The organism is Psychroserpens sp. SPM9, from assembly GCF_025153525.1.
Classification (GTDB): Bacteria; Bacteroidota; Bacteroidia; order Flavobacteriales; family Flavobacteriaceae; genus Psychroserpens.
In genome coordinates this window covers 115,344-230,686 of record NZ_JANZNR010000004.1, presented here as the reverse complement: position 1 = coordinate 230,686, position 115,343 = coordinate 115,344, and the positions used below count along the sequence as shown (strand labels likewise).

At 35.2% G+C, this 115,343-nt stretch carries 104 protein-coding genes (2 of these 104 cut by a window edge); 29 read left to right on the top strand and 75 right to left on the bottom strand.

Going from position 1 to position 115,343, the window contains the following annotated elements:
- Positions 1-733 carry the 5' portion of a chromosome partitioning protein ParA gene (locus N4270_RS10005; protein ID WP_260096957.1) on the bottom strand. 149 nt of this gene lie to the left of the window's left edge, so 733 of the gene's 882 nt are visible here — the first part of the coding sequence; it begins with the start codon at positions 731-733; its stop codon lies beyond the left edge, outside the window.
- Between the two features lie 121 nt (positions 734-854).
- Here N4270_RS10005 and N4270_RS10000 point away from each other — a divergent pair, with 121 nt between their 5' ends.
- Together N4270_RS10000 and N4270_RS09995 are read left to right on the top strand one after the other, a co-directional pair.
- The gene (locus tag N4270_RS10000; RefSeq protein WP_260096956.1) at positions 855-1,877 is read left to right on the top strand and encodes a formimidoylglutamase; all 1,023 of its coding nucleotides are present in this window, start codon (positions 855-857) and stop codon (positions 1,875-1,877) included.
- On the top strand, positions 1,864-2,334 hold the full coding sequence (locus tag N4270_RS09995; protein WP_260096955.1) for a GNAT family N-acetyltransferase: 471 nt from the start codon (positions 1,864-1,866) through the stop codon (positions 2,332-2,334). The genes N4270_RS10000 and N4270_RS09995 overlap by 14 nt, the downstream gene beginning before the upstream one ends.
- Here the strand turns inward: N4270_RS09995 and N4270_RS09990 are convergent.
- The 8 genes from N4270_RS09990 to N4270_RS09955 form a co-directional block, all read right to left on the bottom strand.
- Positions 2,326-2,820 carry a hypothetical protein gene (locus tag N4270_RS09990; protein ID WP_260096954.1) on the bottom strand — a complete coding sequence of 165 codons (495 nt, stop codon included), beginning with the start codon at positions 2,818-2,820 and terminating at the stop codon, positions 2,326-2,328. The two genes, N4270_RS09995 and N4270_RS09990, sit on opposite strands and share 9 nt — an antisense overlap.
- A 118-nt stretch (positions 2,821-2,938) precedes the next feature.
- The gene (locus N4270_RS09985; RefSeq protein ID WP_260096953.1) at positions 2,939-4,639 is read right to left on the bottom strand and encodes a hypothetical protein; all 1,701 of its coding nucleotides are present in this window, start codon (positions 4,637-4,639) and stop codon (positions 2,939-2,941) included.
- A 151-nt stretch (positions 4,640-4,790) separates the two neighbouring features.
- Positions 4,791-5,333, bottom strand: a complete 543-nt coding sequence (locus tag N4270_RS09980) for a hypothetical protein (RefSeq protein ID WP_260096952.1) — start codon at positions 5,331-5,333, stop codon at positions 4,791-4,793.
- A 46-nt stretch (positions 5,334-5,379) separates the two neighbouring features.
- Positions 5,380-6,615 carry a DUF6638 family protein gene (locus N4270_RS09975; protein WP_260096951.1) on the bottom strand — a complete coding sequence of 412 codons (1,236 nt, stop codon included), beginning with the start codon at positions 6,613-6,615 and terminating at the stop codon, positions 5,380-5,382.
- Between the two features lies 1 nt (position 6,616).
- Entirely contained in the window at positions 6,617-7,207 is a 591-nt protein-coding gene (nudK, locus tag N4270_RS09970; RefSeq protein WP_260096950.1) for a GDP-mannose pyrophosphatase NudK, read from the bottom strand.
- Entirely contained in the window at positions 7,191-9,152 is a 1,962-nt protein-coding gene (locus N4270_RS09965; protein ID WP_260096949.1) for an AAA family ATPase, read from the bottom strand. Before N4270_RS09965 ends, nudK begins: the two co-directional genes overlap by 17 nt.
- 73 nt (positions 9,153-9,225) lie before the next feature.
- Complete coding sequence (locus N4270_RS09960) at positions 9,226-10,266, bottom strand: hypothetical protein (protein ID WP_260096948.1); 1,041 nt, start codon at positions 10,264-10,266, stop codon at positions 9,226-9,228.
- Between the two features lie 162 nt (positions 10,267-10,428).
- The gene (locus N4270_RS09955; protein WP_260096947.1) at positions 10,429-11,769 is read right to left on the bottom strand and encodes a microtubule-binding protein; all 1,341 of its coding nucleotides are present in this window, start codon (positions 11,767-11,769) and stop codon (positions 10,429-10,431) included.
- A 171-nt stretch (positions 11,770-11,940) separates the two neighbouring features.
- On the opposite strand from N4270_RS09955, the gene N4270_RS09950 reads away from it, so the two are divergent.
- Positions 11,941-12,741 (top strand): MBL fold metallo-hydrolase, encoded by an 801-nt coding sequence (locus tag N4270_RS09950; RefSeq protein WP_260096946.1) that lies wholly within the window; start codon positions 11,941-11,943, stop codon positions 12,739-12,741.
- 104 nt (positions 12,742-12,845) lie between these two features.
- Positions 12,846-13,079 carry a hypothetical protein gene (locus tag N4270_RS09945; protein WP_260096945.1) on the top strand — a complete coding sequence of 78 codons (234 nt, stop codon included), beginning with the start codon at positions 12,846-12,848 and terminating at the stop codon, positions 13,077-13,079.
- 193 nt (positions 13,080-13,272) lie between these two features.
- Here the strand turns inward: N4270_RS09945 and ettA are convergent, their stop codons facing one another.
- The 5 genes from ettA to N4270_RS09920 all read right to left on the bottom strand — a co-directional run bounded on the left by ettA (position 13,273) and on the right by N4270_RS09920 (position 16,609).
- A complete protein-coding gene (gene ettA, locus N4270_RS09940; protein WP_260096944.1) occupies positions 13,273-14,964 on the bottom strand; it encodes an energy-dependent translational throttle protein EttA in 1,692 nt (563 codons plus the stop codon).
- Positions 14,964-15,146 carry a CAL67264 family membrane protein gene (locus tag N4270_RS09935; RefSeq protein WP_045474501.1) on the bottom strand — a complete coding sequence of 61 codons (183 nt, stop codon included), beginning with the start codon at positions 15,144-15,146 and terminating at the stop codon, positions 14,964-14,966. The genes ettA and N4270_RS09935 overlap by 1 nt, the downstream gene beginning before the upstream one ends.
- 193 nt (positions 15,147-15,339) lie before the next feature.
- Positions 15,340-15,777, bottom strand: a complete 438-nt coding sequence (locus N4270_RS09930; protein WP_260096943.1) for a MarR family winged helix-turn-helix transcriptional regulator — start codon at positions 15,775-15,777, stop codon at positions 15,340-15,342.
- 17 nt (positions 15,778-15,794) lie between these two features.
- Positions 15,795-16,076, bottom strand: a complete 282-nt coding sequence (locus N4270_RS09925; RefSeq protein WP_260096942.1) for a GNAT family N-acetyltransferase — start codon at positions 16,074-16,076, stop codon at positions 15,795-15,797.
- 2 nt (positions 16,077-16,078) lie between these two features.
- Positions 16,079-16,609, bottom strand: a complete 531-nt coding sequence (locus N4270_RS09920; protein ID WP_260096941.1) for an NADPH-dependent FMN reductase — start codon at positions 16,607-16,609, stop codon at positions 16,079-16,081.
- Positions 16,610-16,740: 131 nt separating this feature from the next.
- Here N4270_RS09920 and N4270_RS09915 point away from each other — a divergent pair, with 131 nt between their 5' ends.
- Entirely contained in the window at positions 16,741-18,369 is a 1,629-nt protein-coding gene (locus N4270_RS09915; protein WP_260096940.1) for an acyl-CoA carboxylase subunit beta, read from the top strand.
- Position 18,370: 1 nt separating this feature from the next.
- On the top strand, positions 18,371-19,642 hold the full coding sequence (locus N4270_RS09910; protein ID WP_260096939.1) for a nitrate/nitrite transporter: 1,272 nt from the start codon (positions 18,371-18,373) through the stop codon (positions 19,640-19,642).
- 124 nt (positions 19,643-19,766) lie between these two features.
- Here the strand turns inward: N4270_RS09910 and N4270_RS09905 are convergent, their stop codons facing one another.
- The 5 genes from N4270_RS09905 to N4270_RS09885 form a co-directional block, all read right to left on the bottom strand.
- Positions 19,767-23,252, bottom strand: a complete 3,486-nt coding sequence (locus tag N4270_RS09905; RefSeq protein ID WP_260096938.1) for a VIT domain-containing protein — start codon at positions 23,250-23,252, stop codon at positions 19,767-19,769.
- 91 nt (positions 23,253-23,343) lie between these two features.
- The gene (locus tag N4270_RS09900) at positions 23,344-24,408 is read right to left on the bottom strand and encodes an AMP-binding protein (RefSeq protein WP_260096937.1); all 1,065 of its coding nucleotides are present in this window, start codon (positions 24,406-24,408) and stop codon (positions 23,344-23,346) included.
- An 18-nt stretch (positions 24,409-24,426) separates the two neighbouring features.
- Positions 24,427-25,383 carry a CPBP family intramembrane glutamic endopeptidase gene (locus N4270_RS09895; RefSeq protein ID WP_260096936.1) on the bottom strand — a complete coding sequence of 319 codons (957 nt, stop codon included), beginning with the start codon at positions 25,381-25,383 and terminating at the stop codon, positions 24,427-24,429.
- A gap of 5 nt (positions 25,384-25,388) precedes the next feature.
- Positions 25,389-26,444: an o-succinylbenzoate synthase gene (locus tag N4270_RS09890; RefSeq protein ID WP_260096935.1), complete on the bottom strand. Its 1,056-nt coding sequence runs from the start codon at positions 26,442-26,444 to the stop codon at positions 25,389-25,391.
- Between the two features lie 50 nt (positions 26,445-26,494).
- The gene (locus tag N4270_RS09885) at positions 26,495-27,184 is read right to left on the bottom strand and encodes a DUF2490 domain-containing protein (RefSeq protein ID WP_260096933.1); all 690 of its coding nucleotides are present in this window, start codon (positions 27,182-27,184) and stop codon (positions 26,495-26,497) included.
- A 111-nt stretch (positions 27,185-27,295) separates the two neighbouring features.
- Here N4270_RS09885 and N4270_RS09880 point away from each other — a divergent pair, with 111 nt between their 5' ends.
- Positions 27,296-28,192 carry a sterol desaturase family protein gene (locus N4270_RS09880; protein ID WP_260096932.1) on the top strand — a complete coding sequence of 299 codons (897 nt, stop codon included), beginning with the start codon at positions 27,296-27,298 and terminating at the stop codon, positions 28,190-28,192.
- 2 nt (positions 28,193-28,194) lie between these two features.
- Here N4270_RS09880 and N4270_RS09875 read toward each other — a convergent pair whose 3' ends face one another.
- The 3 genes from N4270_RS09875 to N4270_RS09865 all read right to left on the bottom strand — a co-directional run bounded on the left by N4270_RS09875 (position 28,195) and on the right by N4270_RS09865 (position 30,828).
- Positions 28,195-28,872 carry a metal-dependent hydrolase gene (locus N4270_RS09875; RefSeq protein ID WP_260096931.1) on the bottom strand — a complete coding sequence of 226 codons (678 nt, stop codon included), beginning with the start codon at positions 28,870-28,872 and terminating at the stop codon, positions 28,195-28,197.
- Between the two features lie 195 nt (positions 28,873-29,067).
- The gene (gene menA, locus N4270_RS09870; protein WP_260096930.1) at positions 29,068-29,973 is read right to left on the bottom strand and encodes a 1,4-dihydroxy-2-naphthoate octaprenyltransferase; all 906 of its coding nucleotides are present in this window, start codon (positions 29,971-29,973) and stop codon (positions 29,068-29,070) included.
- Between the two features lie 15 nt (positions 29,974-29,988).
- Positions 29,989-30,828, bottom strand: a complete 840-nt coding sequence (locus N4270_RS09865; protein ID WP_260096929.1) for a 1,4-dihydroxy-2-naphthoyl-CoA synthase — start codon at positions 30,826-30,828, stop codon at positions 29,989-29,991.
- Between the two features lie 53 nt (positions 30,829-30,881).
- Between N4270_RS09865 and N4270_RS09860 the strand changes: the two genes are divergently transcribed.
- From N4270_RS09860 to N4270_RS09850, 3 genes are all read left to right on the top strand, one after another.
- A complete protein-coding gene (locus N4270_RS09860; RefSeq protein WP_260096928.1) occupies positions 30,882-31,988 on the top strand; it encodes a C1 family peptidase in 1,107 nt (368 codons plus the stop codon).
- Positions 31,989-32,154: 166 nt separating this feature from the next.
- Complete coding sequence (locus tag N4270_RS09855; protein ID WP_260096927.1) at positions 32,155-32,583, top strand: hypothetical protein; 429 nt, start codon at positions 32,155-32,157, stop codon at positions 32,581-32,583.
- A gap of 229 nt (positions 32,584-32,812) precedes the next feature.
- On the top strand, positions 32,813-33,232 hold the full coding sequence (locus tag N4270_RS09850) for a hypothetical protein (protein ID WP_260096926.1): 420 nt from the start codon (positions 32,813-32,815) through the stop codon (positions 33,230-33,232).
- On the opposite strand, the gene N4270_RS09845 is transcribed toward N4270_RS09850, so the two are convergent.
- The 3 genes from N4270_RS09845 to menD form a co-directional block, all read right to left on the bottom strand.
- Positions 33,224-34,057, bottom strand: coding sequence for a S1 RNA-binding domain-containing protein (locus N4270_RS09845; protein WP_260096925.1), 834 nt, complete (start codon positions 34,055-34,057; stop codon positions 33,224-33,226). The genes N4270_RS09850 and N4270_RS09845 overlap by 9 nt on opposite strands.
- A 195-nt stretch (positions 34,058-34,252) precedes the next feature.
- Positions 34,253-34,591, bottom strand: a complete 339-nt coding sequence (locus N4270_RS09840) for a DUF2853 family protein (protein WP_260096924.1) — start codon at positions 34,589-34,591, stop codon at positions 34,253-34,255.
- An 88-nt stretch (positions 34,592-34,679) separates the two neighbouring features.
- Positions 34,680-36,440, bottom strand: a complete 1,761-nt coding sequence (menD, locus tag N4270_RS09835) for a 2-succinyl-5-enolpyruvyl-6-hydroxy-3-cyclohexene-1-carboxylate synthase (protein ID WP_260096923.1) — start codon at positions 36,438-36,440, stop codon at positions 34,680-34,682.
- Positions 36,441-36,606: 166 nt separating this feature from the next.
- Between menD and N4270_RS09830 the strand changes: the two genes are divergently transcribed.
- The 5 genes from N4270_RS09830 to N4270_RS09810 all read left to right on the top strand — a co-directional run bounded on the left by N4270_RS09830 (position 36,607) and on the right by N4270_RS09810 (position 41,208).
- Entirely contained in the window at positions 36,607-37,281 is a 675-nt protein-coding gene (locus N4270_RS09830) for a response regulator transcription factor (RefSeq protein ID WP_260096922.1), read from the top strand.
- The gene (locus N4270_RS09825; protein WP_260096921.1) at positions 37,282-38,538 is read left to right on the top strand and encodes a HAMP domain-containing sensor histidine kinase; all 1,257 of its coding nucleotides are present in this window, start codon (positions 37,282-37,284) and stop codon (positions 38,536-38,538) included.
- Positions 38,539-38,796: 258 nt separating this feature from the next.
- Positions 38,797-39,396: a phosphatase PAP2 family protein gene (locus tag N4270_RS09820; RefSeq protein ID WP_260096920.1), complete on the top strand. Its 600-nt coding sequence runs from the start codon at positions 38,797-38,799 to the stop codon at positions 39,394-39,396.
- Positions 39,397-39,400: 4 nt separating this feature from the next.
- Positions 39,401-40,471 carry a glycosyltransferase family 9 protein gene (locus tag N4270_RS09815; protein ID WP_260096919.1) on the top strand — a complete coding sequence of 357 codons (1,071 nt, stop codon included), beginning with the start codon at positions 39,401-39,403 and terminating at the stop codon, positions 40,469-40,471.
- Positions 40,465-41,208, top strand: a complete 744-nt coding sequence (locus tag N4270_RS09810; RefSeq protein ID WP_260096918.1) for a phosphatase PAP2 family protein — start codon at positions 40,465-40,467, stop codon at positions 41,206-41,208. The genes N4270_RS09815 and N4270_RS09810 overlap by 7 nt, the downstream gene beginning before the upstream one ends.
- Here the strand turns inward: N4270_RS09810 and N4270_RS09805 are convergent.
- The gene (locus N4270_RS09805; protein ID WP_260096917.1) at positions 41,205-42,320 is read right to left on the bottom strand and encodes a chorismate-binding protein; all 1,116 of its coding nucleotides are present in this window, start codon (positions 42,318-42,320) and stop codon (positions 41,205-41,207) included. The genes N4270_RS09810 and N4270_RS09805 overlap by 4 nt on opposite strands.
- A gap of 3 nt (positions 42,321-42,323) precedes the next feature.
- A complete protein-coding gene (locus tag N4270_RS09800; RefSeq protein WP_260096916.1) occupies positions 42,324-42,749 on the bottom strand; it encodes a PaaI family thioesterase in 426 nt (141 codons plus the stop codon).
- A 40-nt stretch (positions 42,750-42,789) separates the two neighbouring features.
- On the opposite strand from N4270_RS09800, the gene N4270_RS09795 reads away from it, so the two are divergent.
- Entirely contained in the window at positions 42,790-43,428 is a 639-nt protein-coding gene (locus N4270_RS09795) for an alpha/beta hydrolase (RefSeq protein ID WP_260096915.1), read from the top strand.
- A gap of 77 nt (positions 43,429-43,505) precedes the next feature.
- Here N4270_RS09795 and N4270_RS09790 read toward each other — a convergent pair whose 3' ends face one another.
- On the bottom strand, positions 43,506-50,300 hold the full coding sequence (locus tag N4270_RS09790) for a T9SS type A sorting domain-containing protein (RefSeq protein WP_260096914.1): 6,795 nt from the start codon (positions 50,298-50,300) through the stop codon (positions 43,506-43,508).
- 315 nt (positions 50,301-50,615) lie between these two features.
- Here N4270_RS09790 and N4270_RS09785 point away from each other — a divergent pair, with 315 nt between their 5' ends.
- Positions 50,616-51,182: a GNAT family N-acetyltransferase gene (locus tag N4270_RS09785; protein WP_260096913.1), complete on the top strand. Its 567-nt coding sequence runs from the start codon at positions 50,616-50,618 to the stop codon at positions 51,180-51,182.
- Here N4270_RS09785 and N4270_RS09780 read toward each other — a convergent pair.
- The 6 genes from N4270_RS09780 to dnaK form a co-directional block, all read right to left on the bottom strand.
- Positions 51,179-51,499 (bottom strand): YtxH domain-containing protein, encoded by a 321-nt coding sequence (locus N4270_RS09780; protein WP_260096912.1) that lies wholly within the window; start codon positions 51,497-51,499, stop codon positions 51,179-51,181. The genes N4270_RS09785 and N4270_RS09780 overlap by 4 nt on opposite strands.
- Positions 51,500-51,600: 101 nt before the next feature.
- Positions 51,601-52,872 carry a hypothetical protein gene (locus N4270_RS09775; protein WP_260096911.1) on the bottom strand — a complete coding sequence of 424 codons (1,272 nt, stop codon included), beginning with the start codon at positions 52,870-52,872 and terminating at the stop codon, positions 51,601-51,603.
- A gap of 78 nt (positions 52,873-52,950) precedes the next feature.
- Positions 52,951-53,898, bottom strand: a complete 948-nt coding sequence (locus N4270_RS09770) for a nitronate monooxygenase family protein (RefSeq protein WP_260096910.1) — start codon at positions 53,896-53,898, stop codon at positions 52,951-52,953.
- 56 nt (positions 53,899-53,954) lie between these two features.
- The gene (locus tag N4270_RS09765; protein ID WP_260096909.1) at positions 53,955-55,184 is read right to left on the bottom strand and encodes a class I SAM-dependent rRNA methyltransferase; all 1,230 of its coding nucleotides are present in this window, start codon (positions 55,182-55,184) and stop codon (positions 53,955-53,957) included.
- Between the two features lie 109 nt (positions 55,185-55,293).
- Entirely contained in the window at positions 55,294-56,298 is a 1,005-nt protein-coding gene (locus tag N4270_RS09760) for an NAD(P)-dependent alcohol dehydrogenase (RefSeq protein ID WP_260096908.1), read from the bottom strand.
- Between the two features lie 310 nt (positions 56,299-56,608).
- Positions 56,609-58,525: a molecular chaperone DnaK gene (gene dnaK, locus N4270_RS09755; RefSeq protein ID WP_260096907.1), complete on the bottom strand. Its 1,917-nt coding sequence runs from the start codon at positions 58,523-58,525 to the stop codon at positions 56,609-56,611.
- 186 nt (positions 58,526-58,711) lie between these two features.
- On the opposite strand from dnaK, the gene N4270_RS09750 reads away from it, so the two are divergent.
- A complete protein-coding gene (locus N4270_RS09750; protein ID WP_260096906.1) occupies positions 58,712-59,293 on the top strand; it encodes a Crp/Fnr family transcriptional regulator in 582 nt (193 codons plus the stop codon).
- A gap of 207 nt (positions 59,294-59,500) precedes the next feature.
- Complete coding sequence (locus N4270_RS09745) at positions 59,501-60,925, top strand: L-serine ammonia-lyase (protein WP_260096905.1); 1,425 nt, start codon at positions 59,501-59,503, stop codon at positions 60,923-60,925.
- Here the strand turns inward: N4270_RS09745 and N4270_RS09740 are convergent, their stop codons facing one another.
- Entirely contained in the window at positions 60,926-61,384 is a 459-nt protein-coding gene (locus N4270_RS09740; RefSeq protein ID WP_260096904.1) for a nuclear transport factor 2 family protein, read from the bottom strand.
- A 105-nt stretch (positions 61,385-61,489) separates the two neighbouring features.
- Here N4270_RS09740 and panB point away from each other — a divergent pair, with 105 nt between their 5' ends.
- Both panB and N4270_RS09730 read left to right on the top strand, forming a co-directional pair.
- The gene (panB, locus tag N4270_RS09735) at positions 61,490-62,308 is read left to right on the top strand and encodes a 3-methyl-2-oxobutanoate hydroxymethyltransferase (RefSeq protein WP_260096903.1); all 819 of its coding nucleotides are present in this window, start codon (positions 61,490-61,492) and stop codon (positions 62,306-62,308) included.
- Positions 62,309-62,323: 15 nt separating this feature from the next.
- Complete coding sequence (locus N4270_RS09730; protein ID WP_260096902.1) at positions 62,324-63,031, top strand: RluA family pseudouridine synthase; 708 nt, start codon at positions 62,324-62,326, stop codon at positions 63,029-63,031.
- Here N4270_RS09730 and N4270_RS09725 read toward each other — a convergent pair.
- The 7 genes from N4270_RS09725 to N4270_RS09695 form a co-directional block, all read right to left on the bottom strand.
- Positions 63,028-63,843, bottom strand: a complete 816-nt coding sequence (locus N4270_RS09725; protein WP_260096901.1) for a sensor histidine kinase — start codon at positions 63,841-63,843, stop codon at positions 63,028-63,030. The genes N4270_RS09730 and N4270_RS09725 overlap by 4 nt on opposite strands.
- A gap of 680 nt (positions 63,844-64,523) precedes the next feature.
- Positions 64,524-65,042, bottom strand: coding sequence for a hypothetical protein (locus N4270_RS09720; RefSeq protein WP_260096900.1), 519 nt, complete (start codon positions 65,040-65,042; stop codon positions 64,524-64,526).
- A gap of 90 nt (positions 65,043-65,132) precedes the next feature.
- Positions 65,133-65,993: a biotin-dependent carboxyltransferase family protein gene (locus N4270_RS09715; RefSeq protein WP_260096899.1), complete on the bottom strand. Its 861-nt coding sequence runs from the start codon at positions 65,991-65,993 to the stop codon at positions 65,133-65,135.
- Positions 65,974-66,708: a 5-oxoprolinase subunit PxpB gene (gene pxpB, locus N4270_RS09710; RefSeq protein WP_260096898.1), complete on the bottom strand. Its 735-nt coding sequence runs from the start codon at positions 66,706-66,708 to the stop codon at positions 65,974-65,976. Before pxpB ends, N4270_RS09715 begins: the two co-directional genes overlap by 20 nt.
- Before the next feature lie 4 nt (positions 66,709-66,712).
- Entirely contained in the window at positions 66,713-67,447 is a 735-nt protein-coding gene (gene pxpA, locus N4270_RS09705) for a 5-oxoprolinase subunit PxpA (RefSeq protein WP_260096897.1), read from the bottom strand.
- A 5-nt stretch (positions 67,448-67,452) separates the two neighbouring features.
- Positions 67,453-68,679, bottom strand: a complete 1,227-nt coding sequence (locus tag N4270_RS09700; RefSeq protein ID WP_260096896.1) for an Nramp family divalent metal transporter — start codon at positions 68,677-68,679, stop codon at positions 67,453-67,455.
- Entirely contained in the window at positions 68,672-69,790 is a 1,119-nt protein-coding gene (locus N4270_RS09695) for a DUF2891 domain-containing protein (protein ID WP_260096895.1), read from the bottom strand. Before N4270_RS09695 ends, N4270_RS09700 begins: the two co-directional genes overlap by 8 nt.
- Before the next feature lie 271 nt (positions 69,791-70,061).
- Between N4270_RS09695 and N4270_RS09690 the strand changes: the two genes are divergently transcribed.
- Complete coding sequence (locus N4270_RS09690; protein ID WP_260096894.1) at positions 70,062-71,426, top strand: zinc-dependent metalloprotease; 1,365 nt, start codon at positions 70,062-70,064, stop codon at positions 71,424-71,426.
- A 72-nt stretch (positions 71,427-71,498) separates the two neighbouring features.
- On the opposite strand, the gene N4270_RS09685 is transcribed toward N4270_RS09690, so the two are convergent.
- Entirely contained in the window at positions 71,499-73,037 is a 1,539-nt protein-coding gene (locus tag N4270_RS09685; protein ID WP_260096893.1) for a YifB family Mg chelatase-like AAA ATPase, read from the bottom strand.
- Positions 73,038-73,126: 89 nt separating this feature from the next.
- On the opposite strand from N4270_RS09685, the gene N4270_RS09680 reads away from it, so the two are divergent.
- On the top strand, positions 73,127-73,321 hold the full coding sequence (locus N4270_RS09680; RefSeq protein ID WP_260096892.1) for a hypothetical protein: 195 nt from the start codon (positions 73,127-73,129) through the stop codon (positions 73,319-73,321).
- Positions 73,322-73,375: 54 nt separating this feature from the next.
- On the opposite strand, the gene N4270_RS09675 is transcribed toward N4270_RS09680, so the two are convergent.
- From N4270_RS09675 to N4270_RS09660, 4 genes are read right to left on the bottom strand one after another with little or no spacing between them, the layout of a single operon-like run.
- Positions 73,376-74,527 (bottom strand): hypothetical protein, encoded by a 1,152-nt coding sequence (locus N4270_RS09675; RefSeq protein WP_260096891.1) that lies wholly within the window; start codon positions 74,525-74,527, stop codon positions 73,376-73,378.
- A gap of 9 nt (positions 74,528-74,536) precedes the next feature.
- Positions 74,537-74,938 (bottom strand): hypothetical protein, encoded by a 402-nt coding sequence (locus N4270_RS09670; protein WP_260096890.1) that lies wholly within the window; start codon positions 74,936-74,938, stop codon positions 74,537-74,539.
- Positions 74,939-74,960: 22 nt separating this feature from the next.
- A complete protein-coding gene (locus N4270_RS09665; protein WP_260096889.1) occupies positions 74,961-75,788 on the bottom strand; it encodes a hypothetical protein in 828 nt (275 codons plus the stop codon).
- A gap of 4 nt (positions 75,789-75,792) precedes the next feature.
- Positions 75,793-78,384, bottom strand: a complete 2,592-nt coding sequence (locus tag N4270_RS09660; RefSeq protein ID WP_260096888.1) for a hypothetical protein — start codon at positions 78,382-78,384, stop codon at positions 75,793-75,795.
- Between the two features lie 184 nt (positions 78,385-78,568).
- Between N4270_RS09660 and N4270_RS09655 the strand changes: the two genes are divergently transcribed.
- The gene (locus N4270_RS09655) at positions 78,569-80,041 is read left to right on the top strand and encodes a DASS family sodium-coupled anion symporter (RefSeq protein ID WP_260096887.1); all 1,473 of its coding nucleotides are present in this window, start codon (positions 78,569-78,571) and stop codon (positions 80,039-80,041) included.
- On the opposite strand, the gene N4270_RS09650 is transcribed toward N4270_RS09655, so the two are convergent.
- The 13 genes from N4270_RS09650 to N4270_RS09590 all read right to left on the bottom strand — a co-directional run bounded on the left by N4270_RS09650 (position 80,038) and on the right by N4270_RS09590 (position 97,788).
- Complete coding sequence (locus tag N4270_RS09650; protein ID WP_260096886.1) at positions 80,038-81,000, bottom strand: YheT family hydrolase; 963 nt, start codon at positions 80,998-81,000, stop codon at positions 80,038-80,040. The two genes, N4270_RS09655 and N4270_RS09650, sit on opposite strands and share 4 nt — an antisense overlap.
- 12 nt (positions 81,001-81,012) lie before the next feature.
- On the bottom strand, positions 81,013-82,905 hold the full coding sequence (locus tag N4270_RS09645) for a CocE/NonD family hydrolase (protein ID WP_260096885.1): 1,893 nt from the start codon (positions 82,903-82,905) through the stop codon (positions 81,013-81,015).
- Between the two features lie 111 nt (positions 82,906-83,016).
- Positions 83,017-84,351, bottom strand: coding sequence for an NAD-dependent dihydropyrimidine dehydrogenase subunit PreA (gene preA, locus N4270_RS09640; protein WP_260096883.1), 1,335 nt, complete (start codon positions 84,349-84,351; stop codon positions 83,017-83,019).
- A gap of 47 nt (positions 84,352-84,398) precedes the next feature.
- Positions 84,399-85,724 carry an NAD(P)-dependent oxidoreductase gene (locus N4270_RS09635; RefSeq protein WP_260096881.1) on the bottom strand — a complete coding sequence of 442 codons (1,326 nt, stop codon included), beginning with the start codon at positions 85,722-85,724 and terminating at the stop codon, positions 84,399-84,401.
- A gap of 36 nt (positions 85,725-85,760) precedes the next feature.
- Positions 85,761-86,627 (bottom strand): nitrilase-related carbon-nitrogen hydrolase, encoded by an 867-nt coding sequence (locus N4270_RS09630; RefSeq protein ID WP_260096879.1) that lies wholly within the window; start codon positions 86,625-86,627, stop codon positions 85,761-85,763.
- A gap of 94 nt (positions 86,628-86,721) precedes the next feature.
- Positions 86,722-88,107, bottom strand: coding sequence for a dihydropyrimidinase (hydA, locus tag N4270_RS09625; protein WP_260096877.1), 1,386 nt, complete (start codon positions 88,105-88,107; stop codon positions 86,722-86,724).
- A 63-nt stretch (positions 88,108-88,170) separates the two neighbouring features.
- Complete coding sequence (locus tag N4270_RS09620; RefSeq protein ID WP_260096875.1) at positions 88,171-89,856, bottom strand: NCS1 family nucleobase:cation symporter-1; 1,686 nt, start codon at positions 89,854-89,856, stop codon at positions 88,171-88,173.
- 46 nt (positions 89,857-89,902) lie between these two features.
- The gene (locus N4270_RS09615) at positions 89,903-91,234 is read right to left on the bottom strand and encodes an aminotransferase class III-fold pyridoxal phosphate-dependent enzyme (protein WP_260096873.1); all 1,332 of its coding nucleotides are present in this window, start codon (positions 91,232-91,234) and stop codon (positions 89,903-89,905) included.
- A 90-nt stretch (positions 91,235-91,324) separates the two neighbouring features.
- Complete coding sequence (locus N4270_RS09610) at positions 91,325-92,791, bottom strand: CoA-acylating methylmalonate-semialdehyde dehydrogenase (RefSeq protein ID WP_260096872.1); 1,467 nt, start codon at positions 92,789-92,791, stop codon at positions 91,325-91,327.
- Positions 92,792-93,003: 212 nt separating this feature from the next.
- Positions 93,004-94,623, bottom strand: a complete 1,620-nt coding sequence (gene ade, locus N4270_RS09605; RefSeq protein WP_260096870.1) for an adenine deaminase — start codon at positions 94,621-94,623, stop codon at positions 93,004-93,006.
- Between the two features lie 53 nt (positions 94,624-94,676).
- Positions 94,677-96,008 carry a tRNA lysidine(34) synthetase TilS gene (tilS, locus tag N4270_RS09600; RefSeq protein ID WP_260096869.1) on the bottom strand — a complete coding sequence of 444 codons (1,332 nt, stop codon included), beginning with the start codon at positions 96,006-96,008 and terminating at the stop codon, positions 94,677-94,679.
- Between the two features lie 12 nt (positions 96,009-96,020).
- Entirely contained in the window at positions 96,021-96,422 is a 402-nt protein-coding gene (locus N4270_RS09595) for a DUF3592 domain-containing protein (RefSeq protein WP_260096867.1), read from the bottom strand.
- 52 nt (positions 96,423-96,474) lie between these two features.
- A complete protein-coding gene (locus N4270_RS09590; RefSeq protein WP_260096865.1) occupies positions 96,475-97,788 on the bottom strand; it encodes an anthranilate synthase component I family protein in 1,314 nt (437 codons plus the stop codon).
- A gap of 88 nt (positions 97,789-97,876) precedes the next feature.
- On the opposite strand from N4270_RS09590, the gene N4270_RS09585 reads away from it, so the two are divergent.
- Complete coding sequence (locus N4270_RS09585; protein WP_260096863.1) at positions 97,877-99,241, top strand: DEAD/DEAH box helicase; 1,365 nt, start codon at positions 97,877-97,879, stop codon at positions 99,239-99,241.
- Between the two features lie 157 nt (positions 99,242-99,398).
- Here the strand turns inward: N4270_RS09585 and N4270_RS09580 are convergent, their stop codons facing one another.
- The 5 genes from N4270_RS09580 to N4270_RS09560 all read right to left on the bottom strand — a co-directional run bounded on the left by N4270_RS09580 (position 99,399) and on the right by N4270_RS09560 (position 104,169).
- Positions 99,399-100,229, bottom strand: coding sequence for a mechanosensitive ion channel domain-containing protein (locus tag N4270_RS09580; RefSeq protein ID WP_260096860.1), 831 nt, complete (start codon positions 100,227-100,229; stop codon positions 99,399-99,401).
- Positions 100,230-100,433: 204 nt separating this feature from the next.
- On the bottom strand, positions 100,434-101,009 hold the full coding sequence (locus N4270_RS09575; RefSeq protein WP_260096858.1) for an RNA polymerase sigma factor: 576 nt from the start codon (positions 101,007-101,009) through the stop codon (positions 100,434-100,436).
- 192 nt (positions 101,010-101,201) lie between these two features.
- Positions 101,202-102,524 (bottom strand): serine hydrolase, encoded by a 1,323-nt coding sequence (locus tag N4270_RS09570; protein ID WP_260096856.1) that lies wholly within the window; start codon positions 102,522-102,524, stop codon positions 101,202-101,204.
- A 38-nt stretch (positions 102,525-102,562) separates the two neighbouring features.
- A complete protein-coding gene (locus tag N4270_RS09565; protein WP_260096855.1) occupies positions 102,563-103,786 on the bottom strand; it encodes an alpha/beta hydrolase-fold protein in 1,224 nt (407 codons plus the stop codon).
- A gap of 17 nt (positions 103,787-103,803) precedes the next feature.
- Positions 103,804-104,169 (bottom strand): hypothetical protein, encoded by a 366-nt coding sequence (locus N4270_RS09560; RefSeq protein WP_260096853.1) that lies wholly within the window; start codon positions 104,167-104,169, stop codon positions 103,804-103,806.
- Positions 104,170-104,691: 522 nt separating this feature from the next.
- Between N4270_RS09560 and N4270_RS09555 the strand changes: the two genes are divergently transcribed.
- The 3 genes from N4270_RS09555 to N4270_RS09545 all read left to right on the top strand — a co-directional run bounded on the left by N4270_RS09555 (position 104,692) and on the right by N4270_RS09545 (position 106,793).
- Positions 104,692-105,423 (top strand): sensor histidine kinase, encoded by a 732-nt coding sequence (locus N4270_RS09555; RefSeq protein ID WP_260096852.1) that lies wholly within the window; start codon positions 104,692-104,694, stop codon positions 105,421-105,423.
- The gene (locus N4270_RS09550; protein WP_260096850.1) at positions 105,416-106,132 is read left to right on the top strand and encodes a LytTR family DNA-binding domain-containing protein; all 717 of its coding nucleotides are present in this window, start codon (positions 105,416-105,418) and stop codon (positions 106,130-106,132) included. The genes N4270_RS09555 and N4270_RS09550 overlap by 8 nt, the downstream gene beginning before the upstream one ends.
- Positions 106,133-106,202: 70 nt before the next feature.
- Positions 106,203-106,793: a hypothetical protein gene (locus N4270_RS09545; RefSeq protein ID WP_260096848.1), complete on the top strand. Its 591-nt coding sequence runs from the start codon at positions 106,203-106,205 to the stop codon at positions 106,791-106,793.
- 1 nt (position 106,794) lies between these two features.
- Here N4270_RS09545 and N4270_RS09540 read toward each other — a convergent pair whose 3' ends face one another.
- The 10 genes from N4270_RS09540 to N4270_RS09495 all read right to left on the bottom strand — a co-directional run bounded on the left by N4270_RS09540 (position 106,795) and on the right by N4270_RS09495 (position 114,603).
- Positions 106,795-107,118: a hypothetical protein gene (locus tag N4270_RS09540; protein WP_260096846.1), complete on the bottom strand. Its 324-nt coding sequence runs from the start codon at positions 107,116-107,118 to the stop codon at positions 106,795-106,797.
- Between the two features lie 75 nt (positions 107,119-107,193).
- A complete protein-coding gene (locus N4270_RS09535) occupies positions 107,194-107,934 on the bottom strand; it encodes a DUF6090 family protein (RefSeq protein ID WP_260096845.1) in 741 nt (246 codons plus the stop codon).
- Positions 107,927-108,604 carry a DUF6090 family protein gene (locus N4270_RS09530; RefSeq protein WP_260096844.1) on the bottom strand — a complete coding sequence of 226 codons (678 nt, stop codon included), beginning with the start codon at positions 108,602-108,604 and terminating at the stop codon, positions 107,927-107,929. The genes N4270_RS09535 and N4270_RS09530 overlap by 8 nt, the downstream gene beginning before the upstream one ends.
- A 31-nt stretch (positions 108,605-108,635) precedes the next feature.
- Positions 108,636-109,343 (bottom strand): DUF6090 family protein, encoded by a 708-nt coding sequence (locus tag N4270_RS09525; RefSeq protein ID WP_260096842.1) that lies wholly within the window; start codon positions 109,341-109,343, stop codon positions 108,636-108,638.
- Positions 109,344-109,378: 35 nt separating this feature from the next.
- Positions 109,379-110,101 carry a DUF6090 family protein gene (locus N4270_RS09520; protein WP_260096840.1) on the bottom strand — a complete coding sequence of 241 codons (723 nt, stop codon included), beginning with the start codon at positions 110,099-110,101 and terminating at the stop codon, positions 109,379-109,381.
- A 44-nt stretch (positions 110,102-110,145) separates the two neighbouring features.
- On the bottom strand, positions 110,146-110,895 hold the full coding sequence (locus N4270_RS09515; protein ID WP_260096838.1) for a DUF6090 family protein: 750 nt from the start codon (positions 110,893-110,895) through the stop codon (positions 110,146-110,148).
- 154 nt (positions 110,896-111,049) lie between these two features.
- Entirely contained in the window at positions 111,050-112,450 is a 1,401-nt protein-coding gene (lpdA, locus tag N4270_RS09510) for a dihydrolipoyl dehydrogenase (protein ID WP_260096836.1), read from the bottom strand.
- A 226-nt stretch (positions 112,451-112,676) separates the two neighbouring features.
- Entirely contained in the window at positions 112,677-113,447 is a 771-nt protein-coding gene (locus N4270_RS09505) for a LuxR C-terminal-related transcriptional regulator (protein ID WP_260096835.1), read from the bottom strand.
- Between the two features lie 45 nt (positions 113,448-113,492).
- Positions 113,493-114,119, bottom strand: coding sequence for a CPBP family intramembrane glutamic endopeptidase (locus tag N4270_RS09500; protein WP_260096833.1), 627 nt, complete (start codon positions 114,117-114,119; stop codon positions 113,493-113,495).
- 22 nt (positions 114,120-114,141) lie between these two features.
- The gene (locus N4270_RS09495) at positions 114,142-114,603 is read right to left on the bottom strand and encodes an Lrp/AsnC family transcriptional regulator (RefSeq protein WP_260096831.1); all 462 of its coding nucleotides are present in this window, start codon (positions 114,601-114,603) and stop codon (positions 114,142-114,144) included.
- Between the two features lie 188 nt (positions 114,604-114,791).
- On the opposite strand from N4270_RS09495, the gene N4270_RS09490 reads away from it, so the two are divergent.
- Positions 114,792-115,343, top strand: partial view of an aminotransferase class I/II-fold pyridoxal phosphate-dependent enzyme gene (locus N4270_RS09490; protein ID WP_260096829.1) — the start only. 666 nt of this gene lie beyond the right edge of the window; the window shows 552 of its 1,218 coding nt (coding positions 1-552); the start codon lies at positions 114,792-114,794; the stop codon falls past the right edge of the window.

The following is a 115,343-nucleotide window of genomic DNA, read 5'->3' as shown; positions in this document are numbered from 1 at the left end:
TGTAGTTTAATACCGTTTCATCAAATTGAATTTGTTCATTAGCGCCTAATACATTGTTTTTAGGATCTAACACTTGAACATATAATTCTTTATCTCCTGCACCTACTAAGGCATTTTTAGCAACCGTATAACACACTCTAATTTTGTCACTACGTCTTGCACGCTCTGTTGGAATCAATTTCCCAGAGCTTCTTTCTATTACACCAAACCCTTTAAGATTTACCGTTTGCAATACTGCTGCATTTTCAACAACTTCAGCTAACTGCGTGTTTTGAACTAATAGAGAATCTGTGAAAACAGTACGCTCTGCTAATTGAACAGTTGTGCTATCTAAACTCGTTGCCAATAAAGAGTTTTCAATTTTAAGTTTGTCATTTTCAGCTAATAATACATCCATTTCCTCTTGTAAAGCCAAGAATTTCTTTTTGTATCGCCATAAGCTGTTTACACTGTTTTGAGAAATTTTTAAAGAATCCATAAGCCCTTGAATACGCTCTCTGGCATCTACCAAATTCTCGTTAGCTACTTCATTTTCACCAATAGCTACATCGTATTGCTTAGCCATGGTGCTTAAATCTGCCATTACTTGCTCCTTTTCTCTTGTTAAAGCAGCTTCGTTGTCTTTTTTCTCGTTGTAAAGTTTAGAGGTATAAAAACCAGTACCTAAAAATAGTGCTAATAGAATCCCTAAAGCAATTTTTAAACCTGTACTCTTACTGTTTGAATTTTCCATAAGTTTACTTTTTGTTTTTTAATTATTTAAAAACTTGTTTTTTCAATTTTAATTGTTGTTAGTTGAAGTTGAAAATAAAAATTCTGTACTTTTAATATCCCAAAATTAATCAAATTTGTTCATGGAACATTTAAAACTTTTTACGTCTTCAGAATTAAAATCAATTCTTAATAAACGTGCTAAAGAATCCAAGTTTGGAGAACACATCAAGTTACTTCCCGACTTCAACGATATATACGAGCAACTGTTAAAATTGGACGTTACTTATGTCATTTTTGGTATAAAAGAAGATGTTGGTGTCTTTGCAAACTACGGAAAAACAGGAACTTACAACGCTTGGGATGCTGTAATTAAAATTCTGTTAAATATCCAAAGTAATGTACATACGCATCCTGAAAAAGTTTTGATTTTGGGGCATTTAGAGTTTGAGACCTACCAAGAAAAAATAAAAAAATTAGATCAAACAAAGAAAAAAGACATTCAGAAAGCTCGTAAAAAAGTCTCTCGAATTGACGACTCGGTATCGTTTCTGGTCTCTCAAATTGTAAGTGCAGGAAAAATTCCGATTATTATTGGAGGCGGTCACAACAATGCTTACGGCAATATTAAAGGCACAGCATTAGCGCTAAAAAAGCCTATAAATGCTGTTAATTTTGATGCGCATCACGATTTTAGAGCTGAAGAAGGGCGGCATAGTGGCAACGGATTTAGTTATGCGTTTGCGGAAGGATTCTTAAAGAAATACTTTGTTTTTGGGTTGCACGAAAATTATACTTCCGATACTATTTTTAAAACCTTAAACAAGCTGAAAGCAATACAGTATAATACTTTTGAAAGTATGATGGTGCGCCAGGAAACCAGTTTTAATGCTGAAATGGAGGCGGCTTTAATTCATATCAATGATAAGCACTTCGGATTAGAAATTGACTGTGATGCCATTCAGGATATTCCTAGTAGTGCGATAACACCTAGCGGATTCTCTGTGAATAAAGCGCGTGCTTTTGTTAATCATTTTGGAAAGCAAGAATTGGTATCTTATCTTCATATTTGCGAAGCAGCTCCCAATGAAAACACCGAAACTCAAGTCGGTAAGCTCATCACCTACCTCTTAACCGATTTTATCAGAGCACATGAGAGCCGTTGAGATTATCCCATTTGATCCAGTTTATGCTAAAGATTTCTATGAATTAAATATAGAATGGTTACAAACCTATTTCTATGTGGAACCTTTTGATGAAGAAGTTTTAAGTAAACCTGACGTCTATATTATTGATAAAGGCGGTTATATATTTTTTGCCAAGCAAGGCGCTACTATTTTAGGAACTGTTGCACTCATGCCTACCCAAACGCCTTTGGTTTTCGAACTTACCAAAATGGCTGTGTTGACGCAGCAACGCGGACAAAAAATTGGGCAGCAACTCTTACAATATTGTATAGATTTTGCGAAAGAGAACCATTTTAAAGCACTGATGCTCTACTCTGCTACTAAATTAGAAAACGCTATTTATTTGTATAGAAAATTTGGTTTTATTGAGCAACCATTAGAACCCAACAGCCCTTATAAGCGAAGTGATATTAAAATGGAATTGAAACTAAAGTAACTTAGACAATAAAGCATCTAATTCATCACAGTATCCATTATCATCCTCACAAAGTACAGTTAATGTTTCTATCATCAATTGATTCAACGCTTCATGCTCAGGATATATGGCTTGTGCTAGTTTGAATTCGGAATACGCTCCTTTTAAATTATTACCATGAAGTCTTCTAATACCCGAATGATATAAAAAGTCAAACGCTTCTATATTTTCACGTTCGATTCTTTCTTTTTTCAAAGTTAACATTGTATTTGTTTGTCGAATCACAACTGGAGCTTTAAAATAGAAACTCGTAAAAAATAGGCCTAATAACATAATTGTAACGAGTAATGACCAACGACTCGACTTCGTAGAAGGTTGAAGTTTAAAGGTACGTTCATAAGATGGTAATGTATTACATGTAGGTCTTCTTTTTCGCTTCGAAAACGCTTTTCTTGGACGTTGTTTATAAATCCAAGAAGCCATACCAAATCCCATGTATCCTCCCATAATAGACTTTATTTATAAGTCTGTAAATCACATGGTTTGTTACATAAATCTGAAAGAATAATGCCTTTTTGAACGGGAATATTAGGCTTGAATCATAAAACAATTAAAATCATTAGCCCTAATTTTGATTCTCATCCAAAGCTTTTAACGAATCTAACTTACGCTGTAAGTCTTCAATCTCCTGAGAATTTTTATTGACTTTTGGAATGACGGTTAAAGAATCGACTATATGCTGTAAATCTTCATCGCTTATTTCTTCCTTATAGAAGTAACCAATTCCTTCACTGGCTCTCCAGGCTTCGTTTAATTGGTCGTATACTTCTTTATCCCAAGTGCTCGGATGTTTAACATCAATCCAAATCACATCGCGATATTCGCTATCAATCAAAACCAAATCAGGAGTTGCCGAACCGTCAAATTGTTGCGCATTGGTATCACTAATTGCCGAAATTGTTCCTAAGAAAAACATACGTTTTCGTCCAGCAATATCTTTAATATAAGGTCTGAATTCTACAGGTGTGTTGGCTGTCCAATCAATTTCTTTTCTCGATTCTTTCACCTTTAATGGCATAGCAGATACTCCTGCGTAGCCTTGCTTTTTTGAAGCGTGATCATAATAGTATAATTCGTCTCGTCCATCGGCTGGTACAAACACACTGTAGCTTAAACTTGTACGCTCGTCACCAACAGGCTCTAATCCAAACCAATGGTACAAACCACTATAAGCCTTACTTTCTGAACCTGCAAAATCGAAATCGGTCACATAGGGCTGTTGATTCTGGTCTTTAGGCATTTCAGGAATTTTTACAGCCGTTTCCATATTCCATGGCAACGGATCACTAAATCCGCCTAAAAATTTTAAAGATTCTGCCTGGAGACGTGATACTTTTTCGGCCAAAGTATTTTGTTTGTTGAGATAAGGATAGTTTTTCATTTCATCGGGCGCAATAAATGTACCTTTACCAATAGCAATACGTTCGAGATAATCATTAAAATCATGCTCGCCGCTTTCTATAACCATAACACCTCCAAAACTTGGATACGGAAAGAAAAAGCCTTTCCACTTGATTAAACTCACCACTTGAACCCATTCTCCCGAATCGTTTTTCATATAAAATGTATCACTTGGCTCATAATTAAAAAGCATCCAAGGATTAAAACGCTGTACAACAGCATTGTAAGTATTACGACTAAACTTTAAGGATTCTCCTATCGAAAAAGTGACGGGAATACGATTTTCATTCGAAAACCTAGGAAAAGGCGTTGTGCTGGACACGGAAAACACTTCTTCGGTATTATCACTTATTTGCTGCATGACATACTTTTCAGAAGGTTGAATAGCCATGGTCCATTTATTTTCATCATCGACACGCACTAAATGTGGCAAGGATACATCTTTGGTCTCTCCAACGCTTTCATTAGCCATAGAAAAAATATTTCTTAAAGGCTGAATACGTTCATTTTGCGTTAATGGCAACTCATTGATTTCAACTTTATTCAAATCATTGAAAACATTATACGTTTTCATATAGTCGTATAGTTTGAGGTGCCAGCCAACTACGTAAATCAAAGTAAAAAACACCAAAAGAATTCCTAGAATTCCTAAACGTCTTCCTGTACTTGCTGAACTTCTGAATTTTTTCAATCCAAAATATAAGACCACTAAACTCAATATAATGATAAAGAGGTATTTTCTGAAAAATAATAAGGCAGGTTGGTAATCATCACGCAACACAAAAAGAGCGATGAGTAGTATGAGTCCGACAATAATAGTAATGCCTTTTTGCTTTTTTCCTTTGTTCCAGTAGTTTTTTAACATATAAATTAATTCTGTCAGCTCGAGCGCAGTCGAGACTTTGTTTAAAACCTCTTGCCTACTGCACACTATACTTTAATTAATAAACTCAAGTATGGCTAGAGGTAATATTTATAAAATACTAAGATCCTGAAGCGTTTCAGGATAACAATGTTTACATAAGACCTTTATCTTTTAGACGTTCGCGAGCCGATTTTTCATTCATCTTTTCGGTAGGCTCGGTTTTAATTTCTTCTTTAGCCTCTTCAACAACTTTGGGATCTCTGGTTTTTAAATCTTCAATAAAATCTTTACCCTTTTCAACGACATTGTCAAAAGTGTCTTCTAAAGATTCACTTTGCTTTTCTATAACCTTGCTGGATTTTAGTACAAAATTCGCGAGGTATGTTCCCAATAAGGTTCCGGCAGCAAATGAAGAAAACGCTGAAACACCAACATAACTACTAAAAACAGCAATGGGTGTTAAAAATTCAACAATTACAGCTGCAATTAGAACAATAGCTACCACAAAGATTAAACGCGGTAAAAATGCCTGTTGATAAACAAAGCCTTTTTTACTGTCTGCAGGCATTTGCAATTCTTTGCTATTGACTATTTTATTAACAAAACGGTACGCACCATTACCATTGGATTCTCTCCAATAGAGAAATATTCCAAATAGAATCGCTACGATAAATATGATAAGTTCTAATCCCATTGTTTTTTTGTATTAGTTGATGCTTTATAAAGTTAGTCTAAATTTCTTATATATTGTTACGAATCGTTTCAATCACCCAATCTTGTAAGGATTCATCCCAGATTTGGTATTGCTTATAAAACTCGTGTTTATCATACCAGTACATAAATAGCACATCTTTAGGCGCGATATGTATTAAAAGCTTCCATATTAAATCCTGATGCTTTGGATGCAAGCTTGAATGTGGCTCATGCAAGGCTATGAACAAATCTTTATCGACAATATCTGAAATTTTATACTGATTGCTCGTTTCTAATTTTTCGAGGTAACGTTCAACACTCATGACTTTTTTTCGTGTATCGATATCAACTTTGTTTAAATAACTTTTGAATAATAATGGATCATTCAAAATGTCTTTAACTGGATGTGCTGTATCTTTTAAATACTGAGCAAATACATATTTTTTAATTCGCTCATAACGTTTGGTTTTGACCGTATCTTCTAAATCGTAAGTGATAATAATATGGTCGCGAAGTTTATCGATAAGCTCTGGTTGCGAAATATGAAAGATAAAGACGTCATGAACAGTATCTTTAATAGCCTCTTTATACCACTTCATATCTTCAAAAATGACAATAGGAGAAATAAAATCTCTTAAAACATAAACACCTCCAAAAGATTTGGTGAAGAATGAATCTGTGACATAACTCATAGATCTGAGATTGAGATCACGCTCCCGCAAATCGCCATATTTATTGGCAGAATCTAAAAGCAACTGATGCAATTCTTCATCGATAAAATTATTGGCATGATTAAATTTTTCAATGAGCTGTAATTGTTCTTCCCTTACATTATCAAGATTATCAATGAGGTGAAATCTAATCGTAATGGTCTGATATCGCAAGACATCTAAAGGCTCATAAAAGGCATCGATGTTTTGATCAAAGTCAATACAAATCGCTGAATCTCGTGTAATATCATTAATTTTATCGCCATGTGTTTTAAAAATTTGAAGCATCATATCCCTATCAAAGGTATGATATGGAGCATATACTGGCTTTTTATTTTGCAATGGTGAAATAATGATGCCGTGCGGATTAGATTCGCCGTTACATAAATAGTTTTCATTGTTCTTTTCTTCGGCGACTTCTGGACTCCAACCAATACCATCAATTGAAAAATGGGTAAGTTTGGTTTCTGTGAATCCTAATTTTTTCAGGCATTTATTATAACGCTCAACTAATTTCCCGCTTACGGGAATTAATTCACTTCTGTAAAGATTTGCTAATTTTAGTTTATCCATTTTAGTCTAATACCTTATGAATTTGTAAATATTGTAATAGCACGATGGTTCGGGTATCTTTAATTTCTCCTTGATTAAGCATTTCAATTACTTCCGAAAAAGGAAGTTCTAATACTTCAATATCTTCTTGTTCGCTATCCAATCCGCCACCAACAAATTGCTTCATATGGTCTTCATACTCTGCAATAAAAAAATGCTGTTTTTCGGTTAAGACACCTGGCGAAGAAAAAGCTTCATAAACTTTTTTTATCGTCTTTATATCATAACCAATTTCTTCTCTGGTTTCTCTTATGATACAAGCTTCGGGATTATCATTATCTAATAAGCCGCCACAAATTTCAATCAAAAAACCATCACCATTAGCATTCATATAAGTTGGCATTCTGAATTGTTTAACCAAAACAACTGTGTTTTTCTTTTTGTGATACAAAAGGATGCAGGCACCATCACCTCTATTGTAAACTTCACGATGCTGTCTAACCCATTTTCCATCAGACATTTTATAATCAAAAGATACCTTTTTAAGACTATAGTGATCATCAGAAAGAATTTTCTCTTGAATCTCTTTTATATGGCTATTCGCGTTTTCCAAACTGTTCTCTTGCTTCTAAATCGATATTTAACTGATTAACTCTAGCATCTACTTTACGTTTAAAATCGGTATCAGCAATAGTCGCTACATTATCTAAATAACGCACTACTTCTTGTCGGCGGATTTCAGAAAAATCCAAGCCTTTCATATTTGCCCGCATCAATTCCTGCAACATATTGAACTTGGTCTCGTAATCCTTTTTAAAGTAAAAATCAGGATTTTCAAACCAATCTTCTTCCAAATCAAAATCGGTTAAACGCAAAGAGACGGCACTCTGAATATTTCGGACATCACGAGACGAGAAAAACGGAAATAACTTCTGAATTTCCTTATACAAATTCGCATAAAACAAATGCTGATTGGTTTTAAAATGCTTTTCGGTTTTATCGTAAGCCTCCAAAACACGCTCTTCGGTTGGTTTATCAGATACGTTTAAGATTTCTCCCATGTTTTTCGCCAAGCCTTGATCCTGGAGATAACTATAATTTTCTGGACCTTGCATATTGACGAAGTCTGGCATCGTCGCATCCAACTTGCGCCACCACAAATGATCCTGATCTAAAAAGTCGTGTTCGGTACGTGCGCCATCAATTTTAAAACGACCTTGCACACGTGAAATAACTGCTTTATCTAACATTTCAGGAAGGTTGGTGAATAGTCCTATAGAACTATTTCCATAATTGACCGCATAGGCGCCTTCGGTGTAACGCAAAAAGACACCAATCACTTCTTTTACACCTGCGGAAACGCCTTGTGCTGTACGTTCCTGTAAATTATTTTCGGCATCATCTATAGGTGCAAATATAAGTTTTGAAGGGTCTTGTAAGGGTTTCATCCACTCGACCATTTTTTCGGCAGAACCACCTTGAAATGTTGAAATCAAAGTATCTGGCATTGGGTGAAATAAAAACGGAATGTCTAAGTTGTCGCAATGCTCTTTTAAACGTGTTGCAATCGCTGCAATTAACATACTTTTTCCAGTTCCCGGAATACCGTAACCCATAAAAACTGGCATGAATCCGCCTAATTCTTGAAACGGATTTTTCTTAGCTTCAAAATCGTAGCTTAGCATACGTTCGGTTAAACGACGTGCGAAATGCTTGGCATCTCTATTTCCTACAATTTGTTCGAATTGAATTTTATTGAATTCTACACTTTTTGCAGCACCTTGAAAAACATTGTCCCAGCCTGAAATTGCAAAGTCTGAATTTTCAAGTTTATAGGTGCGATCGACAATTGATTCGGTGTATTCTAAGCTGCTTTTACGCATTTGAATTTCGTCGATTAGCGCTTCAAAATACACGACTGTAAAATCGATAACATCTTTATCTGATTTAATAATTTCAGGATGTCCTAAATATTTGTCGTAATAAAATAAGGCACATGAAATCCCTTTAAGTGGTGACATTAATGACACTTCAGGAATTCCAGCAAATTTATTTTTCATAACACTCAAATCATCTGAGGCCATGACTTTTAAATCGTGTAAGATCTTATAAGATGTGGCAAACAACAAAAATGCTGTTGCCGTTTGCATTTTACTTTCGTACTCCCGTTTTCCGGAGTTATCAAGTGCTGATTTGTTTTCAGCTAAACTCGACAGCCCTGAGGCATCATAATAGCTGTCTTTAACCCAAATCCCTAAGGTGATTCCTTCTTGAACAGCATATAAGGTTTGGTTTAAATGCAAGGGAATCGCTATAGATTCAGGTAACAGGCGCTTTTTTAACTCGAGGATTGTTTTTGACACCGAAGTAATGTCGGCACCTCCATTTCCTTTAGCACGAGATAAGTATAATAAAATAGACTCATCTTTAGCGTCTTTATCTTTATTTTTAGCACGTTGCCCTTGTTCCCACTGTACACTTTTTATATAGGAAGTAGCTTCATCACGAAGCATATCAAGTTCATTTTGTTTTATAGGAAATGTTGAGTTGTGTTCCATTCTTTTATATTAGTCTTCAGTATCAGTCACAGCTTTCAAATAGAGAATACTGCGACGATCACTTATTTTTATCTTATTTTAAATCTGCAATCTGAATAGGCGCTTTAGCCAGTTTATTCATGATTTCAGGAGTTTTGTTATACAGCAATTGTATGATTCGGTGAGGTGCAAAGACATAACGTTGTCTAAAAATAGCGTCCCATTTTTGAAAGGTTTGCTTGCTGAAAAAGCTACCTTCTTTAAATTCACTTTTAGAGCTTACTTCGTCTATTTTGAATGAAATGGCATACGATTCTAACGGAATGGCTTTTTGGCTAATCCCTTCTAAAATGGCATGAGTCACTTTATTTTCATCTTTTGCAAAGACATTATGAATTGGACCCAAATCGATGCGTTTGATACGCTTAGGATATATCTTAGGTAAACGCTTATCAATAGCATAAGCCATCATATCTAAGGCCAGTTCTCTATCGGCAACCGTTTTAAGAGCATAATAAATATCGTCTCTGTCTTTGAGCGGATCTCTGCCGCCTTCATAATCAAAATACATATAACAAATAAACGGTCTGTTATGCGAGACTTCATAAAAACTCCAGCTCACCAAATACTGTCCTGGAGATCCTTGAGGTGCGTCAATAATTTTTCCTTGTACAAAACGATTGAAAATGTATTCTTTTTTTGCGGATTTATAGTAGACGATTGAGGCTGCCTGAAATAACTTACGCTTAGCAATAGGCTCTTTTTTTCGCAATAGTGTATCTAAAAATTCTGCTTTTAAAACATCGACGTTTGTTAACTTTCCCAAATAATCTTCACGCAATCCTAAGTCGTTAAACAAATACCGAAATTCCAAATAATTAGGAAAGCCAGAGTCGGTTAAATCGACTTTCATATTTTCTTCGTCATCATACATGTATTTGATACGCATTGCTTCAATAGAATACAATAGTAAGTCGCAATATTGTTTGAACAATAGAACTTCTTTATCATTTAAAAGCTGTTGTTGTTGCACAGCAACTATAAGCTCTTTGAGCGTGAAATCTATCATTTTATGATAAAACACATACTGCTCTTTAGAGTCTAATACTGCTGAATCTAATGGTGTTACAATCATATTTCAGTAAACAGTTGACCGTATTTAATAAGCTAAATACATGACATTCAATTTTGCGTTAAGGATTGATACGGCATCCTTTTTTCGCTTTCAGAAAAAAGATATAGAGGAAAGCCTGCCCAGACGATGCTTTTGGGCATGTCTGGGAACGCCATCATTATATTAAGACAACAAATCGTCATCGTTAGCCTCTGGTTTTGGTTCACCTGCTGGCTCACCACCATCTGCTGGTGCATTTGGATCGGCTTTATAATATTCGTCGAAAATTTCCTTCATATCAATACCATAACGATCGGCAAAGTTTTTCTGGATTTCGGCATCTTTAGTTCTGATTTCTTTAAGCGCTTCGGCATAGCTTCCATAAACGCCTTGCATCACTTTTTCGTGTACCGGAATATTATCCATCATTTCCTGACGCGCTTTCGCACTCGCGGTATGCATTGCTGCTAAAGTTTCTCCAATATGCTCATCGGTTTTAACTCCTAAATGCTCTAAAATTGCAGCAAACTCCTGATCTGTACGTGCTTTTAAAGCGACCACATAACCATCATAATACTTAAGACGCTCATCGGTATCACTTTTTAATTTCGCACGATGCGTTTGCAAATTACTACGTAAAGATGTCAATACTTTTATGGTCAAATTATGCTTGTGCACGAAGCTATCTTTTGAAGCGGCAAGTGTGGTATACGCGTTTTTAAGTCCTTCAAGTTCCTCCACTTTTTGTTCAAGCTGAGTTACTTTCTCTAAGGCTTCAGAATATTCTGTAGATTGCTTATCGGCAACCTCTTCTAAAGCTTGACGCGCTTGTTTTAGTAAAGCATACTGCTCTTCAAGTTTAGTTTCTACTTCTTTTTTCTTCTGAAGGGCTTTGGTATGATTGTTACTCGCTTCGACAATAGCTGTTTTTAAACTTTCTTCAACCTCTTTGATTTCAAGTTCTCTGTCTTTTAAACGTTTGATAGCTGCCTGACTTTTAAATGATAATTCGTTTAAAAGTGTTTGTACATCGGCATTTTCAATACGTTGCTGAAACATTGCCTTAGCTTTATTATCGGAAGCATCGCGTTCTTTCTGAGCCGCTTTAAGTTCCTCTTCTGCTCTTTTGATTTTACCTTTTCTACCAAAAAGATTATTCCAAAACGTATCAGGTTTTGCATTGGCATCTTCCAATTCAATTTTGGCACGTTCTAAACGTTTGACAGCATCATCAATGATTTTTTGTTCGGCTGCGTTTAATGCAGAAAACCCTTCGAACATAATTCCGACTTCATCTTGATAATCGGTTAAATCTTTAATAGCATCGAGTAGTGTTGACCTATCTTTTTCGGCCATATCCACAACATTGTCTAACGTTGCATTTAAGATTTTTTGACGACTTTCAGGATCATCTTCTTGGGCAAGCTTAGACTTCATCTGGTCTATGGCTTTTCCCCAATTTACATCTACTTTTTCAGTTTTTTCGTTGGAATTCGTTTCTAATAAATCAAAATCATCAGACATATTATGTTGTGTATTAGGTTGAACAATATTTCGGACAAGCAATTTCGTTAAAAAATATGATTTTAAAAACTTAATGCGCTTAAAATATGAGTCATCAATTATAATATTTTGTTACAAACTTTATTTACCAATCATTTGTAATTATCTTTAAGTTCTTAAAACTTATATATTATGAAACATTTGTATTTACTATTGCTTTTAGGCTGTTTATTAGCGATTTCTTGTAAAACAGATCCAAAACCGGCTACCACTGATGCTATGGAAGCCAATTCTAAAGATTTGGTTTCTGAAACCCCTTCAAAAGAAAACAGTTTAAGTATTCATCCTATTTCACATGCCACAATGGCTTTAACTTATGGAAACGATGTGATTTATGTTGATCCTACTGGAGGCGCTCAAGCCTTTAAAGGTTTGCCTATGGCAACTACTGTTTTGATAACAGATATACATGGCGACCATTTTGATTTGAAGACTCTATCTGGTTTAAATTTGTCTAAAGCAACGGTTATTGCACCAAAAGCTGTTGCCGATTTATTTCCTGAAGATTTAAAAACAGGAAAAACCGTTGTTTTAAATAATGATGATGCTTTTGAAGTTTCCAGTGGATTTTCCGTAAAAGCTATTCCGATGTACAATTTACGCGAAGAGGCTTTACAGTTTCATTCTAAAGGCAGAGGAAATGGCTATGTGTTAACCCTTGGAGGTGAGCGTATTTATATTTCTGGCGATACGGAAGACATTCCTGAAATGAGAGCCTTACAACAAATTGATAAAGCATTTGTTTGTATGAATTTGCCCTGGACAATGACGGTTGATAAAGCCGCTGAAGCCGTTATGGAGTTTAAACCTAAAACCGTTTATCCTTATCATTACAGAGGCAAAGACGGAATGAGTGATGTGAAAAAATTTAAAACACTTATCAACCAAGGTGATGAGAGTATTGAAGTGATTCAACTCGATTGGTACAATTAACATATATTAATTTTATCGATTAAGTGTAACTTTTTATAGATAAATGACTTGTTATTTAAATATTATTGTATATTTGAGAACCAAATCTAAATAAACATAGTGTAATGCTAACTACCTATACATCAAACATTTCTTTGGTAAGTACCATTCAACTTACCATAGTTCTCATTGTTACAGCTTCTATTTTCTTAGTGTTTATCGCTGTTGCGATTATTAAAATGTATAAGTTGAAGGCAGAAAACAAAAGGTTAACAGATAACAGTTTCTATAAAAAAGAAGTTGACAAGAGTTATCAGGATTTTACTGATGGTCATTTATATGATAATAATAACAATTAGTATGGATGTTAACCTCGCAAAAATAACAAGCATTCTATCCATAGCAATAGTCACGTTACTTGTGTTATTGATTTTAAACTTAATTAAAGTCAACGCTTTAAAAAAAGAAAACAATACACTCAAAAAACGTCTTAACAAATCATAAAAAAAGCCAGCATTTGCTGGCTTTTTTTTTATACTTATAGGTTCAAAATTATCGGACTAATTTCTTATACTTAATACGTTTCGGCATTAAATCACCACCTAATCGTTTCTTTTTATTTTCTTCATAATCTGAGAAACTTCCTTCAAAGAAATAGACTTGGCTATCACCTTCAAAAGCAAGAATATGTGTACAAATACGATCTAAAAACCATCTGTCGTGAGAAATCACAACAGCACATCCTGCAAAATTTTCTAAACCTTCTTCTAAAGCTCTTAAAGTATTAACATCAAGATCATTGGTAGGCTCGTCTAATAACAAAACGTTTCCTTCTTCTTTGAGTGTCATTGCTAAGTGTAAGCGGTTACGCTCACCACCAGAGAGTAAGTTTACTTTTTTATTTTGCTCACTACCCGAAAAATTAAATCGGCTCAAATACGCTCTCGAATTTACCTGTTTTCCTCCCATCATTACCAACTCTTGCTCATCGCTAAAGTTTTGCCAGATCGTTTTTTCAGGATCAATATTAGAGTGCTTTTGATCTACGTAAGCAATTTTTGCCGTTTCGCCGACAATAAATTCGCCTTTATCAGGTGTTTCTTCACCCATAATCATTCGGAAAATTGTTGTTTTACCAGCACCATTCGGACCAATAACACCAACAATTCCAGCCTGTGGTAAATTAAAATTTAAATCTTCATAAAGCAATTTATCACCATAGCCTTTACTCACACCTTTGGCTTCAATAACATTGGTTCCTAAACGCGGACCATTAGGAATGTAAATTTCAAGCTTTTCATCCAACTGCTTTTGATCTTGACTCATGAGTTTATCATAGTTCTTCAAACGAGCTTTTTGCTTGGTTTGTCGACCTTTTGCTCCTTGACGCACCCATTCTAACTCACGTTCTAAAGTTTTTTGACGCTTAGAAGCCGTCTTACTTTCTTGAGCCATTCGTTTTGATTTTTGATCTAACCAAGACGAGTAATTCCCTTTCCAAGGAATCCCTTCACCTCTATCGAGCTCTAAAATCCAACCCGCAACATTGTCTAAAAAGTATCTATCGTGTGTAACTGCAATAACAGTTCCTTTGTATTGTGCTAAATGATGTTCTAACCAGTGAACCGATTCGGCATCCAAATGGTTGGTTGGCTCATCTAATAATAACACATCAGGTTCTTGTAATAATAAACGACACAAAGCAACTCGGCGACGCTCACCTCCAGAAAGTACAGCAATCTTTTTATCGCCTTCAGGTGTTCGCAATGCATCCATAGCGATTTCCAGTTTGGTATCGAGTTCCCAGGCATTTGCGGCATCGATTTGATCTTGTAATTCGGCTTGACGGTTCATTAGTTTTTCCATTTTATCTGGATTACTATAGACTTCTTCTAAACCGAATTGATCATTAATTTTATTGTATTCATCAAGAATGGCAACAGTTTCCGCAGCACCTTCTCTAACAACTTCCATGACCGTTTTATCATCATCTAGTTGTGGTTCTTGCTCTAAATAACCAACCGAATAATCTTGCGAAAAGACCACATCTCCTTGGTAGTTTTTATCAACACCTGCAATAATTTTAAGCAAGGTAGACTTACCCGAACCATTTAAACCAAGAATTCCGATTTTTGCACCATAAAAGAAACTTAGGTATATATTTTTTAAAACTGGTGTGTTAGCCGACTGAAACGTCTTTGTTACACCAGACATTGAGAAAATTACTTTTTTATCGTCACTCATTATACTCTACCTTTTAAAGCATTAAACACCCAAGCAATAGCAAAAAAGCCAATTCCAACCGCTGCAAATCCCCATCCTGCGACATCGTCGTATCGAAAGGCGCCTAAAGCTATTAAACCTAATCCTACTATTACCATTATTGTGGTAGCCCAAGCTAACACTGTATTTTTATTCATTGCCATAATTCAATTTTTATTAAGGGAATTACAAATATCGTATTTTTAAACCTAAGAAGTCAACTTCTGTTTTTCTATTTTTTCAAAAGGATTTAAAAATAATTAAATTTTTAATGGTATTGTAACGCGAATAATTCCTATTCTAAAAACCGCTTAATATTACAAACTTCAGAATGTTTGTTGATTACAAAAATATCAATTAGCGCATTTTATCTAATAAATCACTTAACTGTTTGGCTTCAGTTTCTGTAAGATTTTTAAGCATTTCATTATTAAAATCCATTGGGATAGACGCTAACAAAGCAATTCCGGCTTTTGTAATTGCTATTTTGACCACACGTCTGTCCTGTTCTGAAGGCAAACGCTCTATATAGTTTTTCGCGCATAGTTTATCCATTAAACGGGTTGCATTTGGAGCGCGCTCTAACATTCGATCCTTAATGGTTTGTACATTAAGTGGTTGCTTGGCACCTTTTAATATTCTCAAAATATTATACTGCTGAGGCGAAATACCGTAATCTTTAAAAAATTCATTTTGAATACTCGTAATCCAATTTGCTGTATAAATAATATTCAGCATGGCTTTAACTTTGTTATTTTCAAACGTTGAATTAATGTCTTTCTCTAAATTGCCCATAATACGTTCAATTAGTTCTAAAACAGTACATCATTGTATTCGCTTCGCTTTTTAAATACGGCTGCTGCAAACGGACATAAGGGTAAAATTTTTACCTGCTGATCTCTAGCATAGCTTACAGCAGCCTCAACCAATTTGTAACCAACACCTTGCCCTTTTAATGACGAATCTACTTCGGTGTGATCTATGATTAATTTATCTGCGCCTACCCGACTGTAAGTCATTTGAGCCTGTTCTACACCATCTACTTTATAATAAAAGCGTCCTTTTTTTTCGTTATGTTCACTTTGAATTTCCATGATTATAAATGTGTTTTTAACTGATTGACTTCATCCACTAACTGTGCGTTGAGTGTATCATTTGTAATTTTTCCTTCTTGAAAATTTGCCGTAAAAGATGGCAATGAAAATGTACCTACAATTTGTCCGCCCATATACGGAAAACGTCCTTTAGCAATTTCCAATACTGTAGCACCACCTCTACCGCCAGGAGAGGTTGCCATAAGGAGCATTGGTTTCTCGCTCCACAACTTCCCATCAATACGAGACATCCAATCAAAAATGTTTTTAAAAGCGGTACTATAAGCACCATTGTGTTCTGCTAGAGACATTACAATCCCATCAGATGATTTTATATGCTCTAAAAATTTGTGTGCATTATCTGGAATACCATGCTCTATTTCGTAGTCGATGCCGTACAACGGTAATTCAAAATCATTTAAATCTAAAACAGTAACTTCAACATCTTCAATTAAAGATGAAGCATAAACTGCTAATTTTTTATTGATAGAATCCTTACTGTTACTCCCTGCGAATGTTATTATTTTTTTCATTTATATATAGTTTTATAACACAAATATAATATACTTTCCTAGGAAACTATTTCCATGTAATTAATTTTAACAAATTATTCACTTTTTAATCCGTTGCTGGTTTCGTAAATTCGTACGAAATTAACTGCACTATGGATTTAAACTTCAATAAAAACGAAGATCATAACAAACTACTGCTCTCCGACTTGAAAAAGCGACTTGCTCAAGTCAAGCTTGGTGGTGGTGAAAAGCGCATTGCTAAACATCATTCTAAAGGAAAAATGACGGCCAGAGAACGTATAGATTTCCTTTTAGATTCAAAAAAGCCATCAATAGAAATTGGTGCTTTTGCTGGTGAAGATATGTATGCTGAACATGGTGGTTGTCCGTCTGGTGGTGTGGTTATAAAAATCGGTTATGTTAAAGGAAAACAATGCATTGTCGTAGCTAATGATGCCACTGTAAAAGCTGGCGCCTGGTTTCCTATAACTGGAAAAAAGAATTTAAGAGCTCAAGAAATCGCTATAGAAAACCGCCTGCCTATTATTTATCTGGTAGATTCTGCTGGTGTCTATTTACCAATGCAGGATGAAATATTTCCCGACAAGGAACATTTCGGACGCATATTTAGAAATAATGCCGTAATGAGTAGTATGGGAATTACTCAAATTGCTGCCGTTATGGGAAGTTGTGTTGCTGGAGGAGCTTACTTACCAATTATGAGTGACGAGGCGTTAATTGTTGATAAAACAGGGAGCATCTTTCTCGCTGGTAGTTACCTGGTAAAAGCGGCTATTGGCGAAACTATAGATAATGAAACCTTAGGTGGTGCGACAACACATTGTGAAATTTCTGGAGTTACCGATTATAAAGCCAAAGATGATCAAGATGCGTTGGAAACTATTCAGCGCTTGATGGATAAAATTGGAGATTACGACAAAGCTGGTTTTAATCGTGTAGCTGCAAAAAAACCGAAAGAGAATCCTGATGATATCTTCGGAATTTTACCGCGTTCCAGAGCCGACCAATACGACATGAAAGATATTATCAAACGTCTTGTTGATAATAGCGAATTTGATGAATACAAGGAAGGTTACGGAAAAACTATAATCACAGCCTACGCACGTATCGACGGTTGGGCTGTTGGTATTGTTGCCAATCAGCGTAAACTGGTTAAAACCAAAAAAGGCGAAATGCAATTTGGAGGCGTGATTTATAATGATAGTGCCGATAAGGCCACACGTTTTATTGCGAATTGTAATCAGAAGAAAATTCCGTTGGTCTTTTTACAAGATGTGACCGGATTTATGGTTGGAAGTAAATCTGAACATGGTGGGATTATTAAAGATGGTGCTAAAATGGTGAATGCTGTGAGTAATTCGGTGGTTCCAAAATTTACGATTGTCATCGGAAATAGTTATGGCGCAGGAAATTATGCTATGTGTGGGAAAGCCTACGATCCAAGACTTATTGCGGCATGGCCAAGTGCCGAACTTGCTGTAATGAGTGGTAATTCTGCTGCAAAAGTTTTACTTCAAATTGAAAAAGCATCGCTCCTTAAAAAAGGAGAAGAAATTACCGAAGCGAAAGAAAAAGAACTTTTCGACAAGATTAAAAACCGATATGACAATCAAGTTTCACCCTATTATGCTGCTGCTCGTATCTGGACAGACGCTGTGATAAATCCGTTAGATACGAGAACATGGATAAGTATGGGTATTGAAGCGGCAAACCACGCACCTATTGAAAAGCCATTCAATATGGGTGTTTTACAAGTTTAAGATGTCGTCAAACAAAACCACATCTCCAGTTTACATTATCCTCTTACTTATATTAGCTGGTGAAGCGGTTTTTATTCTACCTTTTGTTTTACAGCGCATTTTTAGATCTACCTTTTTAGAATCCTTTTCTATGGATCAAACCGATCTAGGAAGCTGTTTTTCTATCTACGGAACTGTAGCGCTTTTTTCCTATTTGATAGGTGGCCCACTAGCTGATAAGTTTAAACCGCATGTATTAATGTCGGTTGCACTGATGCTTACGGCATTTGGCGGACTCTATTTGGCGACGTATCCATCACTGGGAAACCTTCATATCCTTTACGGATTCTGGGGTTTTACAACGATTTTCTTGTTTTGGGCTGCCATGATTAAAGCCACCAGGATTTGGGGAGGTTCTCAAAAACAAGGGATTGCTTTCGGTTTTTTGGATGGTGGTCGCGGACTCGTAGCAGCCATTTTTGGATCGGTTGGTGTTTTAATCTTTTCTTTTTTCATTACAAAAGACATTGAACTTACTTCAATTACCGAGCGTCGCGAAGCTTTTAAACATGTGATTACCTATACGTCTTTAGCCATCATGGGAATTGCTATTTTGGTGTTTTTCTTGTTGCGATTTAAAACTTTAGAAAACAACAATAGCATTAAGCCCAAAGTATTTACACTTGAAAACTTTAAAATGGTTATGAAATTTAAAGCCGTCTGGCTCTTGATGATTATCATTTTATGTGCTTATTACGCTTACAAAATGACTGATGTGTTTAGCCTTTATGCTGAAGACGTCATGCTTTACAATAAGATTGAATCGGCTAAAATTGGCACCTATCTTCTTTATATGCGACCAGTTATTGGTGTCGTTATTGGCTTATTGGCAGATCGTACCAGAGCATCGCTATGGATAATTATTGGGTTTTTATTAATGACAATAACAAGTCTCGTATTTGCTTCTGGGATTATTAGTGATAGTACAACATTGTTATTTGCATTGTCTATAGGCACCATGGCTTTAGGCGTTTACTCTGCTCGTGTCTTGTATTTTGCAACGCTTGAAGAAGGGAAAATTCCGTTAGCAATTACAGGAACTGCGGTTGGATTTATCTCTGTGATTGGCTATACGCCAGATATTTTTGCCGGACTTTTATATGGTTATTTCCTTGATGAATATAAAGGTGAAACCGGACATCAAATTGCTTTTGCTATTATGGCCGGATTTACCTTTATAGGCTGCATAGCTTCGTTTTTATTTTATCGATTAAATACTACTTCTAAGACCTAATCGCTTTCTTTTTTTAATATAAACACAAGCATAAAAAAAGGCAATTTGATACACAAATTGCCTTCTAAAAACAGACACAAAATTTAAAAAAATCTAAAACCAACCATCAACTAGTATCTGCTTTTTAAAACCTTACCGTTCCTACTTCGTACTCGTCTTCATCTTCAGAAAGTCGCATAATTTGAATGTTTTTAGTTTCGTCTTTAGTGCCATAATTGGTAAACATGGTGATTTTTAATGTGGTGGGTCCAGATATTTTCTGAGTTTCACTTCCGAAGTAATCAACAATCACCTCATAATTTCCTGCAATGGCTTCTTTTAATAGGAATTCTTCCGGACCGTAACCTTCTGTTAAATCTTCTGATAATCGACCACCAGTATTCGACTTTTTATTCCCAAAATAGACTTTCTCATTTTTCGGATTGACGACCCATAAATCGATATCGGTATTGTCTTGATTCCAATCTATTACAACACGTACATCGATTTCCAAATCATTAAACAATTCACGTTGCTGTTCCGTAATCTGTAACTCTTTTTCATGTAATTTCAGTAAGTGGCAAGCTTCTACATAGGCAATTTGTTCGATACCTAAAAAACGCTCATCCTCGTCTTTTTCTAACAGCGCACCATCTACAATTTTATACAACAAATCAAATGCTTTCTGATAGTGTTTGGTTGCTTCATAAGCCAAAGCCAAATCTCTATACGATTGCGGATGCTCAGGGCGTAGCTCTAAGACTGCTTCGTAAACATAAACTGCAGATTCATAATTTTGCATCGCTTCAAGCTTATAAGCCAAGGCGCGCATAAGTTCATGATTATCAATATCGATCTCTATCAAATTGGTTAATATTTGAATCGCTATTTCACTTTCATTTTTAGATTCGAAAAAATCAGCAACATCTAAGAAAAATGCAGGAACATTGTGATAGGTGTTTCTCAAATCTAAATAGGTTGTAAAAGCTTCAGCAATGGTTTTGGTTTTAGCTAATACTTCAATATACTCGGCATCTGGCGTCCATGGTTTGATTTTAAATTGGTTATCAATCTTTTCATTCAGTAAATTGATGTCTTCTTCTTTTGTTTTCAGACCTTCTTTAGTTGTTATCACCACAACTCCATTGGCTGCTCTATGCCCATAAATAGCCGTCGCTCCGTCTTTATTTAAAATATCTATTGAAGCAATATCGTCTTGGTTTAAAGATTTATAGGTGCCTTCATCCATTGGAGCGCCATCAACAATATAGAGCGCTTCATTATTTTGATTATGAGAGGTTACACCACGTATGATAATAGTTGAATTTGCGCCTGGCTGACCAGAGCCTGTAGCAATATTTAAGCCTGGAGCACGTCCAGATAAAACCTTCACAAAATCTTGATTAGAGCGATCTTCAATAATTTCTTCAGAAACGATAACTGATGCCGAAGTATAAGATTTTTTATGCACAGTAGCATAAGCCATCACAACGACTTCGTCTAATTGTGCATCGCCGCTAAGAGCAACATTAATTTGTGTGGTATTTTCATTAACTTCCTGTTCGATTGTTTTAAAACCTACATAAGTGACTACGATAACTTCGCCTTGCTTAGCTTGTATACTAAACTTACCATCAAAATCACTTTGAACTCCACGTGTCGTTCCTTTTATCATGACATTTGCTCCCGGAAGTTCTATACCATCATCTGCGGACGTAATCATACCTGAAATGGTGCGTTCTTCTCCGTTTAAATTAGACGAAGCATTTACCGTCGTTATGGTGCTATTTTCACCATGAATGACAGAATTTCCTTGAGTTGAAGACCCATTGGTTTCTTGTGAAGCTACTTGCTGTGAAGTGGCATTCGTTTCGGGTGTAGACGGTTTTTTATCTTCTTCTACTGGCTTTGAAAAATCCTTATCATACCAACTCATTAAATCTTGATAGGTTTCAAATAACTCTGACTTTCTATCATTTAAATCTTCTAAGCGATCCTCTTCATCATCATTTACCATTTGTAACTGAGCTTTATAGTCGGCCATTAGTTCTTTTGGAGGTTCAATTTTATAGCGCACATAATCTTCAATTCGGTCTAAAACTATCATTGAAGTATAAGCGGTAATCAAATGATAGCGCTTGGCTAAATCTATAATTTCTGTCTTATTTTCTTTTTCATTTTTCGATAAAAAATTTAGCTTTTCTTTAGCCCATAAACGTTTGACCAAGGCATTGTTTTCTTTAGTATCAATGGTGATGCTCACAAGTTTCTTTTCATTTTCATTATAACCAAAATAGAGTTCTAATGTCGTCGCTTTACTAAAACGCCCACTCAATGAAAAGTCCCCTTGAATGCTCGCAAATTTCTTCGGAAATACTTCGGAAACATTCTTGTTGGTTTTATAGCCTAAAAATTTATAGCTTTCATTAATCAGAAATTCAAAGGCACGATCAACGGGTTGTACATTGAGGTTAATATATTGAGAACCTGAATCGTTGGCCATATTGATAAGCTTTTCATGGTTGGAAGCATTGACAGCATTAATGGCTGTTATTGGCTTTTCTGAAGAATTCATAGCACCTAAATTATCCATGCCATCTGAGAAGAGTAAATTGTCTTCACTAATGTATGCACCCAGATTTAGATATGACGTTCCGCCATCGTAAACTGTATTAGTAATAGTATGCTTTAAATGGGACCAATCACCATTTTTGACTTTGAAATCTGTATGCTTTTTAATAGAATTACTAAAAACGACGAGTTTTACGTCTACATTTTTTAAATACTTAAAATATGTATCCAGCAACTGAATCTCTTTATTCAATTTTCGGTATTTCATCGAATAGGAAGCATCCCAAAATACAGTTATGGTTTTAGGTTTTGTTTTAGGTCTGGGTTTTACATCTAATGTTTTGTACACATTAAAGTAATCGCGATAAACCGTAACTGCCTGCGATGTTATTTTTGGGAACTTCACTCTAATGGTCTGTGAAGGTGCAAATTTTGATTTTTTGAAATCGGCCTGTAGCTTTCCGTCATGCGCTTTAAAAGTCAAGCCTTTATAATGTGTTTGTTCTATTGAAGGTTTGCTTTTTCCTGAAAACTGCTCGATTGCTATAGAAAACTGGTCCAGTTTCTTTTTATAACTCAACGGAATTTCCATCACGTGATAGCCTTCCGAAGCCAATAACTTTTGCTCAAATGTGATTACAATACGTTTACTTCCATTTGCCGGAATAGGATATACACGGGCTTTGTAGTTATTACCTTTTGTTTTTTCTAATAATCCTGGGTCGATAGTTTGACGGGTTGTATTTTCGAAAGCTACTCTGCCTTGTTCTTTTTCTACGATTACGGCATCTCTTAAGGTACCATTCACATCCATAGCAAAGTGCGTAACCGACTGTCCTTGTCCTAAAGGAAATGCAAGCTCACCTTCTAAAATCCTATTTTGAGGATTATAAAATAGCATGTCGTAAGTGGTTGTAGCGCGATTGCCTATCACCGTACTTTTTATGTCTAATGTAGATAATCGTAAATGATCTTCTCCTACCTTGACCTCTGGCATGGTTTGAGTATATGCAATAGATGCTGTGCAAACTAGTGTAATGAAAAGTAAAATATGTTTCATGATGGTTGGATTTTAAGTTTTATACAAACCTATCACCAAACCTCCTATCATAAAATATAGAATGAGTGAACGCGACTTTTCGGTGAGTCAACTACCCAATAATAGCTTCTAAAGTTTTTTGCCTTTGAAGTTTTCCCGTTTCAGTCTGAATAAATTTAGGGATAGAATAGATTTCCTTCGGAACTTCAAATTTGTCCAGTTCATCAAAAACTGTAGAATTTAAATCGTTAGTAGCACCTTCTAAAACCAAGACTAGTTTTTGTCCTAAATCTTTATCCGCTTCAGAAGTAATAAAAAACGGTAAATCAATTTTATCCTGAAGTTTAGATTCAATCAGTTCAGGAAATAATTTAACACCTCCAGAATTAATCATATTATCAAATCGACCTATAATATCAAAGGCAGTAGGCGTTACCAGCTCTACAATATCGTTAGTAATTACTTTAGCTTCGGAAAGCTTCTCTGCTTCAATCACCAAGCATTGTCTGTCATCTTGGGAAATGACAACATTGGGTAATGTTTGAAAATGAGATTCAGCTTCAGAAATTTTATTTAATTGACGAACCGCAATATGACTTACGGTTTCGGTCATTCCGTAGGTTTCAAAAACAGTGGTATGGACGTCTTTTAAAGCCAGTCGTAAGGATTTTGAAACGGTCGCACCACCAACAATTAAAGTATCTATACAAGTTAATCGATCTAATGAATTTTTGAGTTGCAACGGAATCATCGCGCAAAAATCATAAGGAGTCTGGTCATCATAAGCAGGCATTGTCGTAGGTGATACCAGTTGAAGTTCTAAACCTAAAATCATGGCTCGAACCAACATCATTTTACCAGCAATATAGCGACTAGGCAAACAATGTAAAGCGGTATCTCCCGGTTTTAAACCAAAAAAATCACCAGTCATCACAGCCGAGTTTACCATAGCTTGCTTTTTAAGCTTTACCGTTTTTGGTATGCCTGTAGATCCTGAGGTTTTAACTAATACAAAATCTTTATCATCTAGCCAATCGAGAAGAAAATTTCCAACGACTTTTTCATAAGCCTCTCCTTCTTTTACCAAACTATACGAAACTTCTTTAAGTTCGTCATGGTTATAATTGGTGCCGTTAAGTTTAAATTTTAAATGGATTTTATCAAATGATGGTATCATAAAAGCTAATTTAGAAAGTTACTCTCCAATAATTTTGTAATCTTCGGTTGGTGGTTCGTGTACTTGTCCTGTGAGTTTTTCTTTCCAGTTTTTCCATTTATAAACCTTAGAAAAAATAAAAAGTATGATAGGGAAAATAATAAATACTGGTAAAATCATATCGATAAACTCCAACTTTGGTTCAGAAACATCTTTTAAAATAGAATGGGTTTGAAAGACGGTCCAATCTGTAGTAACCAGTAAGGCTGTAAATAAATTATTAGCAGCGTGGAAGCCTAAAGCCAGTTCTGTCCCTTCGTCCATCAAGGTCATGATGCCTAAAAATAATCCTGTACCAATATAATAGATGAGTAGCGAATACCCTAGTTTGTCAATTTCAGGATTTGCGATATGAAGCAAACCAAAAATTAAAGACGTCATTATTAATGGAAAGAGTTTGTTCTTGGCGAGCATTCCGAAACCTTGCATCAAATAACCTCTAAAAACATACTCTTCTAAGCTCGTTTGAATTGGTATTAAAGTAATGGCAATCACAGCTAAAATGATAAATCTTTGAGGTTCAAAATTATACACATAATTTTCTGGAGTTAAAAAGTAATCCATCAAAACCAATCCAGAAGACACGACACCCCAAAATATAAAAGCAAACCAGATACGTTTCCAATCCAATTTAGGTCGGGATGTTGCAATAGCCACCATTTTTTGTTTGTGTATGGTTTTAACTGCAATCCATAAACCTACAAATGCAAAGACAAATGATACCAAGGCAAGAAATAAAAACACATTAGAATCTAATATGCTATACATAGACTGCTCATTGATTTCTGTCACATCACGTCCAGTATCCATAACCTTGAAAACCAAGGCACCCATTAGTGGTAATTGTCCGATAAATGATGCTGCAAAAATAATGACAGATCCTAAAAGGTATCTCCAAAAATCATGTTTTACTTTATACGCTTGTGCTATAAACATAGGTCTTAATTTTTAAAATTGAATCCGAAAATAGAAGCTTCCCATTCGCGATTGTTTTGGTAGTGCAATGTACCATTTTTTACAACTAAAGGCGAATCAAAATTATTAGTAAATAAACTTCCTGTGCCTAAACCTTGCGGCATATTACTGTTAAGCGTGTAAGTCCATTGTGCAATAGCATTTAACCCAATATTACTTTCTAAAGCACTAGTAATCCACCAGCCTATTTGATATTGATTTGCCAATTTAATCCATGTTTCACTGCCTTCAAAACCACCAATTAATGTTGGTTTTAATATGATATACTGTGGTTGGATTGTTTCTAATAAAGCTTGTTTTTGTGTTTCAGAAAATACACCTATCAACTCCTCATCTAGTGCGATTGGTAATGGCGTCCTTTCGCATAGGAGTGCCATGTCTTGCCATTGGCCTTGCTTAATAGGCTGTTCGATAGAATGCAAATCAAAATCTGATAATCGCTTTAATTTTTCTAAAGCTTCAGAAGGTTTAAAAGCGCCATTTGCATCGACACGGACTTGAATATCTGTTGCTGAAAAGGTCTTCCGAATCGATTTTAAAACATCTAATTCAGCCTGAAAATCGATAGCGCCAATTTTCATTTTGATACATCTAAAACCTGCTGAAATTTTGTCTTTAACCTGCTGTTTCATATCCGCTTCAGAACTCATCCATATAAGTCCGTTGATATCAATAGCAGCTTTATTCTGAGTAAATTCCGAAGGGAATAATTCAAAACCATTTGGGCTATTCAAAGATTTAATAGCCATTTCTAAACCAAATTGAATACTAGGAAACTCAATTAATTCGGTTAATAAAGCATCTAATCCTAAAGAAATATGATCACAGGTCCATTTCAGTTTCGATTCAAAATCTGCACGATCATCGCTACTCAACCCTTTAAACATACCACATTCGCCAATTCCGGTTTTACCATGTTTTGTCACCAAAATAAACCAAGTTTCTTTGGTTTTTAAAATCCCACGAGAAGTCCCACTAGCTTTTTTGAAAATGAGTGTATAAGGCTGGTATGTTGCAGTCATAATTGCTACAAAAATAAGAAATCTATGAGCATTACGAACACTTGAATCCTTTAGAAATTATGATGAAAACTTAATTGTAATTGTGCTTTACCAATGCTATTCGTTTTTTGGTTCATCCAGCCCAACTGAAATTTCATTCCTTTTTTTAATACATAACCAATGCCCAAATAGGTACGATTACGGTCAAAAAATGCAACCTCTCTTCCATCGCCAATATCGCGTTGACCATTGACAAACAATTCGTTATATAAAGCTGCATACAATGCGCCTTTTTCTAAAGCACTCTTATTAAATGGGACATTCATAAACAAGTTATAGCGGTATCGGGTTCTAAAATCCTGATCTTCCACAAACCGTTGCTCGTATCTAAAACGATGGGTAAGATAGACGCGATTTCCTAATTTATGAGGTAATAAGGCTTCTTGGTAAATTCTACTTTCTGTTGAAGTCTCATCGCTATCACCAAAAGCACCAGAAGTAATATGCGCATAGCCTAATGTGAATTTTGCTTCTACTCCTTTGGGTCTATAGGTTAATCCAGACCGCAACAACAATTGTTCTAAGTCACCTCCAAGATTCCAGTTTCTATATTGAATATCACCTTGAACACCAAATTGACTTTCTTTAAACTGCGTATCAAAAAAATACATATACCAAGCGCCTGTTTTACCAGATTCAACCTGAGCGATAGACTTTGCTGAAAGACATAAAAGAATGAGTAGTGTTAGCTTTAATTTCATAGTTGATTAATTTTTTGCAAAATAGTAAGCAAAAACTAACTTCGGAAATAGAACGCCTCAAATAACAGATGTTTAACAATTTTGTACTTTAGCTGAAAGTATTAATAGTATATGCAAGACCCAAACTTTCCAAATATTATCTTATTTGCTATTCCTTTTTTTATTATTGCCATGCTATTAGAACTGTATGTAACAGTAAAACAAGACATTAAAACTTATGAATCTAAAGATGCCTTCTCCTCAATTGCAATGGGATTGGGCAATGTGTTTTTAGGTTTTTTTAGTAAAGCTCTGGTTCTATTGGCATTTTATTTTATCTATGAAAATTTCAGGCTGTTTACGATCCCTGTTACTTGGTGGAGTTTTATACTGATTTTCTTTGCCGATGACTTAGCTTATTACTGGTTTCATCGCATATCTCATGAGTGCAGGTTATTTTGGGCCTCGCATGTGGTACATCATTCGTCTCAACACTATAATTTAAGTACCGCTTTGAGACAAACCTGGTCTGGCGGATTTTATTCCTTTGTATTTTGGTTGTGGCTGCCGCTTTTAGGATTTCACCCAGGCATGATTTTGTTACAAATGTCGATAAGTTTATTATATCAATTTTGGATTCACACTGAAGCCATTAATAAAATGCCACGTTGGTTTGAAGCTATTTTTAACACACCCTCACACCATCGTGTACATCATGGTAGTAATCCTTTATATTTAGATAGAAATCACGCCGGAATTTTGATTATCTGGGACAAACTATTTGGCACCTTTCAACCTGAATTAGAAGACGAAAAAGTGGTTTATGGCTTGGTAAAAAACATTCATACTTACAATCCTATAAAAATTGCATTTATTGAATGGATCTCTATGTTTAAAGATGCATTTACAGGTCATAAGTCATTAAAAAACCGAATCTTGTATTTGATTAAACCACCAGGTTGGAAACATGATGGCTCAGGCAAAGTGAGTAATGATTTAAGGAAAGATTTTTTAGATGCTCGCAAATAAGGTTACAACTCAATGCTTTCGCCTATTTCCAATAGCATTAAATCTTTGTTCTTATCAAAAAATTTACGCTTGGCATCTTCATGATCAATTTCAATATAGCCGAACGTATCAAAATGATAGCCTAATACTTTATCGCATTGTACAAAATCGCTGGCTAAAATAGCTTCATCAACACCCATTGTAAAATTATCGCCTATTGGTAAAATGGCTAAATCTAATGTTGTAAACATCGGAATCAATTTCATATCCATGGTTAAAGCTGTATCACCTGCAATATAAATAGTTTTATGTTCCCCTTCGATAACAAAACCTCCAGGTTGCCCTCCATAGCTACCATCGGGAAAAGAGGAAGTATGAATGGCATTGACATATTTTACATTACCAAATTCAAAATCCCACTGACCACCATGATTCATAGGATGGTTTTCTAAACCGAGTTTATCAAAATACGTTGCAATTTCAAAATTAGAAACGATGACAGCTCCAGTACGCTTGGCAATAGCCTCTACATCGAGAATATGATCTTGGTGCGCATGAGTAACCAGTATATAATCGGCTTCTAAACTTTCAATATCAATATGTGATGCTTTTGGGTTTCCTGAAATAAATGGATCAACGAGAATGGTGATGTCTGCAATTTTAATTCCTAAACTCGCATGACCGTAAAAAGTGATTTGCATTGGAGATTTGTTTTGTACAACTTAATTAGAAAAACTAAAATACGAAAAAACTCAGACAGATTTGAAGAAATTGTCTGAGTTTTAAAGCCCCAAATTTTATTGCCAACATAATAGCAAATAAATGCCGACCTACAAAATTTCAATACTAAATATACGTATTAATTCTTTGGTTTCCAAACTTTTATGTTAAATTTTTTATAAAATATAACCCAAGCCTAAAAGTAATGAAAAGAAAAAAGTGGTCAAAGCTAACACTTTTAGCTGAGGATCATAGTCTTTTGGATTGGTAGTTTTTATAACACTTTTTATGTGAAAAATTAAGGGGATATAGGCTAAATAGAATAAAAATATCCAGAAATTTGAAAAATACAAGATGGAGAACAGACACGAGAAAAGCATTGCAAGAACAATCAATACGATGTGGTATTTTTTAGCTTTTTCACTCCCTAATTTAACGGCTAAGGTTTTTTTCCCTGCGGCTTTATCAGAATTAATATCTCGCATATTATTGAGATTTAAAACGCCCATACTTAACAAACCGAGAGAAATAGCTGGTAACCATACATGATGATGGATTTGTTTGGTATATAAAAAATAACTCCCAATCACACTTAATAATCCGAAAAACACAAACACAAATACATCTCCTAAACCTCGATAACCGTAGGGAGAACTTCCTACAGTATAATTAATTGCAGCATAAACGGAAAGTCCCGACAACAGAAAAAACAGCATCGCATACAAGAAATATTTACTCCCAAAAGATACAAGAATCAAACCCACAGTTAATATAATCACGATAAGAATGTTCATTTTAATACCATCAAACATCTCATCGGGAGAAATAGCTCCGCTTTGTATGGCGCGCTCTGGCCCTATTCTATCGTCGTTATCTGTTCCTTTTACACCATCACCATAATCGTTAGCCAAGTTAGACAGTATTTGCAAGCTAATTGTTAAGAGTATGGCAAAAACCATGATAGAACTATCAAATTTACCATTGTAGTGTGCAAAGCAAGAACCGATGATAATCCCTGATATTGAAAGTGGCAATGTGCGTAATCTAAAAGCGGAGAGCCAAGGCTTTATTTTTTTAATCATAGACAAGCTTTAGATTTACGGAATCCATTTTTTATCGAAATTAGGTTTCCGTTTTTCAAGAAATGCATCACGTCCTTCTTTAGCTTCATCGGTCATATAAGCCAAACGTGTTGCTTCACCAGCAAATACTTGTTGGCCAACCATACCGTCATCAGTGAGGTTCATGGCAAATTTCAGCATTTTTATAGAGGTTGGTGATTTTGCTAATATCTCTTGAGCCCATTCGTAAGCTGTATGTTCTAAGTCAGCATGAGGTATAACCGCATTTACCATTCCCATGTCGTATGCCTCTTGTGCCGAGTAATTTCTTCCGAGGAAAAAGATTTCACGCGCTTTTTTTTGTCCGACCATTTTCGCCAGATACGCCGAACCATAACCACCATCAAAACTCGTTACATCGGCATCAGTTTGCTTAAAAATAGCATGTTCTTTACTTGCCAGCGTCAAATCACAAACCACGTGTAAACTATGTCCGCCACCAACAGCCCATCCGGGAACGACTGCAATAACAGCTTTTGGCATGAATCGAATTAAACGCTGAACTTCTAAGATATTGAGACGATGATAGCCATCATCACCAACATAACCTTGATGACCTCGTGCTTTTTGGTCGCCACCAGAGCAGAAACTCCATACACCATCTTTAGTTGAAGGACCTTCCGCAGAAAGTAATACAACGCCTATATTAACATCTTCACCAGCATCGTAAAACGCATCGTAAAGTTCACTTGTGGTTTTAGGTCGAAACGCATTTCTTACATTTGGTCTATTAAATGCAATTCTTGCTACACCGTTACATTTTTTATAGGTAATGTCTTCATATTCTTTAGCAGTTACCCAATTTGCTTTATCCATTTTTAGTATTTTAGTCAAAAATAATTTATTTTACAGAAACGAATTGATTTCCTATGAAAAATAATAGTATACTTATCCTTTTAGCCCTAACTAGTTTTTTTAGTTTTTCTCAAACTTATGAGTTTGAAACCACCATTGATTTGGAAGCAACCGATGTTATAAGCCAAGGTAGCACAGGAACCTGCTGGAGTTTTTCAACCTCTTCATTTCTTGAAAGTGAAATCACCAGACTTACCGGAAAATACATTGATTTATCTGAAATGTATACCGTAAGACATACTTATTCTAATAAAGCGTGGAATTATGTTATGCGTCAGGGCAAAGCACAGTTTAGTCAAGGCGGATTAGCGCATGATGTTATGAACAGTATTTCAAAATATGGCGTGGTTCCAAATGAAGTGTATTCAGGATTGTCTGAAGGTGAAACACGACACAACCATTCTCAATTAGCCGATTCTTTAAAAACCATTTTAAACACCTATCTGGATAATACTAAAGCTTACACATCTAACTGGAAAACTGATGTGGAGCAGACTCTAGATCACTATTTGGGTAAAGATATCACGACATTTACTTTTGACGGTAAGCAGTATACGCCACAATCCTTTCTGGAAATGACAACCATAAATCCGGATGATTATGTCACAATTACATCATTTACGCACCAACCTTATTATTCTAATTTTATTTTAAATATTCCTGATAACTTCTCAAATGGTGGTTTTTACAATGTTACTTTAGATGATTTAGTTTCGATTACGAACCATGCTTTAACTAATGGATTTAGTATTGAATTGGATTGCGATGTGAGTGAAACCACTTTTTCACCGCAACACGGTCTTGCTATCATTCCTGAGGAGGATGGTAAAAATGCTTTAATTAATGTTGGTAAAGAAAAAACTATTACTGCAGATTACAGGCAACAAGAGTTTGAAAACTTTAACACAACAGATGACCATTTAATGCATATTACCGGAATGCTTAAAGATCAAAACGGTACCATTTATTATAAGGTCAAAAATTCTTGGGGCAAACAAGGGCTTGGTAATGACGGTTATATCTACATGAGTGAAGCCTATTTTAAGCTAAAAACGATTTCAATCATGATTCATAAAGATGCGCTTCCTGATGCGATTAAGTCAAAATTAGAACTTCACTAAGCGCTAATTATTCGTTAAAGTAAAAAAAACAAACATCCAAAACCTCTAACTCAACGTACAATAGTCTCGTTATAAATTATTTATGTGACTTTTTTAAAATAGCTGTGTCTTAATATAGGCATCATAAAAATGCTATAAAAATTAGTCTAAAAAAATAGTAAGGGAAATGACTATTGTAAACTCTAATGTTGCATCACAAATCGTGAAACAAGAACAATCTGAAGCGGGAACACTTCACTTTTTTAATCATATTGCTGTTGTAGAATTTAATGAAGGAATTCATGCCGATTTACAATCTGGGCGGAAAATGATTAATGATTTGATTCAATACTTCGGAAATGTTAAACCTTTTGGCCTCGTTGCCAACCGCGTTAACTCCTACTCCATTGCATTACTTGAAACTACCGAAGTTCGTTCTATATTTCCAAATCTAGTGGCTTATGGTATTGTAAGTCATAATCATGCTGGACGCATGAATGCGGAAATTGAAAGTCAATATTGTGCTTCTCAAAACATTAGCTTCGATAATTTATATGAAGGTTTAGATGCCGTTTACAAAAGAGTTGTAACAAAAATGGGGGCTTCAATTAGCTAAACTTTTTAATTATACATTCCGACTTTCATTTGAAGCTATTAAAATTCTTTCATCAATAGCCAAGCTTTGCGTATTAATATGTAAAGATTCGTTTTAAATCCTACATAGTTCTCACATTTAAGCTCCTTAAAAAACGGATTGCATAATAATAACTAATATCAATCTTGTGGTATTGAAAGTTCTGTTAAAGCACAATATATTTGTGCTCCCTAATTATTAAATAGATGACATGTTATTAATTGATTCTAAATACTACTCTAAATTAATACATAAAGAAACTGTAGCCATTGGCGACTTATACTTTTTTGAAAATTACCTCGTTGCCGAATTTAACGAAGGCATCAATATCACCTACGAAAATTTCACGGATGCTAAAACTATAATTCTGAAACATTATGGTAATACTGGCTTTGGCTTTATCGCTAACAGAAGAAATTCTTATTCAATTTTAATTACAGATGCGCCTTTTTTTAATAAGACATTTAAAAATTTAAAAGCCTACGCCACAGTAACCTACTCGTCGTTTGCCAGTAAAGTATTTGAAATGGAAAATCATTTCTTCGAATTTAACAGAAAAAATTTTCAGGACTTAGATGATGCGATTCAATGGGTTGAAGCGCATTTTAAGGATACAACTGTACTAGTTTAGATAAATACCATCGTCTTTTATGGTAATAAGCTTTTGTTTGTAAAGTGTCCCAATCGCCTTTTTAAAGGTTTTTTTGCTCATTTGTAATTCGCGCTTAATCGCCTCTGGATTAGATTTATCATTAAGAGCGAGATAACCGTCACGCGTATCTTCTAAATGTTGCATAATTATTTCGGCATTAGGTTCTATCTTACGATATCCAATTTTACCTAACACAATATCCAGTTTATTATCGTGACGAATCTTTTTAACATACCCTTTTAAGCGGTCGCCAACACTAATATCTTTAAATATATCTTCGGAAAAAATTAATCCCAAATGTTGCTTATTCACAATAACATTCATGCCTAATTCTGAAGGATGAGACACTATTAAATCGACTTCTTCAAATTGCTGAATCGTCAAAACTTTATTATCTAAAAATCGGTTGGTTTTACTTGAAGCTACTAAGCGATCGGTTTCTTCATCGAGATAGCAATACACCAAATACCAGCCACCAGCTTTCATTTTAAATGCTTGTTCTTTAAACGGACAAAACAATTCTTTGACCATTCCCCAATCTAAAAAAGCACCATGATTAGTTACCTGATTACAACGCAAAAGCGCAAAATCATCACGTGTAATATAGGGTTCGTCTGTCACAGCTACAGGACGTTCTTCATTATCTAAATAGACAAAGACTTCAATTTCGTCCCAAATCTGAAATGATTCAGGCACATAACGATTTGGCAATAAGACTTCATTACCATCTTTGTCAGCTAAATATAAACCTTGATCGGTTTCTCGAAGTATGTCTAGTATGTTGTACTCTCCTATTTTTATCATGCCGCAAAGATATGCAAAAAAGACCTTTAGACCGCTTTGATTTGACTCTTTAGATTCATAATGTCGCTTAAAAAAGTAAAAAGGAAATCTGGCGTATTCAACCTAAAATTATTTCAAATTCTAAATTTAGCGTACAAAAAAAGCGTTACCATTCAAAAGGAACGCTAACGCTTCGGTTTATCTTAAAGTTTCAGATTAATAAGCTGATTCTTTTTTGAAGTGTTTTGTCAGTAAATAATAAACGACAGCTCTATATTTATTACGATTTGATTTCCCGTAGGTTTCCATTACAGAAGCAATCCCTTTATCTAAATCGGCACTATCTTTTAATCCTAATTTTTTAATTAAAAAGTTTTGTTTTACTGTATTTAATTCTGATTCATCAGAACCTGAAACAGTTGCTGCATCAGCGTTGTAAATTGATGGTCCGCAACCAATAGTCACTTTTGTCAATAAATCCATATCTGGTGTAACACCACATTTGTCTTTTAAATCAGCAGCATATTTTGCTATCAATTCGTCTCTTTTACTCATGTTTGTTAAATTTTTAGGGTTAATAATTAATTGCTGTATAAATATAGCTAATTATAAGACACTTAAAAAACAGATAAGTCACAATTATCTATTTAATAAACTTAAAGTAATCTAAAAGGATCTCATCATTTGTAGTGCGTGGTGTAAACACTTCTAAAAGTCTCGGCTGCTTTGATTTATTATAAAACCCTTTTAAAGCGGTTTCAAGTTCATTGTCGTCATGTGCTGTCAGATAGTCAAAATGATACATCTCACACAACTGCTTAGCCGTTAAATTATGCTTAGTTTCAAAGAAGTAATCAAAGTTTTCGGTGTTTTTATGACCTGGAAGAATCCTAAAAATCCCACCACCTTGATTGTTGATTAAGATGATTCTGAATGTCTTCGGAATATAATTATTCCATAAGGCATTACTGTCGTAAAAGAAACTTAAATCGCCAGTAACAAACAGGGTTTGTTTTGCTGATGCGACTGCGCAACCAACCGCAGTAGAAGTGCTTCCGTCTATACCACTTGTGCCGCGATTACAATACACCTGAAGGCTTGTATTTAAATTAAATAACTGGGCATAGCGTACCGTAGAACTGTTTCCTAATTGCAACACACTTTTATTAGGTACGGATTTTAAAAGTATTGAAAAGGCTTTAAAATCACTAAACGGAATCTGCTTTACATACTCTAAATGCTTCTTACGACGATGCTGTTTAACGGCATTCCAAGTATCAAAGTAATTGCTTTTAGCAAGATGTGTAATTTTAGGAAAAAATTCGGCTAGAAAATCATTAGGCTTCGCAACAATATGTTTGCTTAAACAGAAAAACGTATCGTTTGCCGTTTTCTCTCCAATATGCCAATGGTGTTTTGGTTGGTACTGTCTTAAAAAGGCTTTGATTTTTTTTGACACCACTAAACCGCCAATAGTCACGAGAATATCGGGTTGTAAAGCTTTTAATTCGGCCTCATCTAAAGGCGCAATAATTTTATCTATACTTGGAAAAAAATTAGGATGGTGCAAATTAGATGTGGTTTCGGTAAAAACAATGACACTATCATCATCTGCGAGTTCTTCCAGTCGTTGTTGGTCTATTTCATCTGGTGACAACACGCCAACCAAGATCATTTTTTTGGTAGCTACATACCATTCGTCGATGCAATCTTTTAATTCGGCCTGATCAATTTTTGGTAGTTTTAAATCTGTCTCAATAGCTTTAGGACGCACTGTTAATTCTTCGACCGTTTCATAAAGCGGTTCATCAAAAGGCACATTGATATGCACAGGGCCTTTTTTTAATTTTGCCAGGTTAAAAGCTGTATTGAGTTCTTCTTCATTATAAGACTGTATATCTTGTTGCAGTCCTAAAAAACGTTCTAATTTGTTTTCTAAACTTTTAAAAATAGGCAACTCATCTTTATCCGATAATCTATTTTCATCTTTTAAATCTAACTTCAGATTGGTCGAATACAACACGTGATTTTCATAAACATCTTTCTGCTGAATGGTTTGTCCATCACCTATTCCTATCAAATGTTTAGGTCTGTCTGCCGATAACACCACCAACGGAATATCACTATAAAATGCTTCAGCAACAGCAGGATAATAATTGAGTAATGCACTACCCGAAGTACAAATAACGACAGCAGGCTCACCTGTTTGTTGCGCAATTCCTAGAGCAAAAAACGCGGCGCTGCGTTCGTCTACGATACTATAACACTTAAAAAAAGTGTCATTTGTAAAACCTAGCGTCAAAGGTGCATTTCTACTTCCAGGGGAAATGATAATGTGCTTAATCTGTTTTAATTTACACAGCTGAATAACGGTCTGCGCAAGCGGAATTTTAGGGTGTATCATAGAACTACAAATATAAAACGAATACTTAATTTTTGGAAACTATAATTACAGCAATTTCAATCACTTTTTACTAAATGTTATGAATTCTTTTTTAGACTTTTCAATTAAAATATAAGCGCTTTAACTTTTACTTAGAATTTAAATGTAATTTAGTTTTTTTAAGCTTATGAAAATACTAATAGCTGAAGATGAAATTGCCTTGCAGCATTCTATACAACTCTATTTACAGAGTGATGGAAACGTTTGTGAAGTGGCATCAGACTTTTATGAAGCTCAGGAGAAAATAGAACTGTACGACTATGATGTTATTATTCTGGATATTAATTTAGAAACTGGCAGTGGTTTAGATATTCTCAGAATTATAAAAAAGGAAAACAAAAAGATTGGAGTCATTATTATTTCTGCTAATAGCTCTTTAGAAAATAAACTTGAAGGTTTAGATTTGGGTGCTGACGATTATATTACAAAACCTTTCCATCTTGCAGAGCTCAACTCTAGAATTAAGGCCGTATTGAGACGAGGAAAGTTTGGGGGTCATGATACTATTAGGTTTTATGAAATATCTGTAAATACACGTTCCAGAACGGCTTATGTTGATGATGTTGCTATCAATCTAACCAGAAAAGAATACGATTTACTATTATTTTTTATTTCAAATCAAGGCCGTGTGCTTTCTAAGGAAATTATCGCCGAACACCTTTGGGGAGATCATAGTGATCTTCTTGATAATTTTGATTTTATTTATGTTCACATTAATAACCTAAGAAAAAAACTTAAAGATGCTGGGAGTCGATATATCAAAACTGCTTATGGGTCTGGTTACAAATTTCTAGCTGAGTAGATGAAAGCACAAACCAAAACATATAATTTACTACGAAAAACATCTACTAATTTTTTACTCATGAGTGCGGGACTTATGGTGTTTACCGCTTCGGCGTTATACATTTATACACGTGACTTATTAAATGAAGAAATAGAAGAAGAATTGTATTCTCAGGTCGCATTTATAGAAGAGAACTTAAAAAAAGGCACGAAACTATCTCCAATTCAACCTGTAATGGACATTCAAAGGGTTGAAAATTTAAATCCTGAAACCCTGAAAGACACTTTAATTTTTGATCCCAGACAAAATGAAGTAGAATTATTTAAAGAGTTAACAATCTCAAAGCAAATAAACAATGAGATATACGAAATAAAAGCCCGAACATTGGTTATAGAATCTGAAGATTTACTTTTAGGAATCATTATTTCTTTTTTGTCGATTTTAGCATTAGCATTTATTATCCTGTTTTTTATAAATAAATCTTATAATAAACGTCTTTGGCTTCCTTTTTTTAACAGCCTTAATAAACTTAAAAACTTCTCATTAGAATCAAGACAAAATATAACATTTGACACTTCCAATATTAATGAGTTTAATGAATTAAACCTTCAGCTTAATACACTTTTTAAAAAAATTAATGCCGATTATAGCAGTCTCAAACAGTTTACAGAAAACGTGTCTCACGAATCTCAGACACCCTTGGCTATAATTCAAGCTAAAATTGAAAATATCATTAATGAAAATAATATTAATGATAAACAATACATCGAGCTAACATCAATCCAAAAGGATATTAAACGATTAACGCAACTTAATAAACATCTTATTTTATTAGCAAAAATTGATAACGATCAGTTTTCTGAAAAAGCATCAGTTAACTTTAAACATCTATTACAAAACCTAAAGAACAGTTTTGATGGTATCTCTAATCATAGCATCGTGTTAAATGTGAATGAAAATTCATTTGTAAAAATGAATCCCCATTTAGCAGAAATTCTATGTAATAATCTTTTAAGTAATGCTATTAAATATAGTGACGATGAGCAACCTATTGAAGTTGCCATGACCGATAATATACTTACTGTTAGTAACGCTGGAAATCATCCTATAAAAAATCCTGAAAAGATATTTGACCGATTTTATAAAGAAAGTGGTTTGCAAAAATCTTCAGGATTAGGTTTAGCCATCGTAAAAAAAATATGCGCTTTGTACGATTATAAAATCAGTTATACGTTTGAAAATCAAAGGCATTACTTCTCTATTGCTTTTAAATAGTATAATAGAACCTATCGATTGCTTCGAAGTTTTTATCCTACTAAATTAAAAGGCAACTGCCTGTTTAAAATAAAAATAATGCTGACACTAAACATAGCAAAAGCCTGGATTACAGCATATTAAATATCACAAAACTAGAACTTTAAATTTCCTTTAGAATTGCTTTAAAATTCATAAAGATTCACTTCTCATTTTTGTCTTATAACTAAAAAATAAGACGCTTATACCAAACATTTACTTTATCAATAAAGGAATAAAATGTTTTCACCAAAAAGCAACAGAAGCCTTAGAATAGCAATCCTTCTGTTTTGTTTTTCACTTTTATCAACGTCTAGCAAAGCTCAAGAAATTGAATCTTTAGCAGAAATCCGAACAGAGCAAACCATAGAACAAATGGGTGACTATGGGCAATATTTACCTGCTGTAGCCTCAGTGGTTTTAATACTAACTCATAACGACACAAAAGGTGGTTGGCAATATATAAAAGCAGCTAGTACAAACTTACTTGCAACTTATTTATTAAAATTTGCCATTAATAAAGATCGTCCGGATGGCGCTACAGACGGACATGCGTTCCCATCAGGTCATACCTCTTTTGCTTTTCAAGGTGCGTCTTTTTTACAACGTCGATATGGTTGGAAATATGGTATTCCAGCTTATGCAATAGCTAGTTTCGTGGCTTTTAGTAGAGTTGAAGGAATAAATGATAGACATGATTGGTTTGATGTTTTAGGTGGTATCATTTCGGGCGTTGGAAGCTCTTATCTCTTTACATCAGAACATCAAAAAGAACGAATAAAACTAACCTTTAACAGTAATAATAACTACTACTCTGTTGGTATAATTTATAAATTTTAAAATCATGATACTAAAGAAAGCCGATAAAATTAGAAAAAAACTAATGCCCAAACTCACACAAAATATTGGGAAATCTCATTACTATAAAAAAGTAAAAGGAACTCAAAAAACTGAGATTAAAACAATTCTTATCAATCGGCCTAATCAAAGGCTAGGCAATATCCTTTTAATTACACCGCTAATCCAAGAACTGGTAACTCTTTTTCCAGAATGTGAAATAGATGTCATTGTAAAAGGAAGTATAGCGAAACCAATCCTACAAGAATATCTACATATTCGCAACATAATAATCTTACCAAGAAAACCATTTAAAGAATTATTTAAGTATCTTAAGATTTTCTTTTCCGTTAAAACTAAAAAATACGATTTAGCTATTAATGGAGATGAAGGGTCTTCTTCTGGAAAAATCCTTACTTACTTATCAAATGCAAAATATAAAGTTTTTGGTAGACTAGTGTCTGATTCTGAAACACCTACTGAAGACGATTATTGTCACATGGCAAAGCAAACAGTTTATAATCTGAGACACTACCTAAATCAAATCGGTTATACGATTCTCATGGATTCCATTCCAGATTTAAATTTAAAATTAAATGACAAAGAATTATCAAACGGAAATAAAATGCTAACAAAACTAGTTGAACGACCTGAAAAAAATACCATCTCAATTTTTACTTATGCAACAGGAAGTAAATGCTATTCGAATCAATGGTGGCTAACTTTTTATGAGAAATTAAAAGTCAAATATGGAGACAGTTATAATATTTTAGAAATACTTCCCATAGAGAATGTTTCAAAAATTGATTTTGCTACTTCTAGTTTTTACAGCAAAAACATTAGAGACATTGCATCTGTCATAGCTCATACAAAACTATTTATTGGTGCCGACAGTGGTATTATGCATCTCGCCAGTGCTTCGCAAACAACTACTATTGGTTTGTTTTCCGTTAGCAATCCGCAAAAGTATAAACCTTATAATTCTACAAGTGATTATATCGATACTAACAATACAGATTACGACGCATGCTTAGAGATTATTGATAAAAAACTAAATCATCACATGGTAATATGCTAAAAACACAATTTACAAAACAGTTTCTATTACTGCTTTTGATTGCTCCTTTATATCAAACACATGCTCAAAACGATTCCATCATAAAAAAAACACGCTCAAAACACTTGCTAAAAAAAGCTATAATTCCCAGTTTGTTGATTGGGTCATCATTAGTATTAACAAGAAGTGATTTTGAAATTAATTTTCAAAAAGATTTCCGTAAGGAAATTAGTGACGATTTTGACACTTCTATCGATGATTATACACGATTTGCGCCTCTTGCTCAAATGTATATTGCAGATATCGTTGGTGTTGAATCTAAAAATCATTGGTTTGATCAAACTAAAAATGCGACAATTTCGTTAGTGCTTACAGATTTAATTACCACAAAATTAAAGCGCGAAATAGAAAAAACAAGACCCAGTGGCTCCAATAGAAATGCATTTCCTTCGGCACATACAGCCTATGCCTTTTCTTCGGCAACTGTTTTGTACGAAGAGTTTAAAGACACCAAACCGCTACTCGCATACAGTGGGTATCTGTTTGCAACGACAACAGCCTATTTGAGAATTGCTAAAAATGAGCATTGGCTTTCAGATGTATTACTTGGAGCTGGAATTGGTATTGGTATTACAAAACTCGTTTATCATTTTGATTATCTCTTTGCGTGGAATCCATTTAAAGTAAATGATCAAGTCGTTTTAATACCGCAAATAACCTCAGAACAAAAAGGACTTTATTTAGCGATTAAATTTTAAGATAAAACCGAAGCCATCGTGTGAAGCTTCTGTTGGGTTTCTTTCCATTCAGACTGCGGATTAGAATCTTTGGTAATACCGCCTCCCACATAGATTAAAGCTTTGTTATCTTTAATCTGCATACAGCGTAAATTCACATAAAGTCGGCTTTGATTCTGGACAATTCCGTAGGCATTATTTTCAACATTACGGCGATTCGTATTTCTGGTTTTTGCAGTTTTAAAATTGAGTTCCCCTAAAAAACCCGTATAAAATTCGCGTTGATAATTTTCATGCTCCAAAATAAAAGCTTTTGTTTCATTTTTAGGCAGTCCGCAAACTGCAGGTGTTGGATGCAATGCAAAAATGACTTCTTTTAAATTTCCAGATTTTAATCGACCCGAAATTTTAGATTGTAAATGCAGTAATTGACCAGCTTTAACCGTAGTTGTTGGTGCTACTATAAGTTGATCTACAAAAGGTGTTAATTGATTTTTAATGAACATTGTAACCACCTTTTGCTCTTCAAGGTTTTTTGAATCCCAGTCTACTTCCAACGAATTTTTATAAACCTGAGTTCCTGCCAAAGACATGGTTTTAAACCGTTGCCCTTCAACCTGAAGTAAAGTTTCAGGCGTTGCTCCCAACCACAGACCAATATTGGGATGGTACCAAATATAAATGAATGCCGAACTGTATTTTTTTAATAAAGACTGAAAAATGTGTATGGGATGCGCTTCGGAAATTGCTATCGGTTCAACTCTAGAAAGTACTACTTTTTCAAACTGATGTTCTAGAATAGCATCGATGCCTTTTTGAACCAATTGCATATGAGCATCAGATGTTATATTTGAAGTAACGGAAGGTGTTTCAGAATCGAATATATCTGAAGAAAACTCTTGTTCTGCCTGGATACTTTTACAATCTTCCGCAGAAAAAATAACCGTCTTATCTTCAGAATTAAAAGGCGAAAATACAAATCCGCTATCATCAAAATCATCAACATAATTCACCTTAAGATTCGTTTGTAAGAGTCCCTTTAGAGTTGACGTATTAGGATGTCTATAAGCTACAAAAGGTAATTGCAATTGATAATGAGAAGTAATATGTGAAAAAAAATCCTGTTGAAGCATGCATTAACTCTTCTTGGGTAGTGAAATGGTTGACAACCTACAAATGGAGACCAAATTATCATGGTCATCGGTTACTCTAATATCCAGTAATTGTGTGGTTCTTCCTTTGTGCAAAAATGTCGCTTTAGCATAAACGTAACCTTCTGAAACGCTTTTTAAATGATTGGCTGTGATTTCTAAACCGCGTACAAAAAGCTTATCAACATCCATAAAAATAAACGAAGCAAAACTACCAACACTTTCTGCTAAAGCAGCTGTCGCTCCACCATGTAAAACACCATCAGGCTGATAAACTCTTGAATTCACAGGCATTCGGGCTACTAAAAAACTGTCGCCATAATCGACCATTTCGATATTTAGAGTTTCCATTAAGGTGTTTTTACTTACTGCATTAGCTTTTGCCAAAACCGCTTCTTTAGATAATTGCATAGAAATACTGTATTTTTAAAATCGCTAACAAAAGTACAAAATGAATTCTACAGAAAAGGAAATTTCTTATACGATAAGTAATACTTATTCAACTTTAAATGAGCTTAGCTCTCGAACCAAAAACATATGGTTTGTATGTCATGGCATGGGGTATTTGAGTCGCTATTTTTTAAAATATTTCAAAACACTGAATGCTGAAGAAAATTATATTATTGCACCTCAGGCCCAAAGTAAATATTATATAGCTCCAAAACTTAAGCATGTTGGTGCGAGCTGGTTAACAAAAGAAAATACGATTGCCGAAACCGAGAATGTGATGCACTATTTTGATGCTATTTTTGAACATGAACAACTCTTAAAACATAACAAAACATTAATTTTATTTGGTTATTCGCAAGGTGTGAGTGTTGTAATGCGTTACATGGCTAAGCGACAAATACAATGCTCACAACTCATTTTACACTCAGGCGGTATTCCAAAAGAATTAAGCTCACAAGATTTTAATTTTTTCACTGGAAAAACATCACTTATATATGGTACAAATGACGAGTACCTTAATGAGAGTCGCATAGAACTGGAATTACAAAAAGCACGAGATTTATTTAAAACCAACTTGAATATTATACCATTTGAAGGTGTACATGAAGTGAATGTCTCGCTCATTAATCGTTCTGTATAAAATCAAAAAAGTAGCCGTTATTGACGGCTACTTTCTCTTAAAAATAATTGTTCGCTATTTAATCAATTATATAATCATCATTTTTTATTTGAAGGAACTATTTTTTTAACAACACTTCCTTTATTAGTCGTAACTCTTACAAATAATATTTGATCATTAATATCAGAAAGATCTATCTGTGTTACTTGTTCGGCGTCTTTAATAAAGGTTTTATTATTAACCTCCTTGAGTAACATTCCTCTAATATCCATAATCTGAATATTAACATCAGTATCGAAATCGAAATCATACGCGATATTGATTTCTTTAGAAAATGGTACTGGATAGGCTTTGTAATCAAATGGTGAAGCCATTCGCTTGATATCACACTCCATCACTCTAATTTTAAACTTGGTAACAGATACACAACCATTTTTCTGAATTACAGCATAACCAACACCATAGACACCTACTCCAACTTCTGGAGCATTAAAACTATAAGTACCATCTTGATTATCTATAATACCTGGTCCATAGTAATAACCTCCTTCTGGGAAACCTCCAGGTAAATCAAATACACCATACTGAATACAATAGTTATCATAAGATTGATGCTCAACTGGATCTAAGTTTTTAGTCTGTATATAAAGCGTTGCTGTATAAGGACATCCATTGTCATCAAAAAGATTTATAACTACAGGCGAATCTTCAGGATCATAAGTATTACCATCTAATGCCCAGGTATAGTCATCGTTTGCACAAATAGATACTTGTTCTTTTATGTTTTCAGTTCTGGCATATTCATAAACCTTAACGATTGCTGATGATGACGGACAAGTTTCTGTTGCTGGAATTGTATAGACATAATCTTCATCATTAACTGGTCCGTTCCATATTCCACCTTCACTTGGTGAACCTCCTAAGGCATCAAACAGTTCTTCTTCAGTTGGCGTTTCACCATAGCATAGAGTTAAAGCTCCATTCTCTCCTGCACTTAGTATGTCAATTTCAGTAATGACTAAAGTTGCAGTGTAATCGCATCCATTTTCATTTACTAGATTCAATACCACTGGCGAATCTGATCCTGTATGATAGGTACCGCTTAAAGACCAGTAGTAAGAACCTCCTTTGCAAATAGTTACTTCTTCTTTAATATCTTTAGCTTTAGAATACTCGTATACTTTCACTATTGCAGAATCACTCGGACAATTATTTTCGCCTACTACTGTATAGGTATAATCACCATTTACTGGTCCGCTCCAAACACCACCTTCATCAGGATTACCATTCAATGCTTCAAACAATTCGGCATATGTTGGTGTATCTCCTATACAAACGTTTAAACTACCGTTTTCACCGGCATTTGCTGCAGGTGTTTTCTCAATGATTAATGTAGCTATATATGGACACCCATTTTCGTCTTGAAGATTTAACACAACTGGAGAATCTTCAGCTGTATAGGTAAGTCCGTTAAATGACCACGTATAAGTATCACCATCACAGATAACAACCTCTTCTTTGAAATCTTCTGTTTTCGGATATTCAGTAACGGTCAAAATAGTATTATAAGTGCATCCATCACTTCCTACCTGTGGAACCGCATGTACTCCTACACCATATTGTTCTCCTTGGAATGTGAATAATTCTCCTTCACAAACAGTTCCATAGGCTTCATCATCTGAAGTCACATTAGTTGCAGTGACTTTTAGAACTATAGAATATGGACATCCATTATCATCTAATTCAGGAATATAATGTGTTCCTATTTCATATTCTTCGCCTTCGTAACTAAAGGTCTGGCCTTCGCAAACCTCAGCATCTATAATAACATCTGGCGTTGTATCAAAGTATTCTACAGTAACTGTTGCAGATGCTTCCGGACAAGAACCTGAAGCTGCAAATGTATAAGTATACACACCTGCTACTGGTCCGCTCCATGTACCACCTTCATCTGGATCGCCTTCTAAGGCTTCAAATAATTCTTCATCGGTTAGAGTAACATCTTGACAAACTTTAATGTTTCCATTAAGTCCAGCATCTGGCGCCTCATCTTCTGTGATGGTTAATGTCGCTTTATACGGACAACCATTAGCATCTGTTAAATCCACTTCTACTGGAGAATCGGCTACTGTATAAGTCAAACCTGTTATTGGCCACTCATATGTATCACCTTCACAAATCGTAACATCGTTGACGATATCGTCGGTTACTGGATAAGCTGTTACCGTTAATACGGTTGTATAAGGACAACCATTAGCATCCGTTTTTGGAATATCATGTGATCCTACAGCGTATTCTGTCCCTTCATAGTTATAAGTATCGCCTTCACAAACTTCACCTGAAGCTGTATCATCTGGTGTTACTGGATACGCTGTTACAGTTAAGACGGTTTTATACGGACAACCATTGGTATCAACTCTTGGGATATCATGAGAACCTACAGCGTATTCTGTCCCTTCATAATTATAAGTGTCACCTTCACAAACTTCACCTGAAGCTGTATCATCTGGTGTTACTGGATAAGCTGTTACCGTTAAGACGGTTTTATACGGACAACCATTAGCATCAACTCTTGGAATGTCATAAGAACCTACGGCGTATTCAGTACCTTCATAATTATAAGTATCACCTTCACAAACTTCACCTGAAGCTGTATCGTCTGGTGTCACATCATAGTAGTCTACAGTAACTGTCGCAGATACTTCCGGACAAGAACCTGAAGCTGCAAATGTATAAGTATACACACCTGCTACTGGTCCGCTCCATGTACCACCTTCATCTGGATCGCCTTCTAAGGCTTCAAATAATGCTTCATTGGTTGGAATCACACCTTCACAAACCGTAATACTGCCATTAAGCCCAGCATCTGGCGCCTCATCTTCTGTAATGGTTAATGTCGCTTTATACGGACAACCATTAGCATCTGTTAAGTCCACTTCTACTGGAGAATCGGCTACTGTATAAGTCAAACCTGTTACTGGCCACTCATATGAATCACCTTCACAAATCGTAACATCGTTGACGATATCGTCGGTTACTGGATAAGCGGTTACCGTTAATACGGTTGTATAAGGACAACCATTAGCATCTGTTTTTGGAATATCATGAGAACCTACAGCGTATTCAGTCCCTTCATAGTTATAAGTATCGCCTTCACAAACTTCACCTGAAGCTGTATCGTCTGGTGTTACTGGATAAGCCGTTACTGTTAAGACGGTTTTATACGGACAACCATTCGTATCAACTCTTAGAATGTCATAAGAACCTACGGCGTATTCAGTACCTTCATAATTATAAGTATCACCTTCACAAACTTCACCTGAAGCTGCATCGTCTGGTGTTACTGGATAAGCCGTTACTGTTAAGACCGTTTTATACGGACATCCATTCGTATCAACTCTTGGAATGTCATAGCTTCCTACTTCGTATTCTGTTCCTTCATATGTAAATTTACTGCCTTCACAAACTTCACCTGAAGCTGCATCGTCTGGCGTTACATCATAGTAGTCTACTGTAACTGTCGCAGATACTTCCGGACAAGAACCTGAAGCTGCAAATGTATAAGTATACACACCTGCTACTGGTCCGCTCCATATACCACCTTCATCTGGATCGCCTTCTAAGGCTTCAAATAATGCTTCATTGGTTGGAATCACACCTTCACAAACCGTGATACTGCCATTAAGTCCAGCATCTGGTGCCTCATCTTCAGTAATAGTTAATGTCGCTTTATACGGACAACCATTAGCATCTGTTAAGTCCACTTCTACTGGAGAATCGGCTACTGTATAAGTCAAACCTGTTACTGGCCACTCATATGAATCACCTTGACAAATCGTAACATCGTTGACGATATCGTCGGTTACAGGATAAGCGGTTACCGTTAATACGGTTGTATAAGGACAACCATTAGCATCTGTTTTTGGAATATCATGTGATCCTACAGCGTATTCAGTCCCTTCATAATTATAAGTATCACCTTCACAAACTTCACCTGAAGCTGTATCGTCTGGTGTTACTGGATAAGCCGTTACTGTTAAGACGGTTTTATACGGACAACCATTCGTATCAACTCTTAGAATGTCATAAGAACCTACAGCGTATTCAGTCCCTTCATAATTATAAGTATCACCTTCACAAACCTCTCCTGAAGCTGCATCATCTGGTGTCACTGGATACGCTGTTACTGTTAAGACGGTTTTATACGGACAACCATTCGTATCAACTCTTGGGATATCATAAGAACCTACGGCGTATTCAGTCCCTTCATAATTATAAGTATCACCTTCACAAACTTCACCTGAAGCTGCATCGTCTGGCGTCACAGGATAAGCGGTTACTGTTAAGACGGTTTTATACGGACAACCATTAGAATCAACTCTTGGGATATCATGTGATCCTACGGCGTATTCTGTCCCTTCATAGTTGTAAGTATCGCCTTCACAAACTTCACCTGAAGCTGTATCATCTGGTGTTACTGGATAAGCGGTTACTGTTAAGACGGTTTTATACGGACAACCATTGGTATCAACTCTTGGGATATCATGTGATCCTACGGCGTATTCTGTCCCTTCATAATTATAAGTATCACCTTCACAAACTTCACCTGAAGCTGTATCATCTGGTGTTACTGGATAAGCGGTTACTGTTAAGACAGTTTTATACGGACAACCATTCGTATCAACTCTTGGGATATCATGAGAACCTACGGCGTATTCAGTACCTTCATAATTATAAGTGTCACCTTCACAAACTTCACCTGAAGCTGCATCATCTGGTGTCACTGGATATGCCGTTACTATTAAGACGGTTTTATACGGACAACCATTAGAATCAACTCTTGGGATATCATGTGATCCTACGGCGTATTCAGTGCCTTCATAATTATAAGTATCACCTTCACACACTTCACCCGACGCTGCATCATCTGGTGTCACTGGATAAGCGGTTACTGTTAAGACAGTTTTATACGGACAACCATTAGAATCAACTCTTGGAATGTCATGAGAACCTACGGCATATTCTGTCCCTTCATAGTTATAAGTATCGCCTTCACAAACTTCACCTGAAGCTGTATCATCTGGTGTTACTGGATAAGCGGTTACTGTTAAGACGGTTTTATACGGACAACCATTAGAATCAACTCTTGGAATGTCATGAGAACCTACGGCATATTCTGTCCCTTCATAGTTATAAGTATCGCCTTCACAAACTTCACCCGACGCTGCATCGTCTGGTGTTACTGGATAAGCCGTTACTGTTAAGACCGTTTTATACGGGCAACCATTAGCATCAACTCTTGGGATATCATGAGAGCCTACGGCGTATTCAGTCCCTTCGTAATTATAGGTATCGCCTTCACAAACCTCACCTGAATCTGTATCATCTGGAGTCACTGGATATGCCGTAACTGTTAATACGGTTTTATACGGACAGCCATTAGCATCGATTCTTGGGATATCATGACTTCCAACTGCGTATTCAGTGCCTTCATAATTATAAGTATTGCCTTCACAAACCTCACCCAAAGCAGCATCATCTGGTGTTACTGGATATGCCGTTACTGTTAATACGGTTTTGTACGGACAACCATTAGCATCAATTCTTGGGATATCATGACTTCCAACTGCGTATTCAGTACCTTCATAATTATAAGTATTGCCCTCACAAACTTCACCTGAAGCTGTGTCATCTGGCGTAATAGGGTATTCGTCTATAATTAAAGTAGCAGTATAGGAACAACCATTCTCATCTGTAAGATTTAAAGTAACAGGTGTTTGTGACGCATTATAAACAGTGTTATTTTGCGGCCATAAATATGAAGCACCAAAACAAACTGTTACATTATCTTCAATATTATCTGTTGCAGGCGGAGGACTTAACCCTGAAACATTTCCTGTACATTGGGAAGGGTTTAGAGGCACAACACATCCATTGGTCGAAGGATCTACGGGGTTTATATCAATGTTGTAATCCGTTCCTTGACTATATGTCAAAATGAAAGAACCTGAAATAGCACCACCACCTAAGTTTCCAAGACATATGTCATCAGATATTGTTAAAGCATTAGGATCACTAGCAGTATATTGACCGTTAGCGCCATTAATCGGTAGAGTTACAGTATATTCTCCATCAATTGCACAAGATACCACAGGTTCATCAATGCTTAGTGAGCAAATTATTACATCACTATCTCCACATCCGAACCTTGCTTTAAAATTGTTTACTGCTAAATCTCCATCAGCATCTTGATCCCAAATTGCCAAATACATATTTGCAGGCTCTAAAAAATCTTCTCCTTCAATAGGAATTGTATTCCAAGTACTTGAACTTTCAACACCACAAGCAATCCGTTTTAAATCACCACAATCACCACTTAGTTGTTGCCCATTGGAAGCTAAAGTTGTACCTGCCTGGTGAACATTTGACGAATACAATACCCAAGCTATATTATCCCCAGAGTTATCGTTAATTTGAATTTCAAAACTTCCAGCAAATGCTCTAACATCAAAATTTAACCATATCATAGGTTCTCCATTGGTTGGATTATCAGGATATACTACAGTTTGAGTACTAGGATCAACACAAGGAATTCCAGAAATATCGATCTCAAACTGCGATGAATTATATATTGAATTATTATAAGGCATTACTTGAGATTGCGTCTCAGCAGAACTACCACACCTGATTATACCATTAGGAAAACTAGCATTTGGTGCATCGTCTATTGAACCGTCAGGTAGCCAAGTTGATCCTTGTGTCCAACGCTGAGCACCTTCACAAGGTGTATCTGTTTGAGCAAATAATGAATTAGTTCCAAGAAAAAGAACAATAATTAACAGTCTTTTTTTTAAAAACAAATACTTAATTAAGTTAATAGCAATGGATTTCATAGTGTATTGGTTTAAAAGTTATACCATTACATTATGGATAAGTTAAAACGTAGATTGGTTGACATTGTGCTATTAATCAACCTCTATTAAATGCTATTATATGTTTCCTAGTTTCTAAAACTTTTAGAACTAGGATATTAGGGAATAAATGTAAATATAAGTATTCTATATCAACCTTACAATTAATTCGTTGAAATACAAAGATTTAAGGAGGAATTGCATTTACTAAAAAAACTTGTTCTAATTTTCATACAAAAAACTATTTCTCATTAAAATTTTGAATACTTTAGACTTGTATTCCATATTTAAATTTAGATGATTGTATTAGAAAATAACGATGTACGTTTGGAGCCTTTAACTCTTGAAAATTATGTTCATTTATTGGAAATTGCCCAAGAAAAAGACCTCATCGCCTATTCGCCTAGTGATATTTCTTCCTCTGATAAGTTATTAGATTATGTCAAACTTGCATTAGATGGTGAAACCAATAAAACGACCTTACCTTTTATTATTTATGATAAACAAAAAGCGCAATATGCAGGTAGCACACGCTTTGGACTCATTAATTGGAAAAATAAAGTACTTCATATTGGTTGGACATGGATTGGTCATGCATTTCAAGGAACTGGACTCAACGCACCTATGAAATTTTTAATGCTTCAATATGCTTTTGAAACTTTAAAATTTGAAAAAGTTGAATTCAGAATTGATGAGCGTAATCAAAAGTCAAGAAAAGCAGTTGAAAAACTAGGCGCCAATCTTGAAGGTGTTTTACGAAAAGACACCCTTATGAATGATGGTTTTAGACGCAACACCTGTTGCTATGGTATCTTAAAAGAAGAATGGCCAGTTATAAAAACCACAATTTTTAAAGCCTATTAACTGGTCTTTTGTAAGGTTTTATTTTTCTCTTTTAAAATGGCTAATTGCTTTTCTAAAAACGTAATAGCCTGCTCAGTTTTATAGCTCGTTTTAGAAGCCAGATCTTTAAGTTCTACTTTGAGTTTGTCTTTACCAGACTTAGCGGCTTTAGACACATCGTCTTTTACTTCCGCTAAATCACTAGAAAGTTGATCTTTGATGGCTTTACCTTCTTTTTTTAAATGATCTCTTGTTACACTCCCTTTTTCTGGCGCTAATAACACACCTGCTGCTGCACCAATTAATACACCTAGTACTAAAGCTCCTTTATGAATCATAACTTATTTTATTTTTAATTAAACTCGTTTTATTTATAAGTAGTAAAAGGAGGCATTTTGTTACAAACAAACTATTAATCAATCATTTATACTCTAAACTATTAATAACAGTCAAAACACTGTTTTAAATGTATTGGTAAGTTTAAATCTTCAGAACCTTTTAAAGAAGTATTTAATTTTCCTTGTTTATCTATTTCTTGCTTGAACCCTTTAGCGTATTGTAAAAGTTTATCGCGTCTACTCTTAATTTTATATGTAATTTCCTCGCCACTTAAGGCTACAATATTCATTGGCCACACAGAAAGTGCTTCATCTATCACATCATCAGTTAATAACATTTGAAGTTGTAGTGCTTCAATCACAAATAATTCTTCAGGGCAATTGAAAAGAAAATACCTATCAAACGGATAAACTAAACCTTCCAAAAAGTCAATATCATCTTCAAAAGGTCTCAGTTCTGGCAGTACATTTTTATGAGAAAGTATCGAAGGAATGATGCCATCGGTATCAAAAAAAGCATTATCTCTATCTCCTGCTATTGGTATGGCTAGATATTCATCTGCTCTTTGTTGCACAGCCCAACCCCATTGTTTCGAATGGCGATCCCAGTCACCTATTAAAAAATCGAATAATCGTGCTCTTATTAAAAGTTGCTTATCAATGTTCAAGCGAGTTCCCAATTCGATTTTGAGTTCCTGCAGATCTTCCGTGTCAACAATTTTAATAATATTAGTGTATTCTGTCCAATTTACATCACTTTCTGTTTCATATTCTAATAAAAATATACGGTTGCCAAATTTGGCGTTGAAGCTTTTTAATTGCTCTTGCTTCGGAAGAAATACGACTTTAGGATTGGTATGCAGTACATCTATAACTTCAGAGAGTTTAGCCGCCAACAGTGCTCCATAAGGATGCTGTGCCGAAATTCCATCGACAATAATATTCTCTAAACCTAGGGTTTTAGCAAATTCTGGAATGAGCGGTTGCGGATCTTTATTAATACTTCGCAAAGTATAGAGAACTCCATTATCGGCCTTTAATTTAAGGGAATGTGTTTGCTTTCCTCCACCTTCTTCAATAATAGTTACACCTCCAAACAAAGTATCTAAAAATACCACAGGAACTTTTACGGGCGCAGCCCAAACCTTTCTATAGTGTTCGCCCTGCATTAATCGTTTAATTTCGTCAGCATCATATAAGGTGCTAGCAGCCACCATGACAGAATCATAATCTTTGAAATTAATGGATTCTACAGTGTCTATATTAATGAGTTCATTTCGTTTAAATTGCTTGTCTGTACTAGATAAAGACCAATACAATAGTAGCACGAATACAACGATAATAATGAGCAGTCCTATGAGTAATTTTTTCAAATTATAAGATAAAAGTTATGGATTAAATTTAATCTTATTTAATTAAGAAACAGAACACTAAAAGCAATTAATTTTATCTTAATTCACCAAATTAGCTACAATAGCCTTAACGGGAAGAATTTCTTTAGTATGTTCTATACTTGGTCCTGCAACCCAAACCGTTTTATAAGTCGCTTTTTTTGCTGCATTTTCGGTGGCTTTCATTCCTATTGAAAACCGAACCATTTTTACCCATTTTTTGAGTTTACGGTTTTTATTAAGGAGGTTTTCTAACCAGGTTGCTTTGGTTCCAATTTTTTGAACGTAAGGTGTATTGATAACCGTACAAGGTGTTCCCGAAATACGTTCGGTCATAATAATATCCTGAGCTCCATAATCTACACAAGCCTGCTTGTATTCGTCGGTCACACCCGCTTCTACAGAGGCGATAAACGGACTCCCAACCGAAACACCAGCTGCGCCATAGCTTAGCATTTTATCAATGTCGGCTTTGCAACCTACACCACCTGCTGAAATTACAGGAATTGATAAATTATCATTGAGTTGCTTAATTAAGGCTTCAGGAGATAAATTTCCACGATGTCCACCAGCTTCATTATTTACTGCTATGGCAGCATCAGCTCCTAAGCTTTCCACCTTTTTTGCAAATCTCAAATCGGTCACATCACAAAACACTTTAATCCCAACAGCGTGGGCTTGATTTATGGTTTCTTCCGGACTTCCCAATGAGGTGATAATAAAATCACAACCTTCTTCGCAAATGACTTCTAACTGACCTTTATACTTTACATTGGATTTATTAACAATGAGGTTAAAACCGAATGATCCACCTTCCACTTTCTTCGCTTTTAATTCGCGAATAGCTGCTCGTAATTCATCTAAAGTTCTGTAATTTAAAGCAGGAATACAACCTGCAATACCAGCATTCATCGCTTCGGTTACCATGGCAACGTTTGATACCAAAAACATGGGTGCCTGAATGATTGGATATTTAATATTTAGAAGTTGGGTCAGTTTGGTGTCCATAGATTATGTATTGTAGACAACAAATATAATAAATATTATGCATGCATAACAGTTTGTTAATCCAGAAATCTATAATAACCACATTTAAGATAAGCGCCTTCAGAAAAACCGATAGGATGATCACTATCGTGCTGTGTTTTTTGTTCGACTAAAAATGAGCGTTTTGTGGATTTTAAAACCTGATCATTGATGTCATAAAATGCTGTTGCTGTGACACGAGAAGAACATGAAGCTAAGACCAACAAGCCTTCTCTTGCTGTTAATTGCTCACCTAGCCTTGCCAGTTGTGCATATTTTTTTTTGGCCAATTGAATTTCAGATTGTTGTTTTGCAAAGCTTGGCGGATCAATAACAACCACGTCAAAACGTTTTTTTTCTGAAATGAGTTGTTCTAAAATGTCAAAGGCATCACCAGCTAATGTTTTATGAACGCCTGGATAATCATTTAATTTTCCATTCTGAACTGCAATTTCTAGAGCCTGAGCACTAATATCGACACTAGTCACTTCTTTGGCGCCATTAGCTAAGGCATGCACTGAAAATCCGCCTGCATAAGAAAACACATCTAAAACGGTTTTATTCTGACTTAAAATACCTGCTTGACGTCTGTTTTCTCTATGATCTAAAAAGTAACCTGTTTTATGGCCTTTAATCACATTTGCCGAAAAGCGAACACCATGTTCTACAAATTCAACAACCTCGTTATCTAAAGTTCCGTAAACGACATCACCATCGTTTAATTGATGCGAATTAGACTGCTGTAAACCTCGACTTAATCTGATAACAACCGTTTCACAATATGATGTTTCTATTAAGCTTTCTAAAATGGTATTGAGATAAGGCAGCCATATTTCAGAATAGAGTTTGACAACTAAAACCGAAGCGTAAACATCGGCAATTAAAGAAGGGAATCCGTCATTTTCACCAAAAAGGAGTCGGTAACTTGTGGTATCGGTTTTTAATAACGGAATCCGCTTTTCATACGCTTGCTTAATTTTCCGAAGAAAAAAAGTATCGTTTATTTGTATAGGCTTACCAGCACTATAAATCATTTTGATACGTATAGGCGAATTTTCATCGTACAATCCGATACCTATCATGGCATTTTTTCGCTTTCCGAAGATAATAGCCAAATCTCCTGTTTTCGCATCATCATTAATTTTTACGATACTATCTGAAAACACCCAAGGATGTCCTTGCTGCACATAATTTTCACCTTTAGCAGTGAGTTTTACGGCTAGACGCTTAGGTTGATATGATGGTTCTACACTTTTGGAAAATTTCATAACTGCAAATTAACAGTAATTATCTATAACCTTAGGTCTCTTATATAAAAAAACGCAACTCTGTAAAGTTGCGTTTTAATCATCTATTAGTATAGTTACTATTTTGTTTTTATGCTTTAAGTACGACTCTAAAGCGTGCTTTTCCGTCTTCTAAATGCTGAATCGCCTCATTGACGTTTTCTAATTTAAATTCTTCAACTGTAGGATAAATGTCATGACGAACGCAAAACTCCAGCATTTTTCTGGTTAAAGCGATACTTCCTAACGGACTACCTCCAACCGATTTCTCACCAGCAATCATACTGAATGCCGGAATTTCCATAGGTTCTAATACCGCTCCGACTGTATGTAATTTTCCTTGTGGTGCTAACGTGGATAAAAAGGAATTCCAGTCTAGTTTTACATTCGTGGTATTCAGAATAAAATCTAAGGTTCCGGCAATACTTTCAAGGGCGTCAGGGTCGGTTGAATCTACAACATGGTGCGCTCCCATTTTTTTAAGAGCATCAGCTTTATCTTTATTAGAAGTAAATGCAGTGACTTCGCAGCCCCAAGCTTTTAAAAACTTAAGTGCCATATGGCCTAAACCACCAATACCAATTACGCCAACTTTATCTGTAGGCTGCACTCCTGAAAGCACTATCGGATTAAATACTGTAATACCACCACAAAATAATGGTCCGGCTTTAGACATATCAATTCCTTGCGGAAGTTTGGTCACCCAAGACCAATGGCCACGAACATGATCTGCAAATCCGCCATGACGACCAACAATTGTTCCTTCAGCATCGCTACATAAATGCTGTTTTCCATCCATACATTGATTACAATGCATACAGGATGCAGAGTACCAGCCCATACCTACTTTATCACCCACTTTCAAGCCTTTAACTTCACTACCCAATTTAATGACCTCACCAACAATCTCATGACCAGGTACTAAAGGATATTGCGAATTTCCCCAATCATTATTAATCATACTCAAATCACTATGACAGAGTCCACAATAATGCACTTTAATATCCACTTGCTCATTCCCAATATCTGGGAATTCATATTCAAATGGTTCTAATTGTGCTTTAGCTTCTTTTGCTGCGTATGCGTTTACTTTCATATATTTTCTTTTTTTATAAGATTTTATCTAATAATTGTAAGATACAAATTAGAGTTTTAATTCGCTCCTAATAGCTTGTTAAGGTTTGTGATTTTAGTTAGAGAGATACAAAAAACGCAACCCTTCCGGATTGCGTTTTTTAAATGTTAAGTAATTATTCTTGTGTGATTCCTCGACTTCGCTCAGAATGACAATTGTGTGAGATGCTGAAACATGTTCAGCATGACGCTTTGTTTTGTGAGATCCTGAAACGAGTTCGGGATAAGTGATTCGCACAAGTTTTGCCTGAGGGCAAAACTTGGCTCATTACTTACTTTACTTCTTCGAAATCTACATCTTCAACATCACTACTTTCGTCTGCAGCTTGTCCTTTAGCACCAGCTCCAGCATCTGTTGGTCCTCCTTCAGGAGCTCCTTGAGCATCGGCTTGCGCTTTGTACATTTCTTCTGAAGCCACTTTCCATGCTTCGTTAATTTTTTCTAAAGCAGGCTCAATAACAGCGATGTCTTTAGTTTCGTAAGCTTTCTTTAATTCTTCAAGCGCTTCTTCAATTGGTTTTTTCTTATCATCAGATAATTTATCACCAAATTCTTTCAACTGATTTTCAGTTTGGAAAATCATTGCATCTGCCTGATTTAATTTATCAGCCGTTTCTTTTGCTTTAGCATCAGCTTCAGCATTTGCTTCAGCTTCTTGCTTCATTTTAGCAATTTCTTCTTCAGTTAAACCAGAAGAAGCTTCGATACGAATATCTTGAGACTTTCCTGTAGCTTTATCGGTTGCAGACACTTTGATAATACCATTAGCATCAATATCGAATGTAACTTCAATTTGAGGAACACCTCGTTGTGCTGGTGGAATTCCGTCTAAGTGGAAACGACCGATGGTTTTATTATCTGCTGCCATTGGGCGCTCTCCTTGTAATACATGGATTTCTACCGATGGCTGATTATCTGCAGCTGTTGAGAACACTTGTGATTTCTTAGTAGGAATCGTTGTGTTAGCTTCAATTAGCTTGGTCATAACGTTCCCCATGGTTTCAATACCAAGAGATAAAGGTGTTACGTCTAATAATAAGACATCTTTTACATCACCTGTTAATACACCACCTTGAATTCCTGCTCCTAGAGATACAACTTCATCAGGATTCACCCCTTTACTAGGCGCTTTTCCGAAGAATTTCTCTACAGCTTCTTGTACCGCTGGGATACGTGTTGATCCACCTACTAAAATTACTTCATCAATATCACTCTTAGATAAACCTGCCGCTTTTAAAGCCGATTCACATGGTTCTATGGTACGTTTTACTAAATCGTCAATTAACTGTTCAAACTTAGAACGTGTTAATGTACGTACCAAGTGCTTTGGCCCACTAGCCGTAGCCGTAACATATGGTAAATTGATTTCAGTTTGCGCAGAAGATGATAATTCAATTTTTGCTTTTTCAGACGCTTCTTTTAAACGTTGTAAAGCCATTGGGTCTTGACGTAAATCAATCCCTTCTTCGGCATTAAATTCGTCTGCTAACCAGTTGATGATTTTTTCATCAACATCGTCACCACCTAAATGTGTGTCACCATCTGTAGCTAATACTTCAAATACACCATCACCTAATTCCAGGATAGAGACATCATGTGTTCCACCACCAAAATCGAAAACCACGATTTTTTGGTCTACACCTTTTTTATCCATACCATAAGCTAAAGCTGCTGCTGTAGGCTCATTGATAATACGTTCTACTTTTAAACCAGCAATTTCACCAGCCTCTTTAGTTGCTTGACGCTGACTGTCATTAAAATATGCTGGAACAGTAATCACGGCACGAGATACTGAAGCTCCTAAATAATCTTCAGCTGTTTTCTTCATTTTTTGAAGAATCATAGCTGATAATTCTTGAGGTGTGTATAAACGTCCGTCAATATCAACTCTAGGCGTATCATTATCTCCCTTTACCACTTTATATGGTACACGTTCTGCTTCTTTCTTAGATTCAGAATATTTGTTACCCATAAAACGTTTAATCGAATAAACCGTTTTAGTTGGGTTAGTCACTGCTTGTCTTTTTGCTGGGTCTCCAACTTTAATTTCACCACCTTCAACAAAGGCGATAACCGAAGGCGTTGTTCTTTTACCTTCAGCGTTTGGGATAACTACTGGCTCGTTACCTTCCATTACAGAAACGCAAGAGTTTGTAGTTCCTAAATCGATTCCAATAATCTTACTCATAATTTTATATTTAGTGTTATCTATTTCCTTTCTTCGGAAATGTTTATGTTCATTTTAATTTCGTAATCTATATGTCAATCATTATGCCATGACAAAAAATATGACATGATGTCACAGAAACAAATTATTGTTGAAAAATTCATACCTTTAAATTGACATAATTTATAACCCAACCCTTTGCAGATTATGACCGATTACTATGACGTTAATTATGACCTTATGTGCTCTTTTTATCCGTTATCAAGAAAAGTTTATGACAAATTATATGCTATAGCAGAATTAAAAGAATTCAAAGCAGGCACTAAATTAGTTGACCTTGGAGAGGTGAGCCGTAAACTTTTTTTGGTTAATAAAGGAGTGATACGCTCTTATCTTATTATGGAAAATGGGAAAGAATTAACGAAAACGCTATTTACGCCTATTGAATTTTTTGCTTCTTTCACTTCGATGCTGACAAATGAGGCGTCTGAGTTTGTTTACGAAACTCTTACCGACTGTCACATTTATGAAATCAATTATAAAGCCTTTGTTGATTTGTGCACTACCAATATTGAAGTTCTAAAATTCTATTCGCGTTATTTGGAGTTTTTATTTATGGAAGGCGAAAGTACCTTCATCGCCATTTCTTCTATGAATGCAAAAGAACGTTACTTAAAACTAAAAGAACGCATACCAAATATTGAAAATTTAATTCCGCAGTATCAAATCGCCTCTTACCTTAATATTACGCCTGTTCAATTGAGTAGAATCCGATCAAAAATGTATTAGTTTTTTGATTTTTTTCAGGCTAATATTCCTCATGAATTCTAATGTGCTAAAATTGTAAAACAAAAAAAACAGTCCGTACTTACTCCAATTACATCGACTCCTAATTGAGACACTATTAATGATTTTTAAGGTGCATTTTAATTTAAAATTCCAGACATAAATTCGCTAGAATTACTATATATTTGACCTATTAAAATTCTATAGTTAATGGAGTGTATTTCTGTATTTGATATGCTGAAAATTGGTGTTGGTCCTTCAAGTTCTCATACCTTAGGACCTTGGCGTGCTGCTGAACGTTGGATCAAAGAGCTCAAAGACACAAAAAAGTTTGATAAAGTAGAAAAAATCACTATTGATCTTTATGGATCATTATCGCTAACCGGTAAAGGTCATGCTACAGACTATGCTATACTTTTAGGTTTAAGCGGAACGGATCCAGAACACGTCCCTGTTGAAACGATTGATGTCATTATTGCAGCGATCAAAAACACGAATACGCTTCTTTTTAATAATGAAATCCCTATAAATTTTGATATTAAAACAGACATTATATTCAATAGAAAATTCTTACCATTTCATGCCAATGCTTTAACGTTTTCGGCACATATTAACGGACGACGCTACCGATCGACCTACTACTCCATTGGTGGCGGATTTGTGGTACAGGAAGAACGAAAAGTATCAAAAGCCAATAAAATAATTTTTTATTGTACATTCCCATATCCGATATCTACTGGAAAAGAACTTTTAAAATTTTGTGAAGATTTAAAGCTCCCTATTTCTGGTGTGGTTTTAGAAAATGAAAAGTCAATTCGCCCCATTGAAACTATAGATTCCGAACTTCAACGTATTTGGGATACCATGCTAGAATGTATGTACACAGGCTGTCATACGGAAGGTAATTTACCTGGCGGACTCAATGTAAGGCGACGTGCATACGATATGCATCAGAGTTTAAAAGGTTCTGCAACCTACACCACTCCTGTTGAATGGCTGTACGCCATTAGAAATACTGAAGTAAAATTTAGACAAATCCTTAAATGGGTGAGCTGTTTTGCTTTAGCTGTTAACGAAGTTAATGCCTCACTTGGGCGTGTTGTTACCGCTCCTACGAATGGAAGTGCTGGGGTGATACCAGCGGTTTTAATGTATTATTTAGTGATTGAAAATCACGATGGAAATTTTGAAGACATCAAACGCTTTTTACTGGTTGCTGGTGAAATTGGAAGTATTTTCAAAAAAGGTGCGACCATAAGTGCTGCCATGGGAGGTTGTCAAGCTGAAATTGGCGTGTCTTCTGCAATGGCTGCTGGTGCTTTGTGTGAATTGTCTGGAGGCACACCCGAACAGGTTTTGATTGCTGCAGAAATTGCCATGGAACACCATTTAGGGTTGACTTGTGATCCTATTGGCGGATTAGTTCAAATACCATGTATAGAACGTAATGCTATGGGCGCCATTAAAGCCATCAATGCTTGTGAGTTGGCGCTAGACACCGATCCAAACAATGTCAAAGTCCCGCTAGATAAAGTAGTGAATACCATGTGGGAAACCGCCAAAGACATGAACACCAAATATAAAGAGACCAGTGAAGGTGGCTTGGCTGTTGGTGTCCATTTAAGTGATTGCTAATTAGTCTTCTTTACAATCCCTTCGTCGTGTATCAATGAGATAGATGATTTTCCATGTGCCTTCATCTTTAAACAATTGAAACGAATTGACTCCACAATGACTAAAGTTACCATCAAACCAAAACTTGTAAGGTGTCCAGGCATTTGCCATATCACCATCAATTTGAATGTTATAACCTAAAATAGCTTCTTTAAATTTTTTATCCTTTGGAATAGCTATAATTGACTTTAAAAACTTTTGAAAATCGGAAGTACTTAAAACCGCTTTCCCTTCCGTATTTTTGCCTATAGACTGCATCTTTATATCTGCTCCTACTGTTTCAAGAATTATGGTACTATCCTGTTTGTGAAACCCTTCAAAGAAACGTTCGATTGTTGCTTTTACTTTATCACTTTCCGAAGTTTGAGAAAAAGAACCTATTGAAACTAAAAGCGTTAAGAAAACTATAGTATGTTTCATGATTTTAAAATTTCAGTTAAATTATAAAATAAATAGTTTTTAGCCTTAAGAATAAATAAAGTTTAACAAAACTCTGTATTTTTACGAATAATTAATTTATACACTATGTCTACTGCAAAAAAAGATTACAAACGAATTACGGTTAAGTCACTCGTTGATATGAAACAGAATAATGAAAAAATATCAATGCTTACGGCTTATGATTATACAATGGCTAAAATTGTTGACGAAGCTGGAGTAGATGTGATTTTGGTTGGTGACTCTGCAAGTAATGTTATGGCTGGACACGAAACGACCTTACCTATTACTTTAGATCAAATGATTTACCATGCCTCTTCAGTAGTTAGAGCAATAGACAGAGCCTTAGTGGTTGTCGATTTACCTTTTGGAAGTTACCAAAGTGATCCCAAAGAAGCCTTACGATCTGCGATTCGAATTATGAAAGAATCTGGTGGCCATGCTGTAAAAATGGAAGGCGGCAAAGAAGTTAAAGAGTCTATAAAACGTATCCTGAATGCTGGAATACCTGTTATGGGACATTTAGGTTTAACACCACAATCTATTTATAAATTTGGAACCTATACTGTTCGCGCCAAGGAAGAACAAGAAGCCGAACAATTAAAAGAAGATGCACTTATGCTAGAAAAAGCAGGATGCTTTGGTATTGTTTTAGAAAAAATACCTGCAAAACTGGCAGAAGAAGTCGCTAAAAGTGTATCGATTCCTGTTATTGGAATTGGTGCTGGTGCTGGTGTTGACGGACAAGTTTTGGTGCTACACGATATGATAGGAATGACTCACGAATTCAATCCGCGTTTTTTACGTCGCTATATGAATCTATACGAAGACATGACCAAAGCGATTGGTCAATATGTTGATGATGTGAAAGCTGTAGACTTTCCAAATGACAATGAACAGTATTAATCAAGCCTGATAAACTTGTCAAAAGATAAAATTATATCTCATAAAAATAACCTTCAGGTCATTTACGAAGACAATCATATCATCATCGTGAATAAACGCGCAGGTGATATTGTACAAGGTGATAAAACTGGAGACAAGCCGTTAAGCGACGTTGTCAAAGAGTATATTAAAGACAAATACAACAAACCCGGAAATGTTTATTTAGGTGTGGTGCATCGATTAGACAGACCAACCACAGGTATTGTTTTATTTTCAAAAACCAGCAAAGCTTTACCTCGACTCAATAAATTATTTGCCGAAAAAAAAGCTAACAAAACCTATTGGGCCATCGTAAAACATGCGCCTGAGCAGCCTCAAGGCACTTTGATTAATTGGCTAAAGAAAAACCCGCAAAAGAATAAATCTACAGCCTATTCAAAAGAAATAAAAGATAGTAAAAAAGCTATTTTGCATTATAAAACCCTGAAAGCTCTAGACCATTATTTCTTATTAGAAATAGAACTAGAAACGGGAAGACATCACCAAATTAGATGTCAGTTAGCACAAATAGGCTCACCAATAAAAGGCGATTTAAAATACGGCTTTGAACGTAGTAATAAAGATGCCAGTATCAGTTTACATGCAAGGCACTTACAATTTACGCATCCGGTTTCAAAAGAAATTATCAACGTCACTGCTCCCTTACCAGAAGATCCTATTTGGAAAGCTTGTGAAACACATTAAAGCGGATAATTTACAATAAGCGTTACCCCATTTTGAGGTTCTGATTTGATGTCAAATGTGGCACCAATAAGTTCTGCTCTATTTTTCATATTAATAAGTCCGGAACCTTTTTCAGCAGTAGCAACATCAAAGCCTATCCCATCATCAGAAGCTGTTATAACTAGTTGGTCTTCTGAATAATTCAATTCAACATTTAAATTATGAGCTTCAGAATATTTTACTGAATTTGAAAGAAATTCCTGCAAAATTCTAAAAATAATAATTTCATGTTTTTTATCTCTAAAGTCTTGTTTTTCTCCTACAACACTCAATTCAGCAGTCGCAAACTGCATGCGTTTAAGTCGGTTGAGTTCATTTAAAATAGAAGCCTCAAGCCCCATATTTAACAACACATCGTTATTTAAAGATTTTGATAAAGCACGAACTTCAGTCAAACTATCTTTTACAATTTGTGTCGTTTCTGTGACTTTGTCTTTGATGTCCTCTGGGACTTTCGCACTTATCATATTGAGTTGCATATTCGCATAAGCTAGTAGCTGACCAACATTATCGTGTAGCTCCCAACTAATATGTTTTAAGGTTTGCTCTTGTATTTCAGTTTGTGTGCGAGAAATTTCTTCATCAAATGCTTTTTGTTGCTCAATTTGGTCTAATAAAAGTTTGTTCTTTCGCTTCTGAAAGGTCATAAAGAAGAGTATGACCATAACTGATAATAATAAGACAGCAAAAATGACATAGCCAATTAAAGCTATTTGCTCTTTATTTATTGCTTGCTCATCTTGAGCGAATACCAAAAGCCGAATGCAAAACATAAATACGTAAAAATATTAATAAATAGTAACAGAAGATATCTAAACATCACAAAATCAGTATTTACAGCCCTGAAATATTCGTTAAAAATAAATAGAGGTGTTACACAAAGATACCACAGTAATAATGCTACACTAATATAAAATGATGGTAATCTATAATATAGTAAGATATACTCACTCTTCATTAACTCAATAAAATATAAGATAACATAAATAGAAACAATTACTGATGCCAAAATATCGTCAAAAGGTAAACCCATCACGAAAAAGGCATCAGTAAATGTATAATATATCAAAGAAAAAATACTGTATATCAATACAATACTCCTAATTATTAATTTAAATGGTTTACTACTAAGCAAACCAGAATAAAATATACCTAACAAACCAATAGAAAGAAAGGTATAAATGTTGTAAAGCCATGTATTAGGACAAAAAACACTGTTTTTTAAATTAATATACCATTCATAATCGTAATTATTCTGTAATATACCTGTGTATTCTCCAATAAGTTCTACAATAAATGTTAGCCATAGATAGACTACAAAAATTTTAAGAACAGAATTCTTGTTTTTTTTTAAATAGATAGTACCAGACAATGCAGCAATAAACTCTACTGATTTAGTTATTACTGAATAATTATCTATTAAAAAATCTCTCAAATGATAGTTTTATTAATTCTATTGTGGGTAATTGGCGCCTGGTGGCACTCCTTCAGTACCTTTATCTAAACCAAGACCTCCTGGAATATCACCGCCACCTCCTGTTTGAAGAGCAAAGTTAAACATTTTACCTTCAGAAGTTGTTATCGGCTGTCCGGTTGGCACAAATAACATCGTTGTATAACCAGGAATATTACCTTGAGTAGGATGAGCTCCTAAATAAATTCTAACTCCGTCCATCTTATAGTTCAAGTCTTTCGCTTGATTTTCAGCGATAATTAAATAATTTCGCAGATCCTCTAAATCATACCATGACGATCTATTATCGCCACCTTGAACACCTCTAAAAAATTGATTTGTAATGGAATCATACCTCGGATTATAAGCATGGGTCAACGCTTTAATTTCTGCTGGAGTTATTAAACCTTTTGGATCGTCTGGTTCCATACCTTCTAATCCGCCGTCTTTCTGACAGTAAAAATACATGGCTAATGCCCCTAAAATAAAGCCTAAAATAAGTAGTACTAATTTTTTCATAATTTGATCAGTTTGAATTAATTGCGCTGTAATGTATTGAAAATCTTAATACAAAACCACAAATTGTGTTAAAATCTAAGTCTTTTCCTACTAATTTTTACATTTAAACCGAATCATATGACCTAAAAACTTCTGAGATAGCATATTAATGGCTGTCTCTGTAAGTTGGAATATTCGGGGATAGCCTCCAGTGGTTTGACAGTCTCTCATTAAAACGATTAGGCTTCCTGAAGGCGTTAACTGCACCGTACCAGGCAAAACCAGAGATGTAATGATTGGGGCCAAGGTGTTTTCAATTCTGTTTTCAAATTGATAAGCCATACGATTACTGGAATTAGAGATCACAAAATCGTTTTCAAACAATGCTACTTGAGCTTGTTGGCTTAAATTATCAAATTCTGGTCCTTTAATAACTTCCAAAACCGTAGTTTCAAAATGTGTCGCATTCACTTTTATACTCGAATAACTGACTTGCGTTGCTATATTTACTTCGGAAATTGGTATAAGATCTCCCTTTTGAAGTCTAAAATTAGAAGTAACCGGCTTGAACATACTACGACTCTCCATAACAGTTTCGGTTTGAAAACCACCAAAAACGGAAACATAGCTGCGACAACCATAAATTAGCGCTCCAAAGGCTAATTCATCACCAAGTTTTACAGTAATTACTGTATTGTTTTTTATGGGTTTAGAGTTTAAAGTTGCACTCATATCGGCACCTGTAATGCAGATCACAGAACCTTGTAAGAACTTAAGCCTGGGCCCAAAACCCACACACTCTATAACGGCTGCATTTTTATCGTTTCCAAGGATAGAATTTGCTAAACCTGCCGAATAACGATCCATAACACCCGAGATAGGTACACCATAGCTCATAAATTTCGAGCGACCAAAATCTTGAATCGTATCCAACAGTCCTGTTTTAATAACTTCAACCATGGTACACTTCATTTTCTAGTTGATAGCAACCGTTTTCTATCTCCTCATGTATCACATCATATTCAGATTTGCTAATAGGAACAAATTGAACTTTATCACCTGCTTTAGCGAAACAAGGTTCTACCTGGTTGGTTTCAAAAAACACTATTGGCGAATTGCCGATAATATTCCAACCTCCAGGACTCTCATTTGGATACACTCCTGTTTGTGGTCCGCCAATCGCAACGGCACCTTTTTTTATTTGTAATCTCGGACTTTTTTTTCGCGGAAAATGCAAGCGTTTATCCAATCCGCCTAAGTATAAAAATCCAGGTAAAAATCCAATAAAATAAACGGTATAAATGGGTTCAGAATGCAGCTGAATAATTTGAGCTTTCGAGCAGTTTTTTTTTTCTGAAATCTCTACTAAATCTATCCCGAATTCTTCATCATAACACACAGGGATTTTCCAAAGATTAAAAACAGATTTTTCTAAATGATCGCGATTAGAATAATGTGCTTTAAGCCTCTTAATTTCATCATAGGCATTATCAATAGTAAACATGTAAATAATTAATAACGAATTATATGCGTTATTTACCTGAACTATTTCTTTAATATTAGTGTTTTCTAGTTTATTTTTAAAATCTAACACATCGTGAAGTATGTTTTCGTTGATTTCTGAAGGCCATTCTACCAAAATAGACCGTTCTGAAAAGCGTCGATATGTGAGGTTAAATTTCAACATAAATCTAAGAAATTTCAATCATATTTTGCTTTAATTTTAATATTAAATCCGTTAGGTTTTCAACCACATTTTCGCCATCACCATGCACACAAAATGTATCTGCTTTTAGCGTCACTTCTACCCCATTAATTGTCGTCACTTTTTCATTCAAAACTATTTGATAAATATGTCGAAACATCGTTTCCGAATCATGTATCAAAGCCTGTGTTTTTGTTCTCGAGACTAAAGTTAAATCATCATTATAATTGCGATCGGCAAATGCTTCAAACTTAACTTTTACACCAGCACTAACTGCTATTTGAGAAACCACCGATTGATAAGGCGTATATAAAAAGACATGAGGTCCAAATCGTTTTACCACCTTAACAATAGCTGTTGCAGTTTCTTCATCAATAGCAGCAAGATTATATAAAGCGCCATGAGGTTTAATATGATGCAGTGGCAAATCTTGCTTATCGAGAATAATTTTTAAACCTTGTACTTGACTGTAAATACTATCCTGAAGGTCTTTCTGAGACATTTTTATAATTTTCCGTCCAAAATTCTCCTGATCTGGGAACGACGGATGCGCTCCAATTTTTACCTGATAACGATTTGCAAGCGCTGTAACCGTTTCCATCGTAGACACATTGCCTGCATGACCACCACAAGCAATATTACATGATGACAGTAATGGCATTAATAAGGCTTCGTTACCAACACCTTCTCCTAAATCACAATTGAGGTCTATTTTATACACGTAAATTACAATACATTAAACACTTTCAAGATACTCTTAACACCTAAAAATAAAGCTATTCCGAAGATAACAAACCCTAAAACATTTTGAATTAATGAGTTTTTATACCTTCCAAGAATTGAGGTTTTGTTCATTATCCATAATAAAAACCCAGCAATTACAGGTAATAGCAATCCGTTAGCAACCTGCGCAAACTTTATAATTTCAATAGATTTAAAGCCTATTGATGAAAACAAGACGCCCAAACCTAAAATAAACATCCATACCATTCGAAACCGTTTTGCTTTCATATGCGTACGCCATCCTAAGCATCCTGAAGCCACGTAAGCCGCAGCCAAAGGCGCTGTAATCGCACTTGTTATTCCAGCTGCGAATAATCCCAATGACAAAAAATAAGACGAGAATCGACCGAAAAGAGGCTCCAAACCTTTAGCCAAATCAGCCGCATTAGTGACTTCAACAGTTTTTATAGCAGCCGCTGAAATTATAATGCACATCGAAACAATTCCGCCTAAAACAACAGCAACAATAGTATCTTTTCTAGCAAATTTTAAATCGCTAGTATCTTTCCATTTTTCTTTTACTAAAGACGCATGAAGAAATAAATTATAAGGCACCACTGTGGTCCCAACCAAAGCGATAACAGTAAGAATATTTTCATCTGTAAACTTAGGCATGAACAAACCCTTAAAAATTTGAGACATATCAGGTTTTGTCAATATTGCTGTAATTAAAAAGGCCAGGCTCATCAAAATTACCAAGGAAATTAGAGCTTTTTCTAAGATTTTATAATTGCCAATATAAAGTAAAACAAAAGCTATAGCACCAATAATTAGTGGAAAAACTGCAAATGAAATATCACCAATCACAATTTGAGAAGCACCAAATAAGGTTTCTAAACCAAGTACACTACCACTTATGTTTCCAGCTTCATAAGCGGCATTTCCAATTACAATAGCCGAAAGAATCAATACAATGGCTAAGGTTCGAACTAACGGATTCGGAATTTCAGATCTAATAATTTCAGATAAACCCTTTTGCGAAACAATGCCCAATCGTGCCGACATTTCTTGTAAAACAACTGTTGCAACTATAGACAGCAACATGGCCCAAAGCAGTGAAAATCCAAAATTCACACCAGCCAAAGTACAAACTGTAACGGTTCCCGGACCAATAAAAGCGGCAGCTACGAGAGGTCCCGGACCAATATTTCTAAACCAGTTTTTAATCACGTTCTACAGAATTTAAAGCATAAATCGCAAAGCTACCGAGCCAATGACCACCTTCATAACTATCACCAACAATACTTGGCAAGGAATAATTGATGTGTTGATTCGCTATGGTTTTAAGATGCGCATATTCAGGTAAATCCCGAGCAATTTCATTGAGACTCCATGCTCTTGAAAAATTAACACCATCGAGGTGCACGAGTTTCCCATCGGTTCTATCACTTACTTTCCCTGTATCTAAACTAAAATTTTGGTCTTTTAACTGCGGAAGGAAATCGTTGAGCCAAATTTTAAAATCTTCAATAGGCAACACGCGTTTCATCAGTGCCGCTTCTTCGAAGCAAGGTGACAAAAAATCGAAGCCACTAGGCTCCCAAGTTAGCGGACAACCTTGATCTTGATTATAAAAATCTTTAGCCCGTTGCTCAATTACATCTTGCAGTTCTTTATGTCTAAGTGTTTTTGCATAATCATACGCAAATGAGAGTCCGAAAGCCGTATTAGGATGCTCACCAACACGAATAGGGTAATTCAACTTTGGTAGAAATTCCAGATATTTACTAACAATCAAATCGGTGAGCGGTTGTAAATTAGCTTCCAGTTCTCTGGCTATTGGATCATCCCAGGTATGCAATTCTTCAGCAAGCTTTAATAACCATGCCCAGCCATAAGTACGTTCATACGTTGTATTGTACTTTCCGAAGAAATAAGCCACTTCAGCTTCTATATTTGCTTTAGACATATTCTCAAGAAGCATCTTTTTTGCAGCGTCAGCAGTATCTAAATCTGGAAATTGCTTTAATAAACTCACCAAACTCCAATGACCATGAACTGCCGAGTGCCAGTCAAAACACCCGTAAAATGTTGGATGCAAGTCTTGAGGTGATTGTAAGTCGGCATCACTACCAATGGTTTGATTGAGTTTGTTTGGATATTCGGTTTGGATACAATGAATAGGCAATTGCGCCAAGCGATTAGCTTGCTCTAAGTCGATTGCTGGTGTTTTAACCTGTTCAATCTTTGTGGTTACCTCTGGTGTTTTACTTTTTTGTTCTTCGGAAGTATTGCAACCCAAAAGCAAAAGTGCAATCCAAAGGATGTGATAGTTTTTCATGTTATAAATTTAAGATTTTAAATTCTAACATAATTTTAAAATTTAAATTCGAAAAAATTCTATAATCCATAGACCTTACAGCATTTACACACAACAAAGCACAAAAACATAAATACATGTATTTCAATATTTTAACACTAATTCTTATTGTTTTACTGTTGAATTTTCTTACTTTTAAAACAACAACGCTTTATTTTTAAATCTAAATCAAATCATGAGAAAAAAAAACTTACACATCCGTCTATTTTTAGTACTTTTTTTAACACTACTGATGTTCCAAAATTGTTCGAAAGACACTCTTGAACCCGAAAAAGAACAATTAAAAATTACACCTGTGGTAGAACAATTAACCCGAATGGGGTTTGATATTGACAACATTAAAGAAACTAAAAACTCTTATATTGTTGAAGGTGACTTAGTATTTTCAAAAAACATAGAGGATTACAACAACTATAGTGATAATTTTGAGAGACAAGCACATTCTGACAATACCGTTGGATTAAATGGAACGACACCTCGAATCATCAATGTATATTCAAAAATTACTGACCCAGGAGGAGTCATCTCGCAAGATCCAAACCCATGGCTAATTCCCATTACTAACGCTATATCTGATTGGAATACCGTAATTGATGATTCTTGTTTGCAATTTGTTTTAGTAAATCATGCCCAAAATGCTGATATAAAAATAATTAGTGATATGGATCCTGAAAGCCCTGATGTATTACCTTCAAATTATTTAGGACGAGCAGGGTTACCTGATTCAAATATGGATCCATTTGGATATGTTTACATCAATCTTGATTTTACAAATACTGACACCTCTCCTCCTAGCAATAATCAAATGAGAAATATTATTATTCATGAAATAGGACACTGCGTTGGTTTTGTACATACTGATCAATCAAGTTCAACTGGTGGCTACAATCCAATACCGGGTACACCGATTAATGATCCTAATTCTGTCATGAATGCCTTTATTGTTGGTCAAAACTCATTAGGTTTTTCAAATTATGATGCTGTTGCTGTCGATTACTTATATGGTGGATGCACAAATATTATAATTAATCCAATAACTAGTATTAATGGCCCAGCTCAACTTTGTTCAGGACAAGCGACTTATACACTTACTGGTGCTACAGTTGCGGATTGGCATGTATCTACAAATTTAAATATTGTCTCAGAAAATGGTAATACAGTTACAGTCGAACTGGCGCATAATGGTGCTGTTATAGGCGGAACTTATGTTGAAGCACAGTTAAGTAACGGTGACTTGGTTAGAAGAAATATTTCAACAGGATCTCCTACTCCTAGCGGATCAGCAGTTATAAGTGGCCCAAACCTACTAAAGTACTACCAAACTGGAGCCTTCTCAACATCAAGCTCTAACTTTTCAAGCTATACAAATGTAGAATGGGTAGTTTTTAGCTATTCATTCCCTAATGCAGGACAATATTTTGATATTCGTCAAAATTATAATAATGATTTTTTCACAGAAGTAGAAGTATTACCAACAGCACCTGAAGGTTTTTATACTGTACAATGCAGAGTAAGTAATAACTGTGGAACTTTTTACATAGACAAGCAATTTGAAGTAAAGAAAGCTAGACCTCAATTCTATGACGTTCTAGATTAAGTATTAAATTATAATTATTAAATATAAAAACGAAAGCATATAGATCAAACTATGTGCTTTTGTTCTAGCCCATCACCCCAACCAGCCCTCACGATCCATACTACGGTATTGAATGGCTTCGGAAATGTGAGCGCCTTGAATTGACTCTGACGCTTCTAAATCGGCAATGGTACGCGACACCTTTAAGATTCTATCGTATGCTCTCGCTGAAAGATTTAAACGTTCCATAGCTGTTTTAAGCAAAGTCATTGAACTCTCATCTAATTTACAATACTTCCGAATTTGCTTTGTATTCATTTGTGCATTGTAATGAACGTTTTCAGATGCTTTAAAGCGTAGTGTTTGTAGGAGTCTCGCTGCTGTAACACGCTCCCTAATCTCAACCGAAGACTCGCCCTTGCGTTCATCAGATAACTTATCAAAAGGCACAGGCGTCACTTCAATATGAATATCGATACGATCTAATAATGGTCCGGAAACTTTACTTAAATACCGTTGCATTTCAGCAGGAGACGACGTTACTGGTGCATTGGGATCATTGAAATAACCGCCCGGACTCGGATTCATACTCGCGACCAACATAAAGGATGATGGATAAGTAACCGTAAATTTAGCTCTGGAGATTGTCACTTCCCGATCCTCTAAAGGTTGTCGCATCACTTCTAACACTTCGCGTTTAAATTCTGGCAATTCATCTAAAAACAACACCCCATTATGTGATAAAGAAATTTCGCCTGGCTGCGGATAACTGCCTCCACCCACTAAGGCGACGTTAGAGATGGTATGATGCGGACTCCTAAAAGGGCGTTGTGCCATCAAACCTGTATGAGCTTTAACTCGACCTACAACCGAATGAATTTTTGTCGTTTCTAAAGCTTCGTGTAAAGTCATTGGTGGCAAAATACTGGGTAGACGTTTTGCTAACATGGTTTTTCCTGCGCCTGGTGGTCCAATTAATATTATATTATGACCACCTGCTGCAGCAATTTCCATACAGCGTTTGATACTTTCTTGACCTTTCACATCTGAAAAATCGAATTCAGGAAAATTAAGACTTTTATTAAATTCTTCGCGTGTATTAATTATAGTTGGATCTAAAGGTTCATTGGCATCAAAATAATTAATCACCTGATCGATATTGTCAACACCATAAACATTTAAACCATCAACAATAGCAGCTTCTTTAGCATTTTGCTTCGGAAGAATAAAACCTTTAAACCCTTCTTCTCTAGCTTTAACTGCAATGGGTAAGGCACCTTTTATAGGTTGTAAATTACCATCAAGAGACAATTCACCCATAATGAGATAATCTTCGATATGTGCAGCTTGAATTTGATTGGTCGCTACTAAGATTCCGATGGCTAAAGTGAGATCATAAGCAGAGCCTTCTTTACGCAAATCGGCTGGCGACATATTGATAATGATTTTCTTTCCCGGAATTTTATAACCGTTATTTTGAAGTGCAGCTGCAATCCTGAAATTACTTTCTTTAATCGCATTGTCTGGCAATCCGACGAGATGATAACCAATACCGTTGTCGACATTCACTTCCACAGTAATGGTTGTTGCTTCCACACCAAACACTGCACTACCAAAAACTTTTTTAAGCATATATAGATTATTTTCTATAAATGTAATTAAAGTTTTGAGGATATAAAATGAAAAATTGGAAAATCTATATATTTGTTCAAAATCTACTTATGAAACATTTCTTCTATAAAATCAGTGATCCTTTAATGCTTATTGGCGTCGTTATAATTCTCATATGCATTTTCGTTTTGGGTGATAATGATGTTGACGGTCAAATAGATAATAAAGTTTTAATGACTGTTGGCGGTGTACTCGTTGCTATTGGAGGTTTAATACGATTTTATAGAAATTATAATGAGAACTAAAGGCCTATCAAACTTTAGGTAATTGGTTTTAATGAATTGACAGAACTTAAACAATTAGTTCCCCGCACCCAAAACCACACTAGGCTCATAATCTAATCCCCATTGAATTCCGAAGAGCACCACCTGTTCGCCATCACTTTTAAAATTTTTTCCAAAACCACCATTTAGCGTGAATGATTTATTAATCTTATAACGAATAGAACCTATAGAACGTTCTTCATTGTTATCATCGGCATCTCGCGTAATGTATTCATAAGCAAAAGACAGCTTGTCTAATTCGAGTTCCATTTTTACGCCGTAATCAGTTTTAGTTTCAATAAATAAATCGGAGGCTTCATTTAAATTCAAACCATCACGAAGGTATCTAAATACACCATATATGTGCACATGACTATTAGTACCAATGGTTGGTGTATAAAAGGCCAAATCTCCAGAAGCCCAAACACCAAATCTTCCGAAGGCATCATCCAAATCCTGATTTTTATCACCCATAAAATGACTATAAGCAGCGGCAACATCTAAAGCAAATACAGGCTTCCGCTGAAGGGTATTTTCAAAATCGGTTACTATGGTTTTATACGTCTCTAAATTGGTAATGGCTGTATTAATTTCTGAAGGACTCAAACCTGGTTTCGCAAAAATTGCAATCACTTCTGGACTAGACATAAATGTCGTATACGCCGTATATTGTGATTTGATATCATTAATCTGACTCTTAGTTTTAAAAGATAATAATCGTGTTCGTGCCCCAACCGAAACATACGATTGTGCCTGAGGCAACACATCAAATGTTCCATTCATTAAAGCCATTGAGACAGAAAACCGCTTCCATACATCGCCAAATATATTATAGCCTGTATAATCGTTGGGTGTTACTTCAGAATCATCAGCCTTTTGCGTTGTTAGATTGTTATATTTAAAGAAATCCATCCGCTCACGTTTGACATACCAGTACGGCTGAAATTCGACCGCATAATTATTATTGGATAACCCATTTGAACTATCTCCAGAAAAAGCACTGATGGTCTGCAAAGAAAAAGCCTGAATATTTTCTGGCACGATAATATTTGACGGTGTAATATCCATCAACACAAAAGCTGGTGAACTTGGAGGTGCTATATTTTGAAGTGCTGCTGTGGGCTCTGTTCCAGATTGCGCTATCACAATTGAAGACCACAACACACTTAGTAGTACAATTTTTTTCATAGCTTGAGTTTAAGTTAATAGCAATTCACTTTCGATTACACAGGTTTTGTCTTTATAAAAGGATTTTAATTCGAAAGCCATCATATACGGACTCACATCACCGCCTTTGAGGCTTGCTTCATAAGTGTCTTTTACTTGTTGAATGGCAAGGTTAAAGGTTTCTTCATCTGGAAACGAATTAAAAAACCTCAAAAAACTCACCACTCTAAAGAATTTTCCATTGACTTTATTTCCGTTGTCTAACTGTTTCCAGCCTGGTTTTTGAGCTGGATCAAAAGGTGAAATCATTGAATAAGGCGTATCGTCATCTTCAGAATGATATAAAAACGGATAAGTCATAGTGATGGCCTCGGTTTCTATTCCGACTTTTAATTTGATAGGTGTATTGGTTCCTACTTGATATGAATCCATAGCGTATTGGTTTTAAGGTGTTTTAAGTATTTAAGACTTCGGAAATGACAGCATCTAAGTCGTGATGTTTATCTTCAAAAGCCGTTAACCATTGCGATGTCTCTGCATGATCTGAAAAACTGTTAAGTGCTTGCATCACCTCGTTTTTATGTTGCACAGGCAAGGCTTCAACAACATCTGAAAGATTTTCAAACAATTGAAGTGGCGAATTTTTAGCTTCACTGAGCTTAAAGGCAATTTTACCTGTAAGATCTAAAAATTTCAAATAATTCACCTTTGTTGTAATGGGTGTGTTAATATTCAATTGATCAAATACATCTCGTGTTATAGCTCTTGTTTGCGGACCCGAAATACCGTCGACAATAATTGCTTTTCCGTAGATGAACTTAAGAACCATTTGCAGGTATAAAGTTTCCGATTTTGAAGATTCATGATAATCTACATTCACACTTGTATCTACATGCCAATGGTCTTCATGATTGGTATAATAATAATTTAAAACGATGCCAAAATGCTTTCTTAAAAACGATTCTATTCCTAAATACAATTCTTTTTGATGGACAAAATTTAAAGTAACCAGAGCATTAGTGCTCCAGAAAATCGCATCCAAATCAAAGGCCTTACCATTGCCATGCTGACCAGGTTTATCCACAAAAATCCCAGCCGTCGTAATCACTTCTGGAGTTCCTAAGGGACAATGTGCAAAAACTTCGGCCAAGGCCGTTTTTAAAACCTCTAAAAATTCAGAATCTATTAAAAAATCACGCTGCTCACCTCGTGTTCCATAAGGGTGACTGGTCAATCTGGCGTAGTGTAGAGGAATTCCCTTGATTGCATTTATTTGTTCCATAATATTAATCTTCTAATGCTGTATGAATAGCGTTTATTTGTTCTTTAATCAATTCACTCTGAATCACACGATCGTAATATGCAATAGTGCTTTTACTTAAGTGTCGTGCCAATGTTGGCTCATAGGTTTTCCAGATGGTCGCATTGTCTTTAATTTGGGCTTTAACTTTAGCGTTTTCCTGTTTCAGAAACTGCTCGAAAGCAAGGATTTGATTTTTATCAATGAGATCACCTCCTAAAAAGGATTGCACTTCGTCAAATTCTATCTGAAACGGCAAATGAATCGGTATATAATCAACTAAAGGATCTTTGCTCCAGTCTTGCATAAAGTCGCTCAAATAATTAGGAATCTTATCCAGATTAAAACCCGTTTTTAAATCGGCCACAATATTATCCTGCTCTACTTCATCAATTTTTAAATGAGTGATATCGTTTTCATCTTTAAATTTCTGCACCAGATGCCAGATGTAATTATTTCTTCCATTTATAATTTCGACGAATATTTTTTTGGTTTTATTTAAGGTAGAATCCTTCAGTAAATAATTGTGTAAATCCATCGAACTAAGGAGTCCGCTATTATCTAAAGCACCCGCATCAATATAATGACCATAGCCTTTTATTTTTGCTGCCGGACTCAGCGCAGGAAATCTATTAGTAGACGATACCGCTTCATAATAAGCAATTGAACGACCGTTACGCAATTGTGATAAATTATCAGAATTATAAAACAACGTAGAATCCTGCGGATATTTTACAGAATAAAACACGCCACGTCTTCCATTGGTTTTTGCGGTGTTGACAATTAGCGACGGAAAATAACCGCGTTTATTATTGAATATATTGGTTTTCCAATAGGAATTAAACGACAGCGAATCTAGGGTCATTACAGATTGATCTTCGAGGATATTCCGATAGGTTACCATGGAATAATAAGATCGATCTCTGTACTTTCCTATACTACTTAAAGGATACAATTTTCGTATAAAATCATACCCAAAGGTCAAAGCCAAATCTTTTGAAGCAAAATTTTGATTAGCCACCTGATCAATTTTCAATCCGATAGTCGTAAAATCATCAGTGTATTCACCACCTAAAACCGAATATAAAGACACGCCCATCATTCCGCCAGAAGCGCCCGAAAACGATACGGTTTGATCTAAAAATTCACCTTCAGTTTGCATTTGAATTTCGTTCAAGACTTTCATGGTCCAGATATTAGCTTTTAATCCGCCACCATGAGCAGCCACAAAAAATAAAGGTTTGTCGGTTCTGGACCTAAGACTATCTTTAAAGGCGTCCATGTATAACACCTCTTCATTTTCAATGTTTTGAAAAGCCTGTAATTCGTGTATTTGGGTTTCCGAAGTATAACTTACAATTGAGATAATAACAATCACTAATGTGACAATAGAGGCGATTAAACGTCGTCGTACCGAAAACATATTTTGATCGTCTAAAGACACTAAATGATGCCTGTTTTCGGGAAGCACGCCAGAGCTGTACAGGTAGTTTTTTTCGGTAACATAAGGGTTTTTATCTAGGTCTTCTTTTTGTGTCCTGAAAATTGTTATCATGAAAAAATATTTCACCAAACACGCCAAAGCATAGTAAGTAATAAAGAAATAGCACAGCAATATAAGCATGGCATTAGACAATTTCCAGTTATAAAACACAGCAATATTACTATACACGAGAAATAGAATCACGATGACAAAAAACACAAAATAGTACCTTAGATACCCAACACTGCTACTTAAAAAATAGTAGCGATTAAAATTGACGGTCTTAGCGTAGACACGAAACACTCTAAACAAAATATACAAGAGCGCTAACACAAACGTAAATACCTGAAGCAACCAATAGCCGTAAATACTAAAGTTTAATGTAAAGGCAATAATACAGCCTAAAACCAACACCAAACCTATACACATAAACAAGGCATTCACGCCTTTGGTAACAAATTGCTTCTTTTTTGCTTTGATAGCATTGGTAGCCTCATCCCCTTTTACAATTAATAATTGATCTTGATATTTATCAAAAGTGTCCAGTAAAAAAATAAGTATTGCAGCAGGAATTACAGACAATAAAAGTGTGACAGCTTGAATTAACGAGATATCAAAACCACTAAAATATAACTTCGGATAAAAGGTTTGATAAATATAATAATGCCAAATAATGAAGATGACCAAGCCTAAGCAGTGTCTGAAAAATTTCGCTTTAAAATCCTGTTTATACTTTGGGTCAATCTTAGAAAAAATAAAAATGGCATAACCTAACCATTTATAAATATACCATTTATGGTCATCGCGACTGTCGTTAATATTTTCGGCATAATAGATATATCTCGGATAATGAGATAAGACTGATGCAAAAACAGAAATCACTACAAAGCACAACAGCAATGACGTTTTATCGCTTTCTATCATATCGACCAACAGCGTATTGGCTTGCTCTAGGGCTTGAACCATAAGCAAAATAATACCGAGAAACAACAGACTTAAATAAGAGGACTTTCCAAATTTCCCAAATGACGTAATGACATTATTAACAAAATTAAGAAAGTGCAGGATTAATTTCCCTGGATATTGAAAAGGCATAAAAACAATTTAAAATTAGTACTCTTAGCGTCAACAAGAATTAATTTTAATGATCTATGAGGGAGAATTATAGCCCTAAGCTACAAAAAAAATATGAGTAAAATTCGGGAATTCAATTTAATGGTAAAATTATTATTAACAGCCCTTTTTAAATTCCTATATTAGAAGCATTAATTCATCATTTATGAATCTTACCAAACGAATAGGACTGGTTTTAGGACCATTACTTTTCACCATAATCATTATGTTTTTTAATCCGGAAGGGTTATCGCCTCAAGCCAAAGCTGTGCTTGCTTCGACGGTTTGGATTGCTATTTGGTGGATTACTGAAGCCATTCCAATTGCTGCAACCGCTTTGCTTCCCATTGTTTTATTTCCCTTGTCTGGCGGATTAGACTTGTCGACTACGACGAGTGCTTTCGGACATAAATATGTGTTTTTATATTTAGGCGGATTTGTTATTGCCATCGCTATTGAAAAATGGAATTTACACAAACGCATTGCCCTTAACATCATTCACATTATAGGAAGCGATGTACGAAAAATCATTCTTGGCTTTATGATTGCAACCGCATTTTTATCGATGTGGATTTCTAATACAGCAACCTCTGTGATGATGTTACCTATTGGGATTGCGATTATCAAACAACTCAAAGACAACCCAAACACCATTGAAAACGAAAATCAAATCTTCGGAAAAGCCCTTATGCTCGCCATCGCTTACAGTGCGTCTATTGGTGGTATAGGTACTTTAATAGGCACGCCTCCCAACTTGGTTCTGGCAGGTGTGGTTTCAGATATTTACGATTATGAAATCACCTTTTCGCAATGGTTCATGTTTGGTTTTCCTATTTCGATCCTCTTACTTTTTATCTGCTGGAAATATCTTACCCGATTTGCATTCAAGTTTAAACAAACCGAATTTCCTGGTGGAAAGCAAGAAATTAAACGTCTTTTAAAAACCTTAGGCAGCATTAGTTATGAAGAAAAGATTGTTGCTTCTGTTTTTGCCATTACCGCTTTTTGCTGGATTACCCGTTCATTTCTTTTACAAAAAATATTACCACAACTTGACGATACCATTATTGCTGTGTGTTTTGCCATTCTTTTATTTTTGATTCCTACAAAAAACAAAAAAACGCAGCTTATCAATTGGGAAGATGCCGTTAAAATCCCATGGGGAATCATTCTATTGTTTGGTGGCGGCATGGCCTTAGCTAAAGGATTTGAGGTAAGCGGACTCGCCGAATGGATAGGCAATCAGATGACAAGCTTTGCCGGAATTTCAACCCTACTTCTCATTTTAGTTCTTGTAGCTGCTGTTAATTTCCTCACCGAAATCACATCAAATCTTGCTACAACAGCAATGCTTTTACCGGTTTTAGCACCAATGGCATTAACTGTAGAGGTGCATCCGTTTGTACTTATGGTTGGCGCGGCAGTTGCTGCATCCTGTGCTTTTATGCTTCCAGTAGCAACACCTCCAAATGCTGTGGTTTTTGGTTCAGGATATTTAAGAATACCCGATATGGTGAGCAAAGGTATCGTAATGAATATCATCTCTATTATTATTGTGACCCTGTTTGTGTTCTTTGTATTACCCGAAGTTTGGAATTTGGTGGTTGAAGGGTTTCCAGAGGAATTGATAAAAACTTAGTCATTATGCTCTATAAACTCTAAAGCACGTTGTTCGTTATAATAAATATTCCCGCGTTGTACAAAGCCAACATGACCACCATATTTTGGCATTTCTAAGTAAAGATTATGATTCGCTTTTGCTGCTTTAACCGGATAACAGTGATGTGATAAAAACGAATCGTTTAACGCGTTAATAATTAAGGTTGGAATCTTAATGGTTTTCAGAAACGGCAAACTACTCGCTCGCTCATAATAGTCTGAAGCATCCAAAAAACCATGTGCTTTAGACGTATAAACCTCATCAAAATCTCTTAAAGTTTTAATAGACTTCACATCTTCAACAGTCACATTATCAGGAAACTGATTAATTTTTAGTTTTAATTTGTTGACTAAGTGTTTTAAAAACCGAATGGCAAAGGGTTTATTTTTCAGTTTGTGCAATTCTTCAGCCGAACCGTTAAGATGAACTGGAACAGAAACGGCTATTGCCGATTGTATTTCCTTCGGAATGAGTCGATCTTCACCCAAATATTTGAGTGTGATATTAGCCCCTAAACTGATGCCTTTAATGTAAATTTTAGAATACCCTTTTTTCTGAATACAATGCTGAACCACATCATCCAAATCGTCAGTTGCTCCAGAATGGTAACTGTGATAAAACCGATTATCTTCTCCGCTACAACCTCTGAAATTAACAGCTACAGCATCAATATCATTTTGATTGAACAATTTTGCTGTTCCTGTGATATAAGGACGTTGCGCGTGACCTTCTAATCCGTGAAGCAAAATAATAACCGCTTTTGAATCGTTTTCAGCATAACTCCAGTCCAAATCCAGAAAATCAGCATCTCGAGTTTCGATGCGCTCACGTTCTTGATTTACACCTCTTACATTTCGGAATAATCCAGAATAGATCGTTGCAATAAAGCCATTACCACATAAAAATGGTGCTTTGTAGGTTGATTCAATTACAGGCATTTAATATCGACACTACTTTAGGATGGTGAATTCAATTGACGAATCGTTATAAACACGATGAGTTTGAGTTTTAAAATCACTGTCGTCAGCTTCAAAAATGTTATCTACGTAGGTTTGCGGATTTACATCTATATACGGAAAAAACGTACTTTGAACTTGAATTTGGATTTTGTGTCCTTTTTTAAACGTATGAAAAACGTCTTGTAATTTTACGTGTACAGCTGTTTTTTGATTAGGCACAAAAGGCTCTGGCTTACTCATACTATTTCTAAAGCGTCCGCGGATAGTTTCACTCCTTACCATCATATGATAATTGCTTAATTTTAAATGATCCTGAACATCTTCATTATCGGTTGGCGTTTCAGTATTTCCAGGAAACACATCCACTACTTTCACAATCCAATCAGCAGCAGTTCCCGTTGTAGACACATTGAGTTTTGCCATAATATCACCAGCTAAGGTCACATCTTCTTCTAAAATATTGGTCTCAAAAACCAACACATCAGGACGTCTCGCAGCAAAACGCTGATCATCGGTCATAAATTTCCGAGGTGTAAAAACGACTTTAATATCTTCGGAATACGGTACCGGTTTTTTAGGGTCACTTACAAAATCTGAAGTTGCTATCATTCGATTTGCACGCTGAGTTAATTGCTGGTAAGGTTGCATAAAATAGCTTTCTGTAACAGTTTGCGCAGGAGGCCAAGTTTCAAAACTTACCCATTCTTTTTTACCAGTATCAAACATATGCGCTTCAGGAAGTGCTGTATTACCATTAGCTGCTCCTTTTAAAAAGTGATTAAAAAACGGGGTTTCAATTTCTTTTTGAAAATACTCAGAAATATGATCACCAAAATGAATATTTCCAATAACCTGTCGCTCTTTGGTTCTTGCCCAATCGCCATGACTCCAAGGACCAAATACAACTGTATTATAATTTGTGCTGTTTTCTTCTATAGTTTCATAGGTTTCAAATGGACCATATAAGTCTTCGGCATCAAACAAACCACCAACAATCATCGTTGCAGGCTTGATATCTTTTAAATGCTGAATAATCCCTCGACGTTGCCAAAATTCATCGTAATTGGGATGCGCTTTAATTTGCTCATAAAACACGTTATCTTCACCATAGTATTTATCAAGGTTTTTTAAGGGTCCAGCATCTAAAAAAAACTGATATTGATCTTCGGTTCCTATATCTGGAAACTCATACCAGGCTTCTTTTACAGGTGTATCTTTCATATAACCAAAAACTGAAGTTGCTCTCCAGTAACTCAACAAAAAGGCACCATTATGAATAAAATCATCAAAATAAAAATCACCAATACAAGCTTGAGGTGACGCTGCTTTTAAAGCCGGGTGCCCAGATAACACCGAGTAAGTCGCATAAAATCCGGGATATGAAATTCCCCACGTTCCTACATTTCCATTATTATTGTCTACATTATTAATCAGCCATTCTATCGTGTCGTAAGTATCACTTGCTTCATCGGTTTGATTCCCTGTTTTGTTAGGAATAAACGCTCTCATATTATCATAAACACCTTCGCTATTCCAGCGACCACGAACATCTTGGTACACAACAATATTACCTTCTTCCATAAGGTATTTGTTAGGTGATATTTTAGTTTTAAACTCATCCGCTCCATAAGGTCGGCAACTGTAAGGTGTTCGCATCATTAAGATTGGATAGGACTTAGACGTATCTTTAGGCGAATAGATGGTTGTATGAAGTTTGATCCCGTCCCGCATTTCTATCATCACTTCTTTTTTGGAATAATTGTCTTTCACATAGGTGTCTTCAACTTTAGTGGTTGTTTCCTTGGTTAATTCTGAAGGTTCCGTTTTTTTACACTGTATACATGTGAGGGCAATGATAGCCAACATTAGACATTTTTTGATCATGATTGGTACGATTTTGAAAAGTCTAAAGATAACGAATAAAAAAACCTTTTTAAACATCGGTAAAAAAAGGTTTGTTCTATTTTTAATACTAAAGTCTGTCTATTGACATGTCTAGCGCTTATGCTTTAAAGCATCTGATGGCTTAGGAACAAAATGTCCTTTACCGCCTGCTCTATCATCATCAAACGTAACGGGAATATCATCGTTGAGTGTGCGTTCATTCCATGTTAAGTGTTTGGTGCCATCATCTTTTTTAACCATGGTAATACAATCTTCAACAGGACAAACTAAAGAACATAAATTACAACCAACGCAATTCGCTTCAATAATACTCGGGATGCGATTAACAGGATCATCAGATAAGGCAATGGCTTGATGTGCTCCATCATCACAAGCAATATAACACAAATCACAACCAATACATTTGTCCTCATTAATTTCAGCAATCACTTTATGCTTTAGATTTAAATGTTTCCATTCGGTAACATTAGGCAATGCTTTTCCAGCAAAATCATAGATAGTTGTATAATTTTTTTCTTCCATAAACTGACGTAAGCCAGCTTCCATTTCACGTACAATTCCGAAGCCATAATGCATCACAGCAGTACACACCTGTACCGAAGTAGCGCCCAGTAAAATAAACTCAACAACATCACGCCAGGTTTCGATACCACCAATACCCGACAAGGGTACTTTTCCAATGTCTGGGTGCTGTGCTAAATCTTTGAGCATGTGCATAGCGATAGGTTTCACCGCAGGTCCGCAGTAGCCACCATTAGTTCCTTTACCATCTACAATAGGATAAGGCGCGTAGGAATCTAAGTCGATACCAACAATACTTTTAATCGTATTAATCAATGAAATGGAATCAGTTCCGCCTTGAACAGCTGCCAGGCCAGGATCTGTAATATGAGAAATATTAGGAGACAGTTTTGTAATCACAGGAATATTTGCAGCCGCTTTAACCCAACCCACAATAGTTTTTAAAACTTCGGGCTCCTGACCAACTGCTGAACCCATTCCGCGTTCACACATGCCGTGCGGACAACCAAAATTAAGTTCGATACCATCGGCACCAGCATTTTCAACATCTTTGATAATCTGTTCCCATTCAGCTCTACTCTCAACCATTAATGAAGCAATCACAGCATGGTCGGGGAAATACTTTTTCACTTCTTCAATTTCACGAAGGTTATCTGCTAAAGGTCTATCGGTAATTAATTCGATATTATTGAAGCCCATCATTCGGGTATTACTGTAATTAACCGAACCATAGCGACTCGACACATTTACTACAGGAACGCCAAGTGTTTTCCAGACAGCGCCTCCCCAGCCTGCTTCAAAAGCTTTCATAATTTGATACCCAGAATTTGTAGGTGGCGCTGAGGCCAACCAAAATGGGTTTGGTGCTTTGATTCCTCCGAAATTTATTGATAAGTCTATCATGGTTTTTGAGTTATGATTTAAGTCTTACGACTCTAAATTTTTATTTATTATTTATTTTGAAGCCAGTTATGAATACCCTGAGCAGCCATTTTTCCGTCGTAAGCGGCATTTACTACTTCAGCACCTCCATTAACTGCATCGCCTCCAGCAAAATATTTCGGATTTGAAGTTTGAAATTCATCATTAATTTTAATTCGTGTTTTGCTATCTAATTCTAAGCCATCAATCAAACGATACAAATGACCTTGCTTAGCTTGACCTGTGGCTTTTATCACCATATCACAACGCACTATAAATGTATTGTTCATATTGGTTTGTAATTTGCCGTCAACAAGTTCGGTTTTAGCAAATTTGACACCTTCAACCTTAGTATTTCCTACAATTGCAAGCGGCGTAACATTAAACAGGCTATCGACACCCGAACTGATGGCTAACTCATATTCAAAATGGTAAGCGCCCATCTTCTCTTTAGAATTTCTATAAGCCAGAACGGTTTTTCGTGCTCCCATTCTAGCCGCTTCAGAAGCTGCATCCATAGCAGTGTTACCACCACCAATTACCACCACTTTTGCTGGAACTTTAACCTGATGATGTTTCATGCGGAGTTCTTCGATAAACTCAACAGCACCAATGACACCTTCTTTCTCTTCGCCTTCTAAACCTAGTTGTCGTGTTGCGCCTAATCCGACACCAATAAAAACAGCATCATAATTGTTTTCAAGCGTTGATAATTCTTCTTTGGAATTAATTGCCTTATTGTATTTGATATTAAAACCCAATTGACTCTGAAGGTAGTTGACTTCTTTCAAGACTTCTTCATTCGTGATTTTATAAGGTGCTATCCCATAAACGGTTAAACCTGAAGGTTTGTCTTTTGCTTCGTAAATATCGACGTCATAACCTAAAGTTCGGGCTTCACAAGCACAAGCTAATCCAGCAGGTCCGGCTCCAATAATTGCTATTTTTTTTCCGTTGGACTTACCGACCTTAAAAATAACCTTGTCTACATCAATAGTTTTATTAGTAGCATAATTTTGTAATCTCCCAATCTGAATAGGTGGCACATCCTGATGATTGTAAACACAAGCACCTTCACATAAGACACCCGTCGGACAAACGACACCGCAAGCATTACCAAGCCAGTTGGAATCAAAAATTGTTTTTGAAGCTCCGGTAATATTGTCTGTATGGATTTGCTTGATAAACAATGGAATATCTATGCTGGTCGGACAAGCTTGCACGCATGGCGCATCGTAACAGAATAAACACCGCGACGCTTCGTAATACGCTTCCGTATCATTCATCAACGGTTTTTTCTGTTTGAAATTCTTTTTGAATTCCGCTTCGGAAGTGGGTCTTTTATATTCTGCCATATGAAGTTATAAGTTAAAGAGTTATGAATCGAAAAACTAAAGTTCTGTTAGCCTTCCATAAGTTTCAGGGCGTCTATCGCGATAAAATTGCCAAGTCGAGCGCACCTCTTCAATTAAGTCTAAATCAAATTCGGCTACTAATAATTCATCATCATCCCGAGAAGCTTCCGCGAAAATTTGTCCGCGTGGATCCACAAAATAGGATTGGCCATAAAACTTACCAAGATTCCATGGTTTCTCTTCACCAACACGATTAATACAACCCATAAAATAACCATTAGCAGCAGCATGCGCAGGTTGCTCTAATTTCCAAAGGTATTCACTTAGACCTGCTACTGTTGCTGATGGGTTATAAACGATTTCGGCACCATTTAAGCCCAGAGCTCTCGCGCCATCAGGAAAGTGCCTGTCATAACAAATGTAAACACCAACCTTAGCATATTTGGTTTGAAATACAGGATAACCTAGATTACCTGGTTTAAAGAAAAATTTCTCCCAAAATCCTGTAGTGTGCGGAATATGATTTTTCCTGTACTTACCTAAATAAGTACCATCGGCATCAATTACGGCAGCCGTATTGTATAAAACTCCCGCTTGTTCTTTTTCATAAATAGGTACGATAATGACCATATCATGTTTTTTGGCTAGCACCTGCATCTTCTCGGTTGTTGGTCCTGGAACCGACTCAGCAGAAGCGTACCATTTTCGGTCCTGTCCTGGGCAAAAATAAGGTGTGTTAAATATTTCTTGCAAACACAAAATTTGAACCCCTTGTCGTCCTGCTTCTTCTATATACGGAATATGCTTATCGTACATCGCATCCATGATTTCTTGAATGCTGCCTTCGCCTTCGGTCATTGGAAGACTCATTTGTATTAATCCTGATTTTACTTTTCTTGGCATAATTTTGAGTTTATTGTCATTCTGATTAAAGCAAAGAATCTGAAGATTCTTCGTTCTGCGTTTTACACGCTGTCGGAATGATTTATTATTAAATTTATATGACGGTCTTAGACGTTTTTCCTCTCTTAATAAACTGACCATGTCCTGCTTTTAAAAGGCAGTTTTCATTTTCAATAGCGACTTGTCCTCTTAAAATTACAGTTTCAGTTTTTCCTGTTAATTCAAATCCTTCATAACCTGAATAATCACAATTCATATGATGTGTTTCTACAGAAATGGTATGCTTTTTATTAGGATCGAATATGACGATATCGGCATCGCTTCCTATGGCAATGGTTCCTTTTCTTGGGTACATTCCGAAGATTTTAGCCGCATTGGTTGCACTAACCTCCACATATTTTGTAAGTGAAATTTTTCCTTTGTGAACACCTTCAGAATATAACAACTCCATACGATGCTCAATCGCCGGATGCCCATTTGGTATTTTAGAAAAATCATCTTTTCCCATTTGCTTTTGTTCCCACATAAACGGACAATGATCTGTGCCCACAACCTGAACCATTCCTTGATTGATTCCCGACCACAAGGCCACTTGATCTTTCTTTTCTCTAAGTGGCGGACTCATCACCCATTTAGCTCCTTCGAAATCCTTTTCATATAAAGAGGCATCCAAGACTAAATATTGTGTACACGTTTCTACAAAGACTTTTTGATTACGTTGGGTGGCTTTACGAACAGCATTTAATGCGCCTTCGCAAGTCATATGAACAATATAACCAGGACAATCTGTATAGTGCAGCATATCAGCAAAACGAGCTGAAGCTTCTGCTTCGGTGACTTCGGGCTGGGATAAATAATGGTATAAAGGCGAGGTATTACCAAGCGCTCTATTTTTTGCAATTAGTGAATCTATCATATCACCATTTGTTGCATGAACAGTTACCAAACCTCCATGCTTTTTTACTACTTTCATGAGTTGTACCATTTGTCCGTCATCAATCATCAAAGCCCCTTTATAAGCCATAAAAGTTTTAAAGGACGAAATTCCTTCCGTTTCAATCATCTGAACAACTTCTTTAGCAACATCATCATTAAAATCGGTTACAGCCATATGGTAGGAATAATCGCCAATGGCTTTCCCTTGAGACTTTTGCTGCCAAGTTTTAAGCGCATTATGAAGCGTATCGCCTTGGGTTTGTAAGATAAAATCGATAACCATTGTTGTGCCACCATGTAATGCAGCACGCGTTCCTGTTTCATAATCGTCGCTAGAATACGTCCCCATAAATGGCATATCGAGATGCACATGCGGATCGATACCTCCTGGAAATACTAACTTATCAGTAGCATCAATCACTTTATCGGCTTGGTATTTTAAATCTTTTCCGATAGCTATGATTTTTTCGCCTTCAGTATACACATCAGCGATGTAACTTTCGGAAGCCGTTACCACACGACCATTTTTAATTAGTATAGACATTTTTAATATAAATGATTATTGAATAATTAGCTTTATAAAGCAATTACTCAATGTGGGTTTATTTTAATTTAATTTCACTTTGCTTTTCTTCATTAACATATAGTACAATACGAACGAAATGATAAATCCTGTGAACCATGATAAGGAATACAAGAAATTTAAAGCAGGTATCCAATAGCCTATCAACGCTGTAAAAACGCCAATAGTCAATGCTATCATTGCCGAGGTATTGAATCCCGTTTTGTTATAAGAATAGATGCCCTCTTCCTTATAAAGTTCGGCTAACTCTAAGTGCTTTTTTCTAACTAAATAATAATCGGCAATTAAAATTCCGAGTACAGGACCTAGTAAGCCACTTACAAAAATCAGAAACCCTGAAATCGTATCTAACAGCCACCAAGGCATAATTATAATACCGATAATTCCAGTAATTGTACCACCTGTTTTAAAGCTGATTTTTTTTGGCCATAAGTTTGAAAACGCATTTGAAGGCGCAATGACATTAGCCGCAATATTTGTACTGAGCGTGGCTATAATCATGAATATCTGAGCGACAATAACCACAACCGGATTTTTAAATTTTGCGATTAAAGACACAGGATCCCAAGGTGCATCATCGGCAATGAGTAGGTCTTTAAAGTTGATAATTGCTGCGCAGGTTACAAAAATCCCAACAAAAGAATACAGCATCATTGTAGCTGGCAGCCCAATAAATTGTCCGGCAACCTGGTCATTTTGAGTTGCAGCATATCGTGTAATATCAGCAATACTAATAGACATCGTTGCCCAAAAGCCAACCATAGCAGTTAACCATAGTAAATAACTCCAAAGTTTGCTACTTCCTTTATCTTCGGAAGAGATAACGTTGGCATTTACAACACTTGATAGAATCTCGTTATTTCTGAATTGCACTTGAACATTTTCAGTATTGGCAATTAGAATTGGTTCCTCGGTAAATGATTCCCAAGAGCTGTTTTTATTGGAAACAATATTATATTCTGAAACTTTTAAAGTTCCATCTTTATTTTTCAGAGCATTAAGATGCAATGTGGAAGTGTTTAAAAAATCTTTATTTTCAGTAATTGTCGCAGCCGTTTTCTCCAACTGAACACTTTGATTTAAGACCACTGAAAATCCTTCAGCTTTAGCATAACTCCAATAAATAAGTACAATTCCCATAATGATAAGAATTGGTGCTGAATAGGTTTCGAGCCATTTGATACTTTCAGTCCCTTTCCAGATGAAATACATATTAATCAACCAAAAGATTCCGAAGCTTACAAATTTCCCTACAGACAAACCTAATGCTCCTGAGGAACCTGTAACGGCATTAAAAATGGCATAAATAGCCAAACCACCAATCCAAGTTTGAACCCCAAACCAGCCGCAGGCAATGATTCCTCGTGTTACCGAAGCCAAATGAACTCCTTTTGTACCAAAAGCGGCACGACCAATAACCGGAAACGGAATTCCATATTTAACACCAGCATGACCATTGAGCACCATAGGAATGGTAATAATTAAATTAGCAAGTCCGATTATAATCAAGGCTTCATACCAATTCAACCCCGTTTTAATCATGTAGGATGCCAAAAGATAAGTTGGAATACACACTGCCATGCCGACCCAGATTGCCGCCAAGTGCCATTTACTCCAGGTACGCAGACTTGTAGGTACAGGCGCTAAATCTTCACTATAAAGCGAAGAGTTAGACACATCTTCTTGTAATTCTACAATATCTTTACTCATGTTTTATTTTAGTCTATCATTCCTTTTTTGAGGAATGGCCATCCGTTTATTTACAATATTCATCAGCTATACTAATAGCCTGAGCAATAATTTTTAAACCTTCATCTACTTCTTCCTTAGTGATATTTAAAGGTGGTGCTATAAAAATCCAATTCCATCTCACAAAAGTGAACATTCCTAATTCTCGGATTTTAGCTGCCATTTTTAGGGTCGCTTCCATCTCGTTTGGTTTGGCGTTCCAAGGAGTGGTTGGTTCTTTAGTAAATCTATTTTTAACCAGTTCAATACAACCTAACAAGCCTGTATTTCTAAAATCACCAATAGAAGGATGTTTGGCTTTTAATTTTTCAACTTCTTCTTCTATATACAGTCCCATTTCGGCAGCACGTTCAACCAGATTCTCTTCTTCAATAATTTTAATATTTTCTAAAGCCGCAGCACACAAGGTTGGATGCGCAGAATAGGTTAACCCAATCACCATCGGATTGTCATTAAAATGCGCCGCAATCTTGTCGGTCACCACAACGCCACCAAGCGGTAAATAACCAGAAGTCAATCCTTTGGCAAGACACATAATGTCTGGTGTAACTTCATGATGGTCGATTCCAAACATTTTTCCTGTACGCCCAAATCCGCTCATCACTTCATCATCAATCATCATGATGCCATAGGTGTCGCAGAGCTCTCGTACACGTTTTAAATACATAGGTGGATATTTTAAACATCCTGAAGAACCAGATTCCCCTTCAAACAAAATCGCAGCGACACTGTCTGGATTTTCAAATTTGATCACACGCTCTAAGTGTTCTAGAGCTCGTTCGCCACATTCTTCAACAGAGTTCGAATGCCACGGACAACGATAAGCGTACGGATTTTCGACATGGACCACATTGGGCATCGCTTGGCTATCTACCGGAAATCGTCTTGGATCTCCACCAGCACTCATAGCGCCATAAGTGGCACCATGATAAGCTCTGTAGTGCGTGATAATTTTATGCCGTCCTGTATACATGCGTGCGAGCTTGATTGCATTTTCAATGGCTTCAGCACCACCTAAGGTAAAAAAGGTTTTACTTAAGTTTCCTGGTGTGATTTCAGCAATTTTTTTTCCCAGTTGTCCGCGTACTTCAGTAGCCATTCCAGGATAAACATAGCTCACAGCCTGCATTTGCTTGACTACAGCATTTGTGATTCTCTGGTTACCATGACCTATATTGACATTCATAAGTTGTGATGAAAAATCCAGATATTTTTTTCCATCGCTGTCATAGACATAGGAACCTTTGGCATGAGATGCATTTATAGGATTTAAGCCGCCTTGCTTTGACCATGAAAACAAAGTGTAATCGAGATTGTCTTTTATGATAGTATTATCCATTAGATTGGTTTAGTAGTTTCTTTGACTTAGCTCAAGACGCCATTCAAAATTTAATTATCGTTTACAAGATTTTAAACGTTGAGGAAATTATTAACTCATCCAATTGGTTTGCGCCTCAGGATTCCATTTGGTCGTTGTCTTTTTATTTTGAGTCCAGAACTCAATAGAGCTACGTCCTGTAATATCTCCTACTCCAAATTTGGATTCGTTCCAACCTCCAAATGAAAACGGTTCACGAGGCACTGGCACACCAATATTTACACCAATCATTCCTGCGCTGGCACGCTCCATGACTTGTTTTGCCAATCCGCCACTTTGGGTAAAAACGGCTGCAGCATTTCCGTAATTAGAGCCATTTTCAATAGCTATAGCTTCGTCTAAATCTTTAGCACGAATGATTGAAATTACGGGTCCGAAAATTTCTTCTCTAGCTACAGACATATCAGTTGTAACATAATCTATAATTGTTGGTCCGACATAATACCCACCTTCTTTTCCGGGCACTGTTGCATGTCGGCCATCTAATAATATTTTAGCACCATTTTTTTCGGCTTCATCGATATAGCCTTCAATACGTTTTTTAGCTTCCGCAGTAATCACCGAACCTAAATTAGCTCCTGGTGAAATCGTTTTTGCCTCTTCGACCATACGATCTATAATATGCTGTACTTTATCAACACCAACCATTACTGAAGCAGCCATACAACGTTGCCCAGCACAACCAGACATTGAGGCGACAACATTAGAAGCGGTCATTTCAGGATTGGCATCGGGTAAGACTAGCAAATGGTTTTTTGCTCCACCAAGCGCCACGCAGCGCTTTAAGTTGGAGGTTGCTCTTTTATATACAATCTTGGCTACTTTAGTCGAACCAACAAAGGACACAGCTTCAATATTTGGATGGTCACAAATGGCTTCAACCACTTCTTTTCCGCCATTAACAATATTAAACACACCATCGGGAAGCCCAGCTTCTTTTAACAATTCGGCCATACGAACTGTGCTTAAAGGCACCAATTCGGAAGGTTTCATTACCATCGTGTTTCCAAGTACTAAGGCATTAGGTAGTGTCCAATGCGGCACCATATTAGGAAAATTAAATGGTGTAATAGAAGCCACCACACCAAGTGGTTTGCGTTCTATACGACATTCGACACCTTTACTCACTTCCTGAACTTCATTAACAACAATTTGCGGCATAGATACTGCAAACTCACAAAGCTCCATGCTTTTTTCAACTTCGGCTTTAGCTTCACCATAGGTTTTACCATTTTCAAGCTGAACTAACTTGGTCAATTCGTCCATGTGTTGATCTAAGAGCGCTCTATATCTAAAAAATATTTGAACGCGTTCTTTAAACGTCATTCCAGACCATTCTGGAAAGGCTTTATGAGCAGCTTGAACTGCAGCATCAACATCTTGTGCTGTTGACAATGGAATTGAAGAAATTTTTGAACCGTCTAGCGGACTAAAAACATCTAAGGCATTTTGCCCATTTCTTTCAAATTTACCATTGATATAATTTTTTACTTCGGAAAGTGTATCGCTTACAATCATCTTCAACGTATCGGATTAATTTTATTACTATTTGAACAAAAAATAAGAATGTTATAAAAACCAAGTCATAGTACTGACGGTTTTTAAGCACACTCTAATCAAATATATGAAATATATATTAATCTTAAGATATTATTGAAAAGTCTCTAAGATATTTAAAAATACATTGAATGATTCTTAATTACAGGTTTTTGTTTCGGAAATTTAAGCCGTTATCCCTCTAATGAAGTAAACTTAAAATCTGAACCGTTAAACAAGCCTTTATCACTTAATTTTAAGGATGGAATTACCAACAAAGCCATAAACGAAAGTGTCATATAAGGCGCATTTAAGGTGCTTCCTAAGGCTTTTGCTTTTTGGTCTAAAACAGCATATTGCTTGCCAATTGTTTCACCATCTTGATCACTCATGATGCCAGCAACAGGTAAAGGTACAATATGTGCTTCGGAAGGCGATACAGCGCAAATACCTCCTTTATTTTCAATAATTAAATTAACGGCTTTACAAATCATTTCATCAGAAACACCCACAGCAATAATATTGTGAGAATCGTGCCCCACAGATGAAGCAATGGCTCCTTCTTTTAATTGGAAATTTTTAATAAATGCTAAAGCTGGCTGGTCGTCATTATAACGGTTAACAACGGTCATTTTTAAAATGTCATTTTCAGTATTAGAAACGAGATTACCATCGAGAATTGTCGCTTTTTCGATACGTTCGTTGGTGACTAGTTGACCTTCCAGCGCTTCAATAACTCTTATCTGTTTAGCGGTTGAAGGCACTCTAAAATCGGATATCTGCTTTTTATTTGTATTGAAGTTATTCAGATTTTTAAAGGGCACAGAACGCAATTTTGACTGTCCGTTTTCGCTAACTAATGCTCCGTTAATGTAGGTCTGTACGACCTCAAAGTTGACAAGATCTTTCACTACAATACAATCGGCATCGTCACCAACCTGTAATAATCCAACATCTAAATTATAATGTTCAACCGGATTAACACAAGCCGCTTGCAAAACTTTAAACACATCAATACCTTTAGCAACAGCTCTGGCACAAAGTTTATTGATATGATCGATAATTAAATCATCGGGATGTTTGTCATCGCTACAAAACATCATGTTTTCATAATATTGAGGTAGCAAATCAATTAAAGCCTCAAAATTTTTGGCGGCACTACCTTCGCGAATAAGCACTTTCATTCCTTTTTGTAGTTTCTCCAAACCTTCATCATAAGTAAAGCACTCGTGATCTGTTGAAATTCCGGCATTGATATATTTGGTAATATTATCACCAACCACACCTGGAGCGTGACCATCGATAGGCTTGTTATAATGCTTTGCCCATTCTAATTTTTTAAGGACTTCAGGATCATCGAATAACACACCAGGATAATTCATCATTTCGGCTAAATATTTAATATCGGGATTTGCCATGAGCTCTTTAATCCCTTCAGCATCTATCACTGCTCCAGCCGATTCAAATGATGTTGCAGGCACGCAGGACGGAGCGCCAAAATTAAATTTGAAAGGCGATTCCTTTCCATTGTTAATCATGAAATGTACGCCCTCAACACCAAGCACATTGGCTATTTCATGAGGGTCTGAAACCGTGGCAACAGTCCCATGATTTACAGCCAATCTTGCAAACTCTGTAGGGACGAGCATAGAACTTTCTATGTGGATATGTGCATCAACAAAACCAGGTAAAATATAGTGTTCTACATTATGCTCTTTGGCGTTAATTGCTATTATTTTTCCTTCAGAAATGGTGACTTCGCCTTTAAAAATACGCCTGTTCTTTATGTCGACAATGTGTCCTAGTAGTTTCAATATATTCGTTTTAGTTAGACATTCTGTAACATACTTTGGCTTCCGCTTAGTGATTACAGAATATCGGTTTTATTTAATTCAATTTTTAAGATCTCACTGGTGGTTTTAGTGACTTTAAAACGCTCGTCGGCACGTTTACCAACAATCCAAACAATCTTATCATCCGAGCATAATATCCAGGTGTTTTCTTTATCCAACAGCGAGTATTTTTCATCTTTAAAATACTTACTTAATTTCTTTTTACCTTTCATTCCTAAAGGGTAGAAATAATCACCTTCTTCCCATTTACGGAGTAATAGCGGGAATTGCAAAGTTTCTTTATCAACAAAAATGACGTTGGTTCGTTTTCCAAAGATGGCATCGGCTTCATCAAAGAATAAACTCCCGATGCGCGTTTGTACCTTTTTATCTGTAGCCTCAATTTTAAGAGCGACATCATTTTGTTTAGAAACAGGCCAATGAGTAAGGATTAAGTGTTCTCTATCTTTTAGTAAGCGATGTGTATTTGAAAACACCTGTTTCCCTGATTGTGCATCTAATAAGTCTAAGATGTCATTCCATTCGGTAAAACCATAATCTTTAAAGATTTCGAAGATATAGGCTTTGGTATTCGTTAATTTTTTAAACTCTGAAATATTAAACTTGATGTGATTTTCGGTTTCAGAAGCTACTGCTCTGTCTAGAAAATTATGGATACTATCATCTACAAGATTGGCAGTATCCTTCAGATGCTCAAGTGTGTTGCTAAAACTTTGAAGCAGTTCTGGGTTGCCTTCCTTTAAAACAGGAATCACATGATGTCGTAATTTATTCCGAAGGTATTTATCGGAACTATTACTACTATCCTCACGCCATTTATAATTATTCAGCTTCGCATAACTTTCGATAGATTCTCTGGAAAAAGGCAACAGAGGCCTAACGATATTAGCATTGATTTCAGGAATTCCAGTTAAACCGTTGAGTCCGGTGCCTCTCGTTAAATTGATTAAAACGGTTTCCAAATTATCATCGGCATGATGCGCTGTAAGCAGATAATCAAACTTTAAAGCTTTTGACAACTCATCAAACCATTGGTAACGCAATGCTCTCGCTGCCATTTGTATAGACAATTTGTTTTGTTTTGCATAGGCTTCGGTGTTAAAATGCTCGGTAAAAACTTCTAATCCTAATTGCTCAGCCAATTCTAAAATAAAATTTTCGTCCTGATCACTTTCTTTTCCGCGTAAATTAAAATTACAATGCGCTAGTGTGATATCCAGTTTTAACTCATGACACAAATGGGTTAATACCACACTATCAACACCTCCAGAAATAGCAATGAGAAGTTTGGCTTTAGTTAAAAACTTAAGCTTATTATTTATATGTGACTCAAAATCGAGATTCATCAAGAGGTGAAATTAATTGTATTTATATAAAAAATAGGCCGTTACTAAAACTAATAACGGAGACGCTATCATGAGTAAAATTATTGCCCATCGGTACAATCCCCAAAACGAGATTACCTTTACATCTTCGTGATTTTTATCATAAACCACTTCTACCTGTTGCCCGAGACTGTAAGCTTTAGGCTTAGAGCTTACTTCGCTTTCAAACACGAAAGCCTGTTTATTGTTGTCATAATATTCAAACACAGGTCTATATGTAGTCCCATCGTCATCATGGACTTCAATAAAATTGATGACGATGGCTTTCGTTTTGCGACCAAAATTCAGCAATTCTTTGGTATGCTGATAGCTTCTAATTGCGAAAAACAAAAGTACCACACCAATAAGCCCCAAAGTTGCATATAGATAATCCATTCAATTTGTGTAATATCTTCAAATATACCACCAGAAAGTTTAATTCAAAACTTTAGTTTTCTAAAACCTCGCGCATGGCTTTGGCTTTAATCAAGCACTCTTCATATTCTTTTAACGGGTCACTTTTAGCAGTAATCGCGCCTCCTACAGAATAAGACACATATTTTTTAGTAGCATTGTAAAGAATGCTTCGTATAACAACATTAAAATCGAAGTTATTATCTGGCGAAAAATAACCAACAGCTCCAGAGTACAAACCACGTTTAGTTTCTTCGAGAACTTCAATAATTTTCATTGCCGAAATTTTTGGAGCTCCAGTCATACTTCCCATAGGAAACGTAGACCTAATAATATCGACAGGATGCGTGCTTTCATTCACCATTGACGTTACCGTAGAAATCATTTGATGCACCTGATCGAAGGTGTAAACTTTGCAAAGTTCTTCAACCCTTACGCTGCCTTTTGTTGCTGTTTTAGACAGGTCATTTCTTACCAAATCGACAATCATTATGTTTTCACTTCGCTCTTTTATATCTTCGGAAAGCGCTTTAATCAATTCTAAATCTTCGGTCTTATTTTTTGAACGTTTAGCAGTTCCTTTGATAGGTTGCGACGTAATTTTCAAACCCTCCTTTTTGATATAGCGCTCTGGAGAAGCCGATAACAAATACTTATCATAAAGCTTTAAAAACGACGCAAAAGGCGGTTTGGATATGGCATTGAGTTTTGAATAAGTTTCTAAAGGATTGATGCGCGTATTTTCGGCAAAAAATTCCTGACAAAAATTAGCTTCATAAATATCGCCTCTGTAAATATGAGCAAGCATTTCGTTGACTTTGCTAAAGTAATCGTCTTTGTGAATTCTCAGTTTAATTTTGATTTGCGAATCTTCCACCGAGGCATCTTTATCGTTGGTTTCTGAAGCATTAGCATCAGCTGCCAGCATCGCTTTTAAATCATCGTCTAAGGCATCGGCAACCACATTTAAGTAATGTGTTTCGAGTGTATTCCCTTTTAAAAAGAAGAGGCGTTTGGGCTGAAAAAAGTACAATTCAGGAAATTCGAGTCCGTCAAAATTATGAGACGACAAATCTTCAACATCATTTTTAAGGTCGTAAGATAAATAGCCAAAAATCCAGTCGTTTGTTGCAGACTGGTATTCCTTTAACTGATTAAATGCATCAAAATCATCGGTTTGAAACAAAGTAAACGCCTCAACAGCTAAAACCGCATCAAAAGAGGCATACGTTTGCTGGTAATTATTACTATCGAGCCAAACGACTTCATCAAACTGCGAACTCCAGAGCAGAAGCTGTTTTTTAAAGCTTTCAGGGTTAGAAATATATTGGGTTTTTACACGTCTCAAATTAGAAAAAAATAGGATTACAAAGAACCGAATTAAAGCTGTCAATAACAAGTATGTTTTTCCGAAGTAAAAAATTTACCTTTGCAGCATGGAACAGCAAGTTAGTTTTACCGATTTAAATTTAAATACACCTTTGTACAATGCTTTGGGTGATTTAGGCTTTGAATATCCAACACCTATTCAAGCAGAAGCCTTTAACATTGTTGCTTCTGGTAGAGATGTTGTAGGTATTGCACAAACCGGAACAGGTAAAACCTATGCCTATATGTTACCCATTTTACGTCATTTAAAATATTCGACACAAGACAATCCGCGTGTTTTAATTTTAGTCCCTACTCGAGAATTAGTGGTTCAGGTTGTTGAAGAAATTGAAAAGCTAGCAGCTTATATCAACGTGCGAGTTCTTGGTGTTTATGGTGGCACTAACATCAATACACAAAAACGTGCTATAGCAGAAGGGCAAGACATCATTGTTGCAACGCCTGGTCGTTTATTTGATTTGGCGGTGAGTCATGTATTACAGTTAAAATCGATTCAAAAACTGGTTATTGATGAAGTTGATGTCATGCTAGATTTGGGATTTAGGCATCAGTTATTAAACATTTTTGATATCCTTCCGGAACGTAGACAAAATATTATGTTTTCGGCAACGATGACTGAAGATGTCGATGAACTTATTACCAATTTTTTCATTAAACCTGAAAAAGTAACCATAGCAGTTTCTGGAACACCTTTGCATAATATCAAACAAGAACGTTATGAGGTTCCTAACTTTTATACGAAAGTCAATCTTTTAGAGCATCTTTTACACGACAGGGAAACTTACCATAAAGTTCTCATTTTTGTCGCCTTTAAAAAACTGGCCGATAAACTTTTTGATGTTTTAGAAGAGCGGTTTCCGGAGCAGTCATGTGTGATTCATTCTAATAAAACACAAAATTACCGACTTAGAAGTATTGAACAATTTAGGTCTGGAGACCAGCGCATCTTAATTGCCACAGACGTTATGGCTCGTGGGCTGGATATTGAAAACATAAGCCACGTGATTAATTTTGACACGCCTCAATACGCTGAAAATTACATGCATCGTATAGGACGAACAGGTCGTGCAGAGCAGCAAGGAATTGCTCTGACCTTTTCTACGGAAAAAGAGCAAGCGGCTTTTGAAGCTATTGAAGCCTATATGGGCATAACGGTGCCTTTGCTTGATTTTCCTGCGGAAGTTGATATCTCGAAAGAACTCATTGAAGAAGAGCGCCCGCAAATTAGAGAGCGAAATAACCCCATCAAACGTAAAGATGAAGATGCTCCAGGACCTGCTTATCATGAAAAAAAGGACAAGAATAAAAAAGAAAATCTAGGCGGTTCTTACAAGTTTAAAATTGCGGCTAAATACAAAAAGCCGAAAACCAGAGGCGATAAAAACTACAATAAACGCAACAAGAAAAAATAACTTCGGATTAAAATCACACTTTATTTCAAGTGCAATTTGGTATGAATTTAAACTATCAGAAAAATCCCTTTTCAAATAAATGAAAAGGGACTAGAGAAAAACCAAAAGGCTTGGACCAGATTACGTAATTGACATAATTAATCTATAACCCTAGATATTAGTCTACAACCTTTATATGATTCTCCACTATATCCTTTACTGGTACAATAACTTTTTTTCCATGTGTATTTTTTAATACTACCGAAATATTATTGATTGAATCTATTTCATAAACTTCATCTTGAAATTCAATTTTCTTACCAACTTCAAACGTTTTTCGGGTATAAAATGTTTTAAGTAAATCACCAACAACTTCTTTTGCTCCTAAGCCAAATGCCAAAGCAAAGGCGAGTAAAAAAGCGGCTAAAATCATTGTGAAATTCTCTGTAATGATTTGTGTGTCGATACCTGCTTGATTTAAAGCTGTAATAGAAATAAATATAAGCAGTAAGAAAAACACGATTTGACTAATGATTTTCGAACCAGATAAATCCATAGATTCAAAAAACGATTGTAAGCCTTTCTTTACAAAATTAGCGAAGAGTAAACCTGCCGTAAATATGATAAGTGCAACAAATAGTTTCGGTAAATAATTTAAGAAATTACTGATTTGTTCAGATATGATTTTAAGGTTTAATATATCAGAAATAATAATCAAAATCATGATATAAAGAATCCATTTCACAAAAGTGGAAACGATTTTAATGGTATCAAAATTAAGTTTCTTCCCTTCTACTATTTCAATCTCGTTTAACTTATCGTCCAGCTTATCTGCCTTAGCAAGTTTTAAAGCTTTCTTAATAATTCGTACCACTAATTTGGTAACTAGCCATCCAAAAATTAAGACAATTAAAGCGCCTATAATGCTTGGAAATATTTTAGTCATCTCCACCCACATTGTAGATAGAGAGTCCATTGCAATGTTCTTGTATTCTGTGATTTTGTCCATGATTATTTATTAATTTTTAATAGCTGTTTTATTTTTTATCGCGTTTACTCATTACGGTTTCGATGACATCACCAAGGTTATAGGAAAATAATTCGGCTAACTCCATAAGCAGTTTTGCGATGGCAATATCGTTCATAACCTTAGATTTCAATTCCTGCGGAACTGACTTCAATGGCTTATCTATATCTTTAAAAGGATTTTCCATTAGTTAAGGTTATTTTCGTAAACGGTTAATAATTTATCCTTAGCGCGTTTAATTCTCATTTTAACAGCGCTTTCTCCAATATCTAAAACACTTTCAATTTCCTTTATAGAAAGGTTATCTTGGTATTTTAGTAATAGTATCATCTTTTCATCAGGTGATACTAGGTCCAATGCTTTTTTAAGTTTGTCAACTCTCATGTCGCTAAAATCTGAAGACTCATCGATATCTTCCGAAATGTTTTCAATATCTGCATAATCTACAGATTGCTTTTCAAACTTTTTAGCCGTACTTCTTGTAACGTAATTGACACAATGATTATATGTAAATGCATATAACCACGTTGAAAACTTAGACTTCCCTTTAAAACTTGCCAACTTAACAAAAAGCTTCAGAAACACATCTTGTGTAAGATCTTTAGCTTCGTCTTCATCTTTTGCAAACCCATAACATTTATTATAAACCAGGTGTGCAAAACGATCATACAATACTTCAAAAAGTAGGGTATCATTGTTCTTGACGATAGCACTTACAAGTGCTTCATCAGACAGGTTATAAATATTAATAGAGGGTTCCAAAAATGTATAGTTTGGTATTACGGTTTATATTAAGACCCTAATATTTTTCATAGGTCACATCTTTTTAAACTTACTTGTTAAAATTATGAAATTTAACATTTGAAAGCACTAAAAATTGGACATAAAAAAAGCGAACTTTAACAAGTTCGCTTTTCTATTAAGACTATTAAATCAATATACGTTTTAATACCTCTATTTTACTTTTTTAAACATTAGAGGTTTGTCATCTCCTTTTTTGAACCTTACAGTATTAACTCCTGGATAGAAATCTAAAACAATACCCAAAGTATCAAATGTAAATTGATGTTGCTTTATTGGTGTTAGTTCTTTAAGGTTACTTTGCTCAGGTGCTCCCATTAAAATATTACCATTAGCTTTAAAAATGAGTTTATAAGGGACTTCATCGCAAGCATATTCTCCTTCATATATTTTTGCTTGTGCTTCTGTCAATTCATATTTTGTGAAAATTGGCATTTGTATTGATTGCCCATTTATAGCTCCAAAAACAGTTAGCATAATCTGCGTTTTTTGATAATCTAAGGCATTTGCGGTGAGTGAAATTGTAGTTTTAAATTTAGGCACATAAACCAACATAGATTGAAAGCCATCAATACCGCCTTCACTTGCATAGATATCTAAACCATTTAAGTTCGCATAGAACAATCCATGACATACCTCTCCATTATTGGTTTTTTTCATGGCTTCTAAACTAGATATTGATATCAGTTTATTATTAAAAAGCGCATTAATAAACTTAGCTAAATCAGCAGATGTTGAGACAATTGCACCTGCTCCGCCTGGATTTGACATTTCAGTTTCTAATTGCTTATTCCAATTCGCTGCTTTTATAGCATAAGAATGACTTTCATTGTTTTTAGAACTTATTTTTCCGCCATAATAAGTGTCATTTAATTCGACTTTATTGGTTATTCTTTTCTTCAGAATTTGCGGATATGCATCTTTATCTAAAGCTTCAATAATATAACCCAATAATAAATAATTGGTGTTACTATATGCGGTCTGTTCACCTGGATTAAAATCCAATTTGTAGCCTTTAATTCGTGATACCATCTCATTTTTGGTGGATTTTTCTAGCATCCATTTACCAAAATCAGAATCATTTGTAATGTTGTATAGTCCGCTGCTGTGATTTAAAAGATTTGCTATTTTTATATTTTCAGCTCCAGTAATCTCAGGATAGTACTCAGATAAAGGTGTATTTAATGTAATCTTACCTTCATCTACAAGTTGAAAAATCATTACGGCTGTAAATGCTTTCGTAATTGACCCAATTCTAAATTTTGTGCCTTTTGTATTTTTTATTTTGTTTTCTACATCTGCAAAACCCATTGCTTTTTCATACGTAATATTACCGTCGTTTGTAACGGTCATTGTAGCCATGAGCTTATTGTTTTGCTCTAAAAGCGTTAAGTATTGATCGATTTGCTTTGTGTCTTGAGCATTTAAGTTTAGCGTATTGCAAAGCAATACGAAAAGAAAAAGTGTCTTATTCATAATAGGTATGTATTGATAATGTTATTTGAAATTATTTTTTAATCGCTAAGCTTTTTTAGTTGTACTAAAGCCTCTTGATTATTATCTATTTCTATAGCCTTTTCGAAATAGGAAATCGCTACAAGTTTATCTTTTTGCGTTAGATAATACTTTCCTAAGGCCACATAGGTCTTGGATTCATTAGGATAGAAATCTAGGTTCATTTCTAAATATGCCAATGCCTTTTCAGGTAGATTATGTCCATCAAGCATATAGAAACCAACATCATTAATTAACGCCCAATCTGGTTTTACCTCGCGTTTCATTTTAGCACTTAATTTTTTATAATGCGCATAGTATGGATCTGTTAATTCCTTTGCTGAATATTTTTTAGGTGTATTAAATCGCCACATTTCAGGAAACGGAAACCATGAAAAAAGAGCACGTAAGCCATTATATTGAGCTGGTATGACTATGCTTCCATGGTCTTCGTCTTTAAAGTATTGCCAATTATAATTAAGCTTATTCCTATTTTTTACTAAAACATCATGAAACTTTAAATTCGCTCTAATTTGCTCAGTAGGCTCAGATTTGTCTTTTCTAACTTTTACAGTATCTAATCCTTTCCCAATACTGTTGGCAGCTGCGACATATAATGATTTTTCTTTTCGATTTCCTTCATCTAGTAGCTTTTGTGTTTCATTAACCAACTGTTCTTTATCCCACCACAGACTTGGATCTATTGCCAAATAATTATCAAAAACATCCTGATGATTTAAAAAAGCATACAGTACAAATAATCCTCCTGTAGAATGCCCAATGATTGTACTATTATTTTCTGTTGGATATTTTTTATTTATAAAAGGCTTTAATTCTTGATTCATGAAATTTATAAAATTACTAGCGCCTCCAGAAGTTTCTGATTTATGCCCTCGTTGAAACGGCACGTTAGTAGGTGTAAAATCTCTTGTTCTATCTATATTTAAAATACCTACAACAATTGATTCTGGAATTGTTAAAGGTGTTAATTGTTTAAGTATAGCTGTTATTGAATAAAAATTTCTAGAGGCATCTAAGACATAAATAACTGGATAATTTTTATCACCATTAAAGGCTTTAGGCACACTTACCCATATCTCTCTTTGCTCTTTTAATATATCTGAATATATGCTATCGACTTTGCCTATTACAATCTCCTTTACGTCAATTTGCTTGTCTTGTGCTTTACTTTCAATACAGAAGCATAAAACTACAAGAACGATTATTAATTTGTGTATTTTCATTTAGAAATAAATTAAGATTAAACCTCAGGTTTTAATGTCCATTTGTAAGCTAAAATCCCTATCCTAGCTATAACAAAAGAAAATAGCCCAAAGGTTATTGTTAGTAGTGCTACTTTAAGACCTGCCGAAAATAAATCTGGTCTTGTTTCTCCAATAGCTTCCACCATATCAAATAAACTTATTAAACTAAAAACAGAACCAAAACATCCAACAACTAAACTCAATATACTAGTCTCATTAGCTAAACCTATCATTTTTTTGGATTGCACTCTACTCTTATTCATAGTAAGAAATGCTTTTACGATAAAGAATAGAGATAATAATAGTAGTATTAGTATGACGTACATTAGTGGTCCTCCATCAGATAATAGTCTAGTAATCATAATTTTTGTTTTTTAAGTTAGTTTTTTTCAAATCTAAAACGAATATCGGATTGTAAATATCTTTTGCGACCAATAACCATTTTGGGTTGCGTTTTGACAAGGCTGTTAAATTGCTTGCTGAATCCGTTATCTGTCTACAAAAAATCGACAGCAATTTTAAATGCCTTATTATTGTAGCGATTATTAAACCCAGTAATGCAAAACATAAAGCGAACAAAGCTACTTAAACGTGTGCTGCTCCATATTATATTTTGGTGTTGTATATTGTTGTTTTTTTCTTCAATATTTGGTGTTGGCAACACGATAAATATTAATGTATTTTACTTTTCATTATTCTTAATGCCAGTAACCATAGGCGCTACCTATGTATCCATTTATAATTTATTACCCAATTACCTTATAACAAAACGTTATCTTCTTTTTGGTCTTTACAGTCTTTATACGTTAATAATTTTAGTTTCTGTAGTTATTTTTTCTGTCTTTTTTGCACTCGCAGTTCTTACAGATTTTAAGTTTGCTAAAATGACTACACTCAGCAGAAGTGGTATCTTTATTATCACTAGTATTTGCTTGGTTGTTTTTATTGTAAGTGCTTTTAAACTCTTAAAACTAAATTTAAATCAGTCGAAACACAACGCAGATCTCGAAGCTAAAATCTTAGAAGCTCAACTCAAATTAAAAGAACAAGAGTTGAAATATTTGAAGATGCAAATTCATCCGCATTTTTTATTTAATACACTCAACACCATGTATGGTTTTGCATTAAAAAAGGCTGAACAAACACCAGACATGATCTTAAAATTATCTAATTTACTCGATTATTTACTGTATCAAGCCGAAAAACCTTTTGTATTATTATCTGAAGAAATTGCCCATATCAAAGATTATATCGAACTTGAAAAAATGCGCTTTCATAACACACTACATGTTGAGATGAATATTTCACAAACTTCCGAGAATATTACTATTGCGCCAATGTTATTAATTCCGTTTATCGAAAATAGCTTTAAACATGGTAGCATTCAAAATGGTGTTTTACATATTCATATTGAACTCAGCACAAGTTTGGAGCATATTTACTTCCGTATCACAAATACAAATTCTGAGAGTGGCGCTGCACAAGGCGGCATTGGATTAGAAAATATTAAAAAGCGATTAGAATTATTATATCCCAATGCCTATCAATTAACCATACACGATAAGTCAAAGGTTTTTGATGTGGAATTACAATTAAAAACGACACCTCATGCCTAGTACAGAGACTATTTCTTGCTTAATTGTTGATGATGAAACAATTGCCAGAGAGATCATTGAAACCCATCTTTCTCAGATAAAAAATGTAAGCATTGTTGCGAGTTGTAGCAATGCGATTGAAGCCTTTGGTTATATAAACAAGCATGCGATTGACCTGGTGTTTTTAGACATTAATATGCCCGAAATTTCAGGAATCTCTTTTGCGAAATCTATTAATTCAGATATAAAAGTCATTTTTACAACCGCTTACAGAGACTATGCTGTTGAAGGTTTTGAATTAAAAGCCGTTGATTATCTACTCAAACCTATTTCGTTTGAAAGCTTACAAAAATCGGTTCATAATTACTTTGAAATCTACGGAAAGACACAACACAACAAACAGTTAACTTATGAGGCTTCAGAGTTTATATTTGTCCGTTCTGAGCGCAAAATGATTAAGATCGATTATGACACCATTATCTATATAGAAAGTTATAGTGACTATCTAAAAATTCATTTAGAAAACCATACTATTGTGACCCGAGAAACGATAAGCGCCATTGAAGCAAAACTTCCAAACCAGCGTTTTTTAAGAATTCACAGATCGTATATTATTGCCATCAATTCTATACAATCATTTACTAATGAATACATTACCATTCAAAACAAAGCATTACCTATTAGCCGAAGTTATAAGAAGGCGGTTTTAAATCATTTGGAAAAATTTTGAACTTTTATTCAATAAAAACGTATCTTAGACGTTGCCTTATTAACTACTATTTCGAAAAATTGTCTGCTTAATGAATGAATATCTACACGACGCTATACCTAATTTACAGCCTTTTGATTATGAGTTGCATCACGATTCGTTGTTTATTAATCAGCAATGGGTTTTAGTAAATGGTATTTCAAAAAAGAAATCGGTGTATACATTTAAGGAAGACCATATTCTTGAAATTTCTCGTAAATCGTCTGTGATTGAAACTTCCTGGACGCTTCATATTAATAATATATTTGAGATTGAAACGGAAGATGGGATAATAACAGTAAAGGCTTATTTTAAAGATGATGATATTTTAGTTTTAAATCATCAAAACAAGAAAGAATTCGCCCTGTTCATCAACACGTCAAACTATGAAGACACCATAAATACGATTGATGATGTCAAAGTGTTTTTAAGAGAAAAATACAAGCAAAAAGTCACTAGTTTAATTTATGAGCATGAATTTTACTATATCGAAAAATCTAAAGAATTTGGGCCATTTACGGTTGAAGAGCTTTCAGAAAAAGTAAAAAATGAAGACATCAGTATGTATTGCTTTGTACGCGATGTCAACGCTTACGATTACAGTAATAGGTTGCGCATTTATGATTTGATTAAAGAATTATAAATCACTTAGGTTTAAGGCTCATCACATAATTATAACTTTCCTTAAAATAGTCAACCAACAGTTGTGTTTCAGTATATAAAGTCTCAGGAACTTTCACATAATCGCGCATCACAGCACCATAGGAACGATATTCGGTCGCATTATAGTTTTCCTTAAACGCCTTTTGGGATGCCTTGGATAATCGAATGCCAATTTCGGCATCTTTGTTTAATAAGGTAAACATGTAACCATTTGCTGAAGTATATATCATCTTCTTTCCTTTACGTTCAAAATCTGGACATTGCGCTACAATACTGTCATAAAACTTGAGTTGATCTTCCCACATAATTAGAAATATAGAGGTATAAATGTACGAAAATGAAAATCAACATTTTTAATCTGACTTAAGCTTCAGGCCTATTTAATAACCTCCTATTTCTTTGTCAATTAGTTTCACAATCTTATCCCCTTTTGACCTTAAACTGTCATACACCCAAAAATGTTCTTCATCGGCCACCCGTTGCATAATCCCAAGTATTTTGGAATTCTTATAAATTAATTCTAAAGTTTTATTTAGCTCTTCTCTGGAATTTGCATGAGATCTCATTTTAAAAAACCTAGAAATCTTGTTAAAATCATCATCAAATAAACCCACCTCCATACTTTCGATAAAATTATTTAAACTCGTTTCACTTTCGTGAATTTCATCATAAAACGCATAATACTCAAAGACGGCATCTTCAATGACCGAGCCTTGTAAATTAGCAATAAAGCCCGAACTTTTTAACGCATCAAATCCTGCCTGGTTCACATTTAAATACTGCTCACCAACGATAGGTACAATTCTACCAATTAATTCTAATGGCATAGAATCTATCATCATACAAGTCATGTATTCTTTTGCTGCTTGATTTTGTCGCATTCTAAGCCTTTTAATCTGATTGATTTCGGTAGTGTCAAATTGTACATTTTTACGAATTGTTTTTAAATACCCATGAAGCTGGTTGTTCGTTTTTCGTTTCTCATTAGCATTATTAATCTGAAGCGCAATCAAAATCCCTATCACCACAAGAATAATTTCACCAATCGCATAGAGCACATACTTTTTTGTACGATTTTGATTGATCATGTTTCTTCGGATATGACGGAAAAATTTAATCATCGAGTTCCTTTTTTATCAGTGTTTCTAATTCGTCTATAAGAGTAACAACTTCTTTTAAAATTGAATTGCTTCCTCCCCAATTATCTTTGTTTAATATTAAGAGATTTCTAATTTCACCACCAGCTTTTATTTCTGAATAATCCTGTAATTCAAGTACGACTCCAAATTCTTGATGCACTATATTTTTTTTAAGAATAGGAAGCCAATCATTTAAAAACATTATTTCCAGATCATGACAGGCTGTATTTGCAGCAACAGATTGGTCATCGTAATACATCCCAAGTAAAAATTGTAGCTGCTTATTACTAATTTTATCAATTCCTTGAGATTTTAATACCTCATAGGCATTGGTTAAGGGTCTATACCTATCAAATCGTACCACATCTGCCAGCCAGTACTTTATGCTATCATGGCTCTTTAAAGTCAAGTCTTCTGCTAAAATTTTATCTATTGAGACTGTGGCAAGTTTCGCATTATGAATGTACTTCGTTAATACCTGTTTATCTTTAATAAGATTGGCTCGTATTTGCGTTAAAATTTCATTCTCAAAAACTTCAGTTTTTCGATTTTCATTCCAGTTGTTAATTTGAAGTGCAATCAAAATTCCAATCACCACAAGGATAATTTCACCAATGGCGTATTTAAAGTACTTGGTTGATTTATTTTCCATAATTAGATTTTGTCGAATATTTCTGAAGAATTTAATCATTATTAAGTTCTGTATTAATAATCGATAAGATTTGCTGTGCCTTTTCTATAATTTCTAAATACTGTATATTTTGATTTTGAGTGCCGAGTGATTTTATTGTTAATGCGTTTAAATAATCATTATTCTTTAACAACAGAGACATATCTAATAGAGACACTTCTGCATTTATATTCATGCTCTTTTTTACTATCGCAGGATGTATTAATGAGGGCGTAATAATTTGATGCTGATAAATTTGAATACTTTGTTCCATGTTTTTTTCAATTCTTTCATTGTTGGAATAATATCTAAATATAAGATCTCGTAAAGTTTTGTTCTTTATAAAGCTCCCTGAACTACTTGATTGTATTTGATTGATAGTTCCTTTTTCTGGAATAAAATAAGACTCCCCAAATAATGTAGTTGTCATGTTTGCCAATAACACCTCATCTTGTTTTGTAAATATTTTTTTTGAGGAAATAAGTATTAAAATGGTATCGATATTATGTACCATTAGATTATTATTAACAACTCTAGCATTAAGCGTCTCTATATCAAAAGTGATGTCTTTTTTTAGGTCTTGTAAATAAACAGTCTCTTGTTTATTTATCTTCCTATTTTCATTCCAGTTGTTAATTTGAAGTGCAATCAAAATCCCTATCACCACAAGGATAATTTCACCAACGGCATATTTAAAGTACTTGGAAGTTTGATTTTTCATAATAAGGTTTTGACGTATGTGACGGAAAAATTTAATCATTGCTGTTTTTGAATTTCAGTTTCTAACAATGTATTTATGTCATCGAGTAGTTTTTCTGTCTTCTTTTGTGTCGAATAGTAATTATCTGCAGCTATGACCAAATTTTCAACCAAATTTTCGAATTGTAATACTTTTAGTAAATCCCTGTTATCAACGGTAAAACCCGAAACTGGGAAGTTAACATTTCTATTTTCTGCTACTTGATCGGCATTTAACCAACTTCCATGTTCAATGATGTAAGCGTTTAAGATATCTTCGTTCTTATCGACAGTGCTAAATCGTTCTTCTAAAATTTCAACTTCTGGCTTCCAAGACGATAACAAGTTTCTTAATTCTGCATTTTTAAATATGCTTAGTTTTCCTGAACTCAATAAATCATCCAAAAAGCCATTTTGCGGATAATAAGGAGTGCTATTATACAACTCATTTAACCAGCTGTTAAATATGTCTTCTGAGTCGGGTTTTGTTTTGCTTCCGGTATGATTAAGGATTTGCACTCCATGCTTCATTATTAATTCCGTACTCGTCTTCACATCTTCTAAAATGGCTTTGTTTTTCAAAAAGTCACGATGAATATTGTTTAAAGCGGTTTGTTCTTGTAGATTCAATTTTCTATTTTCATTCCAGTTATTAATCTGCAATGCAATGAGAATACCAATCACTACAAGGATGATTTCACCGACGGCATATTTAAAGTACTTGGATGTTTGATTTTTCATAATAAGGTTTTGGCGTATGTGGCGAAAAAATTTAATCATTGGTTCTACTTGTTTACTTTTGATGTTTCGGCAATGATTTTGTTGATTATTATTTCAAGATTTTCCAATGCCCGAAGGTAATTGGCAATACTCCATGCATGATTATCTATATTATTTTCAAATTCTAAATCTTGAAACATTTCGAAAGAATTAGGTGTAAGTTTAGATTTTTGGTTCCAGTCTAATAATCCGTAACTATCAATATTTTTAAGCGATGCATTTTTGGTAAGGTAAGGCAACATCATATTTTGTGAAAAATCGTCTAAGGTATCCCAAGCCTCTTCCTTTTCGTTAAGAAAGCTAGACCACTGAAACAAATATAAGCGAAGCGAATCTGAAGAAATCAATTTCAAGTTTCCGGAAGATATAAGATCAGAAAACACATTTTGAGTTGGCCTGTAATCATAACTATTGATACTTTCTGATATGAGGCTATCGGTATTTTGAGCTTTTATAATGTCTTCGGTTTCTCCAATAAGATTTAAAACAGACTTGGTCGATTTTAAGAATTGCTGATAATCAAGCTTAATGCTTTCAAGGTCTGTTTTGTTTTTTCTGAATTCGAAGTTTAGGTTTTTCAGAATGAATTCTTCTTCCTTTGTATTGGCTTTATCGTTATTCCAATTATTGATTTGAAGCGCAATAAGAATCCCAATAACCACTAGGATAATTTCACCAACAGCGTAAATAAGATATTTTGAAAACTTATTCTCTGATAGCAGCGATTGTCTAATGCGACGGAAAAATTTGATCATTCACTTTCGGTTGAAAGCAAATTAAGTTGATGGTGTAGTTAAGGCTGAATAACTATTTGTGTTTAAAGGTATTAAATTGTTACAAATTAAATGCCTTTATATAAAAAAAGCGGACAAATAAGTCCGCTTTAATCTATAAAAATATTATAAGCTCTTAAATATGCAACGCAATATCATCCGTTGCAGCTAAAGCCGCTTCTTTAATTGCTTCAGTAAACGTGGGATGTGCGTGAGACATACGAGAAATATCTTCGGCAGAAGCTCTATATTCCATAGCTACAACTGCTTCGGCAATCATATCGGCAGCACGAGCTCCAATCATATGCACTCCTAAAATTTCATCCGTGTTTTTATCGGCTAGCACTTTTACAAAGCCGTCGATATCCATACTCGCTCTACTTCTACCTAAAGCACGCATTGGAAATTGTCCTGTTTTGTAGGCTACACCAGCAGCTTTTAATTCTTCTTCAGTTTTACCAACGGCAGCAACTTCCGGCCATGTGTAAACCACACCAGGAATTAAATTATAATTGATATGCGGTTTTTGTCCTGCTAAGGTTTCAGCAACCAAAACACCTTCTTCTGATGCTTTATGAGCCAGCATAGCACCTTTAATGACATCGCCAATAGCATAGATATTCTTGGCAGTGGTTTGCAAATGGTCGTTGACTTCAATTTGTCCTCTATCATTTAATTTCACACCTGCAGCTTCAGCATTCAAACCTTCAGTATAAGGTTTACGTCCAACAGCCACAAGACAATAATCGCCTTTAAACTCAACGATATCTCCTTTTTTATTTTGCGCTTTAACAATGACTTCATCTCCTTTGCGTTCAACAGAAGTTACCTTATGCGAAACATTCATACCAAATTTAGCCTTCTTAAACACTTTATTGAGTTCTTTAGATAAGCCTGCATCCATACCAGCAATGATACGATCCATAAATTCAACAACAGTAACTTCGGCACCTAAACGACGGTACACCTGCCCTAATTCTAAACCAATTACGCCACCACCAATTACGATTAAGTGCTTCGGAATTTCCTTAAGCTTTAAAGCTTCAGTAGATGTGATAATACGTTCTTTATCTAACTTTATAAATGGAAGATTAGACGGTTTTGAACCTGTTGCAATGATGCTGTTCTTCGCTTCAATTTCAGTGGTTTCTTTACCTTCAATTTGAATATGAGTCGCATCTTTAAAACTTCCTAAACCTTCATACACATCAATCTTATTTTTCTTCATTAAGAAATCAATTCCGCTAGTAGTTTGGTCTACAACAGACTGCTTACGCGCAATCATTTGCTCTAAATTCACCTTAACATCTCCAGGAATTTCAATACCATGCTCTTCAAAATGCTTAATGGCATCTTCGTAATGGTGAGATGAATCTAATAAGGCTTTACTTGGAATACAACCCACATTTAAACAAGTTCCTCCAAGTGTAGAATATTTTTCAATTATTGCTGTTTTCATGCCTAATTGTGCGCAACGAATTGCTGCTACATATCCACCAGGACCCGAACCTATTACTGCTACATCGTATGATTTCATAAACTATATTTTTATCTAATTTGTATACGAATACAAAAGTACAATTTTGGTTAATTAATTACTATTATTTTGAGGGTTTAAGATGTAATTATAAAAAAAGCTCATTCCTTTTAGATTATTTAACCTAAGTCGAATGAGCGTTTTATCCCTATGTAAATTAATAACATTCCAAAATTGAATGTTTTTGAAAGGTTTTACAATACTCAATTTGAGTAATTTTATGAGTTTAAAGGAAGTGCTGGTTTCTTTTTAACATTCCAACAAGTTCACCAGTAGAGGAAACTTTCAATTTTTTGAGAATATTTCTTCGATGGGTATCGACTGTATGCGGACTAATATTTAATTTTTCTGAAATGATTTTACTCGAATAGTCTAAGAGTAATAACCTAATAACATCGCGTTCCCTATTACTAATTCCTTCGTTTAATAGTTTTTGAGAAAAGTTATTAAAATAGATGGTTTCGTATTCGTTTTGGCTATTTAATAATTTTGCAGAAGCTGTAATTTCCATTTTAATATTTGGATGCAAAATAGTGTAATGTGCGAGTCCGATAATAGGCTTTCCATCAGTGTCAAAAGCTAATGGTGTTGTATTTTGAATGACATTTACATAGACATCATCTGCATTTTTAAACCTAAAATTCCAAGTATAATTAGCACGCTCCCTCAAGTCTTCTGAAATTTCTCCCAAAGTAAATTCCATAAGTTTGTTTAGTGCTGTTAACCAGCCTTCGATATCATCGGGATGAATTCTACTCCAAAAATAACGCATGCCTTTCGTTTTCATCTCAATAGGATCTAAACCCAAACAAGCATTAAAATTCTTGCTTATAAACTCAAAAGTTAAATCTTGAGTATTAGTTACACAAAAAAATGTAGAACTGTAAGGCAAAAAATTATCGAGTTCTAAAATTTTATTAATATGTTCTTTTAGTGAAGGTTTATCGTAAGACTTAAATATGGTTTTATACAAGTCTTTAATCTGATCGTATTTCATTATGAGGCTCCTAATTAATAGAATTATAAATGTAATAGATTTTTTTCAACTAGGAAAACCTAACATGTTCCCCATTCCGACCGTAAATAACCAACAACCATAAATAGCGTGTTCAACAGATACTAAAAGTGTGGACTTAGTTTTCTGAAAGGTTAGTGCGAATAAAATTCCGCCAATAAAAGTCAGTATCATAACCAGTCCGTTTCTAAAAAATAAGTGCGCCAAAGAAAATAAAGCCGCATTTAAAATGATAAATACTGTTTTGCTTTTAAATAAGGATTGATAACGTTGAAAAAAGAAGGTTCGGTAAATCAATTCTTGCGGATACACTGAAAAAATGCTATATACCAATAAAATTACCAACCATAATAAGGGTTTGTTTATAATCACAGTATACAAATTTGGCGGATCGACAATCCACATATAAAGCGAAGTAAGGATAGCAATTACTGTCAGCTGAATTAAAGTTTGATTTATAAACTGCTTACAGTTAAGGTTTTGAGCGATTTTAAATTTGTTTTTTTCAATACGCAATAGTACAAACACAACATATAAAAAGCCTAAAAGCCCAATAATCATCTTTATAAAAAGCGGATATTCTACAGCAAAACTGACTGGCACCAAAATAAATATGATAAAAAATTCGGAAAGCTTATACGATACAGATTGCATATCTAAAGGTAACCAATTTGCATTAAATACTTAGTGCAGTAGTATGCTTCACTTCATTAATCATAAAGGCACTATGTGTACTACCAATATGACTAATCGTTGTGAGTTTTTTTACCATAAACTCTCGAAATTCATCCATATCTGAAACAATAACTTTAAGTAAGTAATCATAGTCTCCACTAATATGATAACACTCTAATACCTCGTCTAATTTGGTCACTTCCTTTTCAAACTTCACCACATAATCTTTAGTATGCTGAGATAATTTGATACTGCAGAACGTAACAAATGCTTTATCTACAGACTTTTTATCGATAAGTGCTACATAGTTTGAAATAACACCTTCGCGTTCTAATTTTTTAATGCGTTCATAAACTGCAGTCACAGAAAGGTTGAGTTTATGAGACAATTCTTTATTGGTTTGCTTGCTATCCTTTTGAAGTAAACCCAACAAGGTTTTATCGATTGTGTCTAATTGTATCATGATTGAAAAATTTTCAGATTAAATATTTGAAACTCAATAACCATCACAAAAATAACCATAAAAACCAATTTATATAGTTTTATTTTCTAAATAATTATTATTTGATTGATATATAATCTAAATACAGCGACATTTGAAGTAATATAAACCAGGTTTACCAAACAAGTAACCTTCTAAATTAGAAACTAATGGCTTTTAAACCAGCTAATAACATTCAAGACTTACAATATTTCGGAGAATTTGGAGGTGTGAATCCTTCAATTTCTGATTCATCAACCTATACATTTCTTTCGGCAAAAACCATGTTTGATACCTTTGAAGGTAATGCTGATGGCTGCTACCTATATTCACGTCATTCCTCCCCTTCAAACTTATATCTTGGAGAAGCGTTAGCTGCCATGGAAGGTACCGAAACAGCCAATGTATCGGCCTCAGGAATGGGAGCGATTACTCCTGTTTTAATGCAGCTTTGTGGCGCTGGTGACCACATTGTTTCAAGCCGAACAATTTATGGAGGAACGTATGCTTTCTTAAAAAACTTTACACCTCGCTTTAATATTGAAACCTCATTTGTTGATATTACAAAACTGGATGTGGTTGAAGCTGCCATCACCAAAAACACCAAAGTTTTATATTGTGAATCGGTGAGCAACCCGTTATTAGAAGTAGCAGACATTAAAGGTTTATCTGAAATCGCTAAACGTCATAACCTAAAATTAGTTGTTGATAATACCTTTTCA

Excerpts from the sequence above, each read along its gene's own strand:
- N4270_RS09530 (WP_260096844.1), bottom strand. The coding sequence starts at position 108,604 with ATGGAAAATAAATCAACCAAGTACTTTAAATACGCCATTGGTGAAATT.
- tilS (WP_260096869.1), bottom strand. The coding sequence starts at position 96,008 with ATGAATCTCGATTTTGAGTCACATATAAATAATAAGCTTAAGTTTTTA.
- menD (WP_260096923.1), bottom strand. The coding sequence starts at position 36,440 with ATGATACACCCTAAAATTCCGCTTGCGCAGACCGTTATTCAGCTGTGT.
- N4270_RS09890 (WP_260096935.1), bottom strand. The coding sequence starts at position 26,444 with ATGACTGCAACATACCAGCCTTATACACTCATTTTCAAAAAAGCTAGT.
- N4270_RS09990 (WP_260096954.1), bottom strand. The coding sequence starts at position 2,820 with ATGGGAGGATACATGGGATTTGGTATGGCTTCTTGGATTTATAAACAA.
- N4270_RS09550 (WP_260096850.1), top strand. The coding sequence starts at position 105,416 with ATGCCTAGTACAGAGACTATTTCTTGCTTAATTGTTGATGATGAAACA.
- N4270_RS09680 (WP_260096892.1), top strand. The coding sequence starts at position 73,127 with ATGAAACATTTCTTCTATAAAATCAGTGATCCTTTAATGCTTATTGGC.
- N4270_RS09650 (WP_260096886.1), bottom strand. The coding sequence starts at position 81,000 with ATGCCTGTAATTGAATCAACCTACAAAGCACCATTTTTATGTGGTAAT.
- N4270_RS09980 (WP_260096952.1), bottom strand. The coding sequence starts at position 5,333 with ATGGGATTAGAACTTATCATATTTATCGTAGCGATTCTATTTGGAATA.
- N4270_RS09840 (WP_260096924.1), bottom strand. The coding sequence starts at position 34,591 with ATGAGTAAAAGAGACGAATTGATAGCAAAATATGCTGCTGATTTAAAA.
- N4270_RS09715 (WP_260096899.1), bottom strand. The coding sequence starts at position 65,993 with ATGAAGTGTACCATGGTTGAAGTTATTAAAACAGGACTGTTGGATACG.
- N4270_RS09745 (WP_260096905.1), top strand. The coding sequence starts at position 59,501 with ATGGAGTGTATTTCTGTATTTGATATGCTGAAAATTGGTGTTGGTCCT.
- N4270_RS09535 (WP_260096845.1), bottom strand. The coding sequence starts at position 107,934 with ATGATTAAATTTTTCCGTCATATCCGAAGAAACATGATCAATCAAAAT.
- N4270_RS09585 (WP_260096863.1), top strand. The coding sequence starts at position 97,877 with ATGGAACAGCAAGTTAGTTTTACCGATTTAAATTTAAATACACCTTTG.
- N4270_RS09855 (WP_260096927.1), top strand. The coding sequence starts at position 32,155 with ATGACTATTGTAAACTCTAATGTTGCATCACAAATCGTGAAACAAGAA.
- N4270_RS09860 (WP_260096928.1), top strand. The coding sequence starts at position 30,882 with ATGAAAAATAATAGTATACTTATCCTTTTAGCCCTAACTAGTTTTTTT.
- N4270_RS09620 (WP_260096875.1), bottom strand. The coding sequence starts at position 89,856 with ATGAGTAAAGATATTGTAGAATTACAAGAAGATGTGTCTAACTCTTCG.
- N4270_RS09660 (WP_260096888.1), bottom strand. The coding sequence starts at position 78,384 with ATGCCTTTTCAATATCCAGGGAAATTAATCCTGCACTTTCTTAATTTT.
- N4270_RS09885 (WP_260096933.1), bottom strand. The coding sequence starts at position 27,184 with ATGAAATTAAAGCTAACACTACTCATTCTTTTATGTCTTTCAGCAAAG.
- N4270_RS09845 (WP_260096925.1), bottom strand. The coding sequence starts at position 34,057 with ATGATAAAAATAGGAGAGTACAACATACTAGACATACTTCGAGAAACC.
- N4270_RS09780 (WP_260096912.1), bottom strand. The coding sequence starts at position 51,499 with ATGATTCATAAAGGAGCTTTAGTACTAGGTGTATTAATTGGTGCAGCA.
- N4270_RS09895 (WP_260096936.1), bottom strand. The coding sequence starts at position 25,383 with ATGTTTATAGCACAAGCGTATAAAGTAAAACATGATTTTTGGAGATAC.
- N4270_RS09610 (WP_260096872.1), bottom strand. The coding sequence starts at position 92,791 with ATGATTGTAAGCGATACACTTTCCGAAGTAAAAAATTATATCAATGGT.
- N4270_RS09950 (WP_260096946.1), top strand. The coding sequence starts at position 11,941 with ATGAAACATTTGTATTTACTATTGCTTTTAGGCTGTTTATTAGCGATT.
- N4270_RS09995 (WP_260096955.1), top strand. The coding sequence starts at position 1,864 with ATGAGAGCCGTTGAGATTATCCCATTTGATCCAGTTTATGCTAAAGAT.
- N4270_RS09960 (WP_260096948.1), bottom strand. The coding sequence starts at position 10,266 with ATGATTGTAACACCATTAGATTCAGCAGTATTAGACTCTAAAGAGCAG.
- N4270_RS09915 (WP_260096940.1), top strand. The coding sequence starts at position 16,741 with ATGGATTTAAACTTCAATAAAAACGAAGATCATAACAAACTACTGCTC.
- N4270_RS09800 (WP_260096916.1), bottom strand. The coding sequence starts at position 42,749 with ATGCAATTATCTAAAGAAGCGGTTTTGGCAAAAGCTAATGCAGTAAGT.
- ettA (WP_260096944.1), bottom strand. The coding sequence starts at position 14,964 with ATGAGTGACGATAAAAAAGTAATTTTCTCAATGTCTGGTGTAACAAAG.
- N4270_RS09690 (WP_260096894.1), top strand. The coding sequence starts at position 70,062 with ATGTTCCAAAATTGTTCGAAAGACACTCTTGAACCCGAAAAAGAACAA.
- N4270_RS09695 (WP_260096895.1), bottom strand. The coding sequence starts at position 69,790 with ATGAAAAACTATCACATCCTTTGGATTGCACTTTTGCTTTTGGGTTGC.
- N4270_RS09505 (WP_260096835.1), bottom strand. The coding sequence starts at position 113,447 with ATGAAATACGATCAGATTAAAGACTTGTATAAAACCATATTTAAGTCT.
- N4270_RS09725 (WP_260096901.1), bottom strand. The coding sequence starts at position 63,843 with ATGTTTTGCATTCGGCTTTTGGTATTCGCTCAAGATGAGCAAGCAATA.
- N4270_RS09495 (WP_260096831.1), bottom strand. The coding sequence starts at position 114,603 with ATGATACAATTAGACACAATCGATAAAACCTTGTTGGGTTTACTTCAA.
- N4270_RS09655 (WP_260096887.1), top strand. The coding sequence starts at position 78,569 with ATGAATCTTACCAAACGAATAGGACTGGTTTTAGGACCATTACTTTTC.
- N4270_RS09670 (WP_260096890.1), bottom strand. The coding sequence starts at position 74,938 with ATGGATTCATATCAAGTAGGAACCAATACACCTATCAAATTAAAAGTC.
- N4270_RS09795 (WP_260096915.1), top strand. The coding sequence starts at position 42,790 with ATGAATTCTACAGAAAAGGAAATTTCTTATACGATAAGTAATACTTAT.
- N4270_RS09555 (WP_260096852.1), top strand. The coding sequence starts at position 104,692 with ATGACTACACTCAGCAGAAGTGGTATCTTTATTATCACTAGTATTTGC.
- N4270_RS09685 (WP_260096893.1), bottom strand. The coding sequence starts at position 73,037 with ATGCTTAAAAAAGTTTTTGGTAGTGCAGTGTTTGGTGTGGAAGCAACA.
- N4270_RS09540 (WP_260096846.1), bottom strand. The coding sequence starts at position 107,118 with ATGTGGGAAGATCAACTCAAGTTTTATGACAGTATTGTAGCGCAATGT.
- N4270_RS09975 (WP_260096951.1), bottom strand. The coding sequence starts at position 6,615 with ATGGATAAACTAAAATTAGCAAATCTTTACAGAAGTGAATTAATTCCC.
- dnaK (WP_260096907.1), bottom strand. The coding sequence starts at position 58,525 with ATGAGTAAGATTATTGGAATCGATTTAGGAACTACAAACTCTTGCGTT.
- N4270_RS09865 (WP_260096929.1), bottom strand. The coding sequence starts at position 30,828 with ATGGATAAAGCAAATTGGGTAACTGCTAAAGAATATGAAGACATTACC.
- N4270_RS09615 (WP_260096873.1), bottom strand. The coding sequence starts at position 91,234 with ATGGATAATACTATCATAAAAGACAATCTCGATTACACTTTGTTTTCA.
- N4270_RS09920 (WP_260096941.1), bottom strand. The coding sequence starts at position 16,609 with ATGAAAAAAATAATAACATTCGCAGGGAGTAACAGTAAGGATTCTATC.
- N4270_RS09720 (WP_260096900.1), bottom strand. The coding sequence starts at position 65,042 with ATGAAAAAATTAGTACTACTTATTTTAGGCTTTATTTTAGGGGCATTA.
- N4270_RS09760 (WP_260096908.1), bottom strand. The coding sequence starts at position 56,298 with ATGAAAGTAAACGCATACGCAGCAAAAGAAGCTAAAGCACAATTAGAA.
- N4270_RS09665 (WP_260096889.1), bottom strand. The coding sequence starts at position 75,788 with ATGGAACAAATAAATGCAATCAAGGGAATTCCTCTACACTACGCCAGA.
- N4270_RS09905 (WP_260096938.1), bottom strand. The coding sequence starts at position 23,252 with ATGAAACATATTTTACTTTTCATTACACTAGTTTGCACAGCATCTATT.
- N4270_RS09785 (WP_260096913.1), top strand. The coding sequence starts at position 50,616 with ATGATTGTATTAGAAAATAACGATGTACGTTTGGAGCCTTTAACTCTT.
- N4270_RS09945 (WP_260096945.1), top strand. The coding sequence starts at position 12,846 with ATGCTAACTACCTATACATCAAACATTTCTTTGGTAAGTACCATTCAA.
- N4270_RS09750 (WP_260096906.1), top strand. The coding sequence starts at position 58,712 with ATGACCGATTACTATGACGTTAATTATGACCTTATGTGCTCTTTTTAT.
- N4270_RS09595 (WP_260096867.1), bottom strand. The coding sequence starts at position 96,422 with ATGGATTATCTATATGCAACTTTGGGGCTTATTGGTGTGGTACTTTTG.
- N4270_RS09955 (WP_260096947.1), bottom strand. The coding sequence starts at position 11,769 with ATGTCTGATGATTTTGATTTATTAGAAACGAATTCCAACGAAAAAACT.
- lpdA (WP_260096836.1), bottom strand. The coding sequence starts at position 112,450 with ATGAAATCATACGATGTAGCAGTAATAGGTTCGGGTCCTGGTGGATAT.
- N4270_RS09935 (WP_045474501.1), bottom strand. The coding sequence starts at position 15,146 with ATGGCAATGAATAAAAATACAGTGTTAGCTTGGGCTACCACAATAATG.
- N4270_RS09630 (WP_260096879.1), bottom strand. The coding sequence starts at position 86,627 with ATGCCAAGAAAAGTAAAATCAGGATTAATACAAATGAGTCTTCCAATG.
- N4270_RS09930 (WP_260096943.1), bottom strand. The coding sequence starts at position 15,777 with ATGGGCAATTTAGAGAAAGACATTAATTCAACGTTTGAAAATAACAAA.
- N4270_RS09965 (WP_260096949.1), bottom strand. The coding sequence starts at position 9,152 with ATGGAACACAACTCAACATTTCCTATAAAACAAAATGAACTTGATATG.
- N4270_RS09570 (WP_260096856.1), bottom strand. The coding sequence starts at position 102,524 with ATGAATAAGACACTTTTTCTTTTCGTATTGCTTTGCAATACGCTAAAC.
- N4270_RS09500 (WP_260096833.1), bottom strand. The coding sequence starts at position 114,119 with ATGCAATCTGTATCGTATAAGCTTTCCGAATTTTTTATCATATTTATT.
- preA (WP_260096883.1), bottom strand. The coding sequence starts at position 84,351 with ATGATAGACTTATCAATAAATTTCGGAGGAATCAAAGCACCAAACCCA.
- N4270_RS09580 (WP_260096860.1), bottom strand. The coding sequence starts at position 100,229 with ATGGACAAAATCACAGAATACAAGAACATTGCAATGGACTCTCTATCT.
- pxpB (WP_260096898.1), bottom strand. The coding sequence starts at position 66,708 with ATGTTGAAATTTAACCTCACATATCGACGCTTTTCAGAACGGTCTATT.
- N4270_RS09565 (WP_260096855.1), bottom strand. The coding sequence starts at position 103,786 with ATGAAAATACACAAATTAATAATCGTTCTTGTAGTTTTATGCTTCTGT.
- N4270_RS09790 (WP_260096914.1), bottom strand. The coding sequence starts at position 50,300 with ATGAAATCCATTGCTATTAACTTAATTAAGTATTTGTTTTTAAAAAAA.
- N4270_RS09740 (WP_260096904.1), bottom strand. The coding sequence starts at position 61,384 with ATGAAACATACTATAGTTTTCTTAACGCTTTTAGTTTCAATAGGTTCT.
- N4270_RS10000 (WP_260096956.1), top strand. The coding sequence starts at position 855 with ATGGAACATTTAAAACTTTTTACGTCTTCAGAATTAAAATCAATTCTT.
- N4270_RS09645 (WP_260096885.1), bottom strand. The coding sequence starts at position 82,905 with ATGATCAAAAAATGTCTAATGTTGGCTATCATTGCCCTCACATGTATA.
- N4270_RS09810 (WP_260096918.1), top strand. The coding sequence starts at position 40,465 with ATGCTAAAAACACAATTTACAAAACAGTTTCTATTACTGCTTTTGATT.
- hydA (WP_260096877.1), bottom strand. The coding sequence starts at position 88,107 with ATGTCTATACTAATTAAAAATGGTCGTGTGGTAACGGCTTCCGAAAGT.
- N4270_RS09805 (WP_260096917.1), bottom strand. The coding sequence starts at position 42,320 with ATGCTTCAACAGGATTTTTTTTCACATATTACTTCTCATTATCAATTG.
- N4270_RS09910 (WP_260096939.1), top strand. The coding sequence starts at position 18,371 with ATGTCGTCAAACAAAACCACATCTCCAGTTTACATTATCCTCTTACTT.
- N4270_RS09925 (WP_260096942.1), bottom strand. The coding sequence starts at position 16,076 with ATGGAAATTCAAAGTGAACATAACGAAAAAAAAGGACGCTTTTATTAT.
- N4270_RS09985 (WP_260096953.1), bottom strand. The coding sequence starts at position 4,639 with ATGTTAAAAAACTACTGGAACAAAGGAAAAAAGCAAAAAGGCATTACT.
- panB (WP_260096903.1), top strand. The coding sequence starts at position 61,490 with ATGTCTACTGCAAAAAAAGATTACAAACGAATTACGGTTAAGTCACTC.
- N4270_RS09675 (WP_260096891.1), bottom strand. The coding sequence starts at position 74,527 with ATGAAAAAAATTGTACTACTAAGTGTGTTGTGGTCTTCAATTGTGATA.
- N4270_RS09850 (WP_260096926.1), top strand. The coding sequence starts at position 32,813 with ATGTTATTAATTGATTCTAAATACTACTCTAAATTAATACATAAAGAA.
- N4270_RS09525 (WP_260096842.1), bottom strand. The coding sequence starts at position 109,343 with ATGAAAAATCAAACTTCCAAGTACTTTAAATATGCCGTTGGTGAAATT.
- N4270_RS09635 (WP_260096881.1), bottom strand. The coding sequence starts at position 85,724 with ATGGCAGAATATAAAAGACCCACTTCCGAAGCGGAATTCAAAAAGAAT.
- N4270_RS09830 (WP_260096922.1), top strand. The coding sequence starts at position 36,607 with ATGAAAATACTAATAGCTGAAGATGAAATTGCCTTGCAGCATTCTATA.
- N4270_RS09765 (WP_260096909.1), bottom strand. The coding sequence starts at position 55,184 with ATGAAATTTTCCAAAAGTGTAGAACCATCATATCAACCTAAGCGTCTA.
- N4270_RS09520 (WP_260096840.1), bottom strand. The coding sequence starts at position 110,101 with ATGAAAAATCAAACATCCAAGTACTTTAAATATGCCGTCGGTGAAATC.
- N4270_RS09770 (WP_260096910.1), bottom strand. The coding sequence starts at position 53,898 with ATGGACACCAAACTGACCCAACTTCTAAATATTAAATATCCAATCATT.
- N4270_RS09880 (WP_260096932.1), top strand. The coding sequence starts at position 27,296 with ATGCAAGACCCAAACTTTCCAAATATTATCTTATTTGCTATTCCTTTT.
- N4270_RS09900 (WP_260096937.1), bottom strand. The coding sequence starts at position 24,408 with ATGATACCATCATTTGATAAAATCCATTTAAAATTTAAACTTAACGGC.
- N4270_RS09820 (WP_260096920.1), top strand. The coding sequence starts at position 38,797 with ATGTTTTCACCAAAAAGCAACAGAAGCCTTAGAATAGCAATCCTTCTG.
- N4270_RS09825 (WP_260096921.1), top strand. The coding sequence starts at position 37,282 with ATGAAAGCACAAACCAAAACATATAATTTACTACGAAAAACATCTACT.
- N4270_RS09545 (WP_260096848.1), top strand. The coding sequence starts at position 106,203 with ATGAATGAATATCTACACGACGCTATACCTAATTTACAGCCTTTTGAT.
- N4270_RS09560 (WP_260096853.1), bottom strand. The coding sequence starts at position 104,169 with ATGATTACTAGACTATTATCTGATGGAGGACCACTAATGTACGTCATA.
- N4270_RS09875 (WP_260096931.1), bottom strand. The coding sequence starts at position 28,872 with ATGCAAATCACTTTTTACGGTCATGCGAGTTTAGGAATTAAAATTGCA.
- N4270_RS09815 (WP_260096919.1), top strand. The coding sequence starts at position 39,401 with ATGATACTAAAGAAAGCCGATAAAATTAGAAAAAAACTAATGCCCAAA.
- menA (WP_260096930.1), bottom strand. The coding sequence starts at position 29,973 with ATGATTAAAAAAATAAAGCCTTGGCTCTCCGCTTTTAGATTACGCACA.
- N4270_RS09515 (WP_260096838.1), bottom strand. The coding sequence starts at position 110,895 with ATGATCAAATTTTTCCGTCGCATTAGACAATCGCTGCTATCAGAGAAT.